This is a genomic window from Agrobacterium sp. InxBP2 (assembly GCF_026191755.1).
Taxonomy (GTDB): Bacteria; Pseudomonadota; Alphaproteobacteria; order Rhizobiales; family Rhizobiaceae; genus Agrobacterium; species Agrobacterium pusense.
Window position 1 is genome coordinate 172196 of sequence record NZ_JAINDY010000026.1, and the last position, 114666, is coordinate 286861.

Annotated in this window: 106 protein-coding genes, 2 tRNA genes and 1 pseudogene (2 of these 109 only partly in view); 39 read left to right on the forward strand and 70 right to left on the reverse strand. The window is 60.0% G+C overall.

All coding sequences use genetic code 11. The features are described 5' to 3' along the window. The 6 genes and pseudogenes from K7A42_RS08805 to K7A42_RS08830 form a co-directional block, all read right to left on the reverse strand. Positions 1-34, reverse strand: partial view of a cupredoxin domain-containing protein gene (locus tag K7A42_RS08805; protein WP_004437529.1) — the 5' portion only. 443 nt of this gene lie to the left of the window's left edge; the window shows 34 of its 477 coding nt (coding positions 1-34); its start codon is at positions 32-34; its stop codon lies beyond the left edge, outside the window. A 35-nt stretch (positions 35-69) separates the two neighbouring features. Next, positions 70-1419, reverse strand: coding sequence for a multicopper oxidase family protein (locus K7A42_RS08810; RefSeq protein WP_112555318.1), 1350 nt, complete (start codon positions 1417-1419; stop codon positions 70-72). 14 nt (positions 1420-1433) lie between these two features. Next, complete coding sequence (locus K7A42_RS08815) at positions 1434-2912, reverse strand: TolC family protein (RefSeq protein WP_112555320.1); 1479 nt, start codon at positions 2910-2912, stop codon at positions 1434-1436. Continuing rightward, complete coding sequence (locus K7A42_RS08820; protein WP_004437539.1) at positions 2909-3139, reverse strand: hypothetical protein; 231 nt, start codon at positions 3137-3139, stop codon at positions 2909-2911. Before K7A42_RS08820 ends, K7A42_RS08815 begins: the two co-directional genes overlap by 4 nt. Positions 3140-3226: 87 nt before the next feature. Then, complete coding sequence (locus K7A42_RS08825; protein ID WP_112555425.1) at positions 3227-3655, reverse strand: hypothetical protein; 429 nt, start codon at positions 3653-3655, stop codon at positions 3227-3229. 270 nt (positions 3656-3925) lie between these two features. Next, positions 3926-4369, reverse strand: a pseudogene (locus tag K7A42_RS08830) (acetyltransferase); the annotation flags it as partial. Between the two features lie 241 nt (positions 4370-4610). On the opposite strand from K7A42_RS08830, the gene bioB reads away from it, so the two are divergent. The 5 genes from bioB to K7A42_RS08855 are packed head-to-tail and all read left to right on the forward strand — an operon-like array spanning position 4611 to position 9711. Continuing rightward, positions 4611-5621, forward strand: coding sequence for a biotin synthase BioB (gene bioB, locus K7A42_RS08835; protein WP_416220902.1), 1011 nt, complete (start codon positions 4611-4613; stop codon positions 5619-5621). Continuing rightward, positions 5618-6763, forward strand: a complete 1146-nt coding sequence (locus tag K7A42_RS08840) for an 8-amino-7-oxononanoate synthase (protein WP_112555324.1) — start codon at positions 5618-5620, stop codon at positions 6761-6763. Before bioB ends, K7A42_RS08840 begins: the two co-directional genes overlap by 4 nt. Further along, entirely contained in the window at positions 6760-7398 is a 639-nt protein-coding gene (gene bioD / locus K7A42_RS08845) for a dethiobiotin synthase (protein ID WP_112555326.1), read from the forward strand. Before K7A42_RS08840 ends, bioD begins: the two co-directional genes overlap by 4 nt. Then, positions 7395-8687 carry an adenosylmethionine--8-amino-7-oxononanoate transaminase gene (locus tag K7A42_RS08850; protein WP_112555328.1) on the forward strand — a complete coding sequence of 431 codons (1293 nt, stop codon included), beginning with the start codon at positions 7395-7397 and terminating at the stop codon, positions 8685-8687. Before bioD ends, K7A42_RS08850 begins: the two co-directional genes overlap by 4 nt. A gap of 37 nt (positions 8688-8724) precedes the next feature. Then, positions 8725-9711 carry a beta-ketoacyl-ACP synthase III gene (locus K7A42_RS08855; protein ID WP_112555427.1) on the forward strand — a complete coding sequence of 329 codons (987 nt, stop codon included), beginning with the start codon at positions 8725-8727 and terminating at the stop codon, positions 9709-9711. A 14-nt stretch (positions 9712-9725) separates the two neighbouring features. On the opposite strand, the gene K7A42_RS08860 is transcribed toward K7A42_RS08855, so the two are convergent. Beyond that, positions 9726-10619 carry a DMT family transporter gene (locus K7A42_RS08860; protein WP_037090559.1) on the reverse strand — a complete coding sequence of 298 codons (894 nt, stop codon included), beginning with the start codon at positions 10617-10619 and terminating at the stop codon, positions 9726-9728. Positions 10620-10663: 44 nt separating this feature from the next. Beyond that, positions 10664-11065, reverse strand: a complete 402-nt coding sequence (locus K7A42_RS08865) for a tautomerase family protein (RefSeq protein WP_034500184.1) — start codon at positions 11063-11065, stop codon at positions 10664-10666. Between the two features lie 90 nt (positions 11066-11155). Here K7A42_RS08865 and K7A42_RS08870 point away from each other — a divergent pair, with 90 nt between their 5' ends. After that, positions 11156-11998 carry a LysR family transcriptional regulator gene (locus K7A42_RS08870; RefSeq protein WP_174151138.1) on the forward strand — a complete coding sequence of 281 codons (843 nt, stop codon included), beginning with the start codon at positions 11156-11158 and terminating at the stop codon, positions 11996-11998. Between the two features lie 58 nt (positions 11999-12056). Here the strand turns inward: K7A42_RS08870 and K7A42_RS08875 are convergent. Next, positions 12057-12130 (reverse strand) — tRNA-Gln (locus tag K7A42_RS08875). Between the two features lie 122 nt (positions 12131-12252). Continuing rightward, positions 12253-12690, reverse strand: coding sequence for an Lrp/AsnC family transcriptional regulator (locus K7A42_RS08880; protein WP_006698144.1), 438 nt, complete (start codon positions 12688-12690; stop codon positions 12253-12255). A 130-nt stretch (positions 12691-12820) separates the two neighbouring features. Between K7A42_RS08880 and rocF the strand changes: the two genes are divergently transcribed. Both rocF and K7A42_RS08890 read left to right on the forward strand, forming a co-directional pair. Continuing rightward, positions 12821-13741, forward strand: a complete 921-nt coding sequence (gene rocF / locus K7A42_RS08885; protein ID WP_006698143.1) for an arginase — start codon at positions 12821-12823, stop codon at positions 13739-13741. A gap of 13 nt (positions 13742-13754) precedes the next feature. Further along, positions 13755-14810 (forward strand): ornithine cyclodeaminase, encoded by a 1056-nt coding sequence (locus K7A42_RS08890; protein WP_034500187.1) that lies wholly within the window; start codon positions 13755-13757, stop codon positions 14808-14810. A gap of 23 nt (positions 14811-14833) precedes the next feature. On the opposite strand, the gene K7A42_RS08895 is transcribed toward K7A42_RS08890, so the two are convergent. From K7A42_RS08895 to K7A42_RS08915, 5 genes are all read right to left on the reverse strand, one after another. Further along, the gene (locus tag K7A42_RS08895; protein WP_112555332.1) at positions 14834-15715 is read right to left on the reverse strand and encodes a DMT family transporter; all 882 of its coding nucleotides are present in this window, start codon (positions 15713-15715) and stop codon (positions 14834-14836) included. A gap of 292 nt (positions 15716-16007) precedes the next feature. Beyond that, positions 16008-17000, reverse strand: coding sequence for an inositol 2-dehydrogenase (gene iolG / locus K7A42_RS08900; protein WP_112555334.1), 993 nt, complete (start codon positions 16998-17000; stop codon positions 16008-16010). A 230-nt stretch (positions 17001-17230) separates the two neighbouring features. Next, positions 17231-18481, reverse strand: coding sequence for an adenylate/guanylate cyclase domain-containing protein (locus K7A42_RS08905; protein ID WP_112555336.1), 1251 nt, complete (start codon positions 18479-18481; stop codon positions 17231-17233). Positions 18482-18712: 231 nt separating this feature from the next. Beyond that, the gene (locus K7A42_RS08910; RefSeq protein ID WP_004437583.1) at positions 18713-18943 is read right to left on the reverse strand and encodes a helix-turn-helix domain-containing protein; all 231 of its coding nucleotides are present in this window, start codon (positions 18941-18943) and stop codon (positions 18713-18715) included. A 247-nt stretch (positions 18944-19190) separates the two neighbouring features. Further along, a complete protein-coding gene (locus tag K7A42_RS08915; RefSeq protein ID WP_108081731.1) occupies positions 19191-20300 on the reverse strand; it encodes an RHE_PE00001 family protein in 1110 nt (369 codons plus the stop codon). Positions 20301-20592: 292 nt separating this feature from the next. On the opposite strand from K7A42_RS08915, the gene K7A42_RS08920 reads away from it, so the two are divergent. Beyond that, complete coding sequence (locus tag K7A42_RS08920; RefSeq protein ID WP_006698138.1) at positions 20593-21897, forward strand: MFS transporter; 1305 nt, start codon at positions 20593-20595, stop codon at positions 21895-21897. A gap of 61 nt (positions 21898-21958) precedes the next feature. Here K7A42_RS08920 and K7A42_RS08925 read toward each other — a convergent pair whose 3' ends face one another. The 5 genes from K7A42_RS08925 to K7A42_RS08945 form a co-directional block, all read right to left on the reverse strand. Further along, complete coding sequence (locus tag K7A42_RS08925) at positions 21959-23296, reverse strand: sensor histidine kinase (protein WP_006698137.1); 1338 nt, start codon at positions 23294-23296, stop codon at positions 21959-21961. A 21-nt stretch (positions 23297-23317) separates the two neighbouring features. Next, on the reverse strand, positions 23318-23971 hold the full coding sequence (locus K7A42_RS08930; RefSeq protein WP_004437591.1) for a response regulator transcription factor: 654 nt from the start codon (positions 23969-23971) through the stop codon (positions 23318-23320). Between the two features lie 66 nt (positions 23972-24037). Further along, positions 24038-25705 (reverse strand): phosphoethanolamine transferase, encoded by a 1668-nt coding sequence (locus K7A42_RS08935; RefSeq protein WP_044459493.1) that lies wholly within the window; start codon positions 25703-25705, stop codon positions 24038-24040. 186 nt (positions 25706-25891) lie between these two features. Beyond that, the gene (locus K7A42_RS08940) at positions 25892-26155 is read right to left on the reverse strand and encodes a spike base protein, RCAP_Rcc01079 family (protein ID WP_022563408.1); all 264 of its coding nucleotides are present in this window, start codon (positions 26153-26155) and stop codon (positions 25892-25894) included. 240 nt (positions 26156-26395) lie between these two features. Beyond that, complete coding sequence (locus K7A42_RS08945; protein ID WP_037090568.1) at positions 26396-27307, reverse strand: LysR family transcriptional regulator; 912 nt, start codon at positions 27305-27307, stop codon at positions 26396-26398. A 188-nt stretch (positions 27308-27495) separates the two neighbouring features. Here K7A42_RS08945 and K7A42_RS08950 point away from each other — a divergent pair, with 188 nt between their 5' ends. From K7A42_RS08950 to K7A42_RS08975, 6 genes are all read left to right on the forward strand, one after another. Then, on the forward strand, positions 27496-29628 hold the full coding sequence (locus tag K7A42_RS08950) for a TonB-dependent siderophore receptor (protein ID WP_282455075.1): 2133 nt from the start codon (positions 27496-27498) through the stop codon (positions 29626-29628). A 28-nt stretch (positions 29629-29656) separates the two neighbouring features. Beyond that, positions 29657-30559, forward strand: coding sequence for an iron-siderophore ABC transporter substrate-binding protein (locus K7A42_RS08955; protein ID WP_162696227.1), 903 nt, complete (start codon positions 29657-29659; stop codon positions 30557-30559). Beyond that, on the forward strand, positions 30556-32520 hold the full coding sequence (fhuB, locus tag K7A42_RS08960; RefSeq protein WP_136883274.1) for a Fe(3+)-hydroxamate ABC transporter permease FhuB: 1965 nt from the start codon (positions 30556-30558) through the stop codon (positions 32518-32520). Before K7A42_RS08955 ends, fhuB begins: the two co-directional genes overlap by 4 nt. Positions 32521-32554: 34 nt before the next feature. Next, positions 32555-33364, forward strand: a complete 810-nt coding sequence (locus K7A42_RS08965) for an ATP-binding cassette domain-containing protein (RefSeq protein WP_004437605.1) — start codon at positions 32555-32557, stop codon at positions 33362-33364. A gap of 248 nt (positions 33365-33612) precedes the next feature. After that, on the forward strand, positions 33613-34140 hold the full coding sequence (locus K7A42_RS08970) for a DUF992 domain-containing protein (RefSeq protein WP_112555342.1): 528 nt from the start codon (positions 33613-33615) through the stop codon (positions 34138-34140). Between the two features lie 98 nt (positions 34141-34238). Continuing rightward, positions 34239-34637 carry a c-type cytochrome gene (locus K7A42_RS08975; protein ID WP_112555344.1) on the forward strand — a complete coding sequence of 133 codons (399 nt, stop codon included), beginning with the start codon at positions 34239-34241 and terminating at the stop codon, positions 34635-34637. A 2-nt stretch (positions 34638-34639) separates the two neighbouring features. Here the strand turns inward: K7A42_RS08975 and recX are convergent, their stop codons facing one another. From recX to K7A42_RS09005, 6 genes are all read right to left on the reverse strand, one after another. Continuing rightward, the gene (recX, locus tag K7A42_RS08980) at positions 34640-35230 is read right to left on the reverse strand and encodes a recombination regulator RecX (protein WP_112555346.1); all 591 of its coding nucleotides are present in this window, start codon (positions 35228-35230) and stop codon (positions 34640-34642) included. A 62-nt stretch (positions 35231-35292) separates the two neighbouring features. Beyond that, positions 35293-36213, reverse strand: a complete 921-nt coding sequence (locus K7A42_RS08985) for an SMP-30/gluconolactonase/LRE family protein (RefSeq protein ID WP_006698128.1) — start codon at positions 36211-36213, stop codon at positions 35293-35295. A 32-nt stretch (positions 36214-36245) separates the two neighbouring features. Continuing rightward, positions 36246-37193 (reverse strand): ABC transporter permease, encoded by a 948-nt coding sequence (locus K7A42_RS08990; protein WP_004437622.1) that lies wholly within the window; start codon positions 37191-37193, stop codon positions 36246-36248. Then, positions 37190-38131, reverse strand: a complete 942-nt coding sequence (locus K7A42_RS08995; RefSeq protein ID WP_282455076.1) for an ABC transporter permease — start codon at positions 38129-38131, stop codon at positions 37190-37192. Before K7A42_RS08995 ends, K7A42_RS08990 begins: the two co-directional genes overlap by 4 nt. Beyond that, complete coding sequence (locus K7A42_RS09000) at positions 38128-39591, reverse strand: ATP-binding cassette domain-containing protein (RefSeq protein ID WP_112555350.1); 1464 nt, start codon at positions 39589-39591, stop codon at positions 38128-38130. The genes K7A42_RS08995 and K7A42_RS09000 overlap by 4 nt, the downstream gene beginning before the upstream one ends. 89 nt (positions 39592-39680) lie before the next feature. Further along, entirely contained in the window at positions 39681-40697 is a 1017-nt protein-coding gene (locus K7A42_RS09005) for an ABC transporter substrate-binding protein (protein WP_004437634.1), read from the reverse strand. A gap of 303 nt (positions 40698-41000) precedes the next feature. Between K7A42_RS09005 and K7A42_RS09010 the strand changes: the two genes are divergently transcribed. Further along, complete coding sequence (locus K7A42_RS09010; RefSeq protein WP_004437637.1) at positions 41001-42236, forward strand: GAF domain-containing sensor histidine kinase; 1236 nt, start codon at positions 41001-41003, stop codon at positions 42234-42236. Between the two features lies 1 nt (position 42237). Further along, a complete protein-coding gene (locus K7A42_RS09015; RefSeq protein ID WP_004437639.1) occupies positions 42238-42960 on the forward strand; it encodes a response regulator transcription factor in 723 nt (240 codons plus the stop codon). A 4-nt stretch (positions 42961-42964) separates the two neighbouring features. On the opposite strand, the gene K7A42_RS09020 is transcribed toward K7A42_RS09015, so the two are convergent. Together K7A42_RS09020 and K7A42_RS09025 are read right to left on the reverse strand one after the other, a co-directional pair. Further along, positions 42965-43981, reverse strand: coding sequence for a DNA topoisomerase IB (locus K7A42_RS09020; protein ID WP_004437641.1), 1017 nt, complete (start codon positions 43979-43981; stop codon positions 42965-42967). An 86-nt stretch (positions 43982-44067) separates the two neighbouring features. Beyond that, positions 44068-45297, reverse strand: a complete 1230-nt coding sequence (locus K7A42_RS09025) for a PQQ-dependent sugar dehydrogenase (RefSeq protein WP_174151142.1) — start codon at positions 45295-45297, stop codon at positions 44068-44070. A 184-nt stretch (positions 45298-45481) separates the two neighbouring features. Here K7A42_RS09025 and K7A42_RS09030 point away from each other — a divergent pair, with 184 nt between their 5' ends. Next, the gene (locus tag K7A42_RS09030) at positions 45482-45667 is read left to right on the forward strand and encodes a hypothetical protein (protein ID WP_004437649.1); all 186 of its coding nucleotides are present in this window, start codon (positions 45482-45484) and stop codon (positions 45665-45667) included. Here the strand turns inward: K7A42_RS09030 and K7A42_RS09035 are convergent, their stop codons facing one another. The 3 genes from K7A42_RS09035 to K7A42_RS09045 form a co-directional block, all read right to left on the reverse strand. Further along, the gene (locus K7A42_RS09035) at positions 45668-46294 is read right to left on the reverse strand and encodes a class I SAM-dependent methyltransferase (RefSeq protein WP_174151143.1); all 627 of its coding nucleotides are present in this window, start codon (positions 46292-46294) and stop codon (positions 45668-45670) included. A 7-nt stretch (positions 46295-46301) separates the two neighbouring features. After that, the gene (locus tag K7A42_RS09040; RefSeq protein ID WP_174151144.1) at positions 46302-46970 is read right to left on the reverse strand and encodes a pseudouridine synthase; all 669 of its coding nucleotides are present in this window, start codon (positions 46968-46970) and stop codon (positions 46302-46304) included. Positions 46971-47107: 137 nt separating this feature from the next. Beyond that, on the reverse strand, positions 47108-47695 hold the full coding sequence (locus K7A42_RS09045; protein ID WP_174151145.1) for an IMPACT family protein: 588 nt from the start codon (positions 47693-47695) through the stop codon (positions 47108-47110). 68 nt (positions 47696-47763) lie between these two features. Between K7A42_RS09045 and K7A42_RS09050 the strand changes: the two genes are divergently transcribed. Then, the gene (locus K7A42_RS09050) at positions 47764-48993 is read left to right on the forward strand and encodes a TIGR03862 family flavoprotein (RefSeq protein WP_174151146.1); all 1230 of its coding nucleotides are present in this window, start codon (positions 47764-47766) and stop codon (positions 48991-48993) included. Here the strand turns inward: K7A42_RS09050 and K7A42_RS09055 are convergent. The 3 genes from K7A42_RS09055 to K7A42_RS09065 all read right to left on the reverse strand — a co-directional run bounded on the left by K7A42_RS09055 (position 48985) and on the right by K7A42_RS09065 (position 52136). Continuing rightward, positions 48985-50046: a quaternary amine ABC transporter ATP-binding protein gene (locus K7A42_RS09055; RefSeq protein WP_112416441.1), complete on the reverse strand. Its 1062-nt coding sequence runs from the start codon at positions 50044-50046 to the stop codon at positions 48985-48987. The genes K7A42_RS09050 and K7A42_RS09055 overlap by 9 nt on opposite strands. Next, positions 50039-50926 carry an ABC transporter permease gene (locus K7A42_RS09060; RefSeq protein ID WP_112416442.1) on the reverse strand — a complete coding sequence of 296 codons (888 nt, stop codon included), beginning with the start codon at positions 50924-50926 and terminating at the stop codon, positions 50039-50041. The genes K7A42_RS09055 and K7A42_RS09060 overlap by 8 nt, the downstream gene beginning before the upstream one ends. A gap of 211 nt (positions 50927-51137) precedes the next feature. Next, positions 51138-52136, reverse strand: coding sequence for an ABC transporter substrate-binding protein (locus K7A42_RS09065; RefSeq protein ID WP_100911604.1), 999 nt, complete (start codon positions 52134-52136; stop codon positions 51138-51140). A gap of 364 nt (positions 52137-52500) precedes the next feature. Here K7A42_RS09065 and K7A42_RS09070 point away from each other — a divergent pair, with 364 nt between their 5' ends. After that, a complete protein-coding gene (locus K7A42_RS09070; RefSeq protein ID WP_174151147.1) occupies positions 52501-55464 on the forward strand; it encodes a PAS domain-containing protein in 2964 nt (987 codons plus the stop codon). 17 nt (positions 55465-55481) lie between these two features. Here the strand turns inward: K7A42_RS09070 and K7A42_RS09075 are convergent, their stop codons facing one another. From K7A42_RS09075 to K7A42_RS09120, 10 genes are all read right to left on the reverse strand, one after another. Next, on the reverse strand, positions 55482-56426 hold the full coding sequence (locus K7A42_RS09075; RefSeq protein ID WP_174151148.1) for a 2-hydroxyacid dehydrogenase: 945 nt from the start codon (positions 56424-56426) through the stop codon (positions 55482-55484). A gap of 245 nt (positions 56427-56671) precedes the next feature. After that, the gene (locus tag K7A42_RS09080; protein ID WP_174151149.1) at positions 56672-59020 is read right to left on the reverse strand and encodes a polysaccharide biosynthesis tyrosine autokinase; all 2349 of its coding nucleotides are present in this window, start codon (positions 59018-59020) and stop codon (positions 56672-56674) included. 109 nt (positions 59021-59129) lie between these two features. Then, positions 59130-60035, reverse strand: a complete 906-nt coding sequence (locus tag K7A42_RS09085; protein ID WP_004437677.1) for a UTP--glucose-1-phosphate uridylyltransferase — start codon at positions 60033-60035, stop codon at positions 59130-59132. A gap of 67 nt (positions 60036-60102) precedes the next feature. Then, entirely contained in the window at positions 60103-61098 is a 996-nt protein-coding gene (locus tag K7A42_RS09090) for a glycosyltransferase family 2 protein (RefSeq protein WP_174151150.1), read from the reverse strand. Further along, on the reverse strand, positions 61098-62042 hold the full coding sequence (locus K7A42_RS09095; protein WP_006698114.1) for a glycosyltransferase: 945 nt from the start codon (positions 62040-62042) through the stop codon (positions 61098-61100). Before K7A42_RS09095 ends, K7A42_RS09090 begins: the two co-directional genes overlap by 1 nt. Then, the gene (locus K7A42_RS09100; protein WP_113730403.1) at positions 62039-63037 is read right to left on the reverse strand and encodes a glycosyltransferase family 2 protein; all 999 of its coding nucleotides are present in this window, start codon (positions 63035-63037) and stop codon (positions 62039-62041) included. Before K7A42_RS09100 ends, K7A42_RS09095 begins: the two co-directional genes overlap by 4 nt. Positions 63038-63054: 17 nt before the next feature. Then, a complete protein-coding gene (locus tag K7A42_RS09105; protein ID WP_174151151.1) occupies positions 63055-64236 on the reverse strand; it encodes a glycosyl transferase family 1 in 1182 nt (393 codons plus the stop codon). A gap of 65 nt (positions 64237-64301) precedes the next feature. Next, positions 64302-65093, reverse strand: coding sequence for a glycoside hydrolase family 16 protein (locus K7A42_RS09110; protein WP_108081711.1), 792 nt, complete (start codon positions 65091-65093; stop codon positions 64302-64304). A gap of 4 nt (positions 65094-65097) precedes the next feature. After that, the gene (locus K7A42_RS09115; protein ID WP_022563429.1) at positions 65098-66246 is read right to left on the reverse strand and encodes an acyltransferase family protein; all 1149 of its coding nucleotides are present in this window, start codon (positions 66244-66246) and stop codon (positions 65098-65100) included. A gap of 371 nt (positions 66247-66617) precedes the next feature. Continuing rightward, on the reverse strand, positions 66618-68096 hold the full coding sequence (locus K7A42_RS09120; protein ID WP_174151152.1) for a lipopolysaccharide biosynthesis protein: 1479 nt from the start codon (positions 68094-68096) through the stop codon (positions 66618-66620). Between the two features lie 117 nt (positions 68097-68213). Here K7A42_RS09120 and K7A42_RS09125 point away from each other — a divergent pair, with 117 nt between their 5' ends. Together K7A42_RS09125 and K7A42_RS09130 are read left to right on the forward strand one after the other, a co-directional pair. Further along, the gene (locus K7A42_RS09125; protein ID WP_004437703.1) at positions 68214-69179 is read left to right on the forward strand and encodes a glycosyltransferase family A protein; all 966 of its coding nucleotides are present in this window, start codon (positions 68214-68216) and stop codon (positions 69177-69179) included. A gap of 51 nt (positions 69180-69230) precedes the next feature. Further along, the gene (locus K7A42_RS09130) at positions 69231-70196 is read left to right on the forward strand and encodes a polysaccharide pyruvyl transferase family protein (protein WP_004437706.1); all 966 of its coding nucleotides are present in this window, start codon (positions 69231-69233) and stop codon (positions 70194-70196) included. A gap of 178 nt (positions 70197-70374) precedes the next feature. On the opposite strand, the gene K7A42_RS09135 is transcribed toward K7A42_RS09130, so the two are convergent. Further along, positions 70375-71364, reverse strand: a complete 990-nt coding sequence (locus tag K7A42_RS09135; RefSeq protein ID WP_174151153.1) for a glycosyltransferase family 2 protein — start codon at positions 71362-71364, stop codon at positions 70375-70377. 109 nt (positions 71365-71473) lie between these two features. Continuing rightward, the gene (locus K7A42_RS09140) at positions 71474-71752 is read right to left on the reverse strand and encodes an exopolysaccharide production repressor protein (RefSeq protein WP_004437712.1); all 279 of its coding nucleotides are present in this window, start codon (positions 71750-71752) and stop codon (positions 71474-71476) included. A 339-nt stretch (positions 71753-72091) separates the two neighbouring features. On the opposite strand from K7A42_RS09140, the gene K7A42_RS09145 reads away from it, so the two are divergent. Then, positions 72092-72358 carry a DUF6074 family protein gene (locus K7A42_RS09145; protein ID WP_004437715.1) on the forward strand — a complete coding sequence of 89 codons (267 nt, stop codon included), beginning with the start codon at positions 72092-72094 and terminating at the stop codon, positions 72356-72358. Between the two features lie 71 nt (positions 72359-72429). On the opposite strand, the gene K7A42_RS09150 is transcribed toward K7A42_RS09145, so the two are convergent. Beyond that, positions 72430-73329: a tetratricopeptide repeat protein gene (locus K7A42_RS09150; protein WP_006698105.1), complete on the reverse strand. Its 900-nt coding sequence runs from the start codon at positions 73327-73329 to the stop codon at positions 72430-72432. Between the two features lie 133 nt (positions 73330-73462). After that, the gene (gene rpsU, locus K7A42_RS09155) at positions 73463-73690 is read right to left on the reverse strand and encodes a 30S ribosomal protein S21 (RefSeq protein ID WP_003508541.1); all 228 of its coding nucleotides are present in this window, start codon (positions 73688-73690) and stop codon (positions 73463-73465) included. A 315-nt stretch (positions 73691-74005) separates the two neighbouring features. Here rpsU and K7A42_RS09160 point away from each other — a divergent pair, with 315 nt between their 5' ends. Genes K7A42_RS09160 through K7A42_RS09180 form a run of 5 tightly spaced genes read left to right on the forward strand, consistent with a single transcriptional unit; the run spans position 74006 to position 79499 of the window. Further along, entirely contained in the window at positions 74006-75259 is a 1254-nt protein-coding gene (locus tag K7A42_RS09160) for a sarcosine oxidase subunit beta family protein (RefSeq protein WP_003522141.1), read from the forward strand. Continuing rightward, positions 75259-75669, forward strand: coding sequence for a hypothetical protein (locus tag K7A42_RS09165; RefSeq protein WP_037090607.1), 411 nt, complete (start codon positions 75259-75261; stop codon positions 75667-75669). Before K7A42_RS09160 ends, K7A42_RS09165 begins: the two co-directional genes overlap by 1 nt. A gap of 11 nt (positions 75670-75680) precedes the next feature. After that, entirely contained in the window at positions 75681-75995 is a 315-nt protein-coding gene (locus K7A42_RS09170) for a sarcosine oxidase subunit delta (RefSeq protein ID WP_004437737.1), read from the forward strand. Continuing rightward, the gene (locus K7A42_RS09175) at positions 75992-78952 is read left to right on the forward strand and encodes a sarcosine oxidase subunit alpha (RefSeq protein WP_174151154.1); all 2961 of its coding nucleotides are present in this window, start codon (positions 75992-75994) and stop codon (positions 78950-78952) included. The genes K7A42_RS09170 and K7A42_RS09175 overlap by 4 nt, the downstream gene beginning before the upstream one ends. Further along, positions 78945-79499, forward strand: a complete 555-nt coding sequence (locus K7A42_RS09180; RefSeq protein WP_174151155.1) for a sarcosine oxidase subunit gamma — start codon at positions 78945-78947, stop codon at positions 79497-79499. The genes K7A42_RS09175 and K7A42_RS09180 overlap by 8 nt, the downstream gene beginning before the upstream one ends. On the opposite strand, the gene K7A42_RS09185 is transcribed toward K7A42_RS09180, so the two are convergent. The 10 genes from K7A42_RS09185 to K7A42_RS09230 all read right to left on the reverse strand — a co-directional run bounded on the left by K7A42_RS09185 (position 79496) and on the right by K7A42_RS09230 (position 94267). After that, a complete protein-coding gene (locus tag K7A42_RS09185) occupies positions 79496-80539 on the reverse strand; it encodes a DUF2332 domain-containing protein (RefSeq protein ID WP_174151156.1) in 1044 nt (347 codons plus the stop codon). The genes K7A42_RS09180 and K7A42_RS09185 overlap by 4 nt on opposite strands. Positions 80540-80560: 21 nt before the next feature. After that, positions 80561-81049, reverse strand: a complete 489-nt coding sequence (locus K7A42_RS09190) for a MaoC family dehydratase (RefSeq protein WP_004437750.1) — start codon at positions 81047-81049, stop codon at positions 80561-80563. 54 nt (positions 81050-81103) lie between these two features. After that, positions 81104-83059, reverse strand: a complete 1956-nt coding sequence (gene glgX / locus K7A42_RS09195; protein WP_174151157.1) for a glycogen debranching protein GlgX — start codon at positions 83057-83059, stop codon at positions 81104-81106. 197 nt (positions 83060-83256) lie between these two features. Continuing rightward, positions 83257-84885, reverse strand: a complete 1629-nt coding sequence (locus K7A42_RS09200; protein ID WP_100911360.1) for an alpha-D-glucose phosphate-specific phosphoglucomutase — start codon at positions 84883-84885, stop codon at positions 83257-83259. 4 nt (positions 84886-84889) lie between these two features. After that, on the reverse strand, positions 84890-86332 hold the full coding sequence (glgA, locus tag K7A42_RS09205) for a glycogen synthase GlgA (RefSeq protein WP_044459461.1): 1443 nt from the start codon (positions 86330-86332) through the stop codon (positions 84890-84892). A gap of 5 nt (positions 86333-86337) precedes the next feature. Continuing rightward, the gene (gene glgC / locus K7A42_RS09210; protein ID WP_004437759.1) at positions 86338-87600 is read right to left on the reverse strand and encodes a glucose-1-phosphate adenylyltransferase; all 1263 of its coding nucleotides are present in this window, start codon (positions 87598-87600) and stop codon (positions 86338-86340) included. A 21-nt stretch (positions 87601-87621) separates the two neighbouring features. Continuing rightward, on the reverse strand, positions 87622-89829 hold the full coding sequence (gene glgB / locus K7A42_RS09215; protein WP_006698098.1) for a 1,4-alpha-glucan branching protein GlgB: 2208 nt from the start codon (positions 89827-89829) through the stop codon (positions 87622-87624). After that, entirely contained in the window at positions 89829-92291 is a 2463-nt protein-coding gene (locus tag K7A42_RS09220; protein WP_022563443.1) for a glycogen/starch/alpha-glucan phosphorylase, read from the reverse strand. The genes glgB and K7A42_RS09220 overlap by 1 nt, the downstream gene beginning before the upstream one ends. A gap of 491 nt (positions 92292-92782) precedes the next feature. Then, on the reverse strand, positions 92783-93553 hold the full coding sequence (locus K7A42_RS09225; protein WP_112555372.1) for a class II glutamine amidotransferase: 771 nt from the start codon (positions 93551-93553) through the stop codon (positions 92783-92785). Continuing rightward, positions 93554-94267: an aspartate/glutamate racemase family protein gene (locus K7A42_RS09230; RefSeq protein ID WP_006698095.1), complete on the reverse strand. Its 714-nt coding sequence runs from the start codon at positions 94265-94267 to the stop codon at positions 93554-93556. 166 nt (positions 94268-94433) lie between these two features. Between K7A42_RS09230 and K7A42_RS09235 the strand changes: the two genes are divergently transcribed. Further along, entirely contained in the window at positions 94434-94895 is a 462-nt protein-coding gene (locus tag K7A42_RS09235; RefSeq protein WP_003508584.1) for an Lrp/AsnC family transcriptional regulator, read from the forward strand. A 17-nt stretch (positions 94896-94912) separates the two neighbouring features. Here the strand turns inward: K7A42_RS09235 and K7A42_RS09240 are convergent, their stop codons facing one another. From K7A42_RS09240 to K7A42_RS09250, 3 genes are all read right to left on the reverse strand, one after another. Next, complete coding sequence (locus tag K7A42_RS09240) at positions 94913-95896, reverse strand: aldose 1-epimerase (protein ID WP_112555433.1); 984 nt, start codon at positions 95894-95896, stop codon at positions 94913-94915. Positions 95897-96045: 149 nt separating this feature from the next. Beyond that, positions 96046-96939 carry an NAD(P)-dependent oxidoreductase gene (locus tag K7A42_RS09245; RefSeq protein ID WP_112555374.1) on the reverse strand — a complete coding sequence of 298 codons (894 nt, stop codon included), beginning with the start codon at positions 96937-96939 and terminating at the stop codon, positions 96046-96048. Positions 96940-97024: 85 nt separating this feature from the next. Further along, the gene (locus K7A42_RS09250; protein WP_044459459.1) at positions 97025-97780 is read right to left on the reverse strand and encodes an SDR family oxidoreductase; all 756 of its coding nucleotides are present in this window, start codon (positions 97778-97780) and stop codon (positions 97025-97027) included. A gap of 214 nt (positions 97781-97994) precedes the next feature. On the opposite strand from K7A42_RS09250, the gene K7A42_RS09255 reads away from it, so the two are divergent. The 7 genes from K7A42_RS09255 (at position 97995) to cydX (ending at position 106502) form a co-directional block, all read left to right on the forward strand. Beyond that, positions 97995-99026 (forward strand): L-idonate 5-dehydrogenase, encoded by a 1032-nt coding sequence (locus tag K7A42_RS09255; protein WP_022563448.1) that lies wholly within the window; start codon positions 97995-97997, stop codon positions 99024-99026. 459 nt (positions 99027-99485) lie between these two features. Then, positions 99486-100064 (forward strand): GbsR/MarR family transcriptional regulator, encoded by a 579-nt coding sequence (locus tag K7A42_RS09260; protein ID WP_004437788.1) that lies wholly within the window; start codon positions 99486-99488, stop codon positions 100062-100064. Between the two features lie 13 nt (positions 100065-100077). Further along, entirely contained in the window at positions 100078-101865 is a 1788-nt protein-coding gene (cydD, locus tag K7A42_RS09265) for a thiol reductant ABC exporter subunit CydD (protein WP_416220901.1), read from the forward strand. Further along, the gene (locus tag K7A42_RS09270) at positions 101862-103547 is read left to right on the forward strand and encodes an amino acid ABC transporter ATP-binding/permease protein (RefSeq protein ID WP_112555378.1); all 1686 of its coding nucleotides are present in this window, start codon (positions 101862-101864) and stop codon (positions 103545-103547) included. The genes cydD and K7A42_RS09270 overlap by 4 nt, the downstream gene beginning before the upstream one ends. A 68-nt stretch (positions 103548-103615) precedes the next feature. Further along, positions 103616-105193: a cytochrome ubiquinol oxidase subunit I gene (locus K7A42_RS09275; RefSeq protein ID WP_006698090.1), complete on the forward strand. Its 1578-nt coding sequence runs from the start codon at positions 103616-103618 to the stop codon at positions 105191-105193. A gap of 6 nt (positions 105194-105199) precedes the next feature. Continuing rightward, complete coding sequence (cydB, locus tag K7A42_RS09280; protein ID WP_035207590.1) at positions 105200-106357, forward strand: cytochrome d ubiquinol oxidase subunit II; 1158 nt, start codon at positions 105200-105202, stop codon at positions 106355-106357. A 22-nt stretch (positions 106358-106379) separates the two neighbouring features. Next, entirely contained in the window at positions 106380-106502 is a 123-nt protein-coding gene (cydX, locus tag K7A42_RS09285) for a cytochrome bd-I oxidase subunit CydX (RefSeq protein WP_006698088.1), read from the forward strand. 85 nt (positions 106503-106587) lie between these two features. Here the strand turns inward: cydX and K7A42_RS09290 are convergent, their stop codons facing one another. The 7 genes from K7A42_RS09290 to K7A42_RS09320 form a co-directional block, all read right to left on the reverse strand. Next, entirely contained in the window at positions 106588-106776 is a 189-nt protein-coding gene (locus K7A42_RS09290) for a hypothetical protein (protein ID WP_004437805.1), read from the reverse strand. A 20-nt stretch (positions 106777-106796) separates the two neighbouring features. Continuing rightward, a complete protein-coding gene (locus K7A42_RS09295; protein ID WP_004437809.1) occupies positions 106797-107222 on the reverse strand; it encodes a DUF3597 domain-containing protein in 426 nt (141 codons plus the stop codon). Positions 107223-107234: 12 nt separating this feature from the next. Further along, entirely contained in the window at positions 107235-107486 is a 252-nt protein-coding gene (locus K7A42_RS09300) for a GlsB/YeaQ/YmgE family stress response membrane protein (protein WP_004437812.1), read from the reverse strand. Positions 107487-107621: 135 nt separating this feature from the next. Continuing rightward, positions 107622-108479 (reverse strand): carboxylating nicotinate-nucleotide diphosphorylase, encoded by an 858-nt coding sequence (gene nadC / locus K7A42_RS09305; RefSeq protein WP_044459454.1) that lies wholly within the window; start codon positions 108477-108479, stop codon positions 107622-107624. Position 108480: 1 nt separating this feature from the next. Beyond that, positions 108481-110046 carry an L-aspartate oxidase gene (locus tag K7A42_RS09310; RefSeq protein WP_112555380.1) on the reverse strand — a complete coding sequence of 522 codons (1566 nt, stop codon included), beginning with the start codon at positions 110044-110046 and terminating at the stop codon, positions 108481-108483. After that, entirely contained in the window at positions 110043-111014 is a 972-nt protein-coding gene (nadA, locus tag K7A42_RS09315; RefSeq protein WP_162719225.1) for a quinolinate synthase NadA, read from the reverse strand. Before nadA ends, K7A42_RS09310 begins: the two co-directional genes overlap by 4 nt. Positions 111015-111083: 69 nt before the next feature. Then, a complete protein-coding gene (locus tag K7A42_RS09320) occupies positions 111084-111986 on the reverse strand; it encodes an NUDIX hydrolase (protein WP_112555437.1) in 903 nt (300 codons plus the stop codon). 207 nt (positions 111987-112193) lie between these two features. Between K7A42_RS09320 and K7A42_RS09325 the strand changes: the two genes are divergently transcribed. Both K7A42_RS09325 and K7A42_RS09330 read left to right on the forward strand, forming a co-directional pair. Then, complete coding sequence (locus tag K7A42_RS09325) at positions 112194-112568, forward strand: PAS domain-containing protein (RefSeq protein ID WP_006698082.1); 375 nt, start codon at positions 112194-112196, stop codon at positions 112566-112568. 75 nt (positions 112569-112643) lie between these two features. Continuing rightward, on the forward strand, positions 112644-113144 hold the full coding sequence (locus K7A42_RS09330) for a thermonuclease family protein (protein WP_112555384.1): 501 nt from the start codon (positions 112644-112646) through the stop codon (positions 113142-113144). Positions 113145-113219: 75 nt separating this feature from the next. Here the strand turns inward: K7A42_RS09330 and K7A42_RS09335 are convergent. After that, positions 113220-113295: transfer RNA gene (locus tag K7A42_RS09335), tRNA-Ala, on the reverse strand. A 152-nt stretch (positions 113296-113447) separates the two neighbouring features. Continuing rightward, entirely contained in the window at positions 113448-113834 is a 387-nt protein-coding gene (locus K7A42_RS09340; RefSeq protein ID WP_004437826.1) for a TIGR02300 family protein, read from the reverse strand. A 226-nt stretch (positions 113835-114060) separates the two neighbouring features. Here K7A42_RS09340 and cmk point away from each other — a divergent pair, with 226 nt between their 5' ends. Then, on the forward strand, positions 114061-114666 hold the 5' portion of the coding sequence (gene cmk / locus K7A42_RS09345) for a (d)CMP kinase (RefSeq protein WP_004437829.1). Its footprint extends 27 nt past the window's final position; only the first 606 of its 633 coding nucleotides appear in the window; the start codon lies at positions 114061-114063; the stop codon falls past the right edge of the window.

The following is a 114666-nucleotide window of genomic DNA, read 5'->3' on the forward strand; positions in this document are numbered from 1 at the left end:
TGGTGAGAAGCAGTGCAATTTTCAGTCTGGTCATGTCATTGTTCCTTGGTTTGTAAGGGTGGGTCATATTCAGCCGTGTTTCATCGGATGCGGCGTGATCTGCGTTTTGGGGTCGGTGTTCTTTTGGCTGTCCGGCAATTCGCCGGTCCACTCCCAGGCCTGCGTGCCGGGCGGATTTTCGTACCAGCCGGGGTCTGCGTAATCGCCCGCGGAAATGCCTTCGCGAACCTTCACGACAGAGAACATTCCGCCCATTTCGATCGGGCCGTGCGGGCCCCACCCCGTCATCATCGGAACGGTATTTTCGGGGATTTCCATTTCCATCGCGCCCATGTCGGCCATGCCGGCGGTGCCCATCGGCATATATTCCGGCCGGACCTTGCGGATCTTTTCGGTGACGCTTTTTTTGTCGACGCCGATGAAGGTGGGGACGTCATGTCCCATGGCGTTCATCGTATGGTGTGACTTGTGGCAATGGATCGCCCAGTCGCCGACATATTTGGCGTCGAATTCATAAGCCCGCATGGCGCCGACGGGAATATCGATGCTGACCTCCGGCCAGCGCGCCTCCGGCCGCACCCAGCCGCCATCCGTGCAGGTCACCTCGAAATCGTAACCGTGCATGTGGATCGGATGGTTGGTCATGGTCAGGTTACCGACGCGCACGCGCACCCGGTCGTCCCTGGAAACCACCAGCGGATCGATGCCCGGAAACACCCGGCTGTTCCATGCCCAAAGATTGAAATCCGTCATCGTCATGATTTTGGGGACGGAGGTGCCGGGATTGATGTCGAAGGCGTTGAGCAGGAACACAAAATCGCGGTCCACCGGCATGAAGGTGGGGTCCTTCGGATGGACAACGAAGAAGCCCATCATGCCCATCGCCATCTGCACCATCTCGTCCGAATGCGGGTGGTACATGAAGGTGCCCGACTTCAAGAGGTCGAACTCGTAGACGAAGGTCTTGCCGACGGGGATATGCGGCTGCGACAGTCCACCCACCCCGTCCATGCCCGATGGCAGGATCATGCCGTGCCAGTGGATCGTCGTATGTTCCGGCAGCTTGTTGGTAACAAAAATGCGCACCCGGTCGCCTTCCACGGCCTCGATGGTGGGGCCCGGTGACTGGCCGTTGTAACCCCATAGACGGGCAGTCATGCCCTCGGCCATTTCGCGTTCCACCGGCTCGGCGACAAGGTGGAATTCCTTGACGCCATTGTTCATCCGGAAGGGCAGGGTCCAGCCATTCAAGGTGACGACGGGATTATAATCGGGACCGGCGGTGGGCTTTACCGGCGCCTGCGTTGCCGCCGTTTCCATCACTGCCGCTTCCGGCAGGCTGCTGTTGGAGGTTTTCGCCCAGGCCGCCGAGGAGACCATCGCGGCGCTGACGCCCAGAAGTTGTCTTCTATTGAACATGGTCTTTCCCTTTCTCAATGTCCGCCACCACCGCCGCCGGAAGCGGCGGCAACCTCGGTCTCTCCGCCAGACGCGCCTGCGCCGCCGCCATAAATGGCAGGGGCGAGGCCGGCTTCGGCGAGCCAGAAGTCGCGTTTGGCATTGATGGCCAGCAGGTTTGAATTGACCTTCTCGCGGCTGTCGGCCAGCAGCTCGAACGTGTTGGTGAGCATGCCGTTATAGGTCAGCAGCGACTCTTCCTCGATCTTGTTGCGCAGGGGCACCACGCTGTTGCGGTAATGCCGGGCGATATCGTAATTCGAGCGATAGGCCTGATAGGCCGAGCGGGCCTCCGAGCGGATATTGACCGCCTTTTCCGCCAGCAGATTGGCTGCACGCATATAAGCGAGCTCGGATTCCCGCATGCGCGCCTGGCCGGAATCGAAGATCGGAATGACGAATTCCAGTTCCGCGTTGCCGGTCGTCTGCTTGTGCTTTTCGCCGTCTTCCAACTCGCGCTCGGTCTCGAAACCGGAGCGCAACTCGAGATCGGTGACATAGCGGGTGGCTTCCGTGAGCTTGAAGGAGCGCGCGGTCGCCTCAAGATCGAGTTTTGCCATCTGCAGATCAATGCGGCGTTGCAGCGCCTCCGCCTCGATCATGTCACGCTTGGCGAGTGTTTTTGGAAGCTGCGGCAGGCGGTTGGGAATGGCGTATTCGATATCCGCTCCCCATAGACCCATCAGCCGCGTCAGTTCTTCCTTGGCGAGGCGGGCTTCAAGTCGCGCCCTGGCGATCTGGCCCGTCAACTCGGCATAAAACACCTGCTCGCGGGCCTGGCCTTCCTTATTGAGCGAACCCGCCTCGCCAAGCTTCTTGGCGAGTTCAGAGGCGGCGTCCGCCGCGGTCTGCGCCTGCGCCAGTTGGCCGACATTTTCGAGGGCGGCAACGGCGTTGATCCATGCCCGGCGCGTATCTGCCGCCAGTTGCAGCGTTTTCAGCGCGGCGGCAAGCTGCGCCTTGCGGAAGTTGGTATCGGCAATCGCCACATTCTGCTTGAGGGTGGCGAGTGCCAGGATATTGGTGACGACCACACCCTCGATTGACTTATAGGCCCTGAGGCCGGGGGTGCCGATCCCCGTCAGCCCGATGCCGACCCGCGGATTGACCAGCATGGTCGATTGCCAGGCGGTAGCGGCGGCTTCCCCCAGATCGGCATAGGCCGCCTGCAGGCCCTTGTTGTTCAGCAGCGCAACCTGTACGGCGGTTTCGGCATCTAGGACCTTGCTGGCCGCCATCAGCCTTTTGACGCGGGCCTGTGTTGCCTGCGCTTCGACCCGGTTCTGCACCCAGATGGCCTGTTTTCCGGTCGCTTCCGATGTCTTTGCCGAAACATTGATGAACCCAGCATCCGACGCCGCATATTGTGCGGCCGAGACACAGCCACTGAGAAAAAGCGGCATGGATAGAACGGCTGCCAGTTTTGCGCCGAGTTTGAATGCACGTGGTGTCATGATGCGTCTCCTTTTGGAGCCTGCGCATCGTTCTGGTCACGCCAGGGTTTGGGATCGACCGGCATGCGGGCCGTGTAAGCCGAGACCGGGCTTTGGTAGCGAAGGGGGGCGACGGCAAGCGTCGGGTTTGCCGCGTCGTCATAGGAGGCGGCGTCATTCATCATCGATGTGGCTGTGCAGCCGCCCAGAAGCAGGGGCGCCGCAACCACAATATAAATTGGGTTCATGGGTCGTTTCCGAACAGGAGATGTAACGGCGTAGCGGCGTTACAGCCGCTCACGCACGGTCATTGCCCAAAGGCGGGCTTTGCCTGTTCAGATGTTCGGGGGGCGGTGAAGAAGCGGGGTCTGCCCCAGCGCCTTGCTGTCGTCGAGGAAGGAGCGGATGCCGCTGACGACGGGCGTGCCGACTGTGCCGTGATCGATCAGAACCGCCATGCCGAGACAGAAATCGCCGCAGCATTGTGGCTTCGCGGTTTTTTTGACACCACCGTCCTCGTCGGACATTCCCTGCAGGTCCTGGACGCCGTGGCGACCATGAGTGTCGGACATCATCGCCGAGCCGCCATGATCCATCATCTTGCTGTGATCCATCGTGGCGGATTGAGCGTGCTGCGTTCCTCCGGCGTCGGGACCATGCATTGCGGCGTTCACGGTGGAAACGCTGTAGCAAGCCAGTGATAGGATCATCACCAGTCTAAACATAAGGGCCAGCAATTTCGATGCTCGCAACGTTTCACGCATGGCCTTTAGAAAAGCCGCTGTCCAGTGATTTGTCAATGGATATGGTTCATAACCATTGATGAAAACCTTGATGTGAAGCTGATCGCCCATCCGATTTCATGCGAACGACCACAGCCCGATGCGGCCCTTTCGCCGACGATGCGGGTAATATCGGCGTCGGCGATGAAGTCGGGAGGAGGTAGCCCAAAGCGGCTCCGTCGCAGAAATTGCGGGCTCGGAAATCGGCGATGGTGTGCATGGCACTATCATCCCCGCGCCGCCGGCGGTCTTTTCTTCCGTCGGGCGAAATCGAAGATGGATGAGCGGATAGGGCCGCCCCTGTCCGTCGAGATCGGAGCGTCCCGTCGGCTTGAAGCCCAGCCGGCGATAAAAGCCCAGTGCTTCGCCGTTTTGCTCGTTAACGTCGGTTGTCAGTGCCGGGTGAAGCGCAAGCGCACTTTCCACCAGGGCCTTGCCGATGCCTTTGCCGTGATGGTCCGGATCGATGAACAGCGCCTCCATATGGCCTTCATGCAAAAACATGAAACCCAGGGCGCGGTCTGTCTCGTCGACGGCAAGCGTCAACGGCGCCTGCGGCAAAAATGCCCTGACTTCCTCGCCGATCGCAACGCGATCCTGCGGAAGTAGAAAGCCGTGGGTTGCGTCAACGGCCCTGCTCCATATGTCGAGGATGCGCGCCGCGTCGCCATTGGTGGAGGTGCGAAGTGATATCATTCCCGAGCTTTAGCAATTCGGACGGTTTCGCGCCATGGGCCTGCTCGATCTTTTCGTGGGCAAATATGTGGGGAATTGCCACCCTCGAAATGCTGCCTGTTTGTCCCGATCGATCCTGTCTGCCTTTCGCGTCGAAAAAAAACTCTCAAGAAAAAAGTGCTTGCAAAACGCCATCGGAAAAAAATAGATAAAAACAAGTTCTATCTATTTATTTAAGGATTGGGAGTGACGTATGGATCAGATGGCACTGCGGACTAACGAAAAACCGGCTGCTTTGAGCGATACTGAAACGAATCCCGCCGTTGAGGAGGCAAAAATTATCTATAATTTACCCTTCAACGATCTTTTGTTTCGAGCGCAGCAGGTGCACCGGCGTCATTTTGATGCCAATGCAATCCAGATGAGCCGGCTTCTTTCGATCAAAACGGGCGGCTGCCCCGAAGATTGCAGTTACTGCAGTCAGTCCGCCCGAAATCCGACCGGTCTGAAGGCTTCCAAACTCATGGAAGTCGAGCGGGTGCTGGCGGAGGCGCGCAAGGCAAAAGAGGGTGGGGCGACGCGGTATTGCATGGGCGCGGCCTGGCGTAATCCCAAAGAGCGCGACATGGAGGCTGTGGTCGCCATGGTCGAAGGCGTGAAAGCGCTCGGCATGGAAACCTGCATGACGCTCGGCATGCTGACGCCGGAACAATCCGAGCGGCTGGCCGATGCCGGGCTGGACTATTACAATCATAACGTTGATACGTCAGAGCGGTTTTATTCCGAGATCACTACGACCCGCACCTTCGAGGACCGGCTGGCGACGCTCGCCAATGTCCGCGATGCCGGCATCAAAGTCTGTGCCGGCGGCATTCTCGGCATGGGGGAGACGGTCGAGGACCGGATTTCGATGCTGGTGACGCTCGCCAACCTTCCGGCTCCGCCGGAAAGCGTTCCGATCAACATGCTGATCCCGATCCCCGGCTCGAAACTGGCCAATGCCGATCCTGTCGATCCGATCGAATTCGTCCGCACTATCGCGCTTGCCCGCATCCTGATGCCGCGTTCGCATGTAAGGCTTTCTGCCGGGCGTACCGAGATGAGCGATGAGATGCAGGCGCTCTGTTTCCTGGCCGGCGCCAATTCCATCTTCATCGGCGAAACGCTGCTGACGGCGGATAATCCGGGGGAAGATCACGATACGGCGCTCTTCCGCCGACTCGGCCTCAAGCCAATGGAATTGCCGCCTGTGGAAGCAGGAGGCTGCCGGTGAACCTCGCGGCGCTCTCCCCCTATGAGGCGAAGCTTGCTGGCCTCAGCCGCAAATCGCGGCTTCGTGCGCTTGCACCGCGCGAGGGGGTCGATTTCACTTCGAACGATTATCTCGGCCTTGCCGAAGCGCCGCGCCTGAAGGCGGCAATCGTTGATGCCATGGCAAGAGGCGTGCCGGTGGGCGCCGGTGGCTCGCGATTGCTGCGTGGCAATCACCCCGAACACGAGGCGTTGGAAGCGGAAGCGGCGGCGTTCTTCGGGGCCGAAAAAGCGATCTATTTCAGCAGCGGTTTTGCCGCCAATGTCGCGCTTTTTTCCACCCTGCCGCTGCGGGACGATCTTGTCCTACATGATGCCCTTATCCATGCCAGCGTGCATGATGGCATTGCGGCGGGAAAGGCCAAGGCGGTGGCTGTGCCGCATAATGAGGTTGAGGCATTCGAGCGGGAAATAATCCGCTGGCGGCAGGCGGGCGGTGAGGGGCGACCATGGATCGCTGCCGAGAGCCTATATTCCATGGATGGCGATTGCGCGCCGCTCGCGGCGCTTGCCGATCTTGCCGAACGGCATGGTGGTTTTCTGGTTGTCGATGAAGCCCATGCCACCGGCGTCTTCGGCCCCGGTGGGCGTGGACTTGCTGCGGCACTGGAAGGCCGTGGCAATGTGGTGGCGCTTCACACCTGCGGCAAGGCGCTCGGGGCCTCCGGCGCGCTTTTGAACCTGCCTGCGGTTCTTGCCGATTACCTCGTCAACCGCGCCCGCGGGTTCATCTATTCCACCGCCCCTTCGCCGCTGATGGCGGCGGCGGTGCGGGAAGCCCTGCGCGTCGTCGCGGACGAGCCCTGGCGGCGGTCGCGACTGGCAGAACTGGTCAGTTTTACTGGCGAGGAGTTACAGCGCCAACTCGGCGTGACGCCAAGCGGTTCACAGATCCTTCCGGTGATGATCGGCGACAATGCACGCTCGCTGAAGATTGCCGCGCGGCTGCGGCAAGGGGGCTTCGATGTGCGGGCGATCCGCCCGCCGACGGTGCCGGAAGGCACGGCGCGGCTGCGCATCGCCATCACGCTCAATCTGGAGGAAAGCCAGATTGCCGCCATGATCGGGTTGCTTGCCCTCTCGTTGCGGGAGCATGCAGCATGAGCCCCCGTTTTGTCATCTCTGGCACCGATACCGGCATCGGCAAGACGGTTTTTGCTGCAGCGCTCACCCATGCCCTCAAGGCTCATTACTGGAAGCCCGTACAGTCAGGGCTTGAGGAAGAAACCGACAGCGAGACGGTTGCAAGGCTTGCCGGCGTCGCACCTACGCGCATCCTGCCGGAAGCCTATCGGTTGAAGACGCCTGCCTCGCCGCATCTTTCGGCTCGTCTCGACAATGTCACGATCGATCCCGCATTTTTACGGCCGCCGCGGCTGGATGGGCCGCTTGTCATCGAAGGGGCAGGCGGGCTTCTGGTGCCGCTGACGGAGAGCGTGCTCTTCGTCGATATCTTTGCCCGCTGGCAAATTCCGCTCATTCTGTGCGCCAGAACCGCGCTCGGCACCATCAACCACACGCTGCTGTCGCTCGAGGCGTTGCGGCAACGCGCCATTCCGGTGCAGGGCGTGGTTTTCATCGGTGATGAAGACAGGGAAAACCAGCGCGTTATTTCGAATATAGGCGCGGTGCGTCCGCTCGGCCGGTTGCCACGCCTGGCGGATCTGACCAGCGACGCGCTGCATCAGGCCTTCGCCCAACACTTCAATCTCGCTGATTTTCTGGAGGCACCGGAATGAGCCGTTCCCCGGTCTGGCATCCCTTCACCCAGCATGGGCTGGAACCGCCGATGAAACATGTGGTCTCGACGCAAGGGGCGTTTCTGGTGGATGAGGATGGCAATCGCCTGTTCGACGCCATTTCATCCTGGTGGGTCACCACCCACGGGCACCGGCATCCGGCGATCATGGCGGCCATCCGCGCCGCCACCGAGACATTGGACCAGGTTATTTTTGCCGAGTTTTCCCATGAACCGGCCGAGACGTTAGCCCGGGGGTTGATCGAGCTTGCACCTGCCGGACTAAGCCATGTGTTTTATTCCGACAGCGGCTCGACGGCGGTGGAGGTGGCGCTGAAAATGGCGCTCGGTTATTTCCACAATCGCGGTGAAAAGCGCGATCGTATCGTGGTGATGGAGCATGGCTATCATGGTGATACGATCGGCACCATGTCTACAGGCGAGCGCGGTGTGTTCAATGCCGCCTATGAGCCGCTGCTTTTCGGCGTCGACCGTCTGGCCTTCCCGGAGGCGGGCAGCGAGCAGCGCACATTGGATATGTTCGAGGTCTATTGCCGCTCGGGCCGCATTGCCGCCCTGCTGATCGAACCGCTGGTGCTTGGAGCCGGCGGCATGAAGATCTATGGCGCCCATGTTCTTGCCGGGCTGAAACAGATAGCCGAACGCCACGGCTGCCTCGTCATCGCCGATGAGGTGATGACCGGTTGGGGCAGGACCGGAACCCTGTTTGCCTGTGAGCAGGCGGCAATTTCGCCGGATATTCTCTGCACGTCCAAGGGGCTCACAGGCGGTTCCCTGCCGCTGGCGGCAACGCTGTGCAGCGCAAAGATTTTCGATGCGCATTTTTCGACCGACCGTCGCAAGACCTTTTTCCATTCGAGCTCCTATACGGCCAATCCGATCGCCTGCGCCGCTGCCGTCGCCAATCTTCAGGTCTGGCGGGATGAACCGGTTCTCCAGCGCATCGGGCAGGTGCAACAGGCGCTGGGCGATAATATCGGGCGATTTGCAGATGATGGCCGTTTCGCCAATATCCGGCAGGCGGGCACCATCGCCGCGCTCGATCTTGTGGTGCCGGCTGGGGGGTATCTTTCCGCAGCGGGGCCACGCATGCGCCAGTTGTTTCGCGAGCGCGGTTTCCTCATCCGCCCGCTCGGCAACGTACTTTACCTGATGCCGCCCTATTGTTCGACGCCTGACGACCTGACACGCGCCTTTGACGTCATCGGTGAGGTTGCCGGGATCGTTACTCAGGCTGCACCGGTAAATTCGCGCGCCGCCGGGAGCTAGGAATGGAGATGCCAGGACCGTTGCGAAAGTCATGATAATGCAGACACGCACTTCCCGTATGGCTGGTTTCGGCCATGCCGTTCCTGCCCGTTGCGTCGGCAATGCCGAAATAGAGGCCAACCTCGGGTTGGAGGCCGGCTGGATCGAGCGGCGCACCGGCATTCGCTCCCGTTATTGGGCAGAGAAGGACGACACGTTGAGTGGCCTTGCGGAAAAGGCGGGCCGGATGGCGCTGGCGGATGCCAAGATCGATCCCGATAACATTGCGCTTACGCTGCTTGCCACCTCCACGCCGGACCATCTTCTGCCGCCTTCCGCGCCGCTGCTGGCACACAGGCTCGGTTTGACGCGCTCCGGTGCGATCGATCTTGCTGGCGCCTGTTCCGGTTTTCTTTATGCGCTCACCCTCGCGGATGGTTTTGTCCGTACCCATGGCCGCGCCGTCCTTGTTGTCGCGGCCAATATTCTCAGCCGTCGCATCAATCCGGCGGAAAGGGCGAGCGCCGTCCTGTTTGCCGATGCCGCCGGCGCGGTGGTGCTCACCCCTAGCCCTGAGGCGAAACGCGGGCTGTTGTCGGCCGATCTGGTTGCCGATGGAAGCGGTTACGATCTCATCCAGATTGCGGTAGGCGGCAGCAGCCGGCCCTTTTGCGCTGATATGTCCGCCGAAGATGCCCTGATGACGATGCGCGATGGCCGGGAGGTTTTCTCCCGCGCCGTGGCGCTGATGAGCGAGACCTCACAGCGCGTGCTGGAAGAGGCGGAACTGACCGCAGCCGATATCGGCCGTTTCGTACCGCATCAGGCCAATGCCCGCATGTTTGATGCCGTCTGTGGCAATCTTGGTATCGAGCGGGGAAAGACGGTTCGCACCATAGAAAGCTTCGGCAATTCTTCCGCCGCCACCATCCCGCTTTCGCTGTCCATGACTAACCGCGGACGACCTTTCGCGAGCGGCGAAAACCTGCTTCTGACGGCAGCCGGCGCGGGCATGACGGGCGGAGCGGTTGTTTATCGCATCTAACCCTGCGGCGGCCTTCAGCGCCAGAACACGAGCGCCATGCCGATAACGACAAGAGCGGCTCCCACCCACGCACCAGATGCGGGCCGCTCCCCGGTTCTGAGCCAGAGCAATGGCAGGATGATGACCGGCGTGGTGGCCGAAAGTGTGGAGACAATGCCGACCTTTCCGCCAGAAAGCGCAAACAGCAGCAGCGTCATGCCGAAGCCGAGCGCGATCGTGCCGGTCAGCGCCGTCTGGAGGAAAATGCTGCCCGTCAATGGCCCCTTGGGTTTTACGGCCTTGATGGGGAGCATTGTCAACATCGTAAGGCAGATTGCGGCGACGCCCACCCGCAGCATGGACGCGGCGATGGGATCGACACCTGCTGCCATCACAGGCCTCGCGATCAGCGAGCCAACGGCTTGGCTGAGAGCTGCGAGAAGGCCGACGAGGACGCCGAGCCAGAGCGGTCCCTTCACGCTTTCCCATGCGTGCAGCTGCGACTTGCGCTTGCCGAAAAGGATGGCCAGCAGAACGCCCGCAAGGGTGAGTCCTATGCCGGCTATGGCTGTCACGGAAAGCTGTTCCCCGAGAACAGCCCAGCCAAGCACGGCGGCGATGGGAGCGTTGAGCGCAAACAGGATTCCGGAGCGGCGTGGCCCCAGCCGGTTGAGGCAGGTGAAAAGCAGCGTGTCGCCAACGAAGATGCCGATGAAGCCGGAAAGCAACAGCGCCCACAGCGCATCCGGTTGCAGGTCCCGCCAGGTTCCTGAAGCGAGGACGTAAAGACCGAGCACCGAGGCGACAAAAAGCTGCCTTGTCCTGTTGAAGGCAAGCGCACCAAGATGCCCCGCCGGGCGGGCGGCGAGCAGTCCCGTTATCGCCCAGCAGGTTGCAGCGCCCACGGCGGCCAGTTCATAGAGTACCATCTCGTTCCACTGCTCCGCGGGCTTTTCTTATTCACCCGCCCCGATCATGCGTGCTTGCGCGCCCACCGCAGGTTCTGCGTTTGCCCGCCATAACCATAGGTGTCGCCATCCACGGCGTGAACCAGCACATAGCTTGCTTCGTGCACGGGGCCAAGCAGCCTGTTCATCTCTTCATAAACACGGCGTACCCATTCGGTCGTCTCGTCCTTGATGTTTGTGTGATCGGTAATCGAAACCTCGACATAAAATGTGCCGACCTTCTGTTCGGCGACGCTCGATCCGGCGATGATCCAGTCGGCGGGATCGGCACTTTCGACGAGAACGGCGGTAACCGCCGGGTCTTTGTGCAGGATGTCCGCAGTCAACCGGGACAGGAGAGCGGCGATTTCCAGCTTCGGATCGTCAGCGTCTTGAGGTTTGGTGTAGCGGGTTTTGATCATGGGCATGGTGTTTCTCCTTGTTGCCGAAAACCACCTTGCGTAAATTTCATCATAATGAGAAGATAATGAATACTATTCTATTCATAGCGATTTTATATGATTGACCTTGAAAGCGTCCGCCTCTTCATTTTCGCCGTTGAACTGGGCAGCCTGACTAGGGCGGCCGACGCTGCGGGAACCGTGCAGCCCGTCGTCAGTCAGAAGCTGAAGATGCTGGAGCAGCGTCTCGGCAGACGGTTGATCGACCGCTCGCCACGCCACCTTCGGCTGACGGAGGATGGGCAGGTGTTTCTGCCGAAGGCCCGCGAGCTGCTGGCCAAACATGAGGATGCGCTGAACTTCAGTGACGAGCCACCGCTGCACTTTGCACTGGCGGCCAGCGATCACGCGATCGGGACCCGCCTTTCGGCGGCGATAAGAGCAATGCGCGCGTCGCTGCCGGCCAATGCTGTGATTGATGTGACCTTGGGTTTTTCCCGGCGGGTGAAGGAAAGCTTCGCTTCCGGACTGGCCGATGCCGCCATCATCCGTCGCAATGGCGGCGGGTCCGATGGCGAAGTGCTGCGCACCGACAGGCTGGGATGGCGTGTGGCCCCGGACTGGCGACCGCGCACCAATAGCGCCGTTCCGCTCGTCTCTCTTGGGGCGGGGTGTGGTGTCCGGGATATTGCGATAGCCGAGCTCGGAAAGGCTGGCGTCGCCTGGCGCGATGCGTTCACCGCTGGAAGCTGTTCTGCGCTTCTGGAAGGAGTGCTTGCCGGCGCAGGCATCGCAGCCCTCGGCGAGATCAGCGCGCGAGGCTTGCCGGATCGCGGCCCCGAGCTGGGCCTGCCACCGTTGCCAATCTCTGACATCGTGCTTCTTTCCCGCGCGCGTACACCGGCCCACGCCTCAGCCATCAGGGCGCTCGCCGTCGCGATATCGGCCGCGGGTGAGTAGCGTCGGAATGATATCCGCTACGAGACAAAAATCGAGGATGTAAAGGGAGTTAAGGTGTTGGCTGGGGAACCTGGATTCGAACCAAGATCGACGGAGTCAGAGTCCGCTGTTCTACCATTGAACTATTCCCCAAATGCCTGAAACGCGTTGTCGCGTTCGCTTTGGTGGGTCGTCATATAGATGATTTATTCCGGGGCGCAAGTCGAAAAAATCGAAAAATGCGTTTTATCCTGCTTTTGCGTTTCGTCTCTGTGTCAGAGCCTTGCGCGGGTGGAACGCGGGGTGGAGAGCAGCAGGCTGGTCTCGCTGCCGGTAATCCCGGGCACGAGGCGGATGCGGCGGAGCACGGCGTCGAAATCGCTAAGTGTCGCGGCATTCAGTTCCACGATCAGATCCCAGCGGCCGTTGGTGGTGTGGATTTCGGAGATTTCCGGAAAGCCGCCGAGTGTGCGGATGACGCGGTCCGTCACATGGCCTTCGATCTCGATCATCATGATGCCGCGGATTGCGGCTTCAACGGCGTCGGCGCGCAGGATAACGGTATAACCGATGATCGTACCGTCATTTTCCATTCTTTCGACGCGCGAGCGAACCGTCGCGCGCGAGGTTTCAGTCTCCACGGCCAGGTCGGAGATGCTGCGCCGGCCATTATGCCGCAGAAGGGTGATGAGGCGTTCGTCGAGTTTGTCCATACCTGCCATTTCGATAAAATGATTTTACCAAAACGGTAGCTTATTTCGATAATATTGCCAATCTTTGATGTTCGTTCTGCCATGTCTCCGTGGTCTAGTGAAGTTATCGGTAGGAAAAATGAGGACGGGAATGGATATCAGGCTTGTTGGTGCGCCGTTGCAGATCGGGGCCGGGCAATTGGGATGCGAAATGGGGCCGAGCGCCTATCGCGTCGCGGGGCTTGCCCATGCCCTCGAAGAACTGGGGCATCGGGTGGTGGATACGGGCAATGTGACGCCCGCGCCGCTTCGGGAATTTTGCCATCCGAATCCTGCCGTACACCATCTTTCCGAGACAGTGGCCTGGACAGAGGCGCTGACGGAAGCGGCCTATCGCGAAAGCGCGGACGCCGTGCCGATCTTCCTCGGCGGCGACCATGCGATTTCGGCGGGGACGGTTGCCGGCATGGCGCGCCGCGTGGCTGAGACGGGTCGGCCATTCTTCGTCCTCTGGCTCGATGCTCATACAGATTATCACACCCTTGAAACCACACGCAGCGGCAATCTGCATGGCACGCCGGTCGCCTATTTCAGCGGGCGTGACGGTTTTTCCGGTTATTTCCCGCCGCTTTCCCATGCTGTTCCGGAAGAGAATATCGGCATGATCGGCATCCGCAGCGTCGACCCTGCCGAGAGAGCCGCTCTGGAAAAAAGCGGCATCACCGTTCACGACATGCGTTCGATTGACGAGCATGGCGTTGCCGTGCTGCTGCGTGAATTCCTGGCGCGGGTTCAGGCGGCAAACGGGCTTTTGCATGTCAGCCTCGATGTCGATTTTCTGGAGCCGTCCATCGCGCCGGCTGTCGGCACCACGGTTCCGGGCGGCGCGACATTCCGCGAAGCCCATCTTGTCATGGAGATGCTGCATGACAGCGGGCTGGTCTGCAGCCTCGATCTCGTGGAACTCAATCCGTTTCTCGATGAGCGCGGCAGGACCGCGACGCTGATGGTGGATCTTGCCACCAGCCTGATGGGCAAGCGGGTCATGGACCGTCCGACGCGGGCCGGCTGAAAGGGGTGATGTGATGACCGTGATACCAAACCTCAATATCGTGCCTTTCGTCAGCGTCGATCACATGATGAAGCTGGTGCTCAAGGTGGGCATCGACACGTTCCTGCGTGAGCTCGCCGATGTGGTGGAGGAGGATTTCCGTCGCTGGCAAAGCTTCGACAAGACCCCGCGCATCGCCTCCCATTCGACGGAAGGTGTCATCGAGCTGATGCCGACCAGCGATGGCACGCTTTACGGCTTCAAATATGTCAACGGCCACCCGAAGAACATGAAGGAAGGCCGCCAGACCGTGACGGCCTTCGGCGTGCTTTCCGATGTCGGCAATGGTTATCCGCTGCTTCTGACCGAAATGACGATCCTGACCGCGCTGCGCACTGCCGCCACCTCCGCCGTCGCGGCGAAATATCTCGCCCGCCAAAACGCCCGTTCCATGGCCATTATCGGCAATGGCGCACAGAGCGAATTCCAGGCGCGGGCGTTCAAGGCCATTCTCGGCATCGATACGTTGCGGCTGTTTGACATCGACCGCTCCGCCAGCGAGAAATGCGCCCGCAATCTCGCCGGGCAGGGCTTTGCCATCAAGATCTGCGACAGTGCGGAAGAAGTAGTGGAAGGCGCGGATATCGTCACGACGGTCACTGCTGACAAGCAATATGCGACGATCCTGACTGACAACATGGTCGGCCCCGGCATCCACATCAACGCTGTTGGCGGGGATTGTCCCGGCAAGACGGAATTGCACCGGGATATTCTGTTGCGATCCGACATTTTTGTCGAATATCCGCCGCAGACGCGTATTGAGGGCGAAATTCAGCAATTGCCGCCGGATTACCCCGTTACCGAGCTGTGGCGGGTCATAACGGGTGAACAGCAAGGCCGGGCAAACGATAGGCAGATCACACTGTTCGACAGCGTGGGTTTCGCGACTGAGGATTTTTCGGCGCTGCGTTATGTACGCTCAAAACTGCCGTCCACCGGGCTCTATACGGAGTTGGACCTGCTGGCGGACCCGGATGAGCCGCGGGATCTTTTCGGCATGCTGCTGCGCTGCGAGGCGGCTCTCGTGTAGGCGGGCTCCGGCCGGCAAGCATATCAGCCTTGCCGGCCACCCTTCCGTGCGGTCATGTGTTCCCGCCAGATGGTGAAAAGACCGGCTGCTATGACGATGGCCGCGCCGATCACCATATTGGAAGTCACGACCTCGCCATAGATGGTGACGCCGATGATGGAGACGAGCACGAGCTGGTAATAGGAAAATGGCTGCACGGAAGCCGCATCCGCCAGTTCGAAGGCTTTAATCAGGCAGTAATGGCCGCTCATGCCGGTAATGCACAGGGCCAGCATCCATCCCCAGTCATGGGGCGCCAGACTGACCCAATAAAACGGGCCAACCAGCGTCAGGGCGACCGCGCCCGCCACGCCGGTATAAAAGAAGCTTGTCATGGCCGTATCGCTCCGGCTGCCGAGCCGCGTCAGCACACCATAAAGCGCCAGCATGAATGCGGCGACGAAGGTGATCAGCAGGCTCTTGTCGAAACCTTCGCCATCGGGTTTGAGAATAACGAGAACGCCGATGAAACCGACAAAAATAGCGCACCAGCGCCGCCAGCCCACTTTTTCTCCCAGCAGCGGCACGGAAAGCGCCGCGACGATGAGCGGGGCGGAAGCGATGATGGAATGGCTGTGGGCAAGGCCGACGATTGCGAAGGAGAAAATCGAAAAGACGATCTGTACGGCAAGGAGGACACCACGACTGATCTGCAGCCAGGGGCGATTGGCGATGGCGGCACCGCGAATGCCGCCTGAAGACTTCGCCGCCATCAGCAGAACGAAAACGGCAAAGGCCCAGTAGCGCAACATGGCGACGAAGACCGGTGGATAGGCGCTGCCCAGATGTTTCGATATGCCATCCTGCGCCGCAAAGATCGTGAAGGCGACAAGCGCATAAAGAAAACCGGTCTTAGCTGATGGCATGGAAAAACCGCTGTCCGGAGTTTGCCGGCAAAAAAGGATTCGGCGTGAATGAGATGGATATGGCCATATGTTATGGCCGCACCTTGTCAGACAACCTTATTTTCTGAATAGCAGCCATGCAAGCCCGGAAGCAGCCTGTTGTGGATTTGAGCGCCGCGGATCAATGTGGGATCTGGACGATGTGCCCGATATGCCCGCTGGCGAGGCCTTGGAAAAGGCACGGCTGTCCGCCGTCGACAATTGCGCGGCGGACAGAGGGTTCGGCAAGACGCGCGGCGCTACGGCCGCTACCTCAGGCGATCGTCACGACCGTTTTCGACGTTGCGGATTTCAGCGCCGCATCGGCGAGCTTCAGCGCGATCAAACCGTCCTTGATGGAAGGAGAGGGCGCGGTGTTATTTTCAATGCTGTCAATGAAAGCAGTGATTTCCGCAGCATAGGCTGCCGTGTAACGCGTCATGAAGAAATCATGCAGCGGTGGCCGGGTGTAACCATCCGCATTGGCGATTTCGATGGAAACCGGGCGCTGGTTTTCTGCCGCTGCCGAACCGAGCGAACCGTGTACCTCGATGCGCTGGTCGTAACCATAGGTCGCGCGGCGAGAGTTTGAAATAATCGCCTGCCTGCCGCTTTTCGTCGTCAGAATGATGCTGGCGCTGTCGAAATCACCGAGTGTGCCGATCTCCGGATTGACCAGAACGGAACCGGTGGCGAACACGCTTTCCACTTCCTCACCGAGCAGGAAACGGGCCATGTCGAAATCATGAATGGTCATGTCGCGGAAAATGCCGCCGGAAACCTTGATATATTCGGCCGGGGGCGGGCCGGGATCGCGACTGGTGATTGTCACCATTTCGACCTTGCCGATGCGGCCGTCGTCGATCGCCTTGTGAACAGCCTGAAAATGCGGGTCGAAACGCCGGTTGAAACCGAGCATGACCTTTGCACCGGTCTCTTCCACCACCTTGGCGCAGGCTTCCGCGCGGGCAACATCGAGATCAACGGGCTTTTCGCAGAAGATCGCCTTGCCGGCGCGGGCGAAACGCTCGATCAGATCCGAATGGGTGTTGGTCGGCGTGCAGATGATGACCGCGTCGATCGTTTCGTCGGCCAGAACCTCCTCGATCGTGCTGGCCTTGCAGTGGGCCTCCCGCGCGATTGCTTCCGCAGCGCCGGCCATGGCGTCCACGACAGCCACCAGCTGCGCGCGGCTGTCGGTGGTGATCGCCTTTGCATGGACCTTGCCGATCCGTCCGGCGCCAAGCAGGGCCAATTTCGTAACCATTTTTCCTCCGGTTCCTTCACACGTCCGCCCGTCACTCCCAGACAGGCAGAATATGAATGCAAACAATGTTTCGATATAGAATATATGTTCCATTTTGCTAGATCGACAGGCATGGCGTGTCAAGCGATTTGACGTCGCGCAGGGCAGCCGAAATCGGCTCCGGAGGGTGTCGGGGAGATGCCGTTCGGCTTAAAATGCGCCGTTACAAGCTGGGCAGCAGGCGCAGCCCATCAGGCGGCGACGGGCGCCGATGCGGGATTTTGCGGAAGAGCGTAAACTTCGACCGGGGTTTCGAGGCCGCGCAACAGCCAAGGGCCCAGACTTTCGAACCCGGTCCCGTTGCCAGCCATGCGCACGAATTCTTCGGAGAAGAGAACGTTTCGCCCTGTTTCCTTGGTCAGCGTCTCAAGCCGCGATGCGATGTTGACGGCGGGTCCGATAACGGTGAAATCGAGCCGGGTTTTCGAGCCGATATTGCCGTACATGACATCGCCGACATGAACGCCGATGCCATAACCCAAGGGGTCATGGCCTTTTTGCCGGTTGATCTCGTTGAGTGCGATCAGGCTCCGTTGCGCCCTGGCAATGGCCTTCAGGAGGTTTCCGCAAGCATCCGGGTTGCTGAGCGGGAAGATCGCCAGCAGCCCGTCGCCCATGAATTTCAGGATTTCCCCGCCAAATTCCTCGATCGGATCACACATGGCGTCGAAATAACCGTTCAGAAGCTCGATCACATCGTCACGCGGCCATAGATCGGAAATATGGGTGAAATTGCGCAGGTCGCAGATCAGGATTGCTGCTCCCACCGTCATGCCGCTGCCGCGTGTCGTGGCGCCGTTCAGGATCTTTTCGCCCGCATGTGGTCCCACATAGGTTTCCAGAAGCGTGCGTGTCATCCTGTTCTTCAGGCGAATCTCGCTTACCAGCGCGAGCGCGGGCAGGAGGTTTTTCAGCGCGACGATCTCTTCGTCGGAAAAGCCGCCGAGGCGATCGCTGGAAAACGATGCGACGTGGCGTTTGCCGAACGTGTGCTCAATAGGCCAGGCGCAATAATCCGTCAGCCCTTCCGACCGCAGCTCCTCATAGATCGTGTAACCTGTTTCGTCGATGGCGTCGACGTTCAGGCGATGCCGGATTTCGCTGGCGCCCTGGTGGATGTCCCTGATCGGACTGTTAAGATATTCGGGGGTGTTTTCCGAGCCGTAGCCATAAGTGACGATCTCGGCTTCGGACATGCCGTCTTTCCATAAAATCCGCGCGCCCAGCCATTGCGGATGGCGGATACGGAAAGCTAGAACGCCGCGCGCCACCGAAATTCCGCTTGCCCGCAAGCGGTTGCAAAGCTCCACGAAGATTTCGTCGATGAAGCGTTCGTCCTTGGTGCCGGTGACCAGCCAGTCGAGAGTCTCGGTTTTCTCCGCCGGCCACAATTCAGCCAATGCTGAAGAAACCCGTTCTTCGGTGTCGAGCGTAAATGTCATGGCAGGATTCCGGAGGTTGTTGCTGCTCTCGGCGGGCGGGATACATGTCGAATGTCGCTGAACGTCCCCGCTCGCGAATTGCATGTGGTGCCGGATAACGAAAATGTTAAGGGAGCGGATGCGGAAAATGTTCCGAAAGAATCGGCAGCCTCCGGGCTGCGTGCGCCGCCTCGATGTTCCCGGGAACATCTTCCCGGCGGCGCTGAGATTTTTCGTGATCGATAGGAAAGATCAGATAACGGTTTCGACCGGAATATGCAGCGCGGCGGCAACACGCCGAATGCGCAGGGGATCGCTGTCCGTGCCGTCTTCCAGGGCACGTATTTCGCTCGTTGTGAGGCCACAGGTCACGGCAAGCTGCTCGATCGTATAGCCGGCAAGATTACGCGCTGCCAGGACCTTTTTGGCGAAAGGAGCATCGGTTTCGTGATCGGAATCGGGTTGTGAAACTGAAATTGTCATTATTGCATCTCCCTGATGATGGACACTTAAATGCGGGCGGCAGAGAAAAGTTGCCGGGCCGAATGCGACCGCGTTGCCGGAGAAGAAATCGGTGTTGCAACGCAGCGAGGAACATAGCCGCTTCGTTGACCTACGCAATAGTTAAATTTTGTTAAGATTCGTGATCGCCGAATTGACGAGGCACGTTTCCATGCGAAAGCGGCTGCGAAACGGTCCTTTTACCTTCCGGATCGTCTGCAAGGGGCCGCTACAGCATGCCCCAGGCGCGGAAACGGCCGCGACCGGTAACCTCCCGCAATTCCAGCTGGTTGGCGAGGCCGATTGCGCCCTGTGGCGTAGTGCCGAGTTCCTTCACGATCATGGCTGCCGAGACCACAGGGCGGGAAACGACCAGCTCGACGAGTTCGGGCAATCGCGATGAGGAACGGCGGCCGGCCAACTTGCGCATCATCCGCTCCCGCGCGTGGCTCAGCCGGTCGTGTTCCTTCATGCTGGCCAGCGCCGCCTCATAAAAACTGTCGAGAAGTGCGAGGATGCGCTGTGTCTGGTTCCTGGCGTGCCGCCGCTCCCTCGGGATGGCACGAAGACCGGCGCTCAGGGCCGGCAGGTGATCGGGCGTGACAGCGCCGTCGCGCAGAAAAGCCGAGGCCAGAAGCCGCCCAAGCCAGGGGCTGCGCTGGAGCACCTCTATCATGTTCCAGGAATCAAGCAGGATGGCGGTGCGCAGAATTGCCGGCAGTTCCTCCGTCCGCGACTGCACGTCCCACCATTCTTTCAGCCGTTCGTCTTCGTCCCAGTCAGGCTCGTTGATGAGCGCATGGCTTTCCTCCCTGTGCATCGACGGAAGCGCGTTTCCCGTGGTGATCGCATCGAGCGTGGCTGCGCTTCGCGCCAGAAGGGCGTCGAGTTCGGAAAAAGCGCCGTCCAGCGATGTCTCAGCCTCATGTGCCTCCTCACCCGCAGGCTGATCGACGGTCTGCCGTGCGGGCAGCATCTCTTCGGCGGCGGGCGACGCCCTGCCGCGCAGCCGGGAAAGACCCGGTGCAGTGAAAGCCCAGCCGGCCGCATTGGCAAAGATCAGCCGCCGCGAGCGGAGGATTCGGTGTGCCGCCGTCATTTCATGGCTTGGCGCACGCACATCCATATGGGCGTCATGCAGCACGAGGTCTTCCATGTGCACGAGTTCGCCGTCCACCCACATGGAGGAGATGGCGTCGGTGAAATCCTGCCTTTCGATGAAGCCCTGTTTCATCGGCGATCTGCTTATCCGCTCGTCCAGCCGCGCCAGCGCTTCGCCCGCGCGGGCGGCGGCGATGAGGAGCTTTTCGAGCTGGATGTCGGATATGTCGTAAATCATTGATATATTTTAGTTTGAGCTGGCGCGGCTTACAAGGCGGTTCAAGGTCGTCCAGTTTTCCTTCGATGGTTTCTGCCCAGCAATCGTGATAAAAACGGGTGGCGAAAATGCCGGGGAGGAGGAAGTCTTTCAGACGCCACGGCTGCTTTTTCGGCAATATTGCAACGCGGTATAAACTTGCGCATCGCAACATGGCGGGTATATACCCTCGACAGGAGCGACAAATTATCACACCTTCCGTTCGCCCTTCCATCTCCAGACGAAGATGAATTGGAGTCAACCCGTGAATATTATGGCAAATGGTCCCGCCGCCGCGCCGGACCAGAAAACCCGTTTGAAATCCATTATCGGCGGATCGGCGGGTAATCTCGTCGAATGGTACGACTGGTATGTCTATTCGGCTTTCACCCTTTATTTCGCGCCGGTGTTCTTCCCCTCGGGCAATCAGACGGCCGAACTCTTGAGTGCCGCTGCCGTTTTTGCCGTCGGATTTCTGATGCGGCCCATCGGGGCCTGGTTCATGGGCACCTATGCAGACCGCAAGGGCCGCAAGGCGGGTCTGACCCTGTCCGTCACCTTGATGTGTCTCGGTTCGCTGCTGATCGCGATTACGCCCGGCCACGAAACGATTGGCATTGCCGCCCCCGCCATTCTGGTATTTGCAAGGCTGCTGCAGGGCATCAGCGTCGGCGGCGAATATGGCGCAAGCGCGACTTACCTCAGCGAAATGGCCGGCAAGAACCGCCGTGGTTTTTTCTCCAGCTTCCAGTATGTGACGCTGATTTCCGGCCAGCTTCTGGCGCTGGCGGTGCTTCTGGTGCTGCAGCGGGTCCTGACGCCGGAACAGCTCGGCTCCTGGGGCTGGCGCATTCCCTTCTTCATTGGCGGCCTTCTGGCGATTGCGGTGTTTTATATCCGCCGCGGCCTTGTCGAGACGCAGTCCTTCGAAAATGCCAAGACCGGCGCTGCCGACAAACCGAAGTCCAGCGGATGGGCGCTGTTCAAGCACTATCCAAGGGAAGCGCTGATGGTCATGGCGCTCACATCAGGCGGCACGCTCGCCTTTTACGCCTACACCACCTATCTGCAGAAGTTCCTCGTCAACACCTCGGGCTTCAGCAAGGAAAGCGCCACGGAAATTACCACGGCGGCGCTTTTTGTCTTCATGCTGTGTCAGCCGCTTGCCGGTGCGCTGTCGGACAAGATCGGCCGTAAACCGCTGATGGTGGGCTTCGGCATCCTGGGAACGCTGTTCACCTATGTCATTTTCAGCACGCTTTCGACCACAACCGATCCGATCATGGCTTTCGGCCTCGTGCTGATCGGCCTGCTGATCGTCACCGGCTATACCTCTATCAATGCGGTGGTGAAGGCGGAAATGTTCCCGGCCCATATTCGCGCGCTCGGCGTGGCGTTACCTTATGCGCTGGCAAACACCATATTCGGCGGAACGGCGGAATTCGTAGCCCTGAAGTTCAAGCAGATCGGCCACGAGAACTGGTTCTTCTGGTATGTGACGATCATGATCGCGTTGTCGCTGGTGGTTTACGTGAAGATGCGCGACACGCGCGACCACAGCCATATCCACGAAGACTGATCGGCTTACACAAAAACCAGCAAAGCCCCGCCCTTCCGGCGGGGCTTTTTCTTTTTTGCGTTCAGGCGGCTTCGCTAGGAATGATCACGCGGGCTTCAAAACCGTCCTGCTGACCTTCTGCGGGAGAGGAAAGCACCAGTTTTCCGCCGGTCTGTTCCACCAGGCTTTTGACGATGGCCAGACCGAGCCCGGTGCCGTCAGCCGTAGACTGGCCTCTGGTGAAACGTGTCGTCAGCTTGGGCAACAACACCGGATCGACGGTCGGCCCGGCATTTACGACGCGGATCGCGCCGTCTGTTTCCGCAATCACCTGCACGGGGCTTTTCGGCGGGCTGTGAATCAACGCATTTTCGAGAAGGTTGCGGATGATGATACCGAAGGCATCCGGACCGATCCTGCCGGACAGGGCGCCTTCACAGCGATTGGTGAAGCGGATGCGAGACGCCCCTATCGCCGTCCTGCTCATATCGTCGATAACGAGTTCGAGCACGGGGATGAGATCGCTTGTCTTATCCGTGAGCCCGATCCTGGCTTCAGCCCGGGACATCTGAAGCAGTTTCTCAGCGAGGTGGGCGAGGTGCTGCAGGGATTTTTCGATGTTTTCAACGCGTGGCGCAAGCTCCGGGGGGATATCGGCGTGCAGCCGCTGCGCCTGCGCCAGCGCACCGGCAATCGGGGTTCGCAATTCGTGGGCGCTATTGGCGGTGAATTCCCGCTCCGCCTCGATTGTCGAGCGCAGCCGCCCAAGCAGCAGGTTGACCGATCGCGCAATGGGGTGCAGTTCGGGCGGGAAGGGCTGAGTTGCAAGCGGCGCGAGATTGCCGCCGTCCTTCTTGCCGATTTCGTCGCGTAAGGTTTGCACCGGCTGAAGCGTTCGCCGCACGACGAGGATGACCGCAAAAATGCTGGCAGGAATGAGAATGAGCACGGGCAACACCAGCGCCGTGCCTGCCTCCACGATTGCCTCGCGGCGATTTGCGAATGCATCGGCGACCTGCAGGAAATAGTTGCCGTCGGGTGAGGCGACCGTGAAGATGCGCTGCGACGATGTTTCTGAAAAACCGGGGTCGAGAGAGACTTCGAAAGGCTCCGTCGAACTGTCATGCGAATGCAGCACGACCTGGCCTTCTCGGTCGCGAACCTGATAGGTCAGATATTCCGCTCCCTCCGCCGACTGGTTGAGCTTCTGCGCGGCCGGCGCGGTATTGTTCTCACGCAGGTCGTCGAGCAGAAGCGGCAGCAGTCTTTCCGCGGTTTCCTCGAGACCGGCATCGAAAATCTCAGCGAACTCGTCCTGCATCACCATGACGCCCAAACCGCAGGCGAGAAGCCATGATATGGCGACAACGCTGGTCAGCGCCATCACGAGTTTGCGGGTCATGCTGGTCGGTCTGGCCATCTGTATCTGCCTGGGGTTCGTCTATTTGATCGTGTAGCCAACGCCACGCACCGTCTCGACGCGGTCATGGCCGATTTTCTTGCGCAGCCGGCTGATATAGACTTCGACCGTGTTGCTCTCTATTTCCGCGCCGAATTCGTACAGGGTATCGTGCAGCTGCGCTTTCGAGACGACTGCGCCGGGATGCTCGACCAGTTTCTCCAGCACGGCCCATTCGCGGGCGCTGAGCGTCTGCGCCGTGCCATCGACCGTGATGTTGCGCGCTACCTGGTTGATCTCGATGCCGGGCAGGCGGATGACGGGGGCAGAACGCCCCTCGTAACGGCGCGAGACCGCCAGCATGCGTGCTGAAAGTTCGTTGAGATCGAAAGGCTTGACCAGATAATCGTCCGCGCCGGCATTGAGCCCGGCAATCCGGTCGGAGACCTGGTCATGCGCCGTCAGAATGATGACCGGCGTGGCGTCGTCGCGCTTGCGCAGGCTTTGCAGAAGGGTGATGCCCTCGCCGTCAGGCAGTCGCATGTCGAGCAGGATCAGGCCGTAACCCATCGTCAGCGTCGCCGCCATGGCGTCGCCCAGCGTCTTGAACCAGTCGACAGCGTGACCCGCCGCGGCCACATGGTCCCGCAGCGCCTCCCCCAGCACATGATCGTCTTCAACAAGCAGAACCCGCAAGACAGCTCCCTCTATCGCGTCGTCTTGCGTATCTTGTTCTCCGGATAAGCGTCAAGCACTGTCTGTTCAGCTCGTCCGGCGTTGGGTACAGCCGCTGAAGACATCGAGCGAGGGATCGTAGACCGAGGTGGAGACGTTCATCATTCCAAGGATGCTGTGGAAATAATTGTCGTGCGAGCGCCCGCCCTCTGCCGCGCTTTTCGCAAGGCAGGCCTTGTCCAGTCCCATGGATTTGGCAAAATCGTCATCGAACCACACGAGAAACGGCACATGGGTCTGCTGGTCGGGCGCGAGGAGATAGGGCGCGCCATGCAGGTAGACGCCGTTTTCGCCAAGCGACTCGCCGTGGTCCGAGGCGTAGATCATGCCTGTTGCCAGCTTGTCGGAACGCGCCTTCAGCTTGTCGATCACGGTCGAGAGGAAGTGGTCGGTATAAAGAAGCGTGTTGTCGTAGGAGTTGACGATTTCGGCGTCGCTGCAATTGCCAAGCTCGGCGGTGCGGCAGTCCGGCGTGAACTTGCGGAACTCGTCGGTGTAACGCAGGTAGTAGGTCGGACCATGGCTGCCCATCTGGTGCAGCACGATGACACTATCCTTCTTGACGTTATCGAGCCAGGCGTCGAGCTTGTCGAAAAAGATGTCGTCGCGGCATTCCCCGCCGGTGCAGAAGCGGCTGTCGTTGGTGGAAGGCAGGTCGAAATAGGGGATACGGTCGGCGACGTCCTTGCTGCCGGTATTATTGTCCAGCCAGGTCGCGCTGACCCCTGCATGGACGAGGACATCCATGACATTTTCATTCGCAAGCGCCTTCTTGTGGCTATATTGCGAGCGCGTGAATTGCGAGAACATGCAGGGAATGGAAATCGCCGTCGCGGTGCCACAGCTCGTTGTGCTGGGGAAATAGACCACATCGCGCTTCTTGAGCTCCGGATTGGTTTCCCGCCCGTAGCCATTAAGCGAAAAATTCGCCGCGCGGGCAGTTTCGCCCGCAACGATGACGGTAATGCGTGGCTTATGCACGTTACCCAATGCGGGCAGGACTTTGGCGTCCTTGCCGATTGGGCTGACCTGAATATCGACTTCCTTGCCGGCCTGCGTGAAATAATGCACCGTCGACATGATCGGTGACAACGGATTGACGCTCTTGACGATATCCTTGTGCTGGCGAATGGCGGTGGTGAAGGTCTTGGAGTTGGCGAAGCTGATGATGCCGGTTATGGCAAGGCAGACCAGGATGCTGATCGTGTTCCACAGAAGCTTGTCGAGGATCGGCCGGTGCCGGATGCGGACGGCGACGACGACGAGAGACGGCACCAGCCCGTAAATCGCCATATGCCAGAGAAAGCCGGGCGTGATCAGATTGCCCGCTTCCGCCTGCGTCGTCTCCATGGCGTTGCGGATCATGTCGCTGTCGATGACGATACCATAGCGATCCATGAACCAGGACGCCGCCGCCGCCGCGAAGATCAGGACGATCAGAAACGGCCTGAGGAGATATTTGGCGGAGAAAATCGTGATGAGCGCGCCGAAAAAGGCGATCATGGCAACATAGAGCGCGACGATGGCGACCGGATAGGCGGAAAGATAGGTATGAACCTTCGACCAGAATGTCCGGTTCGTGAAAAACAGAAGATAAGCCGCCGTTAGCAGGCTCAGCGCCACGCTGCCGATTTCCGGACGATAAGTTGTTGTTCCCGTCGCTTTCGCGGTAAAAAGAGCCACTGCCAGATCCACCAAATTTTCGATAGGCCGGCGGCGATGACAAGCGAGCGCAAACGCCCCTTTCCGGTTTGCCGCATGGGCCGGTCAATGGCGCATGCAGGATTTTGCTGACATCAACCTGAAAGCTTGTCATGAAAGTGTCATGTTGCATGGCATTGCCTCCATAGTGTGTGTGGCGCTGTTGCCGCGGAAAGACCATCAGTTGAGCCCGACAATGCCGGTTGCGGTGGTGCGCGTCGAAAATATCCGCGTTGCGCGGACCGGCAGCAGGCTGCCGGCGGGCAGGTTCTGGAAGGTCACGGTTGCCCCGGAAAGCACAGTCAGGCAAAGATGTCCGCCATTGCCCACATAGATCGCGCGTGTGGCGCAAGGAAGCGGCTTTGCATCGTCCGGAACGACGTCAAAAGCGTGGGAAGCCGGTGATTCGAGGCCGGCGGCGTAGTGGTCGTAAATCTCAGCCATTGCTGTCTCCCATAAATCGAAATCTGTCGCGATTATGCAGTGGGCCGGGGCGGCGGGGAGATGCGGGGAAGGAGATTTTTACCCGGTCACCGGAACGACGTCCGGCAGGCAGCCATCTGCCCGGCAATTCCGGGCATTGCGGCGCACCGTCGTCGCTCGATCAATGCCGCGCGACGGAGGGCGGCGGATTTTTCGTCCCCGGCGAACAAGGTGCGACACGGATATTTCCTTCCACGCGGCTCAATTGCGGGCGTGGAGAATGAAGGCCCTGACGGCGGGCGAGGCTTCGGTTTTCCGGTGGGCGATGGCGAGGTCCGACGTCGTGGCGCTTGCCGCAAGCGGCACATAGCGCACGCCGGGCAACCGCAGGCAATCAAGCGAGCGCGGCACCAGCGCAACGCCAAGGCCAATGGCCACCATGCTGACAATGGTCGTGTAGTCCCTGCCTTCCGGGCTGATTGCCGGCTGGAACCCGGCTTCGTTGCAGGCCTCGATGGTGTTGTAATGAAAGCCGACATCCGGCGGCTGTCGCGGCGTGATGAAGGCTTCACCGGAAAGATTTTTCAGATCGACCTGCGGGGCAAAAGCCAAAGGATGGTTTTCCGGCAGCGCTGCCATCAAGGGCTCCCGCAACACCACGTGGGTTGTCACACCTTCCGGAACAGGGGCGGGCGGGCGGATAAAGGCGAAATCCAGATTGCCGTCGGCAATCCTGGCCAGTTGCAGCCGCATTTCCATCTCGATCAATTGCAGCTCCACATCGGGATGGGAGGCGCGGAAACTGGCGATCGACTGTATCATCAACCCGGAATAGGCGGCGGAGGCGACATAACCGATGGAGATGCGCCCGGTTTCGCCGCGGCCGACACGCTTCAGCGTTGCAAGCGTCGCCTCGGCATTCGAAAGGATTTTCCGGGCATCCTCGTAAAGAAGCTGGCCTGGCATGGTGAGCTTCACCGACCGCCTTGTGCGATCAAGCAACGGCATGCCGACGATCTGTTCAAGCGCCATGATCTGCTGGCTCAAACCCGGCTGGGCAATGCCGAGGCGGGCAGCGGCGCGCTCGAAATTGCGCTCGTCCACCAGCGTGGTGAAATAGCGCAGATGCCGCAGCTCGAACGCGTCAGCCCGGTTCGCCGGTTTTCTGCCCATTGTCAGCGCCTTTTTTGGCAGGTTTTGAATAATTCCAAACTATTATGGAGAAAGATTTCATAACCAAAAATTATGAAAAAATCCAGTTTCACTTATTGGATCGAAATCCGCACCTTGCGTAATAAGATGACTTTAATTCTCCAGTAAATGACTGCCTATGGCTGGTGCGGGTGACGAGGGATTTTGGCGTGCAGGGAAAAATCAAACACATTTCCATTCTGGCTGGTGGCTGCGCCGCCATTGCTTATGTGGCGTTCCTGGCCCCGGCTTCCGCCCTTGCTCAGGACGCCGGAACCACGGTGCTGCAGACCATCACCGTTGACGGCGCGAAAAATCAGGACCCCAAGGCGCCCGTGAAGGGTTATGTGGCAACAACCAGCGCCAGCGCCACCAAGACAGGGCGATCCCTGATCGAGACGCCGCAATCGGTATCCGTCATCACCAGAGATCAGATGGATGCGCAGGATGTCCGCAATCTCGGCGAGGCGCTGAATTACGTCCCGGGGGTGGTTGCGCAGCCGTTCGGCGCCGATCCGCGTTTCGATGCGCCGCGCATTCGCGGCTTTCAGGGGAATCAGCTGCAGTTCCTCAATGGTCTGCGGTTGATGCGGCCGGCCGGTGCGCCTTCTTTTGAGGTCTACGGTCTGGAGCGCGTGGAGGTCATTCGCGGGCCCGCTTCCGTGCTCTACGGGCAGGGCAATCCCGGCGGCCTTATCAATCTCAGCAGCAAACGGCCGACCTTCGAACGGTTCGGTGAAGTCGGTGCGCAGATCGGCAGCTTCGATTATTATCAGTCGATGTTCGATATTGGCGGCCCGGTGGCGGATAGCGACAGTTTCGCCTATCGCCTGACCGGCCTTGCGCGCAACGCCCATGCCCAGACGGACAATTTGCAGAACGACCGTTATTTCATCGCGCCGGCTCTCACATGGCAGCCGGACGAGGATACGAAGCTGACTGTTCTTGCCTCCTATCAGCACGACAATCCGAGTTCGCCCTCCGGCCTGCCGCCGGCGCTGACCTATTTCAGACCCGGCAATATGCTGGACCGCAGCTTTTATGTCGGTGATCCGTCCTTCGATACATCAAACCGCAAGTTCACCAATATCGGTTATGAATTTGAACACCGCTTCGATGAGACCTTCACCTTCCGTCAGAATGCGCGTTATTCCAATTTCGACTGGTCCTACCGCGCGCTCGGCATGTCTTCGACCAGCGGCGGCATGATAGGCAATCTCATCCGTCGCAATGCGACGTTCCAGGACGAGCTGCTGAACACCTTCAACATTGACAACAGCCTCCAGGCGGATTTTTCCACGGGGCCGATCGATCATACCCTGCTTGTCGGGCTGGATTACCGCTATTTCGACAATAACGTCAAAACCGAGTTCTGGGCCGCAACGCCGCTCAATCCCGTCAATCCTGTTTATGGCGGGCCGATCAGCCTTACCTCGCGCACGCTTTATGCCGATGTGAAGACCGATATTTCCCAGATCGGCCTTTATGCGCAGGACGAGATGGCGATCGAGAACTGGCGCATCACTGCCGGCCTGCGGCAGGACTGGGCAAGCACCAGCGGCACGACCTTCAATGGCACCACCTATCGCACGCTCGACAAGGATGACCACAAGCTGACCGGTCGTGTCGGCGTCAGCTATCTGTTTGATGGCGGGATCGCGCCCTATGTCAGCTATGCAACCTCCTTCGAGCCGGTGCCGCAGCCGGCTGTCGGTGATGCGCCAAAACCGACCACCGGTGAACAATGGGAAGCGGGTGTCAAATACCAGCCGGAAGGTTTCGACGGTTTCTTTTCGGCGGCGATCTACGATCTGAAACAGAAGAACGTCACAACGACGGTTGGTGGCGTGACGCAGCAGATGGATGAGGCGCACGTGAAAGGCCTAGAGCTTGAAGGCGTTGCAAGCCTTGTCGACGGGCTCGACCTGCGCGCGGCCTATACCTACATGGACAGCGAGGTCTCCGGCCGTGTGAATAATGGGAACGAGCTTGATAGCACCCCCCGGCACGCCGCCAGCCTTTGGCTCGATTACACCTTCCCGGAAGATACCGCGCTCGAAGGTTTCGGCATCGGCGGCGGTGTTCGTTACGTTGGAAAACGTTACGGCGATGCCGCCAATACCTTTGAGATGAAGGGGCTCGCCCTGCTCGACCTCGGCGTGCATTACGAGAAGAACGGCTACCGCGCCTCGCTTATGGTGCAAAACTTGACTGATAAAGAATATATTTCTAGTTGCTCCACTTTCGGATGCTATTACGGTGACGGAAGAACGGTCATGGGCAAGCTGACCTATCGTTGGTAACGCCACATCTAAGTGAAGCAGCAGGGGCATGACGCGCAAGGATCGATGGATGTCTCCCGTTTGGGGACGGCGGGAGTTTTTGGCCCTGCTCGCTGCTGCGGCCTTTGCTGGCGCGACGCGGGCACAGTCGACCCCGCGCATTGCCGCCATTGACTGGGCGATGCTCGAAACAGCCGTGGCCCTTGGCGTCATGCCGGTAGCGGCGACCGAGCTTATCCAGTTCCGGGCGGGTGCGGTGGAGCCCGAAATCCCGGAAACCGTCGCCGATCTCGGCCTGCGCGGCGCTCCGAATTTCGAGCTCCTGCAACTGACCCGACCCGATCTCATTCTGATCTCGCCCTTCTACACCCGCTACACCGGCAGGCTTGAAGCTATCGCGCCGGTCTTCTCGTTGCCCTTTTACGTAAAGGGCGAGCCGCCTTTCGCAAAGGCGCTGGCGGCAGTCACGGCGCTTGGTGAAAAGCTCGGGCGGGCCGAAGAGGCGCGCAGGGTTCTGGGTGAAACGGAAGCGGCGCTGCACGCCATGCGGACCCGCCTCGCCGGATTTGCGGCGCGGCCGACCTATGTGATCAATATCGGCGACGCGCGGCATTTTCGCGCTTTCGGTGCGGACAGCATGTTCGGGGATGTTCTTGGCCGGCTGGGGCTCGCCAATGCCTGGGTGGATCGCTCGCAATTCACTTTCGCGGCTCCGGTCCCGATTGAAAACCTCGCGGCCTCGCCGGATGCCCGCATCGTCGTCGTCTCCGATATTCCGGTCGAGGCACGGGAAACGTTGCGCAACAGCGCAATCTGGCGGGCACTGCCTGCCGTGCGGGAAAACCGCGTTGTGACGCTTGCCAATGTCGCCCCCTATGGCGGCATCACCGCCGGCATGCGTTTTGCGCGGCTTCTGACCGAAGCGCTTTCGGTGCGGGGGGAAGCCCTGTGACGGCGCGCCCTCTCCAGATTGTCCTGGGGCTGCTGTTCGCTCTCGCCTGCGGGCTCTCCTTGCATGCAGGGCTGCTCCGGCTGCCGTTCAGCGCATGGCCCAGTCCACCGTTCGATGCTGCCAGCCTGTCGATGGATCAGGTGATTTTCGCCTTCAGCCTGATGCCCCGCGTGGCGGTTTCCGTTCTGGCGGGCGCGATGCTCGGTCTGTCCGGGGCGCTTTTCCAGCAATTGCTGCGCAATCCGATTGCCGATCCTTCGACGCTCGGCATCTCGGCCGGCGCGCAACTGGCCATCGTCATCGCCACCCTGTTTTTTCCGTCTGTTCTGGACGGCAACCGCGCCCTGGTGGCGCTTGCCGGGGCCGCTGCGGCCGCGGGTATTGTCTTCCTGCTTGGCTGGCGGCGCTCCTTCGAGCCGGTGACCATGGTGGTGTCAGGATTGCTGGTCGGCATCACCGCCGCTTCCGTTTCCGCGGCGCTGACGCTCGCGCAGGGCGAATATCTGATGTCTCTGGTGGTCTGGAACGGCGGCTCGCTCAGCCAGCAGGACTGGTCGAACGCCCTGTCTCTCACCTGCCAGCTTCTGGCAGGGCTCGTTCTGACCGGCCTGCTGATAAGGCCTTTGACGGTTCTCGGTCTCGGCGATTCCGGTGCTCGATCGCTCGGCGTATCGCTGTTTTCGATCAGGCTCGCGGTTGCGGCCGTCGCGGTCATGCTGGCCGCCTTCGTTGCTTCTGCGGTCGGTCTCGTCAGCTTTATCGGTCTTGCCGCACCGGCACTCACCCGGGCGCTGGGCGTGCGGCGCTCGTCTTCCGTTCTGTTCGTTTCGCCGCTGCTCGGCGGTCTGCTTCTATGGTTCTGCGATAGTCTGGTCCAGCTTCTGGCAAGCACGACGGCGGAAGTTTTTCCAACGGGAGCGGTGACGGCCCTGATCGGCGGTCCGCTGCTTCTGTGGCTCCTGCCGAAAATCCGGCCGACAGACGTGCAGCGCGGTGAAGGCGTCGAGCTTGCGACAAGACGCCGGCTTACGTCCCTGCTGCCTGCACTGGCCATCATGGCGGTGCTGGTGTCTGCCGCACTCGCCGTTGGCAAGGGACCGGATGGCTGGGAAATGCTGAAGGCGGACGATCTGCAAAGCCTGTTGCCGTTCCGCTGGCCCCGGCTGCTGGCCGCCATGGCCGCTGGCGGTCTTCTCGCGATGGCGGGTGCTCTTTTGCAGCGACTGACAGGCAATCCGATGGCGAGCCCGGAGGTGATCGGCGTCAGCGGCGGTGCGGGCCTCGGTTTTGCCGTCGCCATCACCATTTTTCCGGCAGCAGGCCTGCTGGAACTGTTTTGCGGCGCCGGCATCGGCTCGGCGGTCGTCATGATCCTTGTGCTCTTCTTCGCCGTGCGCAGACACCTCCCGCCGGAAAAGATACTGCTCGCGGGCATTGCCGTCAGTTCGCTCTGCTCGGCGGTGCTTTCGGCGCTGCTTGCCATTGGCGACCAGCGGGCATGGCAGATCCTCGCCTGGCTCAGCGGCTCGGGTTCGACGGCAACGCCGGCTTCGGCGATCTTTCTCGCCGTTCTTTCCATCGTGCTTCTGGCGGGAGCGTTATCGGTCACGCGCTGGCTGACGATCCTGCCGCTTGGGCGGGATGTGCCGCTCTCCCTCGGCCTGCCGCTCGGCGCTGCGCGAACCGCCGTCATCGCCGTGGCCGGCATTGCCACCGGTGCCGCCTCGCTGCTGGTTGGTCCCTTGAGTTTCGTCGGGTTGATGGCGCCCCATATTGCGCTGCGCTCCGGTTTCACAACGCCACGTGACCATCTCTTCGCCTCCTTCCTGTTCGGCGCGGTGCTGATGGCGCTTTCCGATCTTGGCGCGCGGACGGTGACCTTTCCCTATGAACTGCCGCTCGGACTTTTTGCGGCGCTTGCCGGCGCGCCCTATCTGATCTGGCTTTCAGGCAGGCGATGATGAATTTTTTGAAAGATGTATGGAGATGAGAAGCATGGGTCAGGCAGTGCCCGCGGCCGGTTACGATGATATGCCGCTTTTTTCTCTGGATGGCGTCACCATGGAAGTGCCGGGCAGGACATTGCTGCAGCCGCTGACGGCCAGTTTTGCGACCGGCAAGACCATCGGCCTGATCGGCCATAACGGTTCGGGAAAATCCACGCTGCTGAAGATTCTCGCACGGATACAGGAGCCGACGGCGGGCCGGGTGTCCTTCGAAGGGAAGGCGCTTGCCGCCTGGGGCAATCGGGAATTTGCGCGAAAGCTCGCCTATCTGCCGCAATACACGCCGGCCGCTTCCGGCATGCTGGCCAAAGAACTGGTTGCACTTGGCCGTTATCCCTGGCACGGCGCCCTGGGCCAGTTTACGAAGGCGGATCAGGAAAAAGTGGACGAGGCGATCGAGCTTACCGATACCGTTGCCTTCCGCGACCGGCTGGTGGATACGCTTTCGGGTGGCGAGCGTCAGCGCGTCTGGCTTGCCATGCTGGTGGCCCAGAATGCCGAAAGCCTGCTTCTCGATGAACCCATCTCCGCACTCGACCTGGCGCACCAGATCGAGGTGCTTTCGCTGGTGCAGAGACTGTCGCGTGAAAAAGGCCTTGGCGTCATCGTCGTGCTGCACGACGTCAACATGGCGGCACGCTTCTGCGACGAGATCGTCGCGCTGCATTCCGGCCGGTTGATTGCCCGGGGAACGCCGGAAGAGATCATGACGCCGGAGACGCTGGAGCGCATCTATGGCGTGCGAATGGACGTGATGACCCACGCCGCCACCGGCCTTCCCGTGGCCCTGCCGTTCTGATGTTGTTGCTGCAGAACCACGCCCGCCAACGCTTGCTGTTGATGGTGATTCCGCACGCATTTCCCGCCCTAACAATGTCTTAATGGCATCCTACCGCCATCAGACATTGTTAACCGTTCGGCTTTCATCGCCTCCAATTAAGTTGTTTTGGATCGATTTCAGGGAACAAACGTTAACAGTGCGGAATTCAATATCCGGAGAGGGCAAGAAGGGCTGCTGCGGGTAGGAATAAAACAGGAGATAATCAGATGAATAAGGCTGTTGCCGTAACTTTTGCCGCATTGACGATGGGCCTTGGCGGAACCGCATCCGCACTCGCTGCCGACCTTGCACGATACGAGCCGGCTCCGCAGGAGCAGGACGATCGCAACGGCGTCAAGATCGGTTACCTTACCTGCGATATCGGCGGCGGCGTCGGTTACGTTCTCGGCTCGGCCAAGGAACTGGATTGCACCTTCCAGTCCACGATCGGCGCACGTCGTACCGACCACTATAGCGGCGCTATCCGCAAGATGGGCGTTGACCTTGGTTTCACCACGCAGGGCCGTCTGGTCTGGGCCGTTTTCGCCCCGACAGCCGGTTACCACCGCGGTTCGCTTGGCGGCCTCTATCAGGGCGCAACGGCTGAAGTCACCGTCGGTCTCGGCGTTGGCACGAACGTTCTCGTCGGCGGTACTTCCGGCTCGATCCAGCTGCAGACAGTGAGCGTGACCGGCCAGGTTGGCCTCAACCTCGCCGCCACCGGCACCTCGGTGACGCTGACGGCCATGAACTGATCCGGCTGATGCCCGGAGGCTAGAGCCGGGCATTAGGTCGCATGACAAAACACGCCCTCTTCGTTGTCAGACGCAGAGGGCGTTGTATTATCAAGGGTATGATGTCCCCGATCAAAAAAGTCGCGGCCGCGGCCGCGTTCATCCTCCTCCCGGCGTCGGGCGCTTTCTCCGAAGGCGATGCTGCGCATGGCGAGAAGGTTTTCAGCCGCTGCTCCACCTGCCACAGCATCGACGCGCCGCGCACCCGCATGGGGCCGCATCTGATGGGCGTGGTCGGAAGACCCATCGCATCTATCGCTGACTACAGCCACTATTCACAGGCGCTGAAGGATGCTGGAGCGGCAGGCAGGGTTTGGTCGGAGGAGGAGTTGCAGAAATTTCTGTCCAGTCCGAAGAAGGCGCTCCCGGGAAATGCAATGCGCTTTTTCGGCCTCTGGAGCGAGAGTGATATCGCCGATCTCATCGCTTATCTGAAAACCCGTCCGCTGCGACAATAACGTCAGAGCGGTGCTTCCGATAAAATATCTTCCGCTTCTTCCGTCGTCATCGACATAACCTTCGACCCGATTTCGAAACCAAAACCATTGCGGGCAAATGCCGAAAACTCCTTTGCCTTGCGCTTCTCATCAAGCTCGACCCGACGGTAAGGGCCAAAAGCGCGTTTTCGCGCAAAATTGATGGCTGCGACCAGATCGTCGGTTTCCTGAAGGACGACGGCTGCGGTCTCCCGGTCTATCCCCTTAAGCTGAAGCTTTTGCGCCAGCCCCCGTTTCGATTTGCCGCTGCGCTGCCCGCTTCGCACGGTGATTTCCGCAAAGGCCGTATCGTCAAGCGCCTTGATCTCATAAGCGAAACGCACCGCGAAATCGCCAAGCGCCTTTATCTGCGCGGCGCCGATATCCTCGAATTTTTCCCGTGCCTTGCGCATGATGGCGTCGCGCAGCTGCTTTTCCGTCATCATGCGTTGTTCCAGCCGGTATAGAGCGGAATTGCGTGCCCAGGAGAGCATGCGGCTGGTTGGTTCAACGGCCGGCGCTTTGCCGTCGAACTCCATATCGTCAGTCAGGAAGAGGTTGGAATCGTCACTCATGGGCCAATTATAGCGCTCTGAAGCGATCTTGCCACTTCCTGCCAGACCAGCGTTTTCGGATTTCAGGGTGTCTGTGCACCGGTTGCGGCGACATAGACCGAATAAAGCGATTTTGTCGCGGTGATGAACAGGCGGTTCTTTTTCGGCCCGCCGAAGGTGAGGTTCGCCACTGTCTGCGGCACCTTGATCTTGCCGATGAGTGTGCCGTCAGGCGCAAAGCAGTGCACGCCGTCACCGGCGCTCGTCCACAGATTGCCGGCCGTGTCGAGGCGAAAGCCATCTGGCAGGCCATTGTCGATATTGCAGAATTCCCGGCCGTTGGCGAGTTTTACGCCATCCACGACGTCGAAGACGCGGATATGGCGGGGTCGGGTGACATCGTGGCTGTAGGAACTGTCGGCAATGTAGAGCTTCGTTTCGTCAGGCGAAAATGCGAGGCCGTTCGGCTGCACGAAGTCGTCGATGGCGATGTCGATCTTTCCGGTAGCGGGATCGAGCCGGTAGACATTGCGGGTCTTCTGCTCCGGCTCGGCCTTGTAGCCCTCGTAATCGGACAGAATGCCGTAGGTCGGGTCGGTGAACCAGACGCTGCCATCTGATTTCACCACCACGTCATTGGGCGAGTTCAGCCGCTTGCCGTCGTAGCTATCGGCAAGGACGGTGATCGAGCCGTCGACCTCGGTGCGGGTGACGCGGCGGCCCCCATGTTCGCAGGACACAAGACGTCCCTGCCGGTCGCGGGTGTTGCCGTTGGTGAAGTTGGAGGGCTGGCGATAAACCGAGATTCCGCCATCCGGCACCCAGCGAAGCATGCGCTCATTGGGGATATCGCTGAAAAGCAGGCAGTTCAGGTCGGCGAACCACACCGGTCCCTCTGCCCAGCGGCAGCCCGAATAAAGCTCTTCCAGTTCGGCATTGCCGACGATCAGGTGGCGGAAACGGTCGTCGTGAATTTCGTAAGGTGAAGTCTTGTCTGTGGTCATGAGCGTGGTCCGCTTTGGCTTGTCGTTCGGGGTCAGCGCGTGGCCTTCGGGCCGCTCGCCAGAAGAATGACGGAGATGATGATGAGACCGGTGAGGATGAGGCGGATGCCCGCGCCGAAACCATAGGTATTCAGCATCGAGACCACCAGGAACATGAAGAGCGATGCGCCCCATATGCCGGGCACGTTGGAATCCCCTCCCGCCACCGCTGTGCCGCCAATGACAACGACGGCGATGGACATCAGCAGATATTCCGAGCCCATGTTGAGCGCCGCACCGCCGGAGAAGCTGGCGAGCAGATAACCCGCAATTGCCGCCAGCACCGCACAGAGGACGTAGGTGACGAAGCGTGCGCCATCCACGGGAATGCCGGTCATGCGCGCAGCGAAGGTGCTCTGGCCGATGGCGGCAATCCAGCGTCCGTAGAAGGAGCGGTCCAGCAGCAGCCATGCAATGACGGAAAGCAGCAGGGCGACCAGGGCGACGTTGGGAATGCCGAGAAAACTCGATGTGGCGAATGTGGCCAATGTTTCCGGCGGCTTGATGCGCAGGCCGCGGTTCGACCAGATGGCGATGGACTGCACGATGAAGCTCATGGAGAGCGTCGCGATGATCGGCGGGATGCGCAGGAGCTTGATCAGGGCATAATTGCCGATGCCGATGGCGATACCGATGAGGATGGCGATCAGCAATCCCGGCAGAATGAGGCTGTCCGATACATCCATGAACTTCAAGGCAAGCGTCCCCGACAGCGTCATCGTCGCGGGAACGCAGAGGTCGATATTTCCGGGCCCGAGCGTGATGACGAACATCTGGCCGATGCCGACGATGACAGAAAAGGCCGCGAAGGTGAGTGCTGCGTGCGACAGGCCGAATGAGCTTGCGCCGCCAGTGAAGAGCACGGTGATGATCCAAACCGCAATGGTTGCGGCAAAGGACCAGATCCACGGTTTTCTGGTGAGGGAAGAGAGCCCGTTCATTGATTTTTCTCCCGCTTTTCGAGACGGTTGAGCAGGATGCGCAATGCCAGCACAATGATGAGGATTGCACCTTGCGCGCCAATCTGCCAGTCCGGCGAAATCCGCATGAAGGAGAGGAAGGAGCCTGCAAGCGTCAGCGTCAGCGCGCCGATGACGGCACCGATGGGCGATACTCTTCCGCCGACGAATTCGCCGCCGCCGAGGATGACGCCGGCAATCGACAGCAGCGTGTAGCGCAGCGCGATATTGGCGTCGGCCGATGTCGTCAGGCCCACGAGGGTGATACCGGAGAGCACCGCGAAGAAACCGGCCAGCGCAAAGGTAGCGGCGCGGATGCCGATGACTGACCAGCCGGAACGCTCGACAGAGCGGAAATTTCCGCCGACGCCGCGCATCAACACGCCGAACGAGGAGCGCATGACGATGTAGTGGGCGATGACCGCAATCAGGATACTGGCGACGATCGCGATCGGCACGAAAGGCGGTTTCGCCGTCATCAGCGTGCGGATGAAGGCAGGCGCCTGGCCGCCGGGCGAGGGGAGAATGAGCACGGCGAGGCCGCCCCAGACGAAACTCATGCCGAGTGTGACGACGATGGAGGGCAGGGCGCGGATATGGATGATGGCGCCGAGCAGTGCATAAACCGCGATCGCCCCGGCAAAGATCGCAATACCGAGGAATGGCGTCGTTTGCAGGAAGGTCGCGGTGACGCAGGCGCAGAAACTGACGAAGGTGCCCATCGACAGGTCGAGATCGTTGACCGACATGATGAGCATCTGCGCAATGGTGGCGAGTGCAATCGGCACTGCCAGATTGAACAGCAGGTTCAAGCCGGTGTAGCTCATGGCACGCGGCTGCATGTAGAAGACCGCGGCGAGCAGGAAGGCGAGCGAGGCGGCGGGAATGATGAGGCGGAGTGCGTTTGCCGAAAGTTTCATGCGTGGTCTTCTCCGGCAAAGGAAGCGGCCAGCACATTCTGTTCAGTGATGTCCTCGCCCACCAGTTCGGCCTGAATGGCGCCGTCGCGGAAGACATAAACCCGGTCACAGAGACGGATTTCATCCATCTCGGTCGAGTACCAGATGAAGGTGCGGCCGTGAGAGGCTTCAGTTCTCAAGATATCGTAGACCTCCTGTTTGGTGCCGATATCGACGCCGCGCATCGGATCGTCCATCAAAACGGTGCCGGCGGTGGTGGCGAGCGCACGGGCAAAAAGCACTTTCTGCTGGTTGCCGCCGGAGAGAGACAGGATCTTGTTGCCCATGTCGGGCGTGCGAATTTCGATACGCTTTTTCCACTGCGCGCCCAGTTCGCTCTCCTTGCTCCTGTCCACAATGCCCGCGGATGAAATATCCCGCAGCGACGCGATGGAGAGGTTCTTCAGGATGCTCCACAGCGGGAAGGTGCCGTTGAGGCTGCGGTCGCCCGCGACGAAAGCGATATCGGTCTTGCGCGTCGGCAGCCAGCTGCTGTTGCGGGCAAGATAGAGGTCGAGAAGCGCTTCGGTCTGGCCATGGCCGCCGAGGCCGGCAAGGCCGATGATCTCTCCGCGGAAAGCCTCGAAGGCAAGGCCTTCGCCCCGGCGCGCCGGCATGGAAAGCACCTCTTCGCCCGCCTTGCGGCTCTCACCCTTTTGCCTGTCCTGCGGCTTGACGACGCTGCCCATGGCCTCCACCAGCGTCCGCGTGGTGAATTCGGCGGCGGGCCGGTTGGCTACCACGCGGCCATCCTTCATGACAACGATGCGGGTGGCGGTTGAAAGAATTTCACCGAGAATATGCGAGATCAACAGAACGGAGCCGCCGGTGCGCACAAAACGCCGGACATAATCCATCAACTGTTCGGCAAGGCCCGCGTCGAGCGAGGATGTCGGCTCGTCGAGAATGACCAGCCTCGGGGCTTCAGGCGTGCGGCAGAAATTGATGGCGATTTCCACCATCTGCCTCTCCGCAATGGAAAGCTCGGCAATCGTCAGTTCGCAATCGATGCCGTGGCCGGGAAAAATCTCGTCGAGCGTCTGGCGGATCATGGAAAGAGCGCGACTGCGCCAGTTCCGCCCGTTCATGGCGGCATGCATGATGCGGACGTTTTCGCTGATTGTCAGGTTGGGGCAGAGCGAGAGTTCCTGAAAGACGCAGCGCACGCCGCTCGCACGCGCAGCGGCTATGCCGTGGCGGTTCTGGTCCCCACGATAGGAAATGGAGCCTTCATGCGGTGTGAGCCCGCCATTGATGACATTGACGATGGTGGATTTGCCCGCGCCGTTGTGGCCGACGAGCCCGAGGCATTCCCCGGCGCGGATGACGAGATCGGCCCCGTCCAGCGCCCTGACCGCGCCGAACACGACCTTCACGCCGCGCGCGGCGACGACTTCTTCCGCCTCGATGATGTCATTCATGAGCAATTACGCCAGTGATCTGAAATTGAATGTGGGATAACTGCGGCGCTTCCTTCGAAAGCGCCGCAGGGTCAGGTAGGAACCGCGGGTTACTTCGCCGCGGAAATCACCTTCTGGGCATCCTCAAGCGAATATTCCACATTCGCCACGCCACCCTTCTGGGTGTTCTTGAGGTTGTCCTCGAGATTGGCCTGGTCGATGCGCAGGAAGGGAACCGTCAGGTCCTTCTTCACATCCTTGCCGTCGAGAATTTGCTGCGCCACCCAGAAAGCCAGCGTCGAAACACCGGGTGCGATGGAGACGGACATGGTCTCATAGCCGCTCGCATCCTTCTGCTGTTTCCACCATTGCAGCTCGTCTTCGCGGTTGCCCATGACGATGGTCGGCGTCGGGCGCTTGGCGGCGGCAAAAGCCTGGGCCGCACCGTAACCGTCACCACCCTGCGTTACGACGGCCGCGATCTCGGGAAGGCTTGGCAAAATGCCGGCAACGGCGCGCTGGGCGACATCCTGTGCCCAGTCGCCATTGACCGAACCAACGATCTTGAATTGCGGGTTCTTGGCGACGGCGTCGACAATACCAGCATGGATTTCGTCATCCACGGAAACACCGGCTAGGCCGCGAATTTCGAGCAGGTTGCCGCCCTTCGGCATGGCCTTGGCAAGGTAGTCGATCTGGCTTGCGCCCATGGCCTTGAAGTCGACCGCAATGCGCCATGCACAAGGCTCGGTGACGATGCCGTCGAAGGATACGACGGTGATGCCCGCATCGCAGGCTTCCTTAACCGCGCCGTTGAGTGCAGTCGGCGAAGCGGCGTTGATGACGATGGCGTCGTAACCCTGCAGGATCAGGTTCTGGATCTGCGCCGCCTGTTCGGTCGCCTGGTTTTCGGCTGTCGTGAAGGCGTCAGCTGCGGCCACCTGCTTGTCGGCAACCGCCTGCTTGGTGATCTTGTCCCAGCTGGTCAGCATCGCCTGACGCCAGGAATTGCCTGCGTAATTGTTAGAAAGCGCAATCTTTTTTGCCGACGTATCGGCATGAGCGGTGATCGGCAGCGCTGCACATGCGACAGCGGCCGATGCCAGAAGCATCTTCCTGAAAGCCATTTGATTTCCTCCCTCGTGGCTTGCCCTTTTCGAGCCCGGAATTCTCGCACGCCGCAAATCTCCTCGGCGGCAGGCGGAATTCCTTTGCACTGGAGCTCCTTTCCCCAGTAGAAGCGAGAATGACCAAGAAGATTTGGCTTGTATAGGCGGATCGCGGCAATCTTCCTGCGGATTTCCGCATAAAGCTTGCGGGAACCCGCAGGACGAAAGGCCACTGCCGGGCGCAGAATGAAGAATGCGGACCCGATGGGTTAAATCTTCGCCGCAGGGATTGGAGGCAGACGCTTGGGAGGGCGTCCGCACATGCTGGATACGCCGAAAAGCGCTCTTTTTCATCACTATATGGGCATTTCGAGGCTGCTCGCCGGGCAGCTGGAGTTTAATGCCATCATTCAGGCGGTAGCAACCGAGATCAGCCATATCATCCCGCATGATCACATGGATGTCTGCATCAAGCAGCTGGATGACAAGTATCACATTGCCTATGAGAGCGGTCTGGTCAGCGCCTGGAGCCGACAGCCGCCCGCACTTCTCACCGGAAGCCCGATCCGGTCGCTGTTGTCGGGCTCGGTCGAATATCTTTTAAGCGGCGACGCCTGTTCCGATCCGCGCTTTCATTTCGAAGGGTCATTTTCCAGCCCCATCATCGAACTTGGCCTGCACAGCCGCCTGCATGTCCCCATGAAGGTGCATGGCGACATCATCGGCGCGCTCAGTTGCTCGTCGCACCAGTCGAACGCCTATACGATGGAAGATGTCACCAATGCGCGCGCCGTTGCGGATTTGCTGGCACCCTATTTCTACGCCATTCGTGCCGCTGAACAGGCCAAGCGCTCGGCCATCGAGGAGGCGCGCGCCAATGCCCGCGAAGAAGGCCTGCGCCTCGGCGCGCTGCAATTGACGGAAGCGCTGGAGGCCGAGCGGCAGCGCATCGGCATGGACCTGCATGACCAGACTCTGGCCGACCTGACGCGGCTTGCGCGGCGTATCGAGCGAATGAGCCACACTCCCGATATTTCCGGCGAGATGCTGGAGCCGGTGGTGCGCAGCCTGCAGCATTGCATGCAGGATCTACGCGAGATCATCGAGGAGGCGAAACCCTCGATCCTGCAATTGTTCGGCGTCGTTGAAGCCATCGAGACCTATGTGGACCGCTCCGTGCGCGACAGCGGATGCGCTATCGACTGGTCAGTGAAGGACGAGACGGAGGGGCTGGTTGAAAGGCTGGACAAGACGGTGGCCATATCGCTCTTCCGCATCGTGCAGGAGGCCGTGAACAATGCCATTCGCCATGCCCAGCCCGAAACGATTGCCGTGAGACTGGCCGCAATCGACGGCGGGTTGCGGGTGACCGTGAGCGATGACGGCAATGGCGGCGGTGACAGTGGTGCCCCCGGCGGTCTCGGCATGGGCAACATGAAGACGCGGGCGCGGCTGATCTCTGCCCGGTTCGACAGAGGCGGCAACCGTGATGGGGCGGGTACATGCATCACCGTCACCCTGCCTGCGGGCGCTTTCAATTTCCGGGAGGAGATGTGACATGGACGTGCTCATCGTTGAGGATGATGCCCTGCACCGGGCCTATCTAAACGAGGCGGTAAGAGCCGCCCTGCCGGAATGCGACAAGGTGCTGGAGGCGGCAAACGGCAGAACCGGCGAAAAGCTGGCGCGGGAAAATCGCGCCGCCCATATCGTCATGGACTTGCAGATGAACGAGCGCAACGGCATCGAGGCGGCCCGCACCATCTGGAAGGAAAGGCCGGATACCCGCATCCTGTTCTGGTCCAATTATTCCGACGAAGCCTATGTACGTGGCGTTTCCCGCATCGTGCCTGAGGGTGCCGCCTATGGCTATGTGCTGAAATCCGCCTCCGATGACCGACTGCGGCTGGCCCTTCGCAGCATCTTCATCGAGGCGCAATGCGTGATCGACCGGGAAGTGCGCGGCCTGCAGGAAAAGAGCCTCGGCAAGGCGCATGGCTTTACCGATTCCGAATATGAAATTCTTGTCGATGTCGCGCTTGGACTTACCGATAAGGCGATCGCGCGCCGGCGGAACCTGTCGCTGCGCAGCGTGCAGAACCGTCTGCAAAGTCTCTACGAGAAGCTGAACGTGCATCAGGCGGCCGGCGATGACGAGGCGGAAGGCCGGTATAATCTTAGAACCCGCGCCGTTACCGTCGCTTTCCTGCGCAAGCTTTTGAATTACAGCGCGCTGGAAAAGGCCGAACGCGAACTGGCGGAATGGGTGGGAGGCCGCTGACCTGTCAGGGTAAAAAGGCCAGCAGACGTCGTTCATCCGCCCTGAGGCCGGAGACGGGTTTTGCCCCGACCTTCAAGATGCGGCTGAGCTTTTTCTGGGCCTTTTCCTCCGTGGCGATATCGAGAACAGCGGGGTGCACATAGCTCTTGCGGCAGATGGCAGGCGTATTGGAAAGCTCGGTCGCCGCAGCCTGGCACATGCCTTTTATGCTCGGTTTTTCACCGGCTGCCACATGCTCCATGGCGTTGCAGAAGGCCGCGAGCGTTCCGCCCCAGGTGCGGAAGGTCTTGGCGGAAATGCCCTGGCCGCCGATGCGTGAGAGATATGCGTTGAGATCGCTGGAATCGACGGAGTGAACCCGGTTTTCACTATCCTGCCAGACGAAGAGTTCCTTGCCGGGAAGATCGGCAATCTCCTCCAGGATTTTCTGTAGCCGCGGGTGTCGCAATTGCCTTTTCACCTTCTGCCCGCCTTTGGCGGCGAAGCGCAGTTCAATGGTTTCACCGAAGGAAACGTGGCGCTTGAGCAGTGTCGTTGCGCCATAGGTGCCGTTACTCTCAAGATAGGAGCGATTTCCGACGCGCAAATAGGCGGCATCAAGCAACAGGGTGAGGGCTGCAAGCGTCATTTCCTGCCCATGGTCCTGTTTACCGACGTCGGCCATGGCGCGACGGCGGATGGCAGGGAGCGCCCTTCCGAAGCTTTTGAGCTGGAAGAACTTCGTTTCTCCCCTGAGCGTATGCCAGTCGGGATGATAGCGATATTGTTTTCGCCCGCGGGCATCAAACCCGGTGGCCTGCAGATGCCCCGACGGGTCGATGCAGATCCAGACATCCTTATACGCGGGCGGTACACCGAGCGATTTGATGCGCTTCAGCTCATCACTATCGCAGAGGAGTTCGCCGCCCGGCAGCCGGTAACAGAAACCGCGTCCGCGTTTCTCGCGGGAAATACCCGGTTCCTGATCACTGACATAGGCAAGTCCGATTTTGGCAAGAAGGCGGGTTGGCGGCTGTGGCATTGTTTTTCCCGGCAGGTTTCACGCTGCGGCAAACGAAAAACGGGCCGCCTTCGTTCCGGCGGCCTGCTGTTCCTGTCATGGCCTTCTCAGGTGGCCTTGGCGATCCGTAAAATTTGCGAGTTGCCGCCGCCGCGTTCTTCAGTCACGGCGTAGACAGCGCCATCCGGACCCACTTTCACATCACGAATGCGCGCTTCCAGCGGCAATCGGCTTTCCGTCGCAACCCTGTCGCCGTCAATGTGCAGGATGACGAGGCCCTGACTTACCAGACCGCCGACGATGAAGGCCCCCTTCCACTCGGGAATCTGGTCGCCGTCGTAAAAGGCCATGCCGGACGGGCCGATGACGGGGTCCCAATAATAAACCGGCTGTTCCATGCCTTCCTTGGCTGTTGCACCCTCGCCAACCGCCCGGCCGCTGTATTCCACCCCGTAGGTAATCACCGGCCAGCCATAGTTAAGGCCCGCTTTCGGCAGGTTCAGCTCGTCGCCGCCCTTCGGCCCATGCTCGACGGTCCAGAGCCGGCCCTGAGCATCCAGTGCCGCAGCTTGAAGATTGCGGTGGCCGTAGCTCCAGATTTCCGGAAGAGCATTCTGCTGTCCGGCGAAGGGATTTCCCTCGAAGGCCTTGCCATCGGCATCGATCCGGAAGACTTTTCCGAGACCGCTCGACAGATCCTGCGCCTGCACGCGCGGTGTGGCATCTGAACGCTCCCCGACGGTGACGTAAAGTTCGTTGTCCGGTCCGAAAACCAGCCGTGATCCGAAATGCTTGTCGCCATCATAGGTCGGCATCTGGCGGAAGATCACCGAGACGTCTTCCAGTTTCGCCGCCCCACCTTCTTCTGTCAGTTTGGCCGATGCGACGGAGGTGCCGTTACCGCCCTCACGCGGCTCGGAAAAGGAGAAGAAGATTTTCCGGGAGGTTTCGAAATCGGGCGCCAGCGCTATGTCGAGAAGCCCGCCCTGTCCATCGGAAGCCACCTCCGGCACGCCTTCTATCGCCGGCCCGGCCTTGCCGTCGGCGACGATATGCATGGCGCCCTCCTTGGCAGCGACGATCATGCGACCATCGGGCAGGAATTCCATGGACCACAGATGCGGCAGGCCATCGGCGACGACGGTTTTTTCGATGCTCGGCTGGGCAGCAGCCTGCGGCGCGCGCGTCTGGCCCTCAAAAGCCGGTTTCTGATCCGGCGCATTCGGCCGTTTCGTTTCGGCAGCCGGGGCAGTCTGTGCGTTGGCTGCGCCGGCCAAAGGAACGGCAAGCATCGAGCACAGGATCGTCGAATTCAGAAATCGGTTGTTGTGGAACATGGGTCTCCCTTCCGTCGTTTAGGTCACGCAGGAAACCATTTGGGGAGGATTTCGTTTCCTTCGACAGTTTCAAGAAAACTTGATCATTGCGTGTGCAGGCGTCACGCTCTTTTCTCATCCATGCGAATTCATAGGGAACCGCGAGCCGTGCGCTGCGTTTGGCCTCTGTTATACGGAGGGCGCCATGCAAATCATCGACAACAAGACCATAGACGCGAACAGAACCAAGCCGATCCTCAACGTGGCGGAGTTCTGCCGCCGTTATCGGCTCGACAAGGCCGAGGAAGTCAGGCTCAGAAAGCTGTTCGGTGAGTTCGCCTCGCGGCATGAGCTTCTGATGAACGCGCAGCGAAAGCCGAACTTCCGCTGATCATTCATCCTCGTCGTGGGATTTTCCGAAGATCATGAAGACATCATAGCGGGTGTTCTTACCCAGTATCTGATGTGATGGCCTGCGAACACCCGGCATCGGGTCGGCGCGGAGCGGCCACTTCAGAACCACCCGCTTCGTCGCATTCTCCAGCGCAGCCTCCATCAGCTCAACCTGGTCCGGGTCGGCGCCGACCAGTTCTCTCAGAACCCGCATCTCTTTTTTCACCAACGCCGTGTTGTGGCGCGGCGGATGCATGGGGTCGACAATCACCACCTCCGGTGACAGCTCTTTCAGCAAATGCCGGGAGTCGCCGTGGAGCAACGTCATGCGCGCTGCCGCCGCGGCATAAGCGCCGCCCGCTTCCAGTGCACGACGAATGCCGTCAGCGAGGTGGGCGTGCATTTCCGGCGAGCGCTCGATGAGGGTGACGTCAGCCCCGAGCGATGCGAGCAGGAAGGCGTCCCGCCCGAGGCCAGCCGTGGCATCGACGATTTTTGGCGTGCGGCCCTTGGTGAACCCTGCGGCCTTGGGCAGTGCCTGTCCGCGCCCTTCGCCGGAACGAAAACGGTGCCCCACCGCGCCGCCGACGAAATCCACCACGAAACTATCGTTTTGTTCCTTCATATCGACCTCAGAACGGAGAGGGCACGGTATAGATGACATCCCGGCCGTCCGGATGACGGAATGCCACTTCCTGCGCATGCAGCATCAGGCGGGGCGCGGCGGAAAGCGCCTCACCTTCGGCATAAAATTCATCGCCGAGAATGGGATGGCCAAGCGCCTTCATATGCACCCGCAATTGATGGGTGCGCCCTGTGAGGGGAGTGAGCGCCAGCCGCGTCGCTGGAAGCGGCAGTCGTTCCAGCACCTGCCACAGGCTCTGCGCGGACTTGCCATTTTCGTGGTCGACCCGGTGGCGGGGCTTGTTTTCGGGATCGATGGCGAGCGGCAGGTCCACTTCTCCGGCCTCTCCGGGAACCTCTCCCCAGACAATGGCAACATAGGATTTGCGCGTCTGACGGTTTTCAAACTGCGACGCAATTGCGGCGTGCGCCTTGCGGTTCAGCGACATCAGCACGATGCCCGAGGTGTCCTTGTCCAGCCGGTTGATCATCAGCGCTTTCGGGAACTGCTTCTGCACACGCGTCATGAGGCTGTCGGAAAGCGCCGGATCGCGCCCCGGCACCGATAACAGCCCGCTCGGCTTATCAAGCACCAGCAGATCGTCATCGCGGTGCACGATGGTGAGCCAAGGGTCGAGTGGCGGATTATAGATAGGGTTGGAAAGCTCGGATGACATGTCGCTTCCTTAGCACGAATTGCGCATTCGGACAGGCGCTAGAGCATTTCCAGGAAAGGTGGCCCCGGTTTTCCGACCGGAAATGCGCCAAAATAAAGAGTTAGAGTGTTTCCGCGATTCGAAGAAAAGCGAAAACTCTAGTCGGGAATATGGAGATTGACGCGTCCGCTGGTCAGGTCGCCGAGGAGCTGCGTTAGTCGTTCAGTTTCCTCGGCCGGAACCGAGAGCACCATATCCGCGCCGGTGCCGGTAAAGTCCTCCCTCTCAAGCCGCAGGTTCGGCGTGGCGGAAAGGCGTGATTTCACCAGTGCTAGGTCTGAGAAAGGGCAACTCAGCGTGGCGCTGACATAAGCGATGACCGGTGACGTCTCGCCGAGGCGAAGACAGGCCGCCGCCGTGCCGCCATAAGCGCGCATCAGCCCGCCGCTGCCGAGCAGAATGCCGCCAAACCAGCGGATGACGAGAACCGCGACATTGTCGAGTGCCTGACCGTCGATAGCCTGAAGGATCGGTTTACCGGCCGTTCCCGAGGGTTCGCCGTCATCGCTGAAACGATAAGTCTGACCCGCTCGCCATGCCCAGCAATTATGGTTTGCGTCGGGATCGGAATGCGCTGCAAGAAAGTTCTTCGCGTCCTCTTCACCCGTCACCGGCGCGGCAAAGGCGATGAAGCGGCTTTTTTTGATATCCTGAGAAAAGGTGACGGGGCGGTCGAGCGTGAACATGGGCGCTTCAATATCGCATATATTCGCCTGCGGAAATCGCTATAAGGCTTTCAACGGTGAAGATGGTAATGGAGAGGGTTTTGGGCGAGGCGAGGCAGGTCGCAATTATCGGCGGCGGACCGGCGGGGCTGATGGCGGCGGAGATGCTTTCCGCTACAGGCCATGCCGTGACGGTGTTCGAGGCGATGCCGACCGTGGCGCGCAAATTGCTGATGGCCGGAAAATCCGGTCTCAACATCACCCATGCCGAAGACTACGACAGTTTCCGGCACCGGTTCGGCGATGCGGAACCGAGGCTGCGCGCCGCTCTCGATGATTTCACGCCGGATATGCTGCGCGACTGGGCGCAGGGGCTGGGGCAGGAAACTTTCGTCGGCACTTCGGGCCGGGTGTTTCCCACCGTCATGAAGGCTTCGCCGTTGCTCCGGGCATGGCTCGCCCGCCTGGAGGCGCAGGGGGTGACCATCAGGACGCGGCATCGCTGGACGGGTTTTTCCGGCGAGCACCTGGTTTTCGCGACACCGGAGGGCGAGATCATCATCAAGGCCGATGCCGTTCTTCTGGCGCTCGGTGGCGCAAGCTGGCCGCGTCTCGGTTCGGACGCCGTATGGGTTCCGGCGCTGGCGGAGAGAGGCGTGGCGCTTTCCCCGTTCCGCCCCGCCAATTGCGGTTTCGACGTTGACTGGAGCGATGTCTTCCGCTCGCGTTTTGCGGGGGAAGCGGTGAAATCCACCATCACCATTTCGCCAGCCGGAGCCTTTCAGGGCGAATTCGTGATCACGAAGCACGGCATTGAGGGCAGCGTGATCTATGCCCATTCCGCCGCCCTGCGGGACCGGTTGGAAGAAGCAGGGAAAGCGTCGCTGGCGATTGATCTTGCGCCCGGACGTACGGTGGAACGACTTAGCCGTGATCTGGGCAGGCTCGTCAGGAAGGAAAGTTTCGCAAACCGCATGCGTAAGGCGGCTGGCCTGTCTGCCGTGAAGGTCGGGCTTCTGCGGGAAATCTTTCCCGACATCGCCGCCATGCCGGACGAGTTCGTCGCCGCGAGAATAAAGCATGCAGAGATTCCGCTTTTGCGGACGAGGCCGATTGCCGAGGCAATTTCGTCCGCCGGTGGTATCGCGTGGAACGGCCTTGATGAAAACTACATGCTGGAAAAGCTCCCCGGCATATTTGCTGCCGGGGAAATGCTGGATTGGGAAGCGCCCACCGGCGGTTATCTCCTGACCGCCTGTTTCGCCACCGGCAAGGCGGCCGCAAAGGGCATGGCCGCGTGGCTCGAAGGCTCAGCCTGACAAACGTTCAGCCATGCCTGCTTCCTCACCATGTGCGGTTCGGACGAGGCAGCGCATGATGGCATCGGTGGTGATTACCCCAAGCGCCTTGCCGTTTTCTCCGACGACCGTGGCGCTGCTGACATTTTCCCGGACCAGCGCGCGCAGGCCCTCTTCAACCGTCATATCCGCATCGAGCTGAAGGCGGGACTGGCCGGCAAATTCCGGCTGCACCACGGCGCCAAGGCGAATGACGCGGCCGCGATTGACCTCTTCCACGAAGGCCTCGATATAACTATCCGCCGGCGACATGACGATTTCGGCGGCCGTTCCCTGCTGGATGATTTCGCCATCGCGCAGAATGGCGATCTTGTCACCCAGCCGCAGCGCTTCGTCGAGATCGTGGGTGATGAAGACCACGGTCTTCTTCAGCTCCTTTTGAAGTTCCAGCAGCACCGTCTGCATGTCGACGCGGATGAGCGGATCGAGAGCCGAATAGGCCTCGTCCATGAGCAGGATTTCGGCATTGTTGGTGAGCGCCCGGGCGAGACCCACACGTTGCTGCATACCGCCGGAGAGCTGGTTGGGGTAATGGTTGGAGAAGCCCTCCAGGCCGACCCGCCTGATCCAGACCTCTGCCCTTTCTTCGCGCTCGCGCTTGTCGACGCCCTGCACCTCAAGGCCGTAAACGACATTTTGCAGCACGTTGCGGTGGGGCAGGAGACCGAATTTCTGGAACACCATCGCCGTCTTGTGGCGGCGGAATTCCAGAAGATCCGCTTCGTTGAGGCTGCACACGTCTGTGCCGCCATAGAGGATTTCGCCGGCGGTCGGGTCGATCAGCCGGTTGACATGGCGGATCAGCGTGGATTTGCCGGAGCCGGAAAGGCCCATGATAACGGTGATCTGCCCGCCCGGCATGGTGATGTTGATGTCACGCAGGCCGAGCACATGGCCGTGCTTGGCGTTGAGTTCCGATTTGGACATGCCGGCTTTGACTGCTTCGACATGATCCCCCGCTTTGGAGCCAAAAATCTTGTAAAGACTGCGAATTTCGATCGATTGACTAGCCATGCGCCACTTCCCGGTGTTTTTGCAGGCGAAGGCCATAGGCCTGGCTGATGCGGTCGAAAATGATGGCGATGCCGACGATGGCAAGCCCGTTGAACACGCCGAGCGTGAAATATTGGTTGGCGATGGCCTTCAGCACCGGCTGGCCGAGGCCCTGCACGCCGATCATGGAGGCGATGACGACCATGGCAAGCGCCATCATGATGGTCTGGTTGATGCCGGCCATGATGGTGGGCAGCGCGAGCGGCAGCTGAACTTTAAAAAGTTTCTGGCGTTTGGAGGAGCCGAAGGCATCGGCGGCCTCCAGGACGTCACGGTCGACCATGCGGATGCCGAGATTGGTGAGCCGGATCATCGGCGGAAGGGCGTAGATGACGACGGCGATGACACCTGGCACACGGCCGATGCCGAGCAGCATGACGACCGGAATAAGATAGACGAAGCTCGGCATCGTCTGCATCACATCGAGAACGGGGTTGATCACGTTCTGAAGGCGGTTGGAGCGCGCCATGACAATGCCGATGGGCAGGCCGACGACGATGGACAGCACGGCGCAGACGAAGATCATCGAAACCGTCTTCATCGTGTCTTCCCACATGCCGAACCAGCCGATGGCGAAGAGAATGCCGCAACAGAGCGAAACAATGGTGGCGCTGCGGCTGCCGAACCAGGCAAGAGCGCCGACAATAAGAATAACGACCGGCCAGGGCGCGCCGATCAAAAGCCTTTCCGCCCAGATGAGGAAGCTCTGGAGTGGGGTGAACATCCCCTCGATTGCGCCGCCATAGGTTCGGGTGAACGCCCTGAACCCCTCGTCGATGACTTTTTTCAGCGCGCGCAGAGCATCGTCATTCATGGTCGGAAATTTGAAAAGCCATTCCATATCCTGTTCTCCATGACGAACCGGAGGCGGGGATCGATGTCCTCCGCACTCCGGGAGTAAAATCGCCAGAGCGCCGCGCGGCCAACTGGACGCATGGGCGGAACGCTCTGTTGAACCGGCGCATCGTTATCAGCCAAGCCGGGTAGCCGATGCGGTTCGGCGTCGCCGCGGGAGACGCCGGTTGCCGGGCAGATATGTCAGGACGCGCTTTTTAAAGGGCGGCCTTGACCTTTTCCGCGACCTCGGGCGAGACCCAGCCCTTCCACAGGGCTTCGTTTTCCTTCAGGAACTGCTTGGCGCCGTCTTCGCCGGTGGCCTGATTATCCGTCATCCAGGCGATCAGCTTGTTGACGGTGGCGTTGGTCCAGGCACGCTTGTTGAGATAATCCATTGCCGGACCGGCACGATCGGCAAAGGATTTGCTGACCAGCGTCTGTACGTCATCGATCGGCCAGGCGTTCGGCTTCGGATCGGCGCAATCGGCAACGGATGTGCAGCGTTTCCATTCGGCCGCGTCGTACTCAGTGCCGAATCCAAGTTTCACCATTTCGTATTTGCCGAGCAGGGAGGTGGGCGCCCAGTAATAGCCGACCCAGGGCTGCTTGGCTTCATAGGCCTTGGCGATGGAGCCGTCGAGACCTGCGGCAGAGCCGGTGTCCACGAGGGTGAAGCCGGCCTTCTCGCCGCCAAACGCCTTGAACAGCTGCGCGGTGACGACTGTGCCGCCCCAGCCCTGCGGGCCGTTGAACACAGCACCCTTGGACTTGTCTTCAGGCGATGGGAAGAGCTCGGGATGCTTGAAAAGATCAGGAATTGTTTTGAGATCGGGGTTGGCGTCAGCGACGTATTTCGGAATCCACCAGCCCTGAACAGCGCCATCGGAAAGGATTTTTGCGGCCGCGACCACTTTGCCGCCTTCCAGACCCTGCTTGACGATTTCCGGCTGCAGGCTGACCCAGGCCTCAGGTGCGATATCCGGCTGGCCTTTCTCGGCCATGGAGGTCAGTGTCGGCACCGTATCGCCGGTAACGATTTCGGCGGAGCAGCCATAGCCTTTTTCGAGAATGAATTTGTCCAGGTTGGCGGCAACTTCAGCGGATTGCCAGTTCATGCTGGCGATTGTTACGTTTCCACAGTCGGCGGCATGGGCTGCGCTGCCTGAAAAGGCGAAGCCGGCGGAAAGAATTGTGGCACCCAAAAGTATTTTCATTGTTGTTCCCTCTGGTCGCGGTGTGGCGATGACCCGGGCGCTGACGGCACCGCGACCGCCAGCACCCTTATTGAGGCTTAATAAATCTTTTGTCGCCATCCCGTTTGCGGCAATTTCTGGCGTATTGAGGATGCCATTCGCCGGACGAAGGCGCGATCGCAGGGCCATATTAGCGAAAATTTCGGAATTAAGATATTGAAAAACATAGTTGTTTAGCGGCGCATCAATGATATTTCAAAAGCGAGGGAACTTTTTCATTTTTTTGAAAAGTCTGGGAACAATCAGGCGAAGTTTCTGTTCTCTTGGACTTTTATCCCGTTCTGTATTACGGGAGATTTCTTCTCGATTTTTGTGGTGATTTTGAATGACCAATCTTCGTGCTGCCCCGGTATGGCCCATCGGCGGCGGTGAAACGGGTGAGCTTGTGCGCCGCTTCGACTGGTCGAAGACATCGCTTGGTTCGATTTGCGACTGGCCGCAAAATCTGAGGCAAAAAGCCAATTCCGTCGTCAATTCACCTATTCCGCAGGTGCTGATGTGGGGCCGCGATCATGTGATGATCTACAATGACGGTTATGCGGAGATCGCCGGTAATTACCATCCGCAGGCGCTGGGCGGCACGGTACCCGGCATCTGGCCGGAAATCTGGGACTGGAACAGCCGCATTCTCGAAGCCGGTTTTCGCGGTGAAGTGTTGGCCTATCGCGACCAGCCAATGACGCTTATGCGACATGGCATACCGGAAGAGGTGATCTTCGACCTGTTTTACACGCCTATCTATAATGAAGGTGGCACGGTTGATGGCGTATTGTGCACCGTGCTCGAAAATACCGACAAGGTGAAAGCCGTTGAGGCTATGGAGCAGAGCCGCAAGGAATTGAGCCGACTCACCAACGCCCTGCCCATTCTGGTCGGATATGTCGATCGCGATTACATCTATAAATTTGCCAATGACGGTTATCTCGAATGGTTCGGCCGAAGTGGTGAAGACGTCATCGGCCGCAGCGTTCCCGAGATTGTCGGCGAGGCATTTTTCGATGCGCGCAAGGCCTATCTCGACCGGGCGCTTGCCGGTGAGAAGATCGTTTCGGATACCGTCATCAGCAGACCGGATGGCACCAAGCGCGCCGCTGAAATCCGGTATGTTCCGCGCTACATTGCCGACGGCTCCGTCGACGGCATCTATGTCCTGATCATCGATATCGAAGAGCGGAAGCGCTCGGAGCAGGAAATCCTCATCAGCAACAACCGTTTCCGCGCGGCGGTGGAGGCCGTGCACGGTGTGCTGTGGACCAACAGTGCCGAAGGCAGGATGCTGGGTGAGCAGCCGGCATGGGCGGCGTTGACGGGCCAGACGCCCGAAGAATATCAGGGCTTTGGCTGGGCGGACGCCGTTCATCCGGAAGACAGGCAGGGTTCAGTCGATAGCTGGAACAAGGCGGTCGCGGAAAAATCGACCTATATCTGGGAACATCGCGTGCGCAGACATGACGGTGTCTATCGTACTTTCGCGATCCGCGGCGTGCCGATTTTCGACAAGTCAGGTGCTATTGCCGAATGGGTCGGCGTTCACACCGATATCACCGAGCAGCGGTGTGCCGAAGATACCCTCAAGGAACATGCGAGCAACCTTGAGCGTGAAATTCGCCATCGCATCCGGGCGGAAGAGCAGCTCCGGCAACTGAATGAGGGGCTGGAAGCCCGGGTCGAAGCTGAAATGGCGGAGCGCCGTCAGACCGAAAAGGCCCTTCAGCAGGCGCAGAAAATGGAATCGATCGGTCAGCTGACCGGTGGTGTGGCGCATGATTTCAACAATCTACTGCAGGTGATCGCCGGCAATCTGCAATTGCTGTCGAAAGATGTGATCGGCAATGAACGTGCGGAGCGCCGGCTGGAGAATGCGCTCGCGGGCGTCCAACGTGGTGCGAAGCTCGCGAGCCAGCTTCTGGCCTTCGGCCGCCGTCAGGCGCTGGAGCCGCGGGTCATCAATATTGCCCGTTTCGTAACCGGCATGGATGACCTGCTTCGCCGCTCGCTTGGTGAGGCGATCGAGGTGGAGGTCATCACGTCAGGCGGCCTCTGGAACACCTACGCCGACCCCAACCAGGTGGAAAACGCGCTTCTCAATCTCGCGATCAACGCGCGCGATGCCATGGAAGGGCACGGAAAGCTCACCATCGAGGTAGCCAATGCTGTTCTCGACCGCGATTACGCCCGCAAACATTCCGAGGTCACGGCCGGGCAATATGTGATGCTCGCGGTCACCGATACGGGTTCGGGCATGTCGCCGGAGATACTCGAAAAGGTCTTCGAACCGTTTTTCTCGACCAAGCCCGAGGGCAAGGGCACGGGCCTTGGCCTTTCCATGGTCTATGGTTTCGCCAAACAGTCCAGCGGGCATGTGAACATCTATAGCGAGGTGGGGCAGGGCACCACGGTGAAAATGTATCTGCCGCGTTCCGCAGCCGATGAGGACAGGGAGGTCGTGGTGCATAACGGCCCTGTCGAAGGTGGTACGGAGACGATCCTCGTGGTTGAGGACGATGAAGAAGTGCGCGGTACGGTCGTCGAAACTCTGAGCGATCTCGGTTACAGGGTGCTGACCGCACGCGACGCACAGGCGGGTTTGACGGTGGTGGAAAGCGGCATTCCGATCGATGTCATCTTCACCGACGTCGTGATGCCAGGCCCCTTGAAAAGCCGGGAAATGGCGCGTCGCGCGCAGGAGCGGTTGCCCAATCTCGCCGTTCTTTTCACCTCGGGTTACACCGAAAACTCCATCGTGCATGGCGGCAAGCTGGATGCAGGTGTGGAACTGCTATCCAAACCCTATACGCGTGAAGCGCTGGCGCGGCGCATCCGCCACGTCATAGCCAACCGCAAGCAGGTTTCGCTGTCGAGGGCGCGGCCTGGTTCTTCAAAAATCCCCGAATCCGCCATGGCGGTCGACAACCGGGAGCGGTCAATCCAGGTTCTTCTGGTCGAGGATGACGAGCTGATCCGGATGAATTCCATGGAGATGCTTTCGGAGAGCGGCTTTGCCGTTGTTGAGGCTGGCAACGCGGCGCAGGCGCTGAAGGTTATCGAATCGGAGCAGATCGACGTTCTCGTTACAGATATCGGCCTGCCGGACATGAAGGGCGGTGAACTGGCGGTGGAGGCCCTGCGCCGCAGGCCGGGTCTTGCCATCGTCTTTGCGACGGGCGACAGCCATCTGCCGGAGGGGGCGCCGGAAAGCGCAGTCCTGCTCACCAAGCCCTACGATGAACAGCAGATCATTGCCGCCGTTGAAAAGGCCCATACGGCCAGGCCGGTGGCGGCCGAATAGGCCGCCTTGATGCTGGTTCAGTAACCGCGGTCCATGTCGACGGTTTCCGGCAGCTTGCCGGTTTCCCGCCATGTGCGGACGTTGCCGGCCACGATCCGCGCCGAACTCTCCCGGCTTGTCGGCGCGGAAATATGCGGCAGGACCGTAACTTTGGGATGCTGCCAAAATGGCGAAGCCGCAGGGAGTGGTTCGTGTTCGAAGACATCGAGTACGGCATGCGAGAGCTTGCCGGAATCGAGCGCCGCGATCAACGCATCGGCGACGATGACGGCGCCGCGGGCGAAATTGATGACTGCCGCGCCCTGTTTCATTGCGGCGAGACGGCGGGCATCGAGAAGACCGCGCGTCGCATCGGTAAGTGGCACAAGGCAGATGAGAATGTCGCTTTTTTCCAGCAATGCCTGCAGCCCTGCATCGCCGGTCAACGTTTCTACGCCTTCGATTGTTTTGGCCGAACGGCTCCATCCTGCGACGTTGAAGCCGGCATGGATAAGGCGCTCCGCCGCGGCCGCGCCGAGTGCTCCGAGCCCCAGGAGACCGATGGTCATCTCGCCGGGGTGGCGGTAATCCAGTTCCTGCCAGAGCGCCTTTCGCTGATTTTCGCGATAGGCGGGCATGTCACGCTGCAGATAATAGGTCCATGCCAGCACCGCTTCGGCCATGACGCGGGAAAGTTCCGGGTCCTTCAGCCGAACGATGGGGGGAGCCTTGCTGCCCAGTTCCAGCACCAGCCGCTCCACGCCCGCCCACAGGCTGTGGATCCATGAGAGGCCCGGAAGAGCGGCGATATCGGCCGGATCGGGATTGGCGACAATGGCAAATTCCACTGCCCGCCGCTGCTCATCCGTCAATTCGGAAAAGGAGAGGATCTCCTCCTCCGGCATGGCGGCGCGCAGCGCCTGTTTCCAAACGGCCTCCGTCTCTGCGTTCATCCGTGAAACAAAGGCGATTGGTGAAGACATGGCATTGGTCCTGCTTGCGATTTTTGCGTGACGCCATCAATGCGCAATTTCGGCGGGTAATGCCATGGGTGGAATGGGGGAATTTGTAATTCTTCCGCCATGCCGGATTAGATCCGGTATCCAGCCGCCGCGCGTCTGCGCGGCGCCAGGACTTCATTCAGCTCAAGGACTTGGGCTGGCTGGACTCCGGCTCGGGGGCCGGAGTGACGGAGTGTGGATGCAACCGGCCTGTTAAATCTCTGCCACTACGCATCTTCTTTCACCGGCGGCTTTGCATCGCCGTAATAGGCCGAGAACGACTCGTGGTAATGCTCCGAACCGCCAGGTCCGGCATAACGCTGCAGTTCCGTCATGTCGGTCTTGTTGAGCACGATGCCGAGCGTCTTGTTGGCGATCTGCGGTTCGTTGGCCATCAGGTTCTGCACCATCTGGATCGGTGTCTTGCCCCATTCGGTGACGAAGACGAAGCCGTCCACCTGCGGCGCAAAGGCCTTGGCGTCGATGACGGGCACAACGGGTGCAAGGTCAACGATGATGTAGTCGCAGGCCTCGCGAGCCGAGTCGATAAACTTGCGCATGCCGGAAGAGGAGAGCAATTCGCTTGAATGGGCGAACTGGTTGCTGGTCGAAACCGGCAGAATGCCCATCTTGGTGCGCGTGTCCACTTTCACCGCCTGCGTCCATGGCACCTCGTCAAGCACGACCTCCACCAGACCGGCGGATTGGCGCGTGGTCAGCATGCGGCTGAGACCCGGATTGCGGATGTCGGCATCCACCACAAGCGTGCGCTTGCCGGTGGAGGCGATCAGGCCCGCGAGGTTGAGCGCAACGACCGATTTGCCCTCATTCGGCAGGCAGGAAATGACGCCGATGACCCGGCACTGGCGCTCCTGAATAACGACATCCGCCGTCAGTTTCACGTTGCGCAGCGTTTCCGCAAAACTGGAGCGCGGACTGTCAACGGCGAGGCGCAGCATTTTCTGGAACGAAACCTGTCCGCTGTCCTCAAGCGTTGCATTCTCGCCGCCGGGGGTTGCGGCGCTGTTTCCGGTCTTGGCGTTTTCCACACCCCTTTCGCCGATGAAGGGAAGGTAGCCGAGAAAGCGCATGCGCAGGTTATCACGCACATCGTTGCCGGTGTGGAAGAAGCGGTCGCGGAATTCGAGAAGTGCCGCAATGCCCCCACCCAGCATCAGGCCCAGTACGACCGAAAGCGCCATTGTCATGGTCTTTTTCGGGCTGGAAGGCGATGTGGGAAGACCGGCCTCGGAGATGATGCGGGCTTTGGCGATCGGCAGCGACTGCTTCTGCGAAGCCTCTTCGAAGCGTCCGAGATAGGACTGGTAGAGGGTGCGCAGGGCCGTCGCCCGCTGCTCGAGCTCGCGCAGCTGCACCATGGTGATGTTGGCTTCCGAATTACGGCCAGCCACCTTGTCGATACTGTCGCGCAACGACTGTACGCGCGAATTTGCGACGTCGTATTCGTTCTTGAAGCTGCCGGTCAGCTGCTGCAGTTCCTGGAAGATCTGCTGCGCCACTTCTTTCTTCTCGGCGTCCAGCGCGGCTGCCTGCGGATGGTCTGCTCCGAACTGCTGCACAATGCCCCGCTGCCGGTCGGAAATGGTGATGTAGCGCTTGCGCAGATCCTGAATAACGGAATTGTCGGTATCACGGGCCGAGACGACGGCGTTGTCGACGGCCGTTTCCGGGCCGCGGTCGATGATGGATTTATACTGATTGTAACGGGCGGAGGCCGTCGCGGCATCCGCCTGTGCCGCAATCAGCTGGCCATTGAGATCGGCAAGCTGGCCTTCCGACATCAGTTCGCCGCGCGAGGACACGATATTGTTGTCGGACCTGAATTTCTGCACCGCAAGCTCTGCCGCCTGGGCGCGCTGGTTAAGGTCGGTCAGGCGTTCCTGCAACCAGACAGAGGCCCGCTCGCTGGCGTCGAAATTGGCGTTCAGCTGCTCGGTGAGATAGGCCTGCGCGTAGGTCTTTGCGATGTGTGCGGCCAGCTGGCGGTCAGTCGAACGTGTGGAGATTGCGATGACGGAACTGCGACCGACCCGCTCCACAGTCAGCGACTGCTGCAGCACGGAGGCGGCCTTTTCGCGGCGTCCGGCGCGGATTGCGGCTTCGGAGACCGGCGGATCGCCCGGCAGGACGAGATCGAGGATACCGCGCACGGAGGATTTGACGAGCTCGACCGGCGACATCGGCGGATTGACGATGGTGTCGTTCTCGTCAAGCTTGGCCTTGTCCACCACGGTCAGCGCCATTTCCTTGGATTTGAGGATTTCCACGGCGCTGGCAATGCGGTTGTCGACGATCTGGGCAGCGGGCACAGGCGATTCCTCTTCCGCATAACGGGAGAGGCTTTCATCGAGCAGCACCTGCGTCATCGCCGTATAAACGGGGGTCGCAAGCACCAGGTAAAGTCCGGCCAAAACTACGGCGGCAATGACGGAGGCGGCAATGACGTTGGCACGGCGCACCACGGCGGCCCACAGGCGGTCGAGGTCGATGAACGTGTCGGAATCCTTGCCGGATTCCGGAAAACCGATATTGGATTTAAAGGTCTTGTGGTGCATGGACCTACCTTGTGAATTAAAAATGGTACGCGGGAAGCCGAGCAACTCTCGCCTTCCCGCCTCCCGTTATTGGTGCGCCGGCGGCCTCCCCCCGGCGGCGCGATGAAAGTCAGGCCGCCTGCACGCGGCTTTCGTGGTTTGCCACCAGTTCCTTCACCGAAGCGAGAACCTGCGCTTCCATGTCGGCGCGCAGCAGCGAGAAGGCGACGTTGGCGGCGATGAAGCCCTGCTTGCTGCCACAGTCAAAGGTGCGGCCGCTATATTTCTGCGCATGGAAGGCCTGCTTTTCGGCGAGCCGCTTCATGCCGTCGGTCAGCTGGATTTCGTTGCCCGCGCCGCGCTCCTGCTTGGCGAGAATATCGAAGATTTCCGGCTGCAGAATATAACGGCCATTCAGGTAATAATTCGAAGGCGCCCTGGATGGTTCCGGCTTTTCGACCATTTCGGTCACGGCGAAGCCGTGATTGACCTTCTGGCCGACGCCGACGACGCCATAGGACGAAACTTCTTCCGGCAGGCATTCCTCGACACCGAGAATATTGCCGCCGACTTCATCGTAAAGCTCCATCAGTCCGGCAATGCAGCCTCGCGCGCCATAGGAGACCATGTCAGGCAGCAGCAGCGCAAAAGGCTCCTTGCCGACCAGTTCACGCGCACACCAGACGGCATGGCCGAGGCCAAGCGGCACCTGCTGGCGGGTATAGCTGACGGTGCCGGCAACCGGCAGCATCTTTTCCAGCTGCAGCACCTGCACGGTCTTGCCGGAGCGGGTCAGCGTGTTGATGAGTTCAGGCGCGCTGTCGAAATAGTCTTCGATGGCGGTCTTGTTGCGGCTCGTGACGAAAATAATGTGCTCAATGCCGGCCTGCATGGCTTCATCCACGGCATATTGAACGACCGGCCGGTCAACGATCGTCAGCATTTCCTTTGGCATCGCCTTGGTGGCGGGCAAAAACCGCGTGCCGTTGCCGGCTACCGGAATTACGGCTTTTCTGACAGTTCTCTTCAGGTCCATCGCGTTCTCCTTCATCAAGGTTTGATCTGTCCCCAGTCCCCGCGCAGACATGGTCCGCGCGCAAATTTTATGAAATCTGCCTTTTCACCCCTGTATTCGCCGCGGGCGCAAACACGGCGTCCCGCAGCCTCCTCAGCCGCACTGCAATCGGCATTCTCAGGTGCCCCAGCACGGCAGGATCTCGGATTGTGGTCTTCAAGGCGCCGAGTACCGAGCGGCGCTTGATGTTTTCCACCAATGTCAAAAAATTATGCGCCAGCCGCAGGCTGCGGGCTCTCGCCTGCTGCGCGTCCATGGCGGCCGGCAGCAAGGTGTAGTGGCTCAGAAATTCTTCGTCCGCCCGCATCATCGCTTCGACGTGATGAAGTTCGAGGACGCGGGAAATCGAACCTTCGCGGATATTGTAGATGTAACCCGGCTTCGGTTCGATGACGCAGAGGCCGCCAGCGGCAAGCGCCGAGGCGAGAAGAATATAGTCTTCGCCGATGCGGATATCCTCACGGAAGCGCAGTGCTTCGTTATTAAGGAAATCGCGCCGGAACATCGGTTTCATGTAGCCGAAGTTAAAGGTGGAGCGGAACAGGATGTTGGAGGAAATGAAGTCCTCCAGCGTGAGAACAGGCCGTTCCTCCAGAAACTCTTCGGGGAACATCGTCTCCATCGGCCGGCCATCGGTGTAAACGACATCGAGATTATCGACAGCGATGTTAGCGTTGGCGGCTTCCGCCCGGCACATCATGCAGGCGGAGCGCTCCGGGCGGATGACATCGTCGGAGTCGAGCACGGCGATCCAGCGCCCCGTCGCGGCCTCGATGCCGGCGTTGCGGGCGCCGCCCGGACCGCGGTTTTCTTCGAGCGCAAGCAGCCGCACGCGCGGATCGATTGCGGCGATCGCTTCAACGTAGGGAATGGTATCGTCGGCGGAGCGGTCGTCAACGACGATCACTTCCAGCGTCACCCCCTGCTGATCGAGCGCACTTTGGATGGCGGCCTCAATCGTATCGGCGGCATTAAAGGCGGCGATGACGAAGCTGATGTCTGGCGAAGAGGTGAGGTTTTCCATCAGGTCGCCTCCACGGCACCGTATTGGCGGATTTCGCGCACACCGAAGGCGCCGCTCATCGAACCCATATGCAGCGCGCCTCGCAACGCATAACGGTTGCGGCGTACGGCATTGAAACCGCTCAAGGCGGCAAAAAGAGCGCAATAAAGCACTTTCGAACCAGCTTTCACCACCTGGACGACTCGGCGCGCACCGGGTTTCTTTTCAGCCAGCACCCGTCCATGGGTCTGGCCGGAACGGAACCGGCGCTTGGCAAGCCATAGAAAGCTTGCCCGATTTTCCGGAACCGGCTCCGACAAGACAGCGTCTTCCGCAAAGACGATACGGCCGCCGGCGGCGTGGAGATGCGAGAAGAAATGTGTGTCTTCGCCGCCGCTCTGGCCAAGCGCCAGCGCGAAGCGCCGGCCCTTTACCGATGGCGCTTCCATCCTGAGCAGCGTGTTGCATGTATAACCGGTGATTATCTCGCCATTGACCCAGACCGGAACGGTCGAGTGGAAATCTCCGCGTTTCATCCAGCCCGGCGCGTTGTCCCGGTAAACCGCAGTGACGGGGCCGAGAACGGTTTCTGCACCGGTCTCGTCGGCCTTTTCCAGAAGCGCGGCCAGCCAGTGTGGCGGCGCCGTTTCGTCGTCATCGATAAAGGCGAGATAATCCGCCTTGCATTCCGACAGGCAGGCATTGCGGGCAATCGAAATATTAGATTTCGGGCAATGCACATAGGTGATCTCGAAGGGGGCGGTTTCGCGCAGGCGATCGACGCTTGCCTTTGCGCTGGGCTCCTCGTCATTATCGGCGACAATCAGCCTAACTTTCACGCCTTCAGGCACATCCAGCTCGAAGAGTGACAGAAGTGTGGCGACAAGCGCCGGGCGTCTGTAGGTGCAGATGCCGATATCGACGGTCTTGAGATATTGCGTGCCGGTGACGGTGTTGTCGGTCATGAGACAGCCTTTCTTCCCCGGAATTTCAGGAGTTCCAGCCAGAAGCCGGTGGACCAGGCCAGATGCATCACCATTGCCGAAAAAGCGGCGAGCGGGCCGTATGGATTTTTCTGACCTATTGCCATCCACAAGCCATAACCCACACATGCGGCAATCCAGAGGCCGAGCGGAATAAGGGCTGCCCAATGCACCAGCGACAGCAGCGCGAAGATGAAGACCGGCAGCACGGCGAGCGGAATCATCTGGCGGATTTTCGGGATCGAACGATGTTTCAACAGGTTCTTCGCCCGGCCGCGGCCATAGGCGAGATATTGCTTGAAGAGCGGCATGACGCTGGCGCGCGGATAATAGGTCATGCGGGTCTTGTCGGTCATCCAGATGCGGAACCCGGATTTGCGCAGCCGGAAATCCAGCTCCGCATCCTCATTGTGGCTGAAGCTCTCATCATAACCGCCGACCGCATCGAAAGCGGCAATCCGCATCAGCGCGTGGTGGCCGTGATCGATCCAGTGGCCTTTTGCGCCTTCGCGGTGCTTGGAACCGCCATTGCCGAGCTTGGAATTCTGGGCAATGGCAGTCGCCTTCTGGAACAGGCCGTGGCCGACCGTATCCATGGCGACGACGACGGAGTCCGCACCCGTCCGTTCGGCGTCCTCGATCAGCCGCTGGCAATAATCATCGGGATAATCGCCGTGGGCGTCGATCCGGATGAGATAATCGAAATCCTCGCCGAAGGTGGCGACGGCGAGATTGATGCCGGCGCTCTGGATGCGCTTCGGATTGGCGAGAAGCGTCACGCGGTCATCCGCCGCCGCAAAGGCGGAAACGATATCGCGGGTTCCATCCGTGCTGCCGCCATCGGCAACCACGATGCGGAACAGGCGCCCCTGCATCGCGCCGGTGAATTTGACGAGCAGCCCCTCGATCGTCTTCGCCTCATTGAGGCAGGGTATGACGATCAGCGTTCTGATGCCGGAATGACCTGGACCTTCCATGATTTGCCCCCTACGCACTACACGGGTGAAAACTGCGCTTCACGGGCGTGGCCGGAAGCGGATTTGGCGAGTGAGGACAATTGCTGCACCAGCAGACGGCAATCGTCGCGGTCGGTCAGCCATTGTTTCCTGTCTGTTGCCGACAGGGTGTCGAAGGCATCCGCATAGGTTTGCGGGGTCATCTGGTTGAAGAGGGCGGCAAGATCGGCAGCGCCCGCCTGCTGCAGGACGAAGCCGATATTGCGTTTTTCAATGAAGCGGGCCGTTTCCGTGCCAGCAAGTGCAATCGGCAGAGTGCCGTAAAGGCAGCCCTCGTAAAGCCGGTTGGGCAGCAGCCAGCTGGAATTCTGGCCTTCCTCGAAAAAGTCGATCGCCCAGGTAAATTGCACCTCGTTATAGATGGCGGCTAGGTCCTCGGGGTTTTTGTAAGGTCCGTTGAAATGCACATGTGGAGCAGCCGCCACGAAGCCATCGAAATCAGCAAACTCCGAATAGGCCGGCCGGCCACGCAGGATGATTTCGACCCTGCCTTCCATGCGGCGAGCGAACTCAGCGAGAATTTCAAGCGATTTGCGGCAGCGAAGCGCGCCGAACCAGCCGATTTTCCATGGCTCGCCGGGCGCGGGCGCCCGTGGTCTTGGCGTGGCGGCAACGGCGTCGTCGAGCGCCAGCACCTTGTTTTCCTGCAACAGGACAGGAAGGTCGAGGCCCGACACGGGCTTGAAATAATGCTCCACGAATGCCGGGGAACTTGTCACCAGAAGCTTTGCGTCGCGTGCGAAATAACGCTGCGCGGCATTCAGCATCTGTCCGGGCTTGCCTTCGTTGAGCAGCAGGCGATGAATATCGAGACATTCGTAAACCAGCGCCGGGCGGCCGGAATAGATCGACATGGCGCGCTTTGCCAGAGCCAGCATTTCGAGGTTCCTGGCGAGAACGACGTCGGGTGCCGGAATTCCGTTCAAGACTTTGCCGAGCGAAAGGCTGGCTTTCGCCACTGCCGCCATGCGCTGCAGAAATTGCCCGTCGGCGGTTTCCCCGAGCACGACGGGTACGACGCCTTCGATCTCCGCCAGCCGGTTCTGTCCGCGCCGGAAACCGGCCAGCGTGACCCGCGCCCCGCCTGCAAGCAGCGTCAGCACCCGCCGACGAATGGCGGGGTCTGACAGATCATGCGCGAGGTAGAGAATATGGATCATGCAGGGTTCCGGTCGGTTCGCGGGTCAAAGACGCCGCAGCACAGGATTTGGTTCAAAAAAATCGGTCAATTCAGAGCGCAGGCAATGCTTTCCGGGAACTGGCATTTGTCACCGAGCGCCGTGAAGGCGAAGCGGTCAACGACCATCTGCGATGGCCCGGCATAAGCAAACTTGCCCATCCAGTCCTTCAGCGTATCGGTGCCCCACAGGCTGAAGAAAATCTTCTGGGCGTTCTGCGGAATTTTCGTCGCGTCCGTCACCTCATGAACGAGCTTGCCGTTGACGTAATAACGCAGGCGCTGCGGTTCCCAGACGAAGGCATAGTCGTTGAAGCCGGCATCGGCCCCGCCTTCCACCGGCACCAGCTTCTCATTGCCGCCCTTGGCGGACACATATTGGTTGAGCTGCACCTGACCGGTATTTTTGCCAAGAACCTCAAAGTCGATTTCGTCGTGCGGTTTTTTGTCGGTCGGGCCGATATAGGTGAAGAAGGCGGAGTTCAGGCCAGGGCCGGTGGCGGCCTTCATGCGCGCTTCATAGGTGCCGTAACGATAACGGCCCTTGGTCTGGATTTCACCGCAGGCGAAGTTGCGGTCGCCCGCCTTGGCTTCCTCGAAGCCCAGCGTCAGCTGGCCGTTCTCCACCGTTGCCAGCTTCTTCGACCAGGTGCAGTTCTGGTGCGCGCCATTGTTCCAGCCGTCAGAAACGTACCAGAAGCTTCTGTCCATCTGGTCGAAATTCTCCATGAAGGACGCGCCATTGCCCTCTTGGGCGTTAACGGGGGCCGTGAATGCCGTTGCAGTGAGGGCGGCGGCAAGAAGAATGCGTGTCTGAACGCGGGTGACAAATGTTGTCATTGGTTCACCTCTGTCGTTGCGAATAAAGTGTTTCGGATGTGGGTGGGCCTATCGTGGAAGCCCGTTTGGCCGCGAATTCGGCCTTTGCCTTGCCTTTGCCGCTGCGGCTTCCGGTCAATACGGCATAGACGGCCGGCAGGTATTTGCGGGTCTGGGCATTGCTGATCACCAAAATGACGAAGGCGCAAAGCGTCGCGCTGATGTAGAAAGCGGGATAGAAATCCGGCCCGCCCTTGTTCCAGACCATCCACATGATGACCAGCAGCGGGTAATGGGCGCAGAATATCCAGAAGCTGAGACTGCCGGTCTCGGCGAGCCTCTGACCAAGCCGGCTGCGGATCAAGATCGATGAAGACACCCAGAAGCCGAGCGCGCCGAAGACCGCGAGCAGATTGCGCGACATATTCAGCCAGAATGTGAATTCAGGGCCAGTAAAATAGAGACCTGTGGCGAGAATGGCCGACGCGGCAAATGTCAACAACATGATCGGCAGGGCATAAGGATCAAGTGCCTTGACGTCGACCCGGTGCAGCGCAAGCGCGATGCCGAGCGAAAAGCTGAAGAGGATGGATTTTTTCTGGACAATGAAGATTTTCAGGTCTGGCATGGCCGTGACGATCAGCAGGATTACGAGCGTCGGCAGCGCAAAGCGGCGCATCAGAAATGCGAGCACCGGCGACAGCAGAATGCAGACAAAAAGGTCGCGCAGGAAATAAAGCGGCACATTCACCGGCAGCTCTTCCAGCGCCGTACCATGGCTGAGTATTTCGCGCGGGCTGGCGTTCCATAGGTCGGGAAAATATCCGACGCCAACCTCGAACAGCTGGATCAGCAGCACGGCGGCAAACAGTGCGCCATTCCACAAGAGGAATGGCAGCAGCACGGTTTTCGTCTTGGAGCGGATCGTCGCCGGATAATCGAAAGCGCTCATGCCGCGGCGAAACAGCAGATAACCGGAAATGGCGCTGAGACAGGGCACGCCGATGCGAAACAGCGCGTCGCCCAGGAAAACCCGCAGCCAGTCGAAAAAGCCGTAAAGGCCTAGAAAGGGGCTGGTTTCGGCATTGTGCGGCACATGCACGAACACGATTCCTGAAATCAGCAATATGCGCATCAAGTTGATACGGGAGGATAGGTTCTGATCGACAGTCACATCAGTCACCCCTATTGGGCGGCGTCTCCCCACGCCGCGTTGCAACCAGAGCGAACTTAAGCCCGCACTGGGAAGTCTGGTTTCGACTTTGGGATAAAATGTGGCGACGCGGGAAAAACACAAGATTAGATTTTGCGGGTGAATGTCTGGCGTCAGCACAGTTTCTATCACGTGGAAAAATTAAATAATTGAAATAAATGAGTTTTATATAAATTCACGCCTCATTAAAAATCTCTGAAGCGTGCGAATTTGTCATTTGCCGTGATGTTGCGCTGCAAAAAGAGCGCCGAACCCACCTTGCCACGGCGAGCGAAATCACCGTGGCAAGGCCCCTTAACGGCAGAAATGAGGCGCATTTTTCTGTGATATTTCTAACCTTGGGTTGCGGTATTCGGCATACGCCGTGATTTGACCATGCCCAGGATTTTCCCCAGCAGGGCACGTTCAGTCAGCAGAATCAATATTGCATAGATGGCGCCGCCCACGGCAGCACCGATAAGAACCTGAAGGGTGGCATTGGGAATGCGATCGGCGAGAAGGTGAAGCAGATAGCGCACCGCAACGGCCATCACGAAAGCGGCGATCATCGGCCGACTGCTGACATAAAGGCCCCGGAAGAAAGGCGTGTCGCTGGCCTTGAACACGGCCCAGGAGTAAGCGACCAGTGTGACCGCGTTGACGATGCAAAGCCAGACCATGGCGTCTATCAGCGTGCCATAAAGTGCGGCGAGCCACACTGCCACCGTGGTGACGATGGCGCGGATCGTCGCCGACCAGAACAATACGCGGCCGTAACCAGCACCCTTCAGGTACGGGATGAAGGTGCTGCACGGTGTGAGAATGGCCTTGGACAGGGCGAGCAGCCCGAGGACAGGCCAGGCATAGGCCCAGTTCTGGCCGAAGATGACAAGCATGGCCGGCTCGGCCACGGCCCAGAGACCGAACATCATGGGCGCGAGCAGTACGGTCAGCACCTGCGTGCTGAACATCAACGCATCACGACGGCGCTGCGGGTCGTCCATCATGCGGCTGAAGGCGGGAAACAGAACCCCCATGACGGCGGATAAAACCACCTGGTTGGGAATGCTGGCGAAACGGTTGGAGGCGGAATAGGCGCCGGCATCCGCCAGACCCAGGTGACGGGCAATGACCACCATCGGCGACTGGAAGGTGACAAAATTGGCGATTTCCGAGCCCATCAGCCCCGAACTGAAGCCGAGAAGCGGCACCAGCCGGCGTGGCTTCATGACAAAACGCGGGCAATAGCGGGAAACCGCATAAAGCCCGACGAGACGGATGAGAGCTGCGGCAAAAAGCTGGATGATAAGTGCCCAGACGCCGAACCCCATGAAGGCGAGCGCGACCGCGACAATCGCTGCGATGCTCTCCGAGGCCATGCTCCAGAGCGCATCCTTGCTGAAGTTCATCCGTCGCGCCAGCAGCGAATAGGCGACATCGCCTGCAAGCTGCAATGGAATGAGGAAGGCCATGATGCGCAGCAGGTATGCGCTTTCCACCGCCCCCAGCAGTCTGCCGAAAAATTCCGCCCAGATGTAGAGGACGGCTGCCATGGAGCAGGAGATCGCCAGATTAGCCCAGAAGACGGTATGGATCGTTTCCATATCCTCTTCCTTCTCAACGATGAGAGCGGAGGTGAGCCCCGCGCCAGCAATCATGGTCAGGAACTGTACAACCGTTAGTCCTACCGCTACCACCCCGAATTCCTCCGGGGAAAGCAGCCTTGCAAGAATAGGGACCGTGACAAATTTAAGCCCGAATGTCCCTGTTTTTGATAAAACGCTCCAGCCGACATTCGTGGTGATGGTCTTTACATTTGGCGCTGGGGGCATACAAGCATCCTGTTTCTGGAGGCCGGCGGGAGGAAGCCGGTTGGGAGTTGCCGATACCATCGGGGCCGCTTTTAGGATCGGGCCCGACACTTCTTGATCAACGCAAGGGGCGAAACAATGGCAAGATTTACTGTCGTCATTCCCTACTATCAAAAGCAGCACGGTGTCCTGGGACGTGCACTCGCATCGGTTTTTGCGCAGACCTACCAGGACTTCGATCTTGTCATCGTCGATGACGAATCGCCATACCCGATCGATCAGGAACTTGCGGAACTTTCGCAGGAACAGAAAGACCGGATTCTTGTCATTAAGCAGGCCAATGCCGGACCGGGCGGCGCCCGCAACACCGGTCTGGACAATGTGCCTGACGGCACCGACTACGTTGCCTTTCTTGATTCCGACGATATCTGGACGCCCGATCATCTGCGGAATGCGGCCTTTGCGCTCACGACCTATGGCGGCGAGTGCTACTGGGCGTCCATGCAGGCAAGTGACGAATTTTATTATCATTTCGCCATTTCCGAGCTGGAGAAGAATGAGGGTGCGGCACGGCTTTCGGAGAAGCCGCTGGTGATCGAACTGCCGGATCTCGCAAGCGTCATGCTGCGGAACTGGAGCTTCCTGCATCTCTCCTGCATGGTGATCGGTCGTCCTCTTTTCGAGAAGATCCGTTTCGATCCGGCGCTCAGACTGGCGGCGGAAGACGTGCTGTTTTTCTGCGATTCCATCCTTGCATCGAAGCGGACACTGCTCTGTGACGACGCCGGCGCGATGCGCGGCATGGGCGTCAATATCTTCCACAGCATCGACAATACCTCGCCGGAATTCCTGCGCCAGCAGTTCAATACCTGGGTGGCGCTCGATACGCTGGAGGGACGTTTTTCTCGCCGGCCGGCCGACGTGGCGTCCATCGCTTCCTATAAAAACACCGCGCGCAAACAGGCTCTCTGGAGCCAGGCTGGCAACCTGAAACGGCGCAAGGCTCCCGAATTCGGTTTGCTCCTAAAATGGGCAATGCGCGATCCGGCACTGCTGCGCGCCGCTTTCGAACTCGGCGCCGGAAAAATCGTCCGCTCCAGATGAGCGAATTTTCGCCCGCAACAATTTATATGTTTTTCACCCAGGAGTGACCTCATGAAACCTTACCACTGGGAATCTCATCACGGAAATTTCGGTGACGATCTCAACCTGTGGCTGTGGGACTTTCTGCTTCCGGGCCTGCGCGATGTGCATGATGATGTCATGCTCGTGGGCGTCGGAACGGTGCTCAACGACGTTCTTTTGCCCGCCAAGCAGCGCAAGCTGGTGATCGGCAGCGGCTATGGTTATGGCGCGGTGCCGGATACCAGCACCGAGTTCTGGGATATCCGCTGTGTGCGCGGCGAAAAAACTGCCGCCAAGTTGGGGCTGGCTCCCGAAAAAGGCATTGTCGATCCCGCCGTGATGGTCACCGAGATGCCTGATTTCAAAGGGCTGCCAAAGCTCCACAAGAAGACCTTCGTCCCCCATTGGGAATCGGCGGAATTCGGCATGTGGGAAACCGTCTGTGAACCGGCAGGACTCACCTATCTCGACCCGCGCGGCGAGGCAAAAGCGGTCATCCGCGCCATTGCCCAATCGGAATTCATCGTGGCTGAATCCATGCATGGTGCAATCCTTGCCGATGCCTTCCGCGTGCCGTGGGTCGCCGTCAGCACTTCACCATCGATCAACAGCTTCAAATGGAGCGATTGGGCCGGCAGCGTCGGAGTCGAATATCAGCCGCGCTATGTACCGGTTTCGACCCGCGCCGAAGCGGCGAAAAAGGGCTCACGCTTCTGGGGCATGAGCTTCCCCCCACCGCCCGCCCCCGTTGTCACCGCCGATTCCGTCTCTGCGCTTGAGGGCCGGGCGCATGAAGGCGATGTAATGGTGCGTCCGCAGGAAACGCAATCCCGCTCGTTGCGGAAGCTCGCCAAGCAGGTGCTGGCCGCACCTTCCACACTGGCGCTCTGGCAGGCAAGCCGAGCGGAACCGCGTCTTAGCCCGGATGGCAGACTGGAGGAACGCAAGGAGCGTTTCGCCGCCGTTCTGGAAACGGTGAAGCGGGATTATCTCTAGAGGTGAGGAGCGGATGTCGCAGAAAATTTTCTGCGGCTTTTGCTTGAGGACACCGTTGCCGCATCGCCATGCTTGGGTCTGTCCCGAGCATCTGCGACTGAACGCTTAGAGGATAAGCAAATCCCCGGGGACAAGCCCGGGGAAGACGGCAGAGATTTGTCGTGAGTTGTCTTTTCCCTTAGGAAACCGGCGTGCCGTCCAGCAGATAACGCACGTCCCGCACCGGCGCCGCTTTGCGGAAGCGGGCGGTCTTGTCGCTCCAGATACCGCGTGTAATGGCGGGCAGGGCGGGCAGACGCGCAAGGGCGTGGCTCAGCGCTCCGCCCACACCCTTCTGTTTTTTTGTATCGAGAAAATGGCGAAGCTCGAATTTGGCGCGGATGTGTTTCTCATGCTCGCGCAGGATCGCCGTTTCCTCTGCGGAGAGCCGGCAACCGGCGAGAATCGCCCTGTCTGCTTCGTAGAGAAGACGGAGATCTTCGGTTCGGTGGCGGCCACTCAGCGAGTTGCCGCGAACGATCGCACCGTAACCGCAATGACGGATGACCTTGTAGCGCGCGCCGGCCGCCAGCGCGCGCACGTAAAGTTCGTAATCCTCGCCAAGTCGCAGAGCCTCGTCATAACGCAGCGCATGTTTGTCGAGAAAGGCGCGGCGTATCACCGGTTTCAGGAAGCCGGTTTCCCCGCGCTCCACACCAGGCCTGGAAATATTGCCTTCCACGAATTCCGTCAGCGACAAAAACCGCGCCTGGGGCTCGAAGCGGGCCGGCTGCATGGAGGACGCGCCTGGAACGGATTGCTGGATGAAGGCGATATTATCGGCCACGAGGTCCCAGTTGTCATCGGCCAGCATGGCGGCGAAACGGCCGCGGAAGAAAAAATCGTCCGCATCGAGAATGCTGATGAGGGGAGCGGAGGAAATCGAGATGGCATGATTGCGCGCAGCCGATGGCCCGCGGTTGACGTCGAATCGCACCACCCGCAGGCGGCCCGTGCCGTCATCCGCCGCATGCGCCACGTCGGTCGTTGTATCGGTGGAACCATCGTCGATCACCACGACTTCACCGACCTCTGGCTCCGCAAGGGCGGAACGAATGGCGATATCGATGGTATCAGATGCATTCTTTGCAGCGATGATGACGCAAATGGGCTGTGAACCGCTCACCATGGGGTGTCCTTCTGCTTTGACGAACCTTCAGGATTTGGCCAGCAGAAAGTGTCAGCGATATGGATGCAAGCGATTTTTTGCGATGCAATAAAAGCGGATGCGAAAAAACTTACATATCCGTCAGCTTTGCCCCATGCGGCGGTGCGCTTTTTGCGGTGTCTGCAGCAATTGTTTCAGCGCTGAGGTCCCGGGAAAAGGTCTCCCGCATCCGGCGTTTTTCACGGGCGACCAGAACCAAAATCGCCACGAAGTAACCGACTTGCAGAATGACTGCGCAAATGAGGGTCTGAATGAACGCCGTATAGAAGGAGCCGTGGATGAAATATGTCGCAACCGCAAAAGCAAGCAAAGCACCGATCATGCTGAAAAAAACACGAGGTGCATACATGTTGCTCTCCTCCCGAGAACGATTTCTCCATTTTTGACTGCGCTGCGGCATTTTTCTTCTTTGCAGGAAATATACGATGAGACCGGTGCTGTTTCAACACACATATACTTCTTCTACCTCCCGCGGCATGAAATTTCGGTAATCTTGATTGGTAAATTCCTCAGTAACTGCCGATTCGCATCGATGACGTCGGCCAGACAACAGTGATGCCTGCTTCTGATAAGTCTAAAACCGCCTCCGGTGCAGGCCTTGCGGAGTGTCTGGCCCGCTCTGCAGACTTCGTTAACCATCTCGCCTTTAAAAAGTCGGTATTGATTCCTCGAAGAGCAGGGTGCCCGCGTGACGACGAGTTCAGAAGTAATCGCCTTTCCGGCAAAGAACCGCATTGCCGACGTAAAACGATGTGCAACCATGCTCGACCGGCTGCATGGTGTGGAGGCGAATGATTTCTGGCGCAGGGAGTGCCGTGAACTGGCCGCCCGTCTGACGGCGCTTGGCTATGAGGACGCCGCCATGCGGCGCGAGGTCATGGAATTTCAAAACGCCGTGCAGGCTGAATTGTGGGCGGTGGATGCCGCGCCCGAGGCACGCCGCGACAGCCATTGATGGTTCTTTTTCTTCATTAAAAAAGCCGGCGGGTTATAAACCAGCCGGCTTTTTTATTGGTTCCGGACGCCTTAGGAGGCGCCAGCGGCGCCGCGCGTGCGGGCAACACCATCCAGTGCGGGCTTGTATTTGGGATCGAGTCGCGCCGCATGCGCATAGGACTTGGCCGCCTTGGCCATCTCACCGCGTCGCTCATAGACCAGCGCCTGGTTGGCCCAGGATTCCGCCACATTCCCGTCAAGCGAAATGGCGTGGTTGAAATCCGCGAAGGCGTTTTCGTCGTCATTGAGCGCGACGTAGGAAAGGCCGCGACCGTTATAGGGCTCCGGTGACGTCGATGACAACGAGATTGCCTTGGAGAAGTCCTCGATGGCCTGGGCATGCTGGTTACGCAGCTGGTAGATCAGGCCGCGATTGTGCCAGGCGCGACCGTCGGTGGTTTCCAGCTCGATGGCGCGGGAGAAATCGTTGAAGGCTTCGTTGACGCGCCCGGACTGCCGGTAAAGATTGCCGCGACCGATCAGCGCCACATCGTAGCTCGGATTGATCTGCAGGGCGGCGTTGTAGTCCTGAAGGGCCTGCTGCTGCTGGCCGCTATTGCGGTAAACCAGCGCGCGGTTGGCATAGGCCTGGTAAAAGCGCGGGTTGAGCTGCAGCGCCTTGTTAAAATCTTCGATGGCACGGCGCGAATCGCCGGCGCGGCCGTAGGCCGAGCCGCGGACGTTGTAACCCTCAGGATCCTGCGGATTGGCGTTGATGACCGAGGTGAGCGAGGCGATGTTTTCCTGCGAGCCCTGTGCGCGGTCGATCCTGAACACATCTTCCGTCTGGTTGGATGTCGCGCAGCCGGAAAGACCGGCAAGCACGGCGCAGACGACCAGAGAAGCGCGGAACCCTCTGTTGTTTTTTAATGGCAACCGGCGCGTGGAGGCATCGGCGTTTTTCACAACACAGGTGTCGACAGCGATCATTCGGTGTGGGTTCCCTCGCAGGCCGGTCTCACGGTCGTTTTCAAGAGCGTTCTCCGGCCACAAACACAAAGAGCGGCGGCGAATTGATCGCCCCCGCCCAACAAGCATTCAAAAACGTCCAAAAGACGGCCTATTAACGGCCTGCGCGGGGGCCAGCAACCAGACCTTCGCGCTGTGCACGCTTGCGTGCCAGCTTGCGAACGCGGCGAACGGCTTCAGCCTTTTCGCGAGCGCGCTTCTGGGAGGGCTTTTCGTAATAATCACGCATCTTCATTTCACGGAAAATGCCTTCGCGCTGCATCTTTTTCTTCAGGGCGCGGAGCGCCTGATCAACGTTATTGTCGCGGACTAGTACCTGCACGTTAAACCCGTTCCTTTAGTTTGGTTATCTTGCTGTGTGAATAAAGGCATTCGCACGCAAACAAAAAGTGGTTCATCCGGCTGTTGAGCCGGGCGATTGGTGACGTGCAATAACAGATCATTTGCAGCAAGTCCAGCCGGTAGCGCATATTCAGCCACAAAATGCGCGCGTCGCGCAATCTTTCGGCCATGTCGAAACAAAACCATTGCCGCGTCGCAAAATGGATATTGCCTCCCATCCCGATTTGCCATGTGTATGATACGGGTCGGGGTTATGTTCCAGGCCTCTGGCCGGTTCTCGAGGAGCAGATTGCGAATGCGCAAATATTCCGTTTTTGCCGTGGCGCGTGAGGCGCTCAGGGGTCATAAGGGCTGGGATGCGCAATGGGCCTCACCCGAGCCGCGCAAGGACTATGATGTCATCATCATTGGCGGGGGCGGCCACGGTCTCGGCGCGGCATATTATCTTGCCAAGGAACATGGCATTACCAATGTCGCGGTTCTGGAAAAAGGCTGGCTCGGCGGTGGCAACACCGGCCGCAACACCACCATCATCCGCTCCAATTATCTCTATGAAGAGAGCATGGATATTTACGAGCATTCCCTGAAACTGTGGGAAGGCTTGAGCCAGGATCTCAATTATAACGTCATGTATTCTGCGCGCGGCGTGATGATGCTGTCGCACAATATCCATGACCGGCAGTCCTTCAGCCGTCATATCAATGCCAACCGTCTTTATGGCATCGACAATGAGTGGCTGACGCCGGAGCAGGCAAAGGCGTACTGTCCGCCGCTCGACATATCCGGCAATGCGCGTTACCCGATCAATGGCGCGGCCCTTCAGCGCCGCGGCGGCACGGCTCGCCATGACGCTGTCGCCTGGGGTTATGCGCGCGCGGCCTCCGACCGCGGCGTGCATATCATCCAGAACTGCGAGGTGACCGGCATTCGCCGCGGGCCTGATGGCGCGGTGACGGGTGTGGAGACAAATCGCGGCTTCATCGGCGCAAAGAAGATCGGCGTATCGGCCGCCGGTCATTCCTCCGTCATCATGAAGATGGCAGATGTGCGCGTTCCCTTGCATTCCAACCCGCTGCAGGCGCTGGTTTCGGAGCCGCTGAAGCCGATTTTCCCCTGCGTCGTCATGTCCAACACGGTGCATGCCTATATTTCGCAGTCGGACAAGGGCGAGCTGGTGATCGGAGCTGGCACCGACCAGTATAATTCCTACTCCCAGACCGGTGGTCTGCAGATCATCACTCACACGCTCGACGCCATCTGCGAGCTGTTTCCGATCTTCCGGCGGGTGAAGATGATGCGCCAGTGGGGCGGCATCACCGATAACACACCTGATCGTTCCGCCATCCAGAGCGTAACGCCGGTGCCAAACCTGTTCGTCAATTGCGGCTGGGGCACCGGCGGCTTCAAGGCGACGCCGGGCTCCGCCAATCTCTTCGCGCATCTCATCGCCCGCGGTGAACCGCATCGCCTGGCGGCTGGGCTGACGCTTGACCGGTTCCGCACCGGCCGCCTGATTGATGAGGCTGCCGCTGCCGCGGTGGCGCATTGATGCTGGCGGCGGCCATGCTCGCGATCAATATATCAGGCGCGGCCGAGGCCGTGCCCGCCGGTAGCGTCATTCCCGGGGCCGAGGATTTTCGCAGCCAGAAGATTGCGAAGATGCAGGGTGAGAAAGACTGGCCCTTCACGGCGGAAAAAGGCCTGCTTTTGTGTGCTCCCAGCCTCGCGGACAAGATGGTCTATTTTGTCGGAGAGAAGGAGGATGGCGAGCAGGATTATCCCTTCGCGATCGACACCGACATGATGGCGGTCGCCATCGTCAATATGGGCCGGGCCTCGGCGTTGCGCCCCTTCGATAATTTTGAGCAGCTTTTAAAGCGGCTTTCCCCTTTTGTAGCCATGGGGAAGCGGCTGTGTGACCAACCCGCCGGAACGATCCTTCCGGAAAATTCTCTCTAGGTGGAGCGACGATGCTTCTGATCCATTGCCCCTATTGCGGGGAAGACCGTTCCGAACTGGAATTCCGCTGGGCGGGCGAAGCCCATATCGCCCGGCCGGAAAACATCGCCGATATTTCCGACGAGGCCTTTGCGGAATATTTCTTCATCCGCGACAACGACAAGGGCCTCGTTTTCGAGCGCTGGCGTCACATTCACGGCTGCGGCCGCTTTTTCAACGCCGCCCGCGATTCGGTGAGCGACAGATTCCTGATGACCTACAAGGCGGGTGAACCGAAACCCGATATTGAAACGGTCCTTTCGGCAGAAAAGGGAGCCGGGCAATGAGCGGCGATTATCGTATCAAGGGCGCAGGCCGTCTCACGCCGGCGAGAACCGCGCGCTTTACCTTTGACGGCAAGATCTATCCGGCGCTGGAGGGCGATACGGTTGCATCAGCCCTTCTGGCCAATGGCGTGCATCTGATCGGCCGCTCGTTCAAATACCACCGTCCGCGTGGTTTCCTGTCGGCCGGGCCGGAGGAGCCGAATGCGCTGATTGACGTTTCCCGCGACAGCCTGCGCAAGCAGCCCAACGTGCGCGCCACGGTGCAGGAAGTCTTCGACGGCGCGATTATCGCCTCGCAGAACCGTTTCCCGTCACTGTCCTTCGATCTGAGCGCCATCAACGATCTTCTGTCACCGATGTTCGCGGCCGGTTTCTACTACAAGACGTTCATGTGGCCGAAGGCCGCCTGGCACAAGATTTACGAACCGCTGATCCGCCGCGCCGCCGGTCTCGGCAAGGCGCCGAGCGAGCCGGATGCGGATCATTATTCCGGCCGTTATGCCCATTGCGACGTGCTGGTGGCCGGCGCTGGTGTCGCCGGTCTTACAGCTGCGCTTTCTGCCGCGAAAACTGGCGCCAGCGTCATTCTGGTGGATGAGAATGCGGAAGTCGGCGGAGCCCTGCGTTTCGATGCCGGCGCGGTCATCGACGGTCTCGCCGGTTATGAATGGGCGCAGAAGGTTTTTGCCGAGCTGAAGTCCCTGCCCAATGTGCGGGTTCTGACGCGCACGACCGCCTTTGGTTATTACAACCACAATTTTGTCGCGCTCGCCGAACGCGTCACCGATCATCTCGCGACGCCGGCTAAACATCAGCCGCGCGAGCGCCTTTGGCAGGTCCGCGCCAAAAAGGTCGTGCTGGCGGCCGGTGCGATCGAGCGCCACATGGTCTTCGCCAACAATGACCGGCCTGGCATCATGCTGGCTTCGGCCGCCCGCACCTATCTGAACCACTACGGCGTCGCCGTGGGCCACAATGTCGGTGTCTACACCGCTCATGATTCCGCCTATGAGACTGCCTTCGATCTGAAGAAGGCCGGGGTGCAGATCGCCGCCATCGTCGATTGCCGCGAAAATCCGGACCAGCGTCTGCTGGACGAGGCCCGGGCACTCGGCATCGAGGTGCTGGCGGGTCACAGCGTTTACAATACCGCCGGCCGCCTGCGCGTATCTTCCATGACGGTCGGCCGCAATGGCGGGTCGAACAAGCGCAAGATCGCCATCGACGCGCTAGTTGTCTCCGCCGGCTGGACGCCTTCAGTGCATCTGTTCTCGCAATCGCGCGGCAAGCTCAAGTTTGACGCGGCTAACCAGCGTTTCCTGCCTGACATCCATGTGCAGAACTGCGTCTCCATCGGCGCCTGCAATGGCACGGATGATCTTTCGGCGCTGATCGCCGAGGCCGCGGCTGCGGGTGGCGGCGCGGTGGCGTTTTCCGGTGAAAACGCCCGGGCCTGGACAGGCGGCATGATTGGTGCGGCGGAGGGTGCAGGCGAGGGCACCGGCGTCAAGGCTTTCATCGATTTCCAGCACGATGTCTGCGCCAAGGATATTCGCCTTGCCGTCCGCGAGGGCATGCATTCGGTCGAACACATCAAGCGCTTCACCACCAATGGCATGGCGTCCGACCAGGGCAAGATGTCGAACATGCATGGCCTTGCCATTGCATCGGAAGCGCTCGGCCGGGATTTGCCCAAGGTCGGCCTCACCACCTTCCGCCAGCCCTATACGCCGGTTACTTTCGGCACGCTCATCAACCATTCACGCGGCGCGCTGTTCGATCCCGCGCGCAAGACGCCGATGCACGACGAAGAGCTGGCGGCTGGCGCGGTATTCGAGGATGTCGGCAACTGGAAGCGTGCCTGGTTCTTCCCGCGGGCGGGCGAGGACATGCATGAAGCGATCAACCGTGAATGCAAGACGGTTCGTGAGAGCGTTGGCGTGTTTGATGCCTCCACCCTCGGCAAAATCGAGGTGGTTGGCCCGGATGCGGCGAAGTTCCTGAACCTCATCTACACCAATGCCTGGGATACGTTGAAACCCGGCCGCTGCCGTTATGGCATCATGACCCGCGAAGACGGCTTCGTTTACGATGACGGCGTTGTTGGGCGCCTGGCCGAAGACCGTTTCCACGTGACGACGACGACGGGCGGCGCGCCGCGCGTTCTCCAGCACATGGAGGACTATCTCCAGACCGAATTCCCCGATCTCAATGTCTGGCTGACATCGGCAACCGAACAATGGGCCGTGATTGCCGTGCAGGGGCCGAAGGCGCGCGAGGTTATCGCGCCTTTCGTCGAGGGTATCGACCTTTCGCCGGAGGCCTTTCCGCATATGGCGGTGGCGGAAGGCAAGTTCTGCGGCGTGCCGACGCGGCTTTTCCGCGTCTCCTTCACCGGCGAACTCGGTTTCGAAATCAATGTGCCTGCCGATTACGGCGCGGCCGTCTGGTCTGCAATCCGGGAGAGGGCGGAAGCCGTCGGCGGCTGCCTCTATGGTACCGAGACAATGCATATCCTGCGTGCCGAAAAAGGCTATATCATCGTCGGGCAGGATACGGACGGCACCGTGACGCCCGATGATGCCGGGCTTGCCTGGGCTGTCTCCAAAAAGAAAACGGATTTCGTCGGTATTCGCGGTCTGAAACGCCCCGATCTAACGCGCTCCGGCCGCAAACAGCTTGTTGGCCTGAAGACGAAGGACCGGCTGACCGTTCCGGACGAGGGCGGTCAGATCGTTGCCGATCCGAACCAGCCAAAGCCAATGACCATGCTCGGCCACGTCACCTCCGCCTATTGGTCGGAAAATCTCGGCCATTCCATTGCTTTCGCCTTGGTGGCGGATGGCAGGGCGCGCATGGGCGAAACGCTCTATATTCCGCTTGCCGATAAAACCATTGCCGTCGAAGTGACCGACATGGTCTTCCTCGACAAGGAAGGAGCCCGTCTCAATGGCTGATATGCTGCACGCAAAACGCAAACCCGTGCTTGAGGATTTTCATGGCGGTTCCCCCTTTGTATCGCTGAAGCCTGCGGCTTCTGCCTCGCGGTTGTCGCTGCGGGCACGCGAGAGCGCCGTGCCGGCGCTGTCCGAAGCGCTCGGTCTTGCCCTGCCGACCAGCCCGAAAAGCTCGGTCACCTCTGGTCTGCGATCCGCTCTGTGGCTCGGCCCGGATGAATGGCTGGTGATCGATCAGGGCGAAAGCGATCTCATGGTGGCGCTTGCCGGCGTTTCCGGCCTGTTTTCGGCAACCGATATTTCCCACCGCAACACCGCCATCATCGTTTCCGGCGCTGGCGCGGAAGCAGCTCTCAATGCCGGCTGCCCGCAGGATCTTTCTCTTGCGAGGTTCCCGGTAGGTGGCTGCTCACGCACTATTTTCGGCAAGGCGGAAGTGGTCCTGCTGCGCACGGCGGATGACACATTCCGGGTGGAGTGCTGGCGCTCATTCGCGACCTATGTCGGTGGGCTGCTGCAGGAGGCGGCTGAGGACGTGGCGGTTTAACTCTCTGTCCAACCCCGCCATTCCACCCATCGCCCATGGAAATCGGCGCGGCCGATTTCCTGCTTTTCGCCGCCCGGCCAGATTTGAAGCGTCATTGCAGCACCGCCGGGCGTCGCATCCGCTTCCATTTGCAGCCGGGCAAGCGGGGCGTCCGGCGTGGCGCGGGTGCCGGCCTCGGCAATCACAGTCTCGCCGGCCTGTTTCAGGTCATCGGGCAGATATTGCCAGGCGACGGAATGATAGATGACATGGGCAGCGCCCGGATATTGCGTGGCAAGGCGGCGTTGCAGCCAGTCGACAGCGTCGGCCTTCTCGACATGCAGAGCGTGTTCCATCGCTATGCGCAGGGCGGCGGCCGTTCGTTCGAGCCTGTCCGTCTGGTCGGCCCAGACATAGGACATCAGCCGCAGACGATCTTCCGCGGATGACGGATCGAGTGGGTTGATATCGCAGCCGGCGCGCTCGATAACGTCGATCCGCTCATGGGCGGGGGTGTCGCCGCGCCATTCCGGTGACAGGAAAACACCGGACTGTTCACCCCAGGCGAGATCGCCGAGGCGATATCGGTAACGGTCAAATTGCAGATTGAGGCCAGCGCTGGCCCCGACTTCGGAAAGCACCAGCGGCTTGCCCGTCATTTTCGCAATCGAAAGAAAGCCAGGCAGCAGAACGGCAGAACGGCGAACCTCGTTGGTCTGCGGCGGTGATTGCAACCTTTCGAGGATGAAGGCGGAATGAAAACGCAGGGCGTTTGCACATGCCTGCCAGAGCGCTTCTTCGTTTTCCGGCGGAATATCGGCGAGCGGCGCGATCTTTTCCTCTATGGCAAGTGCATGCAGGGCGCCGGCCAGCCGTAGCGGTACGGCATCTCCGGATGGGCCGACATCGCCGGACCAGGACAAAATTCGCTCGCCGACCTCTGTCTGGCGGTCGAGCCTTGTTGCCATGGCGCGGCAAAGCCGTGCCGTGAAGGGAGAGCCGAGGCTGTCGCAGGCTCTTGCCTGAACGAGAAACGCATTCCTCACGGCTTCGTCATGCATGCGGTCTCTCCCTCGTGGGTTTCAGGCGTCCTCCGGCCTGTCCTCCGGATTGAACTGGCTGATGGTGGTCCAGCGCGCGGTTAGCGCCGGCTTTTTCTCGTTTTCGATTTCCACCGTCACATCGTAGGTGGTCATCAGCATGGAGGCTCCGCGAAAGCGCGTCTCAGCCAGGGTGAAACGGCCGCGCACGCGAGCACCGCTTTTGACCGGAGCGACGAAACGAATGGCGTCGAAGCCGTAATTGATGCCCATAGTCTGCTCGCGAATGCGCGGCAGGGCGTCGTAATTCAGGGCCGAAAGCAGAGACAGCGTCAGGAACCCATGCGCAATGGTGCCGCCAAAGGGACTTTCCGCTTTGGCGCGTTCCGGGTCTGTGTGGATGAACTGGTCATCCAGTGTTGCTTTTGCGAAGCTGTCGATCATTGTCTGGTCGACCGTGATCCAGTCGGAAACGCCCATTTCTGTGCCAACGTGGTTTTTCATCTCGGCCAGCGCAATTTCTTTTGTCATGTTACCTCGTCCGCATTGTCTCCCGCGACTTATACGGCTCGTGACGCGACGGGATCAACCGCGCAGATAAAACACCACCGAACGGGCTGGAAGGAAGGCGGGGTTACCGAAATCCGTGCCGATGGCGGACCAGCCATCGCCCGGCAGGGTGAAAGGCACGATCTCACGGCTGCGGTTTATCAGCACGGCAAGTTCAGCGTCGGCACCAGTTTCCCGGTCGAGGGTGGAAAGCACCATGGCAAAAGCCTGCGCAATTGGCCTTTCCCAGTCTGCCGTCGTCATCGGCTCGCCGGCGGGGGCGAGCCATGTCACATCGCCATGGCCTGAGAAGAAGCCTGTCCCCGAAAACACGTCGAAACGTTTGCGCAATGAAGCGAGAAAGGCCGTATGGTCGATCAATTCGCGGGAAAGCGATGACCAGTCGACCCAGCTTATCTCATTGTCCTGGCAATAGGCGTTGTTGTTGCCTTGCTGGCTGCGGCCGCCCTCGTCGCCCGCCGTGAGCATCAGGGCGCCGCGAGAGACGAAAAGCGTGGAAAGCAGCGCCTTCACATCTGCAATCCGGGCTGCTCCAATGGCGGGATCGTCTGTCTGTCCTTCAAAACCATTGTTCCAGGAATGGTTGTCATTGTGGCCGTCGCGATTGCTCTCGCCGTTTTTCTCATTGTGCTTATGTTCGTGGCTGACGAGATCGTACAGGGTGAAACCGTCATGGGCAGCGAGAAAATTGACGCTACGGGTGTTCTGGCGGCCATGGCGGGAAAAGATCGGCGAGGAACCGGAAAGCGCATCGGCCAGTGCCCCGGTCGTGCCGGTGTCCCCGCGCCAGAACCGGCGCATGTCATCGCGGGCGCGATCGTTCCATTCGAGGAAGCTTTCCGGAAAATTGCCGAGCTGGTAACCGCCGGGGCCTATATCCCACGGTTCGGCGATTAGCAGGCGGTCATAAAGCGCCGGGTCCGAACGCATGGCCGAGAGCGTTTCGCTTGCCATTTCGAAGCCATTGGCCGTTCGTCCGAGCACTGGGGCCAGATCAAAGCGGAAACCGTCCACGCCGGCACTCAGAACGAAATGCCTGAGAGAATCGATAATAAGCTGCCGGATATAGGGATGGTCGCAGGCGACCGTGTTGCCGGTGCCGGTATCGTTGACCAGAACCCCCGGTTTGCCCGGCGGGTGACGAAAGGCGGTGAGATTGTCGAGCCCGCGCAGCGATAGAACCGATCCTTCGATATCGCTTTCACCCGTGTGGTTGAAGACCAGATCGAGAATGACGCCGATGCCCTGCGCATGCAGCGCTGCAACCGTCTCGCGCAGTCCGCGCACGCCACCGGGACAGAGTCGAGGATCAAGCGCCATGAAGCCGACGGGATTATAACCCCAGGCATTGGAAAGGCCGAGAGGCGGCAGGTGACGCTCGTCGATCCACGCGGTAATCGGCATCAGCTCCACCGCGTCGACGCCGATTTTTTTCAGGTGGGCGAGGATGGCGGGATGGGCGAGCGCGGCGACGGTGCCCCGGATGTCTTCCGGCACCTCGGGATGCAGCTGCGAAAAGGACTTCACGGAAAGTTCGTAAATCAGCCCACCTTCGGTGAAAAGCGGGGGTTGGCGCTTGAACGGCTCATGGCTGGCAAGAATTGCCTTGGGCACGATGTGGCCCGTTTCCTGACCAAAGGCAAAAAGGGCTGGATCATGCCGGAAGGAACGATCTATCTCCGTGGCATAGGGGTCGAGCAGCAACTTTGCGGGATCGAACCACAGGCCATGTTCGGGCGAATAAATACCGTGAGCGCGAAAGCCGTAACGCGTACCCGGACCAGCGTCGGAGACGATCAATCCGTGAATGTCGCCTTCGCCGCGCACCATTGGCAGGCGCGCCATCTCTTTTTCCCCGGCCGTATCGAAGAGACAAAGATCGATCTGGGAGGCGTGCCGGGAATAGACCGTGAATTCCGTTCCGTTTTCCGTCTGCAGCGCGCCTTTGGGGAAAACGGAAGGTGTCTGCATTATCTGTCTCCGCTAGATAATATCTCTTCTGAAAAGTATCGGCAGAATAGGAGGGTTGGAAACCCTCCTCCGTCATCCTCGAGCAAGCCCGAGGATGACGCCGAGCAGGGCGGCGGACGTGTCACTCCAACGAGTTGCTTTGTGAACTCATCGTATTGTGCCCGGCTCTCTCAGGAGAAAGCAGCGCCGCAGCCAGCTTATGTGATAACACTCGGCGCGCTTCGTCCCGTATGGGCCTTGATGCCGGCGATCGTATCGGCAACGGCAATCAGGTCGGCGAGCGCTTCCTGGGTTTCGATGCCGTGACGCGCCGCGTCCGGCTCGTAACGCTCGACATAGAGACGAAGTGTGGCGCCCGCCGTACCGGTGCCGGAAAGGCGCAGCACGATGCGCGAACCGCCTTCGAACAGGATGCGGATACCCTGGTTCTTGCTGACGGACTGATCGACCGGATCGTGATAGGCAAAATCATCTGCCGCGGCGACCTTCAGATTGCCGTAGCTGGTGCCGGGAAGCGTCGCGAGCTTTTCGCGCAGGGTCGCCACCAGTGTGTTGGCGGCGTCCGAATCCACTTCCTCATAGTCGTGGCGGGAGTAATAATTGCGGCCATATTCGGCCCAGTGCTTGGTGACGATGTCCTTCACGCTTTCCTTGCGGGCGGCGACGATGTTCAGCCAGAAGAGCACGGCCCAGAGACCATCCTTCTCGCGTACATGATTGGAGCCTGTGCCGAAGCTTTCTTCGCCGCAGATCGTCACCCTGCCGGCATCCATGAGGTTGCCGAAGAACTTCCAGCCGGTTGGAGTCTCGTACATGCCAAGGCCGAGCTTTTCGGCGACACGGTCAGCTGCCGCACTTGTCGGCATGGAACGGGCGATGCCGGAAATGCCTGCCGCGTAACCGGGCGCCAGTCTGGCATTGGCGGCGATGATCGCCAGGCTGTCTGATGGCGTGACGAACATGCCCTTGCCGACGACCATGTTGCGGTCGCCGTCGCCATCGGAAGCAGCGCCGAAATCGGGGCCTTCCGGGCTCATGACATCGTCATAAAGCTCCTTGGCGTGGACAAGATTAGGGTCGGGGTGATGGCCGCCGAAGTCCGGCAGCGGTGTAGCATTGCGGACCGAGCCCTTCGGAGCGCCAAGCCGCTTTTCGATGATCTCAACGGCATAAGGGCCTGTGACGGCGCTCATGGAATCGACCACGACCTTGAAGCCGCCGGCGATGAGGGCACGGATGGCATCGAAATCGAACAGCTCTTCCATCAGGGCGGCATAATCGGCGACCGGATCGATCACCTCGACCGTCAGATCGTCCACCTTGAAGCTGCCCACCTTGTCGAGGTCGATATCGGCGGCGTCTGAAATTTTGTAGCTGTCGATGACCTTGGAACGGGCGTAGATCGCGTCGGTGATCTTTTCCGGGGCGGGACCGCCATTGCCGATATTGTATTTGATGCCGAAATCTTCGGTAGGGCCGCCGGGATTGTGGCTGGCGGAGAGCACGATACCGCCGAAGGCCTTGTATTTGCGGATGATGTTGGATGCGGCCGGCGTGGAGAGAATGCCGCCCTGACCGACCAGAACCTTGCCGAAGCCGGCAGCGGCGGCCATCTTGATCGCCTTCTGGATGACTTCGCGGTTGTAGTAACGGCCATCGCCGCCGATCACCAGCGTCTGGCCTTCAAAGCCCTCAAGTGCGTCGAAAATCGACTGGATGAAATTCTCGGCGTAATTTTCCTGGGCGAAGACGGGCACCTTCTTGCGCAGGCCTGAAGTGCCCGGCTTCTGGTCCTGATAGGGCTTCGTCTGAACAGTCTTGATCATTGGTTCAATGGCCTTTCGAAATAAGCTGGCTGTAAAGCGCGGCGTAAAGGCCGGCGCTCTTTTCCCAGGAAACATCGGATTTCATCCCGAGTTTCTGCATTTGTGTCCATAGTTTCGGGTCGTGATAATAACGGATGGTCCGGCGGATCGCCTGTTTGAGTCCATCAAGCGTGACGGGGGAAAATTGCACACCGGTCGCCGACTTGTTGGCGATGGCGGCATGGTTGGCGTCGATCACCGTGTCTGCAAGGCCGCCGGTGCGAGCGACGACCGGAATGCAGCCGTAACGCAACGCATAAAGCTGGGTGAGGCCGCAGGGTTCGAAGCGCGAGGGGATGATGATCGCGTCGCAGCCCGCCTGCATGAGATGTGACAGGGGTTCGTTGTAACCGATGGCAACGCCGACGCGGCCATGGTGGCGGGATGCGGCCGCCAGGAGCGCACCTTCCAGCGCCACATCGCCCGCGCCCAGCACCACCAGACGGCCGCCGAGGGAAACGATCTCGTCCACGGCTTCGGCCATGAGGTCGATGCCCTTCTGCCAGGTGAGGCGTGAGATGACGCAAAACAGCGGGCTGTCATCGTCATCGATGCGAAAATGTTCGGCGACAGACTTCTTGTTCAGGGCCCGGTTTCTGAGATTGGCGGCGGAATAATTGTCATGAATCAGATGATCCGTTGCCGGGTTCCAGACGTCCGCGTCGATGCCGTTGACGATGCCGTGCAGCACATGGGCTCGGCTGCCGATAACGCCGTGCAGGCCCATGCCGAATTGCGGGGTGAGGATTTCCTCGGCATAGGAGGGACTGACGGTGCTGAGCGCCGTCGCCGTCTGCAGTCCGCCCTTGAGGAAGCTCACATCGTTATAATATTCCACGCCCTCCATGCCGAAAGCATGGGCTGGTAGCCCAAGCTTGCTGAAGATGTTGGCGCCGAACTGCCCCTGGAAGGCAATGTTGTGAATGGTGAGCAGGCTCGGAATTTCAGGCGTTTCGGCATAACGCATGTAGACTGGCGCCATGGCAGCCTGCCAGTCATGAGCGTGCAGGAGATCCGGCCGCCAGTCGGGAAATTCGCCGGCTGCAATGCGGGCCGCCGCCAGCGAAAGCGCCGCAAAGCGCTTCCAGTTGTCGGGATAATCCTTGCCCGTCTGGTCGAGATAGGGCCCGCCGGAGCGCTCGTAATAAGCGGGCGAATCGAGGATGAGGAGATCCAGTCCCTCGTGCCGGCCTTCGAGCAGATCGGCCTTTTCGCCCAGCAGGTCGGTGAATTCGTAACATTTCACCGCGTTCGTCACGGCAGCTTTCACCGCCGGATACCCGGGTATCAGCGTGCGCGTCTTGACGCCATAGGCTTCGAGCGCGATGGGGAGCGCGCCGGCAACATCGGCGAGCCCTCCGGTCTTGATCAGGGGGTAGATTTCGGATGAAACCGAAAGGACATTCATCGGCGCTACAGGTCCAGCTTGTCGATCATCGATTGGGTGATAAGGCAGATGCCGTTTTCGGTGCGGCGGAAACGTTTGGCATCCAGTTCTGGGTCTTCTCCTACAATCAGTCCTTCCGGAATGACCACGCCATGGTCGATGACGACATTGCTGAGCTGGGCATGACGCCCGATCTTCACACTCGGCAGTACTACGGCATTCTCAAGGCGGGAGTATGAATTGGCGCGCACGCCTGTGAACAGAAGGCTGCGGTTGAGCGATGCACCCGAAATGATGCAGTCACCGGAAACGACCGAAGACACGGCCGAACCACGGCGGTTCTCGTCGTCATGGACGAATTTTGCCGGCGGGGTGATCTCCGCATAGGTCCAGATCGGCCAGGATTTGTCGTATATATCGAGGTCAGGCACCACATCCGTCAGGTCGATATTGGCCTGCCAGTAGGCGTCGATGGTGCCGACGTCCCGCCAGTAGGGGCCATGCTCGAAATCCGAACGCACGCAGGAGTCTGCGAAGCGATGGGCAACGGCTTTGCCGTGTTTCACGATATAGGGAATGATGTCCTTGCCGAAATCGCGGCTGGAAGTGGGGTCTGCGGCGTCGCGGCGCAGCGCTTCCATCAGGAATTTCGTGTGGAAGACGTAGATGCCCATGGAGGCGAGCGCAAAACCCTCATTGCCGGGAATGCCGGGCGGATCGGCGGGCTTTTCAATGAAATCGATGATCTCGTCTTTTTCATTCACATGCATGACGCCGAAGCCGGTTGCTTCCATACGCGGCACTTCAAGGCAGCCGATCGTCACATCCGCACCGGAATCGACATGCTGCTGCAGCATGTATTCGTAGTCCATTTTATAGATATGGTCGCCGGCGAGGATGACCATGTATTCCGGCCCATAGGGCTCGATAATGTCGATGTTCTGGTAAACCGCGTCTGCCGTACCTTCATACCATTGCGTTTCGGAAACGCGCTGGGAGGCGGGCAGGATGTCGAAGCTTTCGTTACGTTCGGGGCGGAAGAAGTCCCAGCCGCGCTGCAGGTGCCGAATGAGGGAGTGCGCCTTGTATTGCGTGGCGACGCCGATGCGGCGAATGCCGGAATTAAGCGCGTTGGAGAGCGCAAAATCAATGATGCGCGCCTTGCCGCCGAAATAAACGGCGGGTTTTGCCCGGCGGTCCGTGAGTTCCTTCAGGCGGCTGCCTCTGCCGCCCGCGAGGACATAGGCCATTGCATCACGCGCCAAAGGCTGAACTCTTTTTTCCGACATGGTGTCCTCCCTCTCTGTCTGTCAGTTTTCCGGCTCGAGCATAATCGTGGCGAGCGGCGGCAGGACGAGCATCGCCCCGATATCGCCGCCGGCATCGACCGCCTGAACGCGTCCGCCATTTCCCTTGCCGCTGCCGCCATAAATTTCGGCATCGGTGTTGAGAATCTCCCTCCACCGCCCCGCCTGGGGCAGCGGCACATAATAGTTTTCCCGATAGACCGGGGTGAGGTTGCAGATGACCGCGACCGGCTTTTCGCCGGGCGCCGTGCGCAGCCAGGCGAAGACGGAATTCTCGTGATCATCGACCACAAGCCAGCGGAAGCCGTCGGGTTCGCAGTCCCGGGCATGCAGGGCGGCTTTGGATCGGTAGGTGAGGTTGAGATCACGCACGAGGCGGCGCATGCCCTCATGCATCGGATATTGGCGCAGGTTCCAGTCGAGCGCGCCCTTTTCGCTCCATTCGCTCCACTGCGCAAATTCCTGACCCATGAACAGCAGCTTCTTGCCGGGATAACCCCACATGAAGCCGTAATAGGAGCGGAGATTGGCGAATTTCTGCCAGTCATCGCCGGACATTTTGGCGATCAGCGACCCCTTGCCATGCACGACCTCGTCGTGGGACAGCGGCAGCACGAAATTTTCGGTGAAGGCGTAAAGCAGGCCGAAGGTCAGTTCCTGATGATGGAACTTGCGATGCACAGGCTCCCGCGAGAAATAACTCAGCGTGTCGTGCATGAAGCCCATATTCCACTTGAAACCGAAACCGAGACCGCCCTCATGAACGGGCTGCGACACTTTCGGCCAGGAGGTGGATTCCTCGGCAATCGTCATGACGCCCGGATGGGTGCCATAAACGAGGGAATTCATCTTCTGCAGGAAGCGCACGGATTCGAGATTTTCGCGCCCGCCATATTCGTTCGGGATCCACTCACCTTCCTTGCGGGAATAATCGAGATAGAGCATCGAGGCGACTGCATCGACGCGCAGGCCGTCGAGATGGAATTTTTCAGCCCAGTAAAGCGCGTTGTTGATGAGGTAGGACATGACCTCGACGCGGCCGAAATTATAGATCGCCGTGTTCCAGTCGGGATGGAAACCCTGACGTGGATCGGCGTGCTCATAGAGTGCGGTGCCATCGAACCAGCGAAGTCCATGTTCGTCGGTCGGGAAATGTGCGGGAACCCAGTCCAGCAAAACGCCGATGCCAACTTTGTGAGCGCCATTGACGAAGCGGGCAAACCCTTCGGGATCGCCAAAACGTGCACTTGGGGCGTAGAGACCCGTCGTCTGGTAACCCCAGGAAGGGTCATAGGGATGTTCCGTAATCGGCAGGAACTCGATATGGGTGAAGCCCATATCCGTACAATAGGGAATGAGCTGGGCGGCGAGCTCGTCCCAGCTTAGGAAGGTGCCGTCCTCACGACGCTGCCAGGAGCCGGCATGTACCTCATAGATGCTGATCGGCTGGCGGCGCTGGTCCACCTGCGCCCAATGCTCCCTATGGGCCTGATCTTCCCATTTTTGCGTCAGTTCAGACGTAGTGACGGAAGCGTTCTTCGGCCGCAACTCGGCGCGGCGGGCATAGGGGTCGGCCTTCAGCGGCAGCAGCTCGCCGTTTGCACCGAGAATCTCGAATTTGTAGGCGCAGCCGGCATAGACGTCGGGCGCGAAGATTTCCCAGATGCCCGTATCCTTGCGGAAACGCATCACATGCCGGCGGCCGTCCCAATTGTTGAAATCGCCGACGACGGAAACGCGCCGTGCATTCGGCGCCCAGACGGCGAAGTGAAAACCTTCAACGCCTTCGAGCTTCAGCGGGTGTGCGCCCATCTTGTCGAACAGCCGCAGATGCGATCCTTCCCGGACGAAATAATCATCCATGGGGCCGAGAACCGGGCCGAAGCTGTAGGGGTCTGTCACAGCCCACTCGGCATCATCGCGGCAGGCGCGGTAACGCACCGGCTGGCGTTTCGAAATATCGATCGGGCCTTCAAAAAAGCCGTCCGGGTCCAGCTGCTTCAATTCGCCCACGAAATTTCCGTCCAGCGTCAGGACGGAAACCTCCTCGGCACCCGGAATGAAACAGCGGGCAGAAAACCCTTCCGGCGTTTCGTGAACGCCGAGAAGGGCAAAGGGATTGGAATGCAAACCGCTCTTGATCGCCTCGATTTCAGCCTTCGTGATGTCGCCAGTCTTTTTTTCTTCGGCCGAATTGAGCGGTTTTTTCATCAGGCTCTCCAGATCTCGGTGGCATATTGGCGGATCGTCCTGTCGGACGAGAACCAGCCCATGCGCGCCGTATTGCGCACTGTTTTGGCGTACCAGCTATCCGGATTACTCCAGATCGCATCTACTTCTCGCTGCGCACCGGCATAGGCGTCGAAATCGGCGGCAACCATGAACCAGTCGCTGTTGTAAATACCGTCGATCAGGCCGGCGAATCGTGAGCGGTCATCCGGCGAGAAGACGCCTGATGCGATGGACGAAAGGGCCTGCGACAGTTCCGACGATCCTTCGATGATCGCGCGGGGATTGTGACCCTCTGCACGGGCTCTGGCCACCTCATCGGCCGTCATGCCAAAAATGACGATGTTGTCTTCTCCGACATGATCGCGCATTTCAACGTTGGCGCCATCGAGCGTGCCGATGGTGAGTGCGCCGTTGAGGGCGAATTTCATGTTGCCGGTGCCGGAGGCTTCCATGCCGGCCGTCGAGATCTGTTCGGAGAGATCGGCGGCGGGTACCATGATTTCCGCGAGCGAGACGTTATAGTTCGGAACAAATACCACTTTCAGAAGCCCGCGCACGGCCGGATCGTTGTTGATGACCCGGGCAATATCGTTGGCAAGCTTAATGATCAGCTTCGCGTTGTGGTAACTCGGCGCCGCTTTGCCTGCAAAGAACTTAACGCGCGGAACCCAATCCAGTTCCGGGTGAGAACGAATCTGGTCATAAAGCGCGACGGTTTCCACGAGGTTCAGAAGCTGGCGCTTATATTCATGGATACGTTTGATCTGGATGTCGAACATGGCCGACGGATCGACGCGAATGCCCATGCGCTGCGCCACCGTATTGGCAAGGCGCACCTTGTTCAGACGCTTAACTTCGGCGAATTTCTCGCGGAACGCGGCATCGTCGGCGAAACGGTCGAGCGCTGTCAGCTTTTCCGCATCATCGAGGAAATCGTCGCCGATCGTTTCGCGAAGCAGGCTGGTGAGGCCGGGATTGCACTGCATCAGCCAGCGGCGCGGTGTGATGCCGTTGGTCTTGTTGTTGATACGGTCAGGATAGAGGCCGTGGAGATCGGCAAAGACCGTCTCCTTCATCAGCTCGGTATGGAGGGCGGAAACGCCGTTGATCGAATGAGAGCCGATGAAAGCGAGATTGCCCATGCGCACGCGGCGCTCGCCGCCTTCATCGATGAGCGAGATGGAGCGGATCTGCTGATCCGCCATCTTCTTTTCCTTACGGGCAAAGAGCAGCGTATTTGCGTTGATGGCGTAGACGATCTGCATGTGCCGGGGCAGAAGACGTTCGAGCAGCGGCACGGGCCAGCTTTCCAGCGCCTCCGGCAGCAGCGTGTGATTGGTGTAGGAGAAGGTACCCTGGGTGATCTTCCAGGCCTCATCAAATTCCAGCCCGTGCACATCGCATAGAAGGCGCATCATCTCCGCAATGGATATGGCCGGATGTGTATCGTTTAGCTGGATCGAGACCTTTTCCGGCAGCGAAGTAAAATCCGGATATTGCTGCAGATGGCGGCGCAGAATGTCCTGCAAGGAGGCGGAGGAGAAGAAGAATTCCTGCCGCAGGCGCAGTTCCTGACCGGCAGGTGTCGCGTCAGCAGGATAAAGAACCCGCGTCAGGCTCTCCGCCTTGTTGCTTTCACGCAGCGCGCCGATGTGGTCGCCAGCGTTGAAGGCAGCCAGCAGAATGGGATCGATCGGCTGTGCCGACCAGAGGCGGAGCGTGTTGACGCGCGTGCCGCGCCAGCCGACGACCGGCGTGTCATAGGCCATGGCGATGACGCGTTCGGCCGGTTTCCAGACGAAACGCTGCGGATCTTCATAACCGCCGATCGTCTCTACAGATCCGCCGAAGCCGATTTCGTAGGAGCTTTCGCGGCGTTCGAATTCCCAGGGGTTACCGTGGGCAAGCCATGTTTCCGGCAGTTCCACCTGCCATCCGTCAGCCATCTGCTGGCGGAAGAGGCCATGCACGTAACGGATGCCATAGCCATAGGCGGGGATATCAACCGTCGCCATGGATTCCATGAAACAGGCGGCGAGACGGCCAAGGCCGCCGTTGCCAAGGGCTGCGTCCGGCTCCAGCCCGGCGATGACGTCAAGATCGACGCCGAGGGAGGACAGCGCGTCGCGGATTTCATGCATCAGGCCGATATTGGAGATGGCGTCGCGCATCAGGCGGCCGATCAGGAATTCGAGCGACAGGTAATAAACGCGCTTGGAATTGTTGGCATAGGCCTTGCGGGTGGATTCCATCCACTTGTCGATGATGCGGTCGCGTACGACGAGAATGGTTGCGGTCAGCCAGTCATGCGGCTTGGCAACCTTGACGTCCTTGCCGATACGGTAGGTGAGGCGTTCGATGATTTCCGACGCCATGATTTCCGGGTTGGAACTGCGCGGCGCGGGACGGGGGAGATCGGCGGCGTTGAGATTATTGATCATTGGTCGGTCAGCACCTTGGTGGGAGGAGAGGGTCTGATGAGGTCGATCCGTGTTGCCTTTGCTGATGCCAGTTTATGCATCGATATGGAGGTGTGGCAACAGCAATTTTTTCGGAAAGTTGAACGGCTTAGGGTGATGAAAAATAAGACTTTTTACTCTGCGTTCCGAGGATCGCCGAAGGGATTGCCGGCCCATTATGGGTCGGTCCTGAACGGGTTTGCATGGTCTTCGCGATGGCGGGCAACGTGCAAGAAAGGGAGAGGCTGCAACACTTCTAAATGGTTCACCGGTCCTGAAATCTGTTTCGCTCTAATATTCCGTTTTGCGCGTCGAGCCGAAAATCGTGCTTATTCCGATCCGACGCCATGGACCACACACTAGCCTTCGCGGCTGCAAAAATTCAATGAAAATAAACGAGGCATCGCGGCAGCCGCACCGGTCGACGGAAGCGACGCCGCGAAACCGGGAAAATGCGGCCAGCAAAGCCGGGATTACGGAAGGAAAAAAGCCTGTGTCGTCATTTTTCCGGCGCGGATCGTCACGCTGGTATTTGGTGGAACGGCGCACCAGGGAGCACAATCGAAGGAAAAGGGTTCCGAACTCAACGCAATGCCTTCGTCCAGACCGCGCCAGTAAAGTGTCGGCGGCTTGTCATCGCTTGACCAGCGGAAGGCGTGAACGCAATCACCATCCATCAGAACGGCGCTGAATCTCAATGCGGAAGAGACACCTGCCGCCATCATCTTTTCCTGGCAAAGCCGCAGCGCGGTAGAGATGGCATTGACCGGGTCCACCTCAAGGCCATGGCCGGCGGCAATCAAGAAGATCGCTTCGCTATCGCCCGTGCCGCGTCGGGATGCATAGATGTCATCGGGGATAAGGTAATCGATATCGCGCCTGATCTGCTCATAGCCACCGATCTGGCCGTTATGCATGAAAAGGTATTTCCCATGCGCAAAGGGGTGGCAATTGGCGCGCGAGACTTCGCCCGACGTGGCGGATCGCACATGCGCCATGAACATGCCCGACCGAAGCTGGTGGCAAAGTGCCGCGAGGTTGGCGTCTGACCAGGCCGGCCGCGTGTCGCGAAAGACGCCGGGCGTTCCGCGTTCGCCATACCAGCCAAGGCCGCAACCATCACCATTGACGACGGTCTTGGCTTCCCTTGCTGCCATGGACTGGCTGACCAGCGAGGCTTCCGGCTCGATCAGCAGGCTGTCGAGCCAGACCGGTTTACCGGAATAGGCAAAGAGGCGGCACATTCATGCGGCTCTGTCGAAAGCCTTGTCTCCGAGCGCAAAGCCGACGGCGGCCTTCGCGTGAATGGCGGTCGAATCGTAACCCGGCAGCGGCAGGGCGTCGGGATCGATCAGCAGGGAAATTTCGGTGCAACCGAGAATGACGGAATCAACGCCGAGTGCGCGGGCCTTCTCGATGACCGCAAGATAGCGGTCACGCGAGCAGGACTTGATCTCGCCCTGGCACAATTCACCGAAGATGATGTCGTGGATGGCGGCCCTGTCTTCGGCATCCGGCACGACCACGTCGACGCCGTGGCGGCGCATCCGGTCCGTGTAGAAACCGTGTTCCATCGTGTAGCGGGTGGCGAGCAGCAGCGGCTTGCGGCGTCCATCCGTTTTCAGGGCGGCTGCGGTCTCGTCGATGATGTCAATCAGCGCCACGCCGGACATTTTCGCAACGGTATCGGCAACGAGATGCATGGTATTGGTGCAGATCAGTACACAATCGGCGCCGGCATTGGCAAGGCGCGCGCCTGCTGCACCCAGCAGCGCGCCGGCCTCATCCCAGCGGTCTGCCTTCTGAAGGGCGACGACCTCGGAAAAATCGAGCGAATGCATGACGATATCGGCCGAGACCAGGCCGCCGCGGCTGTCGCGAACCGCCTCGTTGATCATGCGGTAATAGGTTGCGGTGGATTCCCAGCTCATGCCGCCGATCAGGCCGATCCGTTTCATAAGAGTTCCCTTTTCAACTTTGATTGAAATAAGAATGCCATCGTCGCAACGAAAACGGCATGCGTTTTTGCGCAGTTTTCGCGGCCTGGATGCAAACTCGGCGCGCTTTCTGTCCCGGTGTCGCAAATTTCTTGCGCGCTTGCGTTAACCTGTGCATTGTTCACTGATGATTGATGACCGCGACCGCCGAATCCTTGCGATTCTCCAGGAAAATGCCGAAACCCCGCTCGCCGATATCGCAGAGGAAGTTTCCCTGTCGCTATCGGCCTGTTCGCGCCGCATCACGCGGCTACGAACGGAAGGTTACGTGACAGGCACCATGGCGCTGCTCGACCGGCGGAAGATCAATCTTCCGACCACGGTTTTCCTGCTGGTAAGAACGGGCCTTCATGCGGAGGACTGGCTGGACCGGTTCCATGCCGCGGTCAGCACCATCCCTGAAATCGTCGAGGTTCACCGGCTCACCGGCAATTTCGATTATATTCTGAAGCTCGTACTGCCGAATGTCGAATATTACGACACGGTCTACAAACAGATTCTACGCCGCGTGCAGCTTTACGACATGTCCGCCTATATCTCCATGGAGACGGTGAAACTGTCGTCTTCGCTGCCGACGACGCATATCTGAGGGCTATCGAACCGTGATCAGCGTGCTGCCTTGAAACGAACGCCAAAGCGGAAGCTTCGCGTCTCGCCCGGTCGAAGCGTGATTGCATCCGCGAGTTCCGCCTGGTTGAAGGCGTTGGTCGGCGTTTCCACGGGTTCGAGCGCGATGGAGCGCCGCCTGTCGCGTGCGAGCGTATCCCCGGTAAAGACATGCATGTGCCCACGCTCCTGCCAGACCGTCAGGCTTGAACCGTCATGCGGGTTTTCGAGCCTCGTCTCGTAACGCCCGTTTGCGGATGCAATCAGATCGGTGAAACAGGCATCGACCACATGCCCGGCCAGCGGGGTATGGAGAAAAAGGGTGTCGTTCCGTTTGACTAACCCGCCCTGTGGGTTTCGCAGGGGGATGAGATACTCGTTTGTTTCAATTGCTGTTCGCGAAGGCAGAGTGAGGAGAAGGTCGTCGATAGACGTGTTGCCGGGCAGGCGGAAATAGGGATGCCAGCCGGCCGCGAAGGGCAGGGGCCGGTCGTCGCGGTTGATGCCGCGTATGTCGATGGTAACGTCATGGCCGACGAAGCGATATTCCACTTCGATGGCGAGACGGTAAGGATAACCGCTGAAATCCGCAGGCGATATTTCGGCACGGAAGATGAGAGTATGAGCGCCGTTTTCCTCCGATGACTGGGCGAGGACGAAGGGCAGGGCTCTGGCAAATCCGTGGAAGACGAGGGCTTCATGGGCAAGCACCGGCTCAATGCGGTGCGTCTGCCCGGCAAAACTAAACCGACCATCCGGGATGCGGTTGGAGAAGGGCGCGAGAATGCCGTTCCTCACGCCATTTTGGGACTGCATTTCGGCGGGCGTCGAATATCCGTCGACAAGATTTTCGCCTCCGATGCCATCGGCAGAGACCGGCCGCCAGCTCAGAAGCGTCGCCCCTTGATAGGCGATTTCGGCAATGAAACCGGTTCCAGAAACGGTCAGACTGGCAATTCCCGTGCCTGTCGCGGAGGTGGTCATCGGGAAATTGTCCTTTGCATACATGCGTCTGCCGTCATCGGGGCCACTGCCGTGCCGATTCGCCTGATCATCTTCCCTGAAAGACAATTTCGCAATGGCTCGCAGGGACTGTATCAACAGGCTCCTGCCATCCCCTGTCTGCCGGTCAATCAGTCCGGAAAGCTTCGCTTTGCGCCGCTGAAAAACTCCATAAGCGCTGCCTGGTCCTCTCCACCGAGCCCTGCTGCCGTGAGCATCCGGTGCACCTCGGCGCAAACAGCCGTCAGCGGCATGGCCGTGTTGGTGCGTCGGGCGAGATCCTGCGCGCCGTTCAGGTCCTTCACCATATTGTCGATCCGGCCGGTGCGGCGGTAATCCCTGGCCACGTAACGCGGCATGTACTCCTGCAGGATGGCGCTGTCGGCGCGGCCACCCTTCAGTGCCTGCGGAATTTTTGCGGCATCGACGCCGGCGTCCAGCGCCAGTTGCGTCGCTTCCGCTACAGCAAGGAAGTTCAGACCGCACAGAACCTGGTTGATGAGTTTCGTGGTCTGCCCTGCGCCGCAGGGTCCCATATGAGTGTAATTGCTGGCCACATGTCGCAGCACGCGATGCGCATCGGCCACATCCTTTTCGCTGCCCCCCGCCATAAGCGTCAGTTGGCCGACAAGCGCCTTGGGCGCGCCGCCCGAAAGCGGGCTGTCCACCCAGCGCAGGCCCTTTTCGGCGGCATCGGCTGCCAGTTCCTTTGTGGCTTCCGGATCGATGGAAGACATGTCGATGATGAGCGTGCCGGGCTTGGCCCCCGCCGCGACACCATCCTTGCCGAAGACGGCAATGCGAACGATTTTCGGCGAATTGAGGCTGAGAATGACCACATCGGGAATCGACGCTGCTTCCGCCGCTGTGCTCGCGCTCTGCGCGCCGAGGCTCGTCAGTGCCGCCACCTTTTCCGCATCCAGATCGAAAACCGTCAGCTGATTGCCGGTCTCTATGAGCCGTGTCCCGATCGCCCCGCCCATGGCGCCTGCGCCGATCAGTGCAACTTTGTTCTTCTCGGTCATGGTGGTCACGGCCTCCTCCCAAAGCGTCGTGGTGTCGTCGTTCAAGCCCGGATGGCGGTGCAGCCGGCCATCCGGGCCTGGGGTGTCAAAGCGAGGCGGTAATGCCGCCGTCGACGTAGAGAATGTGGCCGTTCACGAAGGATGAGGCATCGGACGACAGGAAAATGCAGGCGCCGACGAGCTCTTCGACCTTGCCCCAGCGACCGGCCGGCGTGCGCTTTTCAAGCCATGCCGAAAAGGTCTCGTCCGCAACAAGGGCGGCGTTGAGCGGGGTGTCGAAATAACCGGGCGCAATGGCGTTACACTGCAGTCCATATTTGGCCCAGTCCGTCGCCATGCCTTTTGTCAGGTTGCCAACGGCACCCTTGGTGGCGGTGTAGGGGGCGATGCCGGGGCGGGCAAGGGCGGTCTGAACGCTGGCGATGTTGATGATCTTGCCACGGCCGCGGCCGATCATGTGGCGCGCGGCAGCCTGCCCGGCGTGAAACACCGAGGCGACGTTGGTTTGCAGCAGGCGCTCGAAGGCATCCGCCGGAAAATCCTCCAGCGGCGTTCGGTGTTGCATACCGGCATTGTTGACGAGGATATCGATGGCGCCGACCTCCGCTTCGAAACGGTCGATCGCCTCGCGCACCGCGCCGTGATCGGTAGCATCGAAGGCAAGCGTTCTGGCACCCTTGATGCTGGCTGCCGCTGCCTTCAGCTTCACCTCATCGCGCCCGTTCAGCACCACTTCCGCCCCTGCTTCCGCCAGCCCGTGCGCCAGCGCCAACCCGATGCCCTGGGACGAACCCGTGATCAGGGCGCGGCGGCCGGAAAGATCGAACAAATTAAGGCCCACTGTTTCCTCCAGTCTCTCGACATTGCATTCTTGAAAGTATATGTTACCGATAACATTCATCCCTTTGAGGGCGGATGTCAAGGCTGATGCGCCCGCTTTCGGTACGTATCGGGCGGGTGGCGAACTGACAAGGTGCATCGAGGCGCATCTTGCGGCAGCAATGGGATGAAGAATTTTATGCGCCATAATGGCGCGCGCTTGAACGGGAGTTGTCATGAAAGCGATTGTCGCCCACGGGGCAAAGGATGTGCGCATCGAAGACCGGCCGGAGGAAAAGCCGGGACCGGGTGAGGTGCGGCTCCGTCTGGCCAGGGGCGGAATCTGCGGCAGTGATCTGCACTATTACAATCATGGCGGTTTCGGCGCCGTGCGGTTGCGTGAACCGATGGTGCTGGGCCATGAGGTCTCCGCCGTCATTGAGGAACTGGGCGAAGGCGTCGATGGGCTGAAGATCGGTGGTCTGGTTGCGGTTTCGCCATCCCGCCCGTGCCGAACCTGCCGCTTCTGCCAGGAAGGCCTGCACAACCAGTGCCTGAACATGCGGTTTTATGGCAGCGCCATGCCTTTCCCGCATATTCAGGGCGCCTTCCGCGAGGTCCTGGTGGCCGATGCCCTGCAATGCGTGCCAGCCGATGGCCTGAGCGCCGGTGAGGCCGCCATGGCGGAACCGCTGGCGGTAACGCTGCACGCCACCCGCCGCGCCGGTGATATGCTGGGAAAACGTGTACTTGTCACGGGCTGCGGCCCGATCGGTATCCTCTCCATTCTGGCCGCGCGCCGCGCCGGTGCAGCTGAGATCGTCGCCACCGATCTTTCCGATTTCACGCTTGGCAAGGCGCGTGAGGCGGGTGCGGATCGCGTCATCAATAGCAAGGACGAGCCCGACGCGCTTGCCGCCTACGGTGCGAACAAGGGAACCTTCGATATTCTCTATGAATGCTCAGGCGCCGCCGTGGCGCTTGCCGGCGGTATCGCGGCGCTTCGCCCGCGCGGCATCATCGTCCAGCTTGGCCTTGGCGGCGATATGAGCTTGCCGATGATGGCGATCACCGCCAAGGAACTCGATCTGCGCGGTTCCTTCCGCTTCCATGAGGAATTCGCAACCGGCGTTGAATTGATGCAAAAGGGCCTGATCGATGTCAAACCTTTCATCACCCAGACCGTTGATCTCGCCGATGCCATCTCGGCCTTCGAATTCGCTTCCGACCGCAGCCGCGCCATGAAGGTTCAGATCGCTTTTTCGTAAGCAAGGTTTCTACGCGCGAATACGCCGACGTTTCGATTGGCGGCGGGTCATCTTGCCGCCCATTTTTTCGGCGGGTTCTTGGCCGTGGCGACTCGTAAAGATGTTATCGATATCATCGACTGCTTCGGGGACTTCGTTCCGGCCTTGAGCCGGAATCCAGCCGACACGCGTCTGCGCGACGAGAGAGGCCTTGCGGCCCGAGGACTTGGGCTGGCTGGATTCCGGCTCAAGGCCGGAATGACGGAGGGAAAGTGACGGACGCCAGCAAATGCTCCAGCCTGTCATACCCCCCAACGCGACTGCCGCATATTTTGCCCGGACTGCACCCAGGACCGTCTATACCAGCGTCGTCTCTGCCCATTTGCACATTTTGACGCAGGTCAAAAAGGTGATTTGCCGCCAGTCGTTTTTTGCGTTATCGAAATTTCAGAAATTACTGAAAATTCAGAAAGAAGAGAAATGTCTTCCAATCTCTCCCCGCTCGTTCAGTCCTTCGTGCTGCATTTCGGTGAGATGGGCAGCCGCTGGGGCATCAACCGCACTGTCGGCCAAGTCTATGCTCTGCTTTACATATCGCCACAGCCGCTCTGCGCGGACGATATTGTGGAGGCGCTCGGCATTTCGCGGTCCAACGTGTCGATGAGCCTCAAGGAACTGCAAGCCTGGAATCTGGCAATCCTCAAGCACTTCCCCGGAGACAGGCGTGATTTTTTTACGACGCCTGAGGATGTCTGGCACATCCTGCGAACGCTTGCTGAGGAGCGCAAGAAACGCGAAATCGATCCGACCCTCAGCGTGCTTCGGGAAATCCTGATGGAAACGCCGGAAAACGAAGATGAGCGTCATGCGCAGAGGCGTATCGATGAGATGAAGACGCTGATCGAGCAGCTGACGGGTTGGTATGACGATGTGAAAAGGCTGGAGACGGAACGGCTGGCTTCTCTTCTGGCGCTCGGCTCCAAAGTCACCAAGCTTCTGGAGGCCAAGGACAAGATCGTTTCCCTTGGTCGGCCCCGCGTCGCGAAAAAGGACGGCTAAGGCGATCATGACCATGTCAGCCCAGACCCCTCCCTTGGCCGTCAGCCGCGATGACGGCTGTTCCGCGCCGGTTGCACTGTCGCTCGGTGCGCGGCGGGTCTTTTCCATTCCTGGCGGCAAGCCCCTCGCCGATAAAGCGCCCACCCCGCAAAAAATGCACGCACCGGGGGCGGCAAGGTCGGCTTCCCTGCTGCATGCTCTCGTTTCGCTGTTCTGGTTGCCACAGGCGGGTCTGCTTGCCTTTTCCGTCGGAAAAATTGCTGATGGTGCGCCAATGATGGCGCTCATGCCGCCGGCTGCCGCCATTTTTCTTCTCGGTATCCTCAAGGCCCTTCTGGAAAAAACCGCAGCGCGCATGTCGTTCCGTATGGCGCGGGCGGCTCTTTCGCAGCGGCGGCTGGAAGCGCTCCACGCCTTGGCCAGGGTCTCCCCGCTCGACCTCTCGCGAACGGCTTCCGGTGAGGTGGCAGCTGTCGTCGCCGAAACGTCGGAAGCACTGGTGCCCTATCTTTCCCGTTTTCAGCCGGCAAGGATGAAGGCAACGATCGTTCCCGTGGCATATGCCCTCGTCATCCTTCCGTTCAGCTGGATCGCGGCGCTGGTGCTTTTGCTTGCCATGCCGACCATTCCGCTGTTCATGGCTTTGATTGGCTGGCAGGCCAAGGCCGCCAGTGAAAAGCAGCTTGTTGAGGCCGGCAATATGAACGCCTTCCTGCTCGACCGGCTGCGCGGGCTGGAAACGATTCGGGCGCTGGAAGCGGTCGATCTAACGGCCACACGCCTGAGCGCCGATGCGCAGAATCTCAAGAAGAGAACGATGGCGGTGCTCAGGATCGCCTTTCTCTCATCGGCAGTGCTTGAGCTTTTCGCGGCGCTCGGCGTCGCCATGACGGCCGTTTACATCGGTTTCCATCTGCTCGGCTTTCTCGATTTCGGCGCGTGGGGTCAGAAACTGACGCTTGCCGAAGGTCTTTTCATCTTGCTTCTCGCGCCGGCATTTTTCGAGCCTCTGCGGGAACTGTCCGCCGTCTGGCACGACCGGGCGGCCGGCGAGGCTGCGCTCGGCGCGCTCAACAATCTGGCGAAGGGTGGGGCGGCTATTGCAGGCACGGGCAAGGACGCGCCGGACGTGACAGTTGCGACGCCGGCAACCGTGGATATGCATGACCTGACCTTCGCCTATCCCGGTGCATCGCCCGTGCTTCGAAATTTCGATTTCAATGTCCGGGCGGGTGAAACAGTGGCACTTCTCGGACCCTCCGGTTGCGGCAAATCCACGGTGCTCTCCGTTATTGCCGGGCTCGCCAAGGCCCAGGGCGGCACGATAAAAATCGGCGGCACCGTACTCGACGATGAGACGGCGGACATACTGCGCAAATCCATCGGGTGGATTGGCCAGAAGCCGTTTTTCACAGCCGGCTCGCTGGAGGCGAACATTCGCTTCGGCCGGGCCGGCATCACGCGGAGCAGGGTTAAAATGGCGCTCGAAAGCACCGGCCTCGATCAATTGTCGTCTTCCCGCGGGCATCTGCCGGTGGGAGATGGCGGCCATGGCATTTCCGGCGGTGAAGCGGTGCGGCTCGCCATTGCCCGTGCCTTCGCCGACCCCGCCGCACGGCTCATTCTGGCCGATGAGCCGACAGCGCATCTCGACCGCGAGACGGCCGAACTCGTTACGGAAAACCTGCTGCAACTGGCAAAGGGAAGGACGTTGATCGTCGCGACCCACGATCCGGTGCTGGCCGCGCGCATGGACAGGGTCGTGGATATGGCGGCGGTGAGATCGGGAGATCCCTCATGATGTCGCGCTTCGCCATATTGAAACCCGTTATCGCCCTCTTCTGGTCGGCACGGAGCGGCATGTTGCTGGCCGGTGCGGTTCTGGCGGCGACCACAGTGCTGGCAGGCATCGGTCTGCTTGGCATATCCGGCTGGTTTATCACGGCCACCGCCATTGCCGGCCTGCTTCCGGCGACAGCTTATGCTTTCGACGTTTTTGCACCTTCAGCCGCCATTCGCCTTCTTGCGCTGGCCCGCACCGCCGCGCGGTATGGTGAGCGCATGACGACCCACGAGGCCACGCTTTCCATCCTCGCGGCACTTCGGGAAAAGCTGTTTCGCGGTTTTGCCGCGCCGCAGGCGGCGAAAAATCTCCAGGCTAGGCCGGCGCGCCTTTTGAACCGGCTGACAGCGGATATCGATGCGCTGGATTCACTCTACCTGCGTGTGCTGCTTCCCGCGGCCGTCGCGGCCCTTGCGGCGATCGCAACCGGCATCGGGCTTGCTTTCATTGATCCGCTTGCCGGTCTTCTGGCTGCATTGTTTCTTGTCGCTTCCGGCCTCGGTATTGCGGTGCGCGCAGCTGTGCGGGCGGAGAAATTCTCGCGCCGCAGGGCGGTCGGTCTGGAGGCGCTACGCGCTCGCGCGGCGGATCTTGTCGGCGGGCAGGCGGAACTGCTCGTGGCCGGCCGGCTTGCCTCACAGGTCGAGGCGGTGAAACGGGCCGATGATTATCTGCTCGATTGTGATGAAGCTTTGAACCGCATTGAGACGAATGCCGGGTTTTCCTTCGGTGTTGCAACGGCGGTACTTTTGAGCGCGACGCTTCTCGGCGTGGCCTGGCTGGCGGAGCAGGAAAAGCTCGGTGCGCCCGCCGCGGCGCTTGGCCTGCTGGTCTGTCTGGCGGCGCTGGAGCCGTTCACGGCGCTGCGCCGTGGTGCGATGGAACTGGGACGAACGCTTTTTTCCGCACGCCGGATTGCACCACGGCTCGCGCCTGCAGCTGCGTTGCACTGTCCGCCCCTGCCGGCTGGCGGCATTGCGGCCAAGCTTCAGGGCGTGCGCCTCGAACGTGAAGGCAACGTAGTGCTGACGGGTATCGAGCTTGAGATCTGCGCCGGAGAAAGGCTTGCGATCGTCGGTCCAAGCGGCGCGGGCAAGACAAGCCTCATCCAGCTGCTGGCGGGCGAATTGCAGCCGTCGGCAGGCTCGGTCAGCGCGCTGCCGTCCAGCCCTATGACACAGAGAAGCCAGCTCTTCCGCGACAGCATCGCCGACAATCTAAGGCTGGCAAATCCTGCCGCGACCGAGAGCCAGTTGTGGGATGTCCTCACGGCGGCCGGCCTTGCCGAATACGTCAAGGCCATGCCGGGACAGCTTGAGGCGAGGCTTGGCGAAGCGGGACAGGGGCTTTCCGGCGGCCAGTCGCGCCGGCTTGCGCTGGCCCGCTTCCTGCTCACCGACAAGCCCCTCTGGCTTCTCGACGAGGTGACGGAAGGGCTGGACGGCGAGACCGCCCGCGACGTGCTTGCCCGCCTGTTTGCCTCGGCGGAGGGCAGGACCGTCGTGGTCATCACCCATAATCGCCGCGAGGCGGAATTCGCAGACCGCATCGTCGTGCTGAAAGAGGGGCGTCAATTTGATGAATGTCAAAGCGGCACTCCGGAATACGGCGTAGTGCTGAACACATTGCGCCCGGACTGAGATTTTTTTGAGAGCCGGCGTCGTCTTACAAATGGAAGGCCGGCCTTCCGGAAAAGGTGGATAAGACCATGGAACTCGACATAGTGGCGCTGTCGCGCCTGCAATTTGCGGTGACGGCTCTCTATCACTTTCTGTTCGTTCCCCTGACGATCGGACTGTCGGTGGTGATCGCCATCATGGAAACGGTCTATGTCATGACCGGCCGCACAATCTGGCGGCAGATGACGAAATTCTGGGGCACCCTGTTCGGTATCAATTTCGTGCTGGGCGTCTCCACGGGCATCGTCATGGAATTCCAGTTCGGTATGAACTGGAGTTATTACAGCCATTATGTCGGCGATATCTTCGGTGCGCCGTTGGCGATCGAGGGCATGATGGCCTTCTTCCTGGAAGCCACCTTCGTCGGTCTGTTCTTTTTCGGCTGGGATAAACTGTCGAAGCTCGGCCATCTCGTCGCGACATGGTGTGTGGCGCTCGGCTCCAATTTCTCAGCGCTTTGGATATTGATCGCCAATGGCTGGATGCAGAACCCCACGGGCTCCGCCTTCAATCCCCAGACCATGCGCATGGAAGTAACTGACTTCTTTGAAGTCCTGTTCAACCCGGTGGCGCAGGCGAAGTTCGTTCACACGGTTTCCGCCGGTTATGTCACGGCATCCATCTTCGTGCTCGGCGTTTCCGCCTGGTATGTGCTGAAAGGCCGCCATGTCGATCTTGCCAAACGCTCGATGACGGTTGCTGCCTCATTCGGCCTGGCGTCCGCGCTGTCCGTCGTCGTGCTGGGTGATGAAAGTGGTTATCTTTCGACCGAACACCAGAAGATGAAGCTCGCCTCTATCGAAGCCATGTGGGAGACGGAGCCTGCGCCGGCCCCGTTCACCGCCATCGGCTTTCCGGATCAGGAATCGCGCGAGACACATTTTGCCGTGAAGATCCCGTGGGTCATGGGCCTCATCGGCACACGCTCGCTCGATACGGAAATTCCCGGTATCAACGATCTCGTGGAGCAGGCCAAAACCCGCATCCGCGACGGCATCAAGGCCTATGATGCCCTGATGCAGATTCGCGCCACCGGCAAGGGCGCCGAATTGCCGGAAGAGGTGCGCGGCACCTTCGCGGAACTCGGCCATGAGCTCGGTTACGCCCTGCTGCTGAAACGCTACGTGGACGATCCTCGTCAGGCGAGCGAAGAGCAGATCGCCAAGGCGGCGGCGGATACCATCCCGCATGTGCCGACGCTCTTCTGGTCGTTCCGCATCATGGTTGGTCTCGGCATGTTCTTCATCCTTCTGACCGCGACCTTCTTCTATCTTTCGGCCCGCCGCCGGCTGGATCATTACCCGTTGCTGCTGAAGGTGGCGGTATTCGCCATTCCGCTGCCATGGATCGCGGCGGAAATGGGCTGGGTCGTGGCCGAGTTCGGCCGCCAGCCATGGATCATCGAGGGCGTGTTGCCGACCGCAGCCGCCGTCTCCAGTCTCAGCGCGTCCACTGTCCTCATCACGCTCCTGTGCTTCATCGCCATCTACACGGTGCTGTTCATCGTCGAGATGGGCCTGATGTTGAAAGCGATCCGCAAGGGCCCCGATCCGGACCATCAGCCGGAAGCGCCGCTCGTTCCTGAAAAACTCGTCGCTGCGGAGTAAACGATCATGATATTGCACCAACTCATCGACTACGAAATCCTCCGCATCATCTGGTGGCTGCTGCTTGGCGTGGTGCTGATCGGTTTTGCCGTGACCGGCGGTTTCGATCTCGGCACCGGCGCGCTGTTGCCCTTCGTGGCGAAAACGGATGTGGAGCGGCGTGTCGTCATCAATTCCATCGGCCCGGTCTGGGAGGGTAATCAGGTCTGGCTCATCCTTGGTGGCGGAGCGATCTTCGCGGCCTGGCCGCCGCTATATGCGGTGTCATTCTCGGGGTTCTATCTGGCCATGTTCGCCACCCTGTTTGCACTGATCCTGCGGCCGGTCGGTTTCAAATATCGGTCCAAGCGCGAGAGCACCGCATGGCGCACCGGCTGGGACTGGGCGCTCTTCATCGGCGGCTTCGTTCCTTCGCTTATCTTCGGCGTGGCGATCGGCAACGTACTGCAGGGTGTTCCCTTCCACCTCAATGACGATCTCAGGATTTTCTATGACGGGACGACGCTGTTTGAACTTCTGAACCCCTACGCCATTCTCTGCGGGCTTGTATCCGTCGCCATGCTGGTCATGCATGGCGCCGCATGGCTGGTACTGAAAACGGATGGTCCGGTGGCGGCCCGCGCCCGCAGTTTCGGCTCCGTCGCCGCACTTGCCACCACCGTTCTCTTCGCGCTTGGCGGCGTTCTTCTGTGGCTTGGTATCGATGGTTATCGCTTCACCTCGGAAGTCGTGACCGATGGACCGTCCAATCCCTTGTCAAAGACGGTGGAGATTGCAACCGGGGTCTGGTTCTCCAATTATGCAGCGCATCCATGGATGATGCTGGCGCCGGCCCTCGGCCTTGTTTTTCCGCTCGTCGCATTGCTGTTGTTGACGCTGCGCCGGGAGGTGATGGCGCTGCTTGCCAGTTCGCTCGCAATCTTCGGCATCATCTCGACGGTGGGCCTCACGATGTTTCCTTTCATCCTTCCGTCTTCGGTCGATCCGAAATCGAGCCTGACGGTGTGGGACGCGTCTTCCAGCCATATGACGCTGTTCATCATGCTGGTCGTCGCCCTCATCTTCATCCCGATCATCGTCGCTTACACCTCGTGGGTCTATCGGGTGCTGTGGGGCAAGGTGGATGAAAAGGCGATCCGCGATGAGAGCGGTCATGCTTATTGATCAAGAAAGAAGGAGATCGAACATGTGGTACTTCGCCTGGCTGCTCGGCCTGCCTCTCGCCGCCATCTTCGCCGTCATGAATGCGATGTGGTATGAGTTGATGGAAGAAAACGCGAAAAAGGCCGAAGCCAAGCTGGATAGATAGCGGCTTGATGTGCGCGACACGAAAGGGGCGGCATCCAAACCGGATGACGCCCCTTTTTTAAGGCCGGTGCCTGCTAGGCGCTGCTTCAGTGGATAGCAATACCGCGCTTGTCCGCTTCTTCCTTGATAATGTCTTCGACGATGGTTCGCTTCAGACCCGGATCTCCCAAAAGGTAATCGTCGGCGATTTCGAAGATCGATTTCGGGTTCTCCGTTCCCTGCAGGGTGTCGAGATCGCGACCGATCTGCTCCCTCAAGCTGGAATAGTCGTCCATGGCGGCCTCCGTTTATCGGTTCAGTCCAGAAGTTCGGCCGGAACCTTGCCGCCGTTTTCGGAAAGTTTCTTGATGACGGCCTTGTGCAGCCAGATGTTCATGGTCGCCGAATCCGAGGTATCGCCGGTGTAACCGAGTTCGCTGGCGAGTTCCTTTCGGGCGGTCAGGCTGCTGTCGAGGTCGAGGGCCTTGAGAAGGTCGACGATGGAGTGCTTCCAGTCCAGCTTCTGGCCGTTTTTCTTGACCGCCGCATCCAGGATGGACGCTACATCGACGTTGCCGGTAGAAGCCGGTGCCGCCGTTGTCGGTGCAGGTGAAGCCGGTGCGGCAGGGGCTGCTGCAGTTGTGCTGGCAGTGCCCGTCGGCGTGCCGGCCGGAGCCGAAGTCTGTGGGGCGGCTTCCGCCTTGCCGAAAATCGCGTTCTTGATCTTGTCGAAAAAGCTCATTCTGTCCTCCCCTTAGCGGCGAAATGCACGCCCGACGGCAATAAGAATGCAGGCGCCGATGAAACCGGCAATGAGATAGCCAATCCAGCCGCCGAGCGAAACGCCCACCAGTCCCAGAAGGAAATTGGCGACGATGGCACCGACGATGCCAAGGATAATGTTCATGAAAACACCCATATTGCTTTTCATGAACTGTTCGGCGAGCCAACCAGCTACGCCGCCAATGATGATTGCTGCAATCCAGCCAACTTGTGCGTCTTCCATAACAGGCCTTTCCTTTCTAAGAGAGGTCAAAAGGCATATGGACCCGCTTTGTGCGCACGTCCCCCCGCCTTGAATCGACCCCAGGCGGAATAATAACGATGGCGCGGAAAATTTGTTCCGTGCCGCGTGCAGGCTTCAATTTTTGCTCTCGAAATCCAGTCCGATATCCAGAACCGGCGCGCTGTGGGTCAGCCAGCCGATGGAGATGAGGTCGACGCCCGTGGCGGCGATGGCCGCAGCCGTCTGTGGAGTGATGCGCCCGGACGCTTCGGTAATGGCACGACCGGCGACGATTTTCACCGCTTCGCGCAGCTGTTCAGGCGTCATATTGTCGAGAAGAACCGCATCGACACCTTCATCCATCGCCTCGCGCAACTGTGAAAGCGTGTCCACCTCGACTTCTATCTTGACGAGATGGCCGACACCCTTTTTTGCACGGCGGATCGCGTCACGCACGCTGCCCGCCACGGCGATGTGGTTGTCCTTGATGAGAACAGCGTCATAGAGTGCAAAACGGTGGTTCATGCCGCCGCCGGCGCGCACGGCGTATTTTTCCAGTGCCCGGAGGCCTGGTGTGGTCTTGCGGGTGCAGGCGACCGAAGCATTGGTCCCGGCGATGGCCGCGACGATCTTAGCCGTGACGGAGGCGATACCCGACAGGTGGCCGAGGAAATTCAAAGCCGTACGCTCTGCCGTCAAAAGCCCGCGTGAAGGCCCCCTGATCGTTGCGACGGTGTCGCCCGGTGCGACGGAAGCTCCATCCTGCACGTTCCGCTCTATCGTGATGGCCGGGTCCACGAGCTGGAAGGCCAGTTCCGCAGCATCAAGCCCGGCGACGACACCCTCTTCGCGTGCCGCCATGACGACGACCGACCGGTGATCGGCGGGAATGACGGCGGTAGAAGTGACGTCGCCAGCAAGGCCCAGGTCTTCCAGAAGGGCGTTACGGACCAGCGGTTCGATGATGAGGCGGGGCAGGGGGGCAAGGGTCATGTCAGGCGGTCCGTGCGAAGCTGGAAGAGGAGGGGCTGGTCGAGGAAAGGGCATGGGCAAGGTCAATCACCTCTGCCATGCTCAGGCGACGCCTCGTCGCCGTCGCATCCTTCCCAGGAAAATCATCGCGGAAATGCGCTCCGCGCGATTCCGTCCGCAAGGCGGCAAAAACAGCGATCGCCAGACCCACGAGGGCGGGATCGGATGCCGGGCCCTTTCCCTCCACGAGCGGCAGTAAATCCCGGATCGCCTCGGTTAGGCCCGCCGCATGTCTGACGATACCGAGATGTCGGGATATAATGGCGCGGACGGTGGCGGGATCGGCGGCAGGATGGTTCACCGTGCGGGCTGCAGAAGCGGTGGTACTCGGAGGTGCGAACGAGGGCTGGGTGGCGATATCCTGCGCCGCACGCATACCCATTGCGGCAGCTTCCAGCAGGGAATTGCTGGCCAGCCGGTTGGCGCCGTGAAGCCCCGTGCAGGCGGCCTCGCCGGCGACCCACAGGCCCGGCACCGAACTTCGGCCTCTGCCGTCCGTGGCAATGCCGCCCATATGATAGTGCACGGCAGGGCGGACGGGGACCAGTTCACGGGCCGGATCTATTCCAGCCTCCCGGCAGAGCAGGTCGATTGCAGGAAACCGGGCGGAAAAGCCGGAGCCAAGGGCCTTGCGGGCGTCAAGAAACACCCTGCCGCCGCGCAGGATTTCACGATCTATCGCGCGTGCGACGACGTCGCGGGAGGCGAGTTCCGCGCCGGGAACAGGGGCCATGAACCTTTCACCGCTTTCGTTGAGGAGAAGTGCGCCTTCGCCCCGCACCGCCTCGCTGACCAGCGCCAGCGGCCGCCGCGCTGAAGAAAGCGCCGTCGGATGGAACTGTACGAATTCCATGTCGGCAAGAATTGCGCCAGCGCGGGCGGCCAGCATGATGCCCTGTCCGAAATTGCCGGAAGGATTGGTCGTGGCCTCGTAGAGGCCGCCGAGGCCGCCGGTGGCGAGAACCACCCGCGTTGCCGGCAGAACGAAGCCGCCTTTCGGTCCGGCGCAGGCGAGGCCCGCAATCGCGCCGTCCTGTGTCAGCAGCCGGCGCACTTCTGTGCCTTCAAGAACCGTGATCGACGGTGTGCGCAGAACGGCGGCGGCGAGAGCCCTGACGATGGCCGCGCCCGAACCGTCGCCCTCGGCGTGCAGGATGCGCCTTCGGCTGTGGGCGGCCTCCAGCCCGAAGATGGGCCTGCCATCGGCATCCCGGTCGAAGCGCACCCCGGCCTGCTCCAGCGCCTCGATGACAGCAGGGGCGGCGGAAACGATATCGGCGGCCATTTCCGCATCGCAGAGACCGTCTCCTGCGGCGAGCGTATCGGCAAGATGCAGCGCGACGCTGTCATCGGGACCGAGGCTTGCGGCAATGCCGCCCTGCGCCCAGGCGCTCGACGTTTCGCCGCCAAGCGCACCACGTGTCAGAAGGAGCACGGGCTGCGGCGCAAGTGTCAGCGCCGCCATCAGGCCGGCAATGCCGCTGCCGACGATGGCCGTCCAGTCCTGCTGCGGCAAGCGCTCGCTCATACTTCCAGCATCCTTTCCACCGCGCGACGGGCGGCGGCGGCGATGGCCTGATCGACAGTCACTTCGTGGCGGTTTTCCTCAAGGGCTGTGCGGATATTTCCGAGCGTGATGCGTTTCATGTGCGGGCAGAGATTGCACGGGCGGATAAATTCGACGTCCGGGTGATGCACGGCGACATTGTCGCTCATCGAGCACTCCGTCAGAAGCACCACGCGGGCGGGGCGCTCACGACCGACATAGTCGGACATGACGGCGGTAGAGCCGGAAAAATCCGCGGCCTCGACAACCTCAGGCGGACATTCGGGATGCGCCAGTACGATCACGCCGGGATGGCTTTCCCGCAGCTCCCTGATGTCATCGGCGGTGAAAAGCTCGTGCACTTCGCAATGGCCGCGCCAGGCGATCAGTTCGACATTGGTTTCCATGGCCACGTTCTTCGCCAGATATTCATCCGGCAGCATCAAGACGCGCGGCACGCCGAGCGATTCCACCACCTGGCGGGCATTACCCGACGTGCAGCAGATATCGGACGCCGCCTTCACTTCGGCGGACGTGTTCACATAGGTCACAACAGGCACGCCGGGATAGGCCTTTCTCAGGAGGGCGATATCCTCCGGCGTGATGGAATCGGCAAGCGAACAGCCGGCAGCCATATCCGGAATGAGCACGGTCTTTCTCGGATTGAGCAGCTTCGCCGTCTCGGCCATGAAATGCACGCCGGCGAGAACGATGACATCCGCCTCCACCTCCATCGCCTTGCGGGCAAGGGCAAGGCTGTCGCCGACGATATCGGCGACACCATGGAATATTTCAGGTGTCTGGTAATTATGGGCGAGGATGACGGCATTACGCTTGCGCTTCAACTCAAGGATCGCCTCCACATCGTCCTGGAAACCCATCCATTCGGCCTTGGGGATGACGCGGGCGACGCGGTCGTAAAGGCTTGCGGCGGAAATCTGCTCGATCACGATGCTCTCCCATTTATGCTCGTTTTGAGTATATCTAGAACGAAGAGATATTCTCATTGTGAGTATATGTCAATTGCGGGAGAGCGGCAGTTTCGTTCCGGAAAGGGCGCGTTCATCGAGGACGGTCTGGCGGAAGCGGAAAAGCTTTGCCGGTCGTCCGCCGGTTTCCGTAGCCATGTCGCCGGTTTCTTCCACCAGTTGCTGCTGTTCGATCAGCCGTCGAAAATTCTGCTTGTGCAGCGTCAGCCCGGCCAACGCCTCGACGGCGCGCTGCAATTGCAGCAGCGTGAAGGTATCGGCCATCAGTTCGAATACCACCGGCCGGTATTTGATTTTGGCCCTCAACCGGGCAATTCCGGTGGCGAGGATGCGGCGGTGATCGGCGAACATCGGCCTTCCGAAATTGATCCGGGGTTCGGCCTGCGCTTCCTCAACCAGCCCCGCCTCATACAGCAGCTCATAGCGCTGAAGGGTGAGTTCCTCGTTCCAGCCGCCGCCGTCGAGGCCGAAGGTAAAATCGGCCCGCAAGTGGCGCTGGCTTTTACAGGTTGGGTCGGAATCCGCCCATGCCCGCAGCTTCTCGATGATGCTGGCGAGAACCGCGGGGTGTCCTTGGCGATGGTCTTCCCACGGGAAGTAATCGTACCACCCGTGCCAGAAAGGACGTTTGCCGTCCATCGCCTCCTGTTCGCGGACAAGTCCCAGATAGCCGATGGAGATGGTTCTGCCGCCCGGAATATCGTTGTTTCGGTCGCGATCGGCGAAGGTGTAGAGCTGCTCGAGATAACCGACGGGATGATGCGTCTGCTCGTGAATCCATTCCCGCAAGCCGCTTTGAAGCGTCCTGTGACCGAATTCGAAGGGTCCCGAAGGAAGCGCCGCCCCCGCCCGAACGGTCATCACGCGCGGTTCATCTCCGGTAATGGCGGTGACGACGGCAATGAGTTCGGCATGGGCAAGCCCGATGGTCACGGCGGCTCCTGTGATCTGTGGCGGCAAGGTCAACCTTCTTTGGCACAGGAAGATCGCTTCGCCAACATGGCTGCCGAAATGGCCTGTCGATAAGCGACCGGCCAAAAAAGATACTATATCAGACAAAAGAATGAATTCTTGTGGTTAGCCGTTTATCGTCCATTATGGTAGAGACCCGCCACAAGCATCTCAGACTGTTGAAGGCCGATGTTGAAGAACATATCTCTCGAAGAGACACTTGTGGGTTACTACACCTGGAACATTGGGCAAAATCTGGTTTATCTGGATGCCGTGGCCGCGCGCCTGCGGGAGGTTCGCCCGGAAAAGGCCGCCCGCGGTATCCCGGTAGAGGATTTCATTGCGCAAATCGAAAGCGGCTCCCGGGCGCGTGTGGCTGAAGCGGTCTATAATTCGCTGACGAACGGCGTGTTTTACGATCAGGAATATCGTATCCAGCTCACCTCTGGTGGTTTTCGCTGGCTGCGGACAACAGGACGCGTGATCCTCGACAGCGATCGGCTTCCGATCATGGCCATGGGCACGGTCAGGGATATCAGCGCAGGCAAGCTTCTATTGATGTGATGGGCGGCCGTGGCCTCTCGCAAGGGGACGTCAGGCCGATTTTATTTTGTTCATTGTTTTTGATGTTGCGGTGACATGGTCCGGCAGGTCGCAATTTTGCTGTTTCAGATCGTCCTGGTCATAGGCGTCGCCATAGCCGGCATGCGTATTGCCTCGCTCGTCAATGGCGAGACTGCCTCCGCCTCGGCAGGACTTGCGCCGAACACCGAACAGCTGTGGACCACCTCGCCCGTACGGGTTGACCCCATCCGGCAGGAATACGAGCGCGTTCCGACCCCGCCGGATCCCTTCCCGCTGAAGATGCATGCCGACCAGCGCCTTCGCGTTATCTCCAGCAGCCGCTTCACCTTCAAAAACGAGGAGTTCCGCCTCGCAGGCGTGGAGGAGGTGGAGAGAAACCGTGTCTGCACCACCCCGGACGGCCGCCGTTATGCCTGCGGCCTCAATGCCTTCAAAGCGCTGGAGAACCGTTTGCGCGGCAGATATATTGAATGTCGCGTGGTGGAGGAGAGCGGTGCGCTCCGTTCTCTGGAATGCCGTATCAACGGACAGGATGTGCGGGCGTTATTGCGATAGATGGCCGCGTGAGGTGGGACTGAAGGTCGCACGATCCAGATTTTACTGACGTGATGAATTTTATCTTGGGAAATTTGGTGGAGCTAAGCGGGATCGAACCGCTGACCTCTTGCATGCCATGCAAGCGCTCTCCCAGCTGAGCTATAGCCCCATAAGGGTTCCGGCATTTCTTCCGGTTCCGGGAACCGAAGCGGTTGTTGTTCCGTTCGGTGGCGGCTTACTACTGCGGCTTTCCGACGAGTGCAAGCATAAAAAACGGCCCGGCGTCATTTTTTTGTCGTCGGGCCGAATTGTCGAATAAAATCAAGCTTCTTCGTCGTCGCCCGATACGCCGATGATGCCGGACATGTCGTCGTCGTCATCTTCGTCGTCGGTTTCCAGGAAGGTGTCGTCGTCGTCGTCGATTTCAACGTCATCGTCGTCGCCGAGATCAGGGATATCGTCGCCGCTGTTGTCGCCGTCGGCATCTTCCAGCGACACGAGTTCGACTTCCGTGTTTTCGGTATCGACTTCCGCTACATCCTCTTCTTCAGCCTGCTCGAGCTTTGCCTGAGCTGTGCTTTCCTCGAAGAAGGAGAGCGGCCAGGACTTGCCGGTGTAAGGAGAAACGACCGGATCGCGGTTCAGATCGTAGAACTTCTTGCCGGTATCGGGGTCTGTGCGCTTGGTACCAAGTTCCGCTTTTGCCACTGTCTAAGCCTCAAATTGTCGAATGAGTTTCGGTGTGTACGCCGTAAAACCGGCATAGACGGTAAAATTTATAGCCGGTCCCCTTAATCGTTGCGCTCTTTCGTGTCAAAGACAAACTTCGGGTGCCTCCTGCCTTGGCGCAACCCCTGTGCGGGAATGCTGATATAAATCGTAAGGCGTGTCGCACTCTATTATATGAATAACAGATGCACAGGCGGAAAGCTTAATGACCTTCACGATCGCCATAGACGGGCCGGCTGCGGCGGGCAAGGGAACCCTGTCGCGAAAGATCGCGGAAGCCTACGGTTTTCATCATCTCGATACCGGGCTGACCTACAGGGCGACAGCGAAGGCGCTTCTGGACGCGGGCCTGCCGCTGGATGACGAGGCCGTGGCGGAGAAGGTCGCCCTGGAGGTCGATCTTGCGGGGCTCGACCGCTCCGTCCTGTCCCGGCACGATATTGGCGAAGCCGCGTCGAGGATTGCGGTGATGACGCCGGTGAGGCGGGCGCTCGTGATGGCGCAGCAGCGTTTTGCCTTGAGGGAGCCGGGTACGGTTCTCGATGGCCGCGATATCGGCACGGTAGTATGCCCGGATGCGCCAGTGAAGCTATATGTCACCGCCTCTGCCGACGTGCGGGCGCGCCGGCGCTACGATGAGATTCTGGCCAATGGCGGCACCGCGGATTATGATGCCATTTTCGCCGAGGTGAAAAAACGCGACGAGCGCGACATGGGCCGCGCCGACAGTCCGCTGAAGCCGGCGGAAGACGCACACTTGCTAGATACGTCGGAAATGAGTATAGAGGCGGCGTTTCAGGCCGCGCGCACG

Coding starts and splice junctions, on each gene's coding strand:
- K7A42_RS09240 (WP_112555433.1), bottom strand. CDS start 95,896: ATGACCACCTCCGCGACAGGCACGGGAATTGCCAGTCTGACCGTTTCT.
- K7A42_RS09055 (WP_112416441.1), bottom strand. CDS start 50,046: ATGGCTAGTCAATCGATCGAAATTCGCAGTCTTTACAAGATTTTTGGC.
- K7A42_RS09095 (WP_006698114.1), bottom strand. CDS start 62,042: ATGACCGACAACACCGTCACCGGCACGCAATATCTCAAGACCGTCGAT.
- cydX (WP_006698088.1), top strand. CDS start 106,380: ATGTGGTACTTCGCCTGGCTGCTCGGCCTGCCTCTCGCCGCCATCTTC.
- K7A42_RS09070 (WP_174151147.1), top strand. CDS start 52,501: ATGACCAATCTTCGTGCTGCCCCGGTATGGCCCATCGGCGGCGGTGAA.
- K7A42_RS09175 (WP_174151154.1), top strand. CDS start 75,992: ATGAGCGGCGATTATCGTATCAAGGGCGCAGGCCGTCTCACGCCGGCG.
- K7A42_RS08865 (WP_034500184.1), bottom strand. CDS start 11,065: ATGCCCATGATCAAAACCCGCTACACCAAACCTCAAGACGCTGACGAT.
- K7A42_RS09125 (WP_004437703.1), top strand. CDS start 68,214: ATGGCAAGATTTACTGTCGTCATTCCCTACTATCAAAAGCAGCACGGT.
- glgX (WP_174151157.1), bottom strand. CDS start 83,059: ATGCAGACACCTTCCGTTTTCCCCAAAGGCGCGCTGCAGACGGAAAAC.
- K7A42_RS09225 (WP_112555372.1), bottom strand. CDS start 93,553: ATGTGCCGCCTCTTTGCCTATTCCGGTAAACCGGTCTGGCTCGACAGC.
- K7A42_RS08975 (WP_112555344.1), top strand. CDS start 34,239: ATGATGTCCCCGATCAAAAAAGTCGCGGCCGCGGCCGCGTTCATCCTC.
- K7A42_RS08995 (WP_282455076.1), bottom strand. CDS start 38,131: ATGAAACTTTCGGCAAACGCACTCCGCCTCATCATTCCCGCCGCCTCG.
- K7A42_RS08985 (WP_006698128.1), bottom strand. CDS start 36,213: ATGACCACAGACAAGACTTCACCTTACGAAATTCACGACGACCGTTTC.
- K7A42_RS09005 (WP_004437634.1), bottom strand. CDS start 40,697: ATGGCTTTCAGGAAGATGCTTCTGGCATCGGCCGCTGTCGCATGTGCA.
- K7A42_RS09130 (WP_004437706.1), top strand. CDS start 69,231: ATGAAACCTTACCACTGGGAATCTCATCACGGAAATTTCGGTGACGAT.
- K7A42_RS08820 (WP_004437539.1), bottom strand. CDS start 3,139: ATGAACCCAATTTATATTGTGGTTGCGGCGCCCCTGCTTCTGGGCGGC.
- K7A42_RS09230 (WP_006698095.1), bottom strand. CDS start 94,267: ATGAAACGGATCGGCCTGATCGGCGGCATGAGCTGGGAATCCACCGCA.
- K7A42_RS08880 (WP_006698144.1), bottom strand. CDS start 12,690: ATGGACAAACTCGACGAACGCCTCATCACCCTTCTGCGGCATAATGGC.
- K7A42_RS09260 (WP_004437788.1), top strand. CDS start 99,486: ATGTCTTCCAATCTCTCCCCGCTCGTTCAGTCCTTCGTGCTGCATTTC.
- K7A42_RS09270 (WP_112555378.1), top strand. CDS start 101,862: ATGATGTCGCGCTTCGCCATATTGAAACCCGTTATCGCCCTCTTCTGG.
- K7A42_RS09180 (WP_174151155.1), top strand. CDS start 78,945: ATGGCTGATATGCTGCACGCAAAACGCAAACCCGTGCTTGAGGATTTT.
- K7A42_RS08890 (WP_034500187.1), top strand. CDS start 13,755: ATGACCGTGATACCAAACCTCAATATCGTGCCTTTCGTCAGCGTCGAT.
- K7A42_RS08815 (WP_112555320.1), bottom strand. CDS start 2,912: ATGACACCACGTGCATTCAAACTCGGCGCAAAACTGGCAGCCGTTCTA.
- K7A42_RS09170 (WP_004437737.1), top strand. CDS start 75,681: ATGCTTCTGATCCATTGCCCCTATTGCGGGGAAGACCGTTCCGAACTG.
- K7A42_RS09060 (WP_112416442.1), bottom strand. CDS start 50,926: ATGGAATGGCTTTTCAAATTTCCGACCATGAATGACGATGCTCTGCGC.
- K7A42_RS09300 (WP_004437812.1), bottom strand. CDS start 107,486: ATGGAAGACGCACAAGTTGGCTGGATTGCAGCAATCATCATTGGCGGC.
- K7A42_RS08940 (WP_022563408.1), bottom strand. CDS start 26,155: ATGGCTGAGATTTACGACCACTACGCCGCCGGCCTCGAATCACCGGCT.
- K7A42_RS09020 (WP_004437641.1), bottom strand. CDS start 43,981: ATGCCACAGCCGCCAACCCGCCTTCTTGCCAAAATCGGACTTGCCTAT.
- K7A42_RS09290 (WP_004437805.1), bottom strand. CDS start 106,776: ATGGACGACTATTCCAGCTTGAGGGAGCAGATCGGTCGCGATCTCGAC.
- K7A42_RS08870 (WP_174151138.1), top strand. CDS start 11,156: ATGATTGACCTTGAAAGCGTCCGCCTCTTCATTTTCGCCGTTGAACTG.
- K7A42_RS09120 (WP_174151152.1), bottom strand. CDS start 68,096: ATGCCCCCAGCGCCAAATGTAAAGACCATCACCACGAATGTCGGCTGG.
- K7A42_RS09015 (WP_004437639.1), top strand. CDS start 42,238: ATGGACGTGCTCATCGTTGAGGATGATGCCCTGCACCGGGCCTATCTA.
- K7A42_RS09200 (WP_100911360.1), bottom strand. CDS start 84,885: ATGATCAAGACTGTTCAGACGAAGCCCTATCAGGACCAGAAGCCGGGC.
- K7A42_RS08945 (WP_037090568.1), bottom strand. CDS start 27,307: ATGGGCAGAAAACCGGCGAACCGGGCTGACGCGTTCGAGCTGCGGCAT.
- K7A42_RS09150 (WP_006698105.1), bottom strand. CDS start 73,329: ATGATCGCTGTCGACACCTGTGTTGTGAAAAACGCCGATGCCTCCACG.
- K7A42_RS09165 (WP_037090607.1), top strand. CDS start 75,259: ATGCTGGCGGCGGCCATGCTCGCGATCAATATATCAGGCGCGGCCGAG.
- K7A42_RS08990 (WP_004437622.1), bottom strand. CDS start 37,193: ATGAACGGGCTCTCTTCCCTCACCAGAAAACCGTGGATCTGGTCCTTT.
- K7A42_RS08905 (WP_112555336.1), bottom strand. CDS start 18,481: ATGACATTTACGCTCGACACCGAAGAACGGGTTTCTTCAGCATTGGCT.
- glgB (WP_006698098.1), bottom strand. CDS start 89,829: ATGAAAAAACCGCTCAATTCGGCCGAAGAAAAAAAGACTGGCGACATC.
- iolG (WP_112555334.1), bottom strand. CDS start 17,000: ATGGTTACGAAATTGGCCCTGCTTGGCGCCGGACGGATCGGCAAGGTC.
- K7A42_RS08915 (WP_108081731.1), bottom strand. CDS start 20,300: ATGATTTACGACATATCCGACATCCAGCTCGAAAAGCTCCTCATCGCC.
- K7A42_RS09010 (WP_004437637.1), top strand. CDS start 41,001: ATGCTGGATACGCCGAAAAGCGCTCTTTTTCATCACTATATGGGCATT.
- K7A42_RS09275 (WP_006698090.1), top strand. CDS start 103,616: ATGGAACTCGACATAGTGGCGCTGTCGCGCCTGCAATTTGCGGTGACG.
- K7A42_RS08895 (WP_112555332.1), bottom strand. CDS start 15,715: ATGCCATCAGCTAAGACCGGTTTTCTTTATGCGCTTGTCGCCTTCACG.
- recX (WP_112555346.1), bottom strand. CDS start 35,230: ATGAGTGACGATTCCAACCTCTTCCTGACTGACGATATGGAGTTCGAC.
- K7A42_RS09190 (WP_004437750.1), bottom strand. CDS start 81,049: ATGACAAAAGAAATTGCGCTGGCCGAGATGAAAAACCACGTTGGCACA.
- K7A42_RS09075 (WP_174151148.1), bottom strand. CDS start 56,426: ATGTCTTCACCAATCGCCTTTGTTTCACGGATGAACGCAGAGACGGAG.
- K7A42_RS09140 (WP_004437712.1), bottom strand. CDS start 71,752: ATGTATGCACCTCGTGTTTTTTTCAGCATGATCGGTGCTTTGCTTGCT.
- glgA (WP_044459461.1), bottom strand. CDS start 86,332: ATGAATGTCCTTTCGGTTTCATCCGAAATCTACCCCCTGATCAAGACC.
- bioD (WP_112555326.1), top strand. CDS start 6,760: ATGAGCCCCCGTTTTGTCATCTCTGGCACCGATACCGGCATCGGCAAG.
- K7A42_RS09110 (WP_108081711.1), bottom strand. CDS start 65,093: ATGACAACATTTGTCACCCGCGTTCAGACACGCATTCTTCTTGCCGCC.
- K7A42_RS09065 (WP_100911604.1), bottom strand. CDS start 52,136: ATGAAAATACTTTTGGGTGCCACAATTCTTTCCGCCGGCTTCGCCTTT.
- K7A42_RS09040 (WP_174151144.1), bottom strand. CDS start 46,970: ATGTCATCCGAGCTTTCCAACCCTATCTATAATCCGCCACTCGACCCT.
- K7A42_RS08910 (WP_004437583.1), bottom strand. CDS start 18,943: ATGACAATTTCAGTTTCACAACCCGATTCCGATCACGAAACCGATGCT.
- K7A42_RS08925 (WP_006698137.1), bottom strand. CDS start 23,296: ATGGCCAGACCGACCAGCATGACCCGCAAACTCGTGATGGCGCTGACC.
- K7A42_RS09100 (WP_113730403.1), bottom strand. CDS start 63,037: ATGGAAGGTCCAGGTCATTCCGGCATCAGAACGCTGATCGTCATACCC.
- K7A42_RS09330 (WP_112555384.1), top strand. CDS start 112,644: ATGGTCCGGCAGGTCGCAATTTTGCTGTTTCAGATCGTCCTGGTCATA.
- K7A42_RS08965 (WP_004437605.1), top strand. CDS start 32,555: ATGGGTCAGGCAGTGCCCGCGGCCGGTTACGATGATATGCCGCTTTTT.
- cydD (WP_416220901.1), top strand. CDS start 100,078: ATGTCAGCCCAGACCCCTCCCTTGGCCGTCAGCCGCGATGACGGCTGT.
- K7A42_RS09090 (WP_174151150.1), bottom strand. CDS start 61,098: ATGGAAAACCTCACCTCTTCGCCAGACATCAGCTTCGTCATCGCCGCC.
- cydB (WP_035207590.1), top strand. CDS start 105,200: ATGATATTGCACCAACTCATCGACTACGAAATCCTCCGCATCATCTGG.
- K7A42_RS09220 (WP_022563443.1), bottom strand. CDS start 92,291: ATGATCAATAATCTCAACGCCGCCGATCTCCCCCGTCCCGCGCCGCGC.
- K7A42_RS08970 (WP_112555342.1), top strand. CDS start 33,613: ATGAATAAGGCTGTTGCCGTAACTTTTGCCGCATTGACGATGGGCCTT.
- nadC (WP_044459454.1), bottom strand. CDS start 108,479: ATGACCCTTGCCCCCCTGCCCCGCCTCATCATCGAACCGCTGGTCCGT.
- K7A42_RS08825 (WP_112555425.1), bottom strand. CDS start 3,655: ATGCGTGAAACGTTGCGAGCATCGAAATTGCTGGCCCTTATGTTTAGA.
- K7A42_RS09295 (WP_004437809.1), bottom strand. CDS start 107,222: ATGAGCTTTTTCGACAAGATCAAGAACGCGATTTTCGGCAAGGCGGAA.
- K7A42_RS09025 (WP_174151142.1), bottom strand. CDS start 45,297: ATGTTCCACAACAACCGATTTCTGAATTCGACGATCCTGTGCTCGATG.
- K7A42_RS08955 (WP_162696227.1), top strand. CDS start 29,657: ATGACGCGCAAGGATCGATGGATGTCTCCCGTTTGGGGACGGCGGGAG.
- K7A42_RS09035 (WP_174151143.1), bottom strand. CDS start 46,294: ATGAAGGAACAAAACGATAGTTTCGTGGTGGATTTCGTCGGCGGCGCG.
- K7A42_RS09185 (WP_174151156.1), bottom strand. CDS start 80,539: ATGCATGACGAAGCCGTGAGGAATGCGTTTCTCGTTCAGGCAAGAGCC.
- K7A42_RS09255 (WP_022563448.1), top strand. CDS start 97,995: ATGAAAGCGATTGTCGCCCACGGGGCAAAGGATGTGCGCATCGAAGAC.
- K7A42_RS08810 (WP_112555318.1), bottom strand. CDS start 1,419: ATGTTCAATAGAAGACAACTTCTGGGCGTCAGCGCCGCGATGGTCTCC.
- K7A42_RS09235 (WP_003508584.1), top strand. CDS start 94,434: ATGATTGATGACCGCGACCGCCGAATCCTTGCGATTCTCCAGGAAAAT.
- K7A42_RS09080 (WP_174151149.1), bottom strand. CDS start 59,020: ATGCACCACAAGACCTTTAAATCCAATATCGGTTTTCCGGAATCCGGC.
- K7A42_RS09310 (WP_112555380.1), bottom strand. CDS start 110,046: ATGAGCGAGCGCTTGCCGCAGCAGGACTGGACGGCCATCGTCGGCAGC.
- K7A42_RS09050 (WP_174151146.1), top strand. CDS start 47,764: ATGGAGAGGGTTTTGGGCGAGGCGAGGCAGGTCGCAATTATCGGCGGC.
- K7A42_RS09105 (WP_174151151.1), bottom strand. CDS start 64,236: ATGATCCATATTCTCTACCTCGCGCATGATCTGTCAGACCCCGCCATT.
- K7A42_RS09000 (WP_112555350.1), bottom strand. CDS start 39,591: ATGAATGACATCATCGAGGCGGAAGAAGTCGTCGCCGCGCGCGGCGTG.
- K7A42_RS09045 (WP_174151145.1), bottom strand. CDS start 47,695: ATGTTCACGCTCGACCGCCCCGTCACCTTTTCTCAGGATATCAAAAAA.
- K7A42_RS09245 (WP_112555374.1), bottom strand. CDS start 96,939: ATGACCGAGAAGAACAAAGTTGCACTGATCGGCGCAGGCGCCATGGGC.
- K7A42_RS09135 (WP_174151153.1), bottom strand. CDS start 71,364: ATGGTGAGCGGTTCACAGCCCATTTGCGTCATCATCGCTGCAAAGAAT.
- K7A42_RS08920 (WP_006698138.1), top strand. CDS start 20,593: ATGGCAAATGGTCCCGCCGCCGCGCCGGACCAGAAAACCCGTTTGAAA.
- rocF (WP_006698143.1), top strand. CDS start 12,821: ATGGATATCAGGCTTGTTGGTGCGCCGTTGCAGATCGGGGCCGGGCAA.
- glgC (WP_004437759.1), bottom strand. CDS start 87,600: ATGTCGGAAAAAAGAGTTCAGCCTTTGGCGCGTGATGCAATGGCCTAT.
- bioB (WP_416220902.1), top strand. CDS start 4,611: ATGGCACTGCGGACTAACGAAAAACCGGCTGCTTTGAGCGATACTGAA.
- K7A42_RS09325 (WP_006698082.1), top strand. CDS start 112,194: ATGTTGAAGAACATATCTCTCGAAGAGACACTTGTGGGTTACTACACC.
- K7A42_RS08855 (WP_112555427.1), top strand. CDS start 8,725: ATGCAGACACGCACTTCCCGTATGGCTGGTTTCGGCCATGCCGTTCCT.
- K7A42_RS09085 (WP_004437677.1), bottom strand. CDS start 60,035: ATGGACCTGAAGAGAACTGTCAGAAAAGCCGTAATTCCGGTAGCCGGC.
- K7A42_RS09160 (WP_003522141.1), top strand. CDS start 74,006: ATGCGCAAATATTCCGTTTTTGCCGTGGCGCGTGAGGCGCTCAGGGGT.
- K7A42_RS08850 (WP_112555328.1), top strand. CDS start 7,395: ATGAGCCGTTCCCCGGTCTGGCATCCCTTCACCCAGCATGGGCTGGAA.
- K7A42_RS08860 (WP_037090559.1), bottom strand. CDS start 10,619: ATGGTACTCTATGAACTGGCCGCCGTGGGCGCTGCAACCTGCTGGGCG.
- K7A42_RS09030 (WP_004437649.1), top strand. CDS start 45,482: ATGCAAATCATCGACAACAAGACCATAGACGCGAACAGAACCAAGCCG.